The following is a 115,343-nucleotide window of genomic DNA, read 5'->3' on the forward strand; positions in this document are numbered from 1 at the left end:
CTGCTTAACCAGTACCGCCGCGATGTAACGGAGGAGTACACCAAAGTGAGCGATCTTGATATTCCGCTGACCAGGGGCTCAGACATTCCACGCAGTTATGCGGTGCTCTGTACATTCCGCACCTCCAGCTGGGGCGCACAAGCCTATGGCCCCATCGAAAATAAACACGCACGCTTTAGCAAAATAGGCAGGAACCTGCTATATATAGTGATGTACTATTACCAGGGTAAATACTACCCGGCTACAGATCCGTTTATCCTGCAGGACAACGGACAGATCCGCTACCTGCGGGGCAATGCCCAGCCACAACCCATGCAGCTGCTGCGTAAATATCCCCGTTTTCCGGCTATGCTGGAATACATGGGCGCCATGGTAGGCGGCCGCTTCCAGGGCGCTAATAAACCCGATTTCAGCGACTCCGTAAACCTGTTTACGGTCACCGGTATTCCCGCAAAATTGGAAACCGCCCCGGTAACTACCAGCCACCCCTTCCGCTATGTACGCTTTATACCCGCCCACGGTATTAAGGCAAATATTGCGGAACTAATGTTCTATAGCAACGACACCGCCGTGCTGCAGGGCAAAACAATTGGCTTCCCGGAAGTGTCGCAGGATGAAACAGGCACCGCCCTGCAGAATGTATTTGACGGACAGCTGGAAACCTATTTCTCCGGTATTAAAAACGGCGTATGCTGGGTAGGGCTGGACCTTGGAAAGCCATACACTATCAGGCGTATCCGTTATTGCCCGCGTAGCGACACCAATTTTATCCTGGAAGGTGACACCTATGCCCTCAGCTACTGGAACGGCGAAAAATGGGTGAATGCGGGTAAGCAGATAGCAGCCGGCTCCCCGCTCTCCTTTCCGCAAGCGCCTGCAGGCAGGGTATATATTCTCCATAACTTAAGTAAGGGCAATGAAGAACGTATTTTCACTTATGAGAATGGACAGCAGGTTTGGTGGTGAACAGACGCCCTTTATATTAGCTGCCGGCGCTTTGCTGTTCTCCATTTGCACACTGGACCGCGCTTTCATAACCGGCTATGCCTGTGCTATAATGATCTGCCTGTATCTGCATCCTGCTGTCAGGCGGCGTAAACGTTTGCTTTGGATAGCAGCATTATTATTATTGTTATTGCCCATAGCCCTGGCTTTTTGTTTGAAAACCGGCTCCAGTCAGGGCCGCCTGCTGATCTATAAGATCTCTGCCAATATCCTCCGGGAGCATTTTCCGCAAGGCATTGGCTGGGGCAAGTTCCAGACCGTTTACAACAACTACCAGGCGGCCTATTTCAGAGACGGCAATTATACCACCACAGAACTGCTGGTAGCAGATAATTCCTATTTTGCCTTTAACGATTATTTTCAATGGATCATAGAAGGCGGCTGGATAGCCATGATCGCGATACCCGCATTGCTGGCGGCACTATTATGGTTGGTGACCTCCGCTCTGCGACAACGTAAAAGCGCCTTGCTGATAATATCTATTACACAGCTGGCTGCTATGTTGGTAGCCGCCTGCTTTACGCATGTTTTCGACAGGCCGGTATACCAGTGCCTTGCCCTTATGGCTATCGGCATCATTGCAGGTCTTCGATGGCAGTATGCGTGGCTGCCTGCTTTACTGGCATTAGGCATCCATTATTCCCATTTGATTTTCCACTTCCAGCAGTACCGGCAAATAAAAGATGCAAAAGCAGCCATGATAACCGGTAACCGCCTGGCCCTGCTACACACCTGCGAAGCGCTTTATCCCCATTTCCAACAGCAGCCGGAGTTCCTCGCATTGTATGGCGCCCGCCTGCTGGAAATGGAAGACGGAGAAAGAGCCCCGGGGATATTGCTGCAAGCCGCCGCGCTACGCCCCCGCAACACCTTGTTCGCGCAGCTGGGCACGGCCTATGAGCTGGCCGGAGATATTACGGCTGCTGAAAGCAGTTACCTGCAGGCCGTATATATGGTGCCTAACCGTTTTGTTACTAAAATGCAGTTGTTCAGTTTTTATGAGAGGCAGGGGCGGCTGGCAGCCATGCAAAAATGGGGAAGAATTATTTTGGCGCAACCGGTAAAGATCCCTTCCGCCCGGGTGGACCAGATCCTGGAGCAGGTAAAGAAGAAAATGGGAGAATGAGCGTTTCATAACTGATTCACCGCCTGCACCAGGCTAACAGCGGTTTGCTCATTAAAATACGCATCATTGCTATCAAGAAATTTTTTTGCGGCGGTTAACGCTGCGGGATCCTTTTCCACGGCAGCTAAAAAGCTTTTTCTTTTAAAGTTTATTTTAGTAAGGACTCCTTCCTTCAGGAGATAGTAAGTATACTCTCTTCTGTATTCGTCATAGTTATGCCCGGTCTGCGTCATTCCCTTATCCACAAAATTGGCACGTTCAAACCTGATCTTTGTTGCTTTGATCAATGAATATTTACCTGCTGCGATCAGCTGAACGAATTGCGGACGACCGTCTATATTCAGGTTCACAAAATGGGCTGGCACATCATTTTTCACCAGGTGAAATGCCTGAATATTGCCGCTTTCAGGTATATATGCCTGTCCCCCGCTAGCGCGGATGATGATAGCGTTCTTTTCCAGGTCCAGATTGGCTTCGTACCCTACGGAGTGTTTTACAGGTTTGTTTTCCATGGAATCTATCCAAAGGCGTCCCCAATCATCGTACAGGTAAGGGCTACCGACCGTATTATCTACCGGGCGGAAACCGGTCACCGTAAAGTAAGTATTGACCAGCCTGTAATTGTCAAGGATATTTGCGATATGCGTAGTTTGGGCAGCGCCCGTGGAATCTTGCGCGGAAAGGGACGTAGTGGCTGCAAATAGCGCTACAAAGGCCAGGGCTATTTTCTTCATAATGGGGTAATTTTGCAATACTAATATAAGCATAATTTAGCTCAAATAGCCGCCAGCGGGCGGAAGCGCCTATAACTTGGACCTATCCCATAGTTTACTGCTTACCACCTGCTGCATCACCTGATCCCGGAAATTACGGCTAATGGGCACGCGGTGCGATTGTATAAAGATCTCATTGCCCTGGATGCTGTCTATTTTACTGACCGATACGATATAGGATTTATGTACGCGGATGAATGATCTGTTATCCAGGTAATGCTGTTCCAGCGTTTTCAGGTAGTGCATGGTCATATACTTTCCCTTGCGGGTGTAAAGGGTAACATAGTTCTGCATGCCTTCTACAAACAGGATATCGTCAAAGAAGATCTTTTCATACTTACTGCCGCATTTTATAAAGCAATAGTCTGCGGTTTCCGTACTATCCTGCCCTTCTGCCTTAGCGGGTTGGGTAAGGAGTTTATAATAGTCGTTTGCTTTGGCGGCCGCTTTAAAAAACCGGTCAAATGTGATGGGCTTCAACAGGTAATCCAGTACATTTAACTGAAAACCTTCCAGGGCATAGTCCGCAAAAGCGGTGGTGATGATCACCATAGGCGGCTTTTGCAGCATCTTCAGGAACTCTATGCCACTGATCTTTGGCATCTGTATATCCAGGAAAATGAGATCAACCGGCTGCTGTTCCGACAGTTTTATAAATTCAAGTACGTTCTCGCAGGTCCCTGCCAGTTGTAGAAAGCTGATATCGCTTACATAGCTGGCAATACCTTCCCGGGCCAACGGTTCATCATCTATAATAGCACAGTTGATCATTGTCAATTATTTGTATATTAAAGCTGTATCCGGCATTAGCTGCGGATTTGCAAGCTCAGACAGGTATACATGCAGTTTTACCGCAAATACAGTATCCTTGTTTTGAATATCCAGCTTATATTTTCCGGGGTAGATCAGATCGAGCCTTCTTTGTACATTTTTAAGACCAATACCGCTGTAACCGTTGGTGTTTCCAAATGGGTCCGGTGCGCTGCTGTTTGAAATAGAAAAATCAAGGGTATGCGACGCTATATTCAGTTGAATGCTGATCCAGTTCTGCTGGTCAGTATGTTTTGAAACATGCTTGAATGCATTTTCCACAAAGGTCATTAATATAAACGGCGCAATACCCATATCTTCCGCATATTGTTGCTGCACCTGGAAGTCAATGGCTACATTGCTATTGAGCCGCAGCTTTTCCAATGCTATTGAGTTCTCGAGGTACGTGATCTCTTTACTTAAGGGTATTTGTTTATCATTACACTCATATAACTGGTAACGCAGCAATTCCGAAAATTTAGCCAATGAAACAGAGGCCTTGTCCGGGTTCTTATGGATGAGGAAAAATATAGAATTAATTGTATTAAAAAGGAAATGGGGGTTGAACTGGTTCTTTAAGAAGTTCAGCTCCGTTTCCAGTTTTTCCTTTTCCAGTAGTTGTTGTCTTTTACGGGTACGCAACCAGTTCCTGGTAAGCTTTATGCTCATGGCAAGGGTGATGCTGGCAAAAGTAGAAGGCAGCGCATTGCCAAAAAAGTAGAAAAGGCAATAAGTGCCCGGTCCATATAGGGCCTCGAAGCTTTTTCCCGATACGAAAGCGCCTAAATAATATCCTGACACTATGATGGAAGCCGCGCTGCCGATGGTGAGCAATAAAAGACTGATGTATAGGGCGTACCGGCTTTTTTCGAGGTAACGGGGAATAAGGAAATACAGGTTGAAGTATACGGCAACTGCCTGAAAGATAACGTAAAAAGCAAATTTGACCGTGTAGGGCAAAATGAAAATATAGCTGGCTGCCTTTAGCGGGTTGCCCATCGCTACCACCCACCAAAGGTAATGGTACAGGCACCAGAAAGGGATGTGGTATAATTTATACTTTAAAAGCCAGTGCAGGCCTGATCTATTGTTGAGCATCATAAAAAGGCGCTTGCTTAAAGTTACATTCATTTTACCGGTTTGCGGGGCCGGATATATGAACGGAATGAAATAAATGCTGACCTGCTTAACCTGACAGGTAAATGGCGTTATTTACCTGTTGGGGGCATTTTTCCTGTAATTGACCGGTTTTATGCGCTTCATCAATTAACTGCTGCTGATAGTCATTCAAAATTCCTTAGGTTCTCCCGCACTGCTTTCTTTGTTATCATCAAAACAGATAATAATGAAAACTACCTGTTGTAGCCTGCTGCTATTATTATTGCTAACGGAAGCCTTTGCCCAGGTATCCGGAAAAGTATCCCTGCCGGATGGCCAACCAATTCCCTATGCCAATGTACTGCTGTTGAAAAGCGCAGACAGCTCGCTGGTAAAAGCTGCGCTTACGAATGAACAGGGCGCCTATCAGCTGGAAGATATTGGCGCGGGCAGCTATATTTTACGTTTCAGCTATATAGGTTATATAACCGCCCATTCAGCTGTATTTGTGCTGACAACAACTGATAGCAACAGGAATTTTGGCAACCAGGTACTGACAGCACAATCAAAGCAATTGAGCGAAGTGGTAGTACGGGCAGAGCGGCCCCTTCTTCAGCAACAACAGTATGGTATGGTGGTGAATGTGGGCAGCAGCGTATTGACCAAAGGCAGCTCTGTGATGGAGGTGCTGGAGCGCTCGCCGGGCGTTGCTATCGACCGCAGGGCTAGCAGCATTGCATTGAACGGCAAAAATGGGGTGATGGTAATGGTGAATGGTAAACTAATGCGCCTCTCCGGCGATCAATTACTTACGCTGTTACAAGGAATGAGCGCAAATGATATTGAGAAAATTGAATTAATGACAACACCTCCGGCGAGGTATGATGCGGAGGGCAGCGCCGGTATGATCAATATTGTGCTGAAGAAGAACAGGGACCAGGGCTCCATTTCCCTCACCGGCGGTTATGGCTGGGCAGAAAAAGCATCCGGCAGCGCGAGCCTGGCGCATAATATAGGCAATACCAATGTATATGGCGCTTACACTTACTCGCGCGACAGAAGCAATGTAGACTGGTATTCCCTGGCTACTGATAATGTGCCGGTGCTGGGCGGGTATACGGCCTCTTTAGCCCGGAGCGATATACAACCCACTATGAACAGCCATAATGTGAATGCCGGCTTTGACGCCCGCATCCGCTCGTATACCCTTGGCGGCAGCGTTAGTTATAATTACAGTCATGTTTCTGAACATGTGGTCAACCATGCTGAATATGATGTTGAAACGGGATCAAAGTATATATTGGATGCGGATATCAAAGGCGTGAACAAATGGCATAACCTGATCAGCAGCCTGTTTGCGGAAAAGACGCTGGCGGGTGGCGGACAGCTCAATATAGCAGCCGACCATCTGTACTATACAAATAACAAACCCACTAATGTATACAGCATTTTCCTTGATCAGAACGGAAATCCTCCCCCGGGTAATGATCCCCGGTTTTCTCCGGATCAGCGAGGCACATCCAACTCGCGGATCCAAGTAGCTGTTGGCAAAATAGATTATATGCAGCCCCTTTCGCCGGCGCTGAAACTGGAAACCGGCGTTAAGGGCGCCTTTACAAAGAATACCAGCCTGTCCGGTATAGAAAGCCTGCAGAACGGGCAATGGGTAAGCCGGTCAACAACGAACAATCATATGATCATGAAAGAAAACATGTGGGCGGCCTATACCTCCCTGAACGCACAGTTGAGCGCGCGGGTTGAGCTATCTGCCGGTGTACGCTACGAGTATTCCCGTACCAAAATGAATGAGCTTGACACCAAAGCAATCATTGCCGACCGGAAACTGGGCAAACTGTTCCCTACCCTATTTTTAACCTGGAAAGCCAACGAGCGTTCGGACCTGTTATTATCCTATACCAAACGGATCAGCCGCCCCACCTATAATGACCTGGCCTCGTTTGTGGTATATGGTGACCCCACATCGGTTGAAACGGGCAACCCCTTATTGCGCCCTACCATTACCAATACCCTGAAAATAGGTATGAATTACAGGCAATACAATTTCTCCATACTGGCAAGCAGGGATGACTACCCGATTGCCCGCTACCAGATCTCGGCGAATGCTGCCGGCGATCTTATGGTGCTTTCACCTCAGAACCTTATTTACCAGGATAATCTCAGCTTTCAAACCAATATGCCGGTTAAGATCAGCAGCTGGTATACGATGAACTATGGTTTTACCGGCGGCTGGAGGCAGTTTAAACTCGACTATACGGCCCGCCCGGTTGAAAAATCGTATCTCGCTTATGCTGTTAACTTTAGCCAGCTGTTTACACTGCCCCGGAGTTACGCCATTGAAATATCAGGCTGGTATAACTCCACAGCCTACGACGGATCTAAAAAAGTAAATGGTTACGGCGCCGTGAATGGCGGCGTAAAAAAGGAGCTGTCCCGGAACAGGGGAACGCTGCAGTTATCAGTACTGGATATCTTTAAAACTATACGTATCGTCAACAATTACGGCGCCATTACCGAAGAGGCGTTTAATCTGAAAAGCCGCGTGCCCTTCAGCACAGAAAGTACCCGGTCACAGATCATAAAGGTTAGTTATTCACGGTCGTTTGGTACTACGCGCGCCAACCAGAGAACAGCGGAAAGCGGGTCGCAGGACGAAAGAGCGCGTATCAGGAAATTTTAAAGACCGTTGCGTAGGACAATGCAGGCCTATTTTCAGGAAGCGTGATATGCAAGCCCTGCTGGTCGCGGGTAAAGGAAAGTTTCTCGCCCGTTGCCAGCAGTTGGGCGCCGGAGATGCTTTTTTTCACCAATGCGCTGCCTTCTTTCATGCTTTTGATAGTTAGCTTTCCAGATTCCGGCCATCCCAGGGCAATGGCATAAATATGATCCCCTTTCGTTGTAAAACGTAGATCCGCCGAAGTGAATGGTTTTCCTTTTCCTTCATTAAATCCCTGCCGGGATAGCGGCGCCGCATCTTCCATCGCCGGCCCCTCCCCAAATACATTGCATGGTCTGGTGTCATAGATCGCATCGCTGTTCAGGGCCATCCACTGGCCTATTTCCACGACAATGCCGCGTTCCAGCTCATCGATAGCGCCATTACCCCTTACAGGGATATTAAGCAGCAGGTTGCCGTTTTTGCTTACCACATCACAGAGGATCTGGATAACGGTCTGCGCGCTTTTGTACCGTTTCTTATCATAAATATCGCGGTTATAGTGCCAGCTACCAATGCAGGTGTCGGTTTGCCATGGCAGCGGCTCTATCTGGTTGCTTTGACCGCGCTCAATGTCCCAGATCATACATTTGCGCTGTTGCTCATCGAGGATCTTGCCAAAAATAACGGCATCCAGTTTTCCTTTCTGCTTTATACTTTTATTGTATAAATGGGCCGCGATACGTAATCCGGCATCGCTGACAGGCCAGAGCGGCAAAGCTGTATCGTCAAAATAAAGCAGGTCTGGATTGTAGGAATCAATAAGATCCATGGTCCGGTTAAAGAATTTCTCACAATATGCCTTTGAAGGCACATATACTCCATTGCCCCAGTTCCATTGCTGGTGGATTGTACGGGGATCGCCGCTGCCTTCGCTTAAAGGATGGTTCTGCGCATACAGTTCCTGCGGGTCCAGCCCATCCCACCAAAGGCCTTTGCCGTCTGCCTTTGTAAGCTTGCCATCATAGGCAACCCCAGCAAAAGCGCCTGTTTTATCCGCTTGTTGCGCTGTTTCGTACCAGCTCCAGGCGTGTGCCGCGTGTATGCTTACGCCAAAGGGCAAACCGTTCCTGCGGGCTGCTTTTTCCCAACCGCCGATGAGGTCTTTTTTAGGGCCTTGTTTCGTGGAATTCCAGGACGGTTGGTAGCGGCTATTGAATAGATCGAGATTATCGTGATGATTAGCCATCGCCATAAAATACCTGGCGCCGGCTTTCTTATAAAGCGCTACCAGCTCTTCAGGGTCCCACTGGTCCGCTTTCCAGGTATTGATAACATCTTTGAACCCAAATTTGGAAGGATGACCATATTTTTCGAGGTGTATCTTATACTGGCTGCTGCCTTCTATATACATGGACCGGGCGTACCAATCGCCTGCTTCCGGCTGGCACTGCGGCCCCCAGTGTGCCCACATCCCGAACTTTGCGTTACGGAACCAATCAGGCGCCTGGTATGCGGAAAGGGAATCCCAGGAGGGCTGGAAAGGGCCTTTCTGTATCATCTGACCAATACCGGGAATAATGTTAGCAGCAGCATTCAAATGTCTTGTTATTGCCAACGCAGGAACTGAAATGGCAAGCTGTTTGAGGAGGGCTCTTCGTTTCATAATTGTTTCGGGTTATGGGCTATATCAGACAATATACGCAATTTCTCCCATCAGCTTAAAAAATGCTGGCCACTGCCAATTAATCACGGGAGATTAGATAAATTTGGCACATGGATAAGCGTGTCTATTTAAAAAGATACTTATTTAGCCTGGTGTTTCTGCTGATAACTTCGGGCATTGCCGCCCAATCCAGCGTGAAAGTAATCACCACTCACACAGAGAAAGACGTCATACCCGAAGGCATTACCCTGGACCCTGCCAGCGGAACCATCTATGTAAGCAGCATTGCCTTACAAAAAATCCTCGCCATCAATAAAGACGGATCACATAAAGATCTTATCAGCAGCGGGCAGGATGGATTCCGCGAAGGGCTTGGTATGAAGATAGATGCAAAAAAGCAATGGTTATGGGTAGTATCCAATCAAAAGCAGGAAAACAGGTTCATATCCTGCGTACATGCGTTTGATATAAAGACAGGAGCGGTAAAACAAAAATATGTGACGGAAGATACCGCACGTCATTTGTTCAATGATCTTATCCTTCATCCAAATGGCAGGATATATATTACGGACACCTATGCTGCAGCCCTGTACGAGGTGGACCCTGTAAAACAAAAGCTGGACATGTTTCTCAGGGATTCACTTATAACCTTTCCCAATGGGATCACATACAATGAAAAAGGGAAAGTGTATATCGCAACCTATAGCCATGGGTTAATGCAATTGGATCTGCCGTCTAAAAAACTAATGCCCTTAAAAGGTTATGCAGACTCCACCAAGGCATACAATCTGGATGGGCTGGCATACTGGAACCATCATATCATTGGAGTATACAATGGCGGCGCTACCAATAAAGACAATGCAATCATGCAATATTCGCTGAATAGCGGAGGGGATGGTATTATAAAAGAGCAAGCCATCGATATTGGGAATGCGTTATTTCATGATCCCACGACCGCTGCCGTACTTGGAGATAAATTGTATGTGCTGGCAAATAGTTACCTGGGAGAATACAATGCCAATAAAGAATCTACCCGGGGAATAACGGATCAATTGGGCCCCGTGGTGATCCTTGTTTATCCACTAAAATGATCGCTGATCGTCAGTCGTTGGACTGCACCCACTGTGTTCGCCAGGCCGGCGCCTCAAATGGTTTTTAGCTACCTTTTGCGATGAAACCCGGTACCCCGGTTTTTACCACTTCATTCAGCCGCTGCCGGGTCTGAATGCGGCTGATCTCATCAAATGCATCTTCCGGCAAGGGAGAGACATCGAAATTCTCCCGGGCGCGGGCTGCTGATTTGGGCGTAGTGAGTATAGCAGTGCCCCGTTGTACCGCCCAGGCCAGCAACACCTGGGCCGGCGTTTTCCCCACCCGCGCAGCAACCGCCAGCACCACCGGGTCTTCGAGCGGTCCCGGCCTTATGCCGTGGCCCAATGGCGCAAAAGCCAGAAATGTGATCCCTTTCTCCTTGCAGAATTCGAGCAGCTCGGTTTCCGGTAGATAAGGATGTGATTCTACCTGCACCGCGGCTGGTTTGATCCTTGCAGCTTCATAGATAGTCCGGAGCTCTGTCAGGCCAACATCAGACAAGCCGATAGCCCTGCATTTGCCACCGTCCACCAGCCGTTCCATTGCCTTCCAGGTATCGATCAACGTAACCCCATCATCATAGATGACATTCCCGTGCTGATCCCGTGGGTCCTGCTCCTCCCCTGGCTGGAATGCGTATGGCGTGTGAATAAGATACAGATCCAGGTAGTTGAGCCGGAGTCTATTGAGGCTTGCTTCAAATGCGGCTTCGACCCGTTCAGGCCGGTGATTGGTATTCCACAATTTAGTGGTAACAAAAATATCCTCGCGGGGAATGCCTTCGGCGGCAAGTCCTGCCTGCAACGCCTCACCCACTTCGCGCTCGTTCCGGTACCGCTCCGCGCAATCGAAGTGGCGGAACCCGGCTTTTAGCGCGTCTCTGGTGGCGCTTATGGTGGTGGCCGCATCGGGGATCAGGGTGCCAAACCCAAGGGCCGGCATGTGAAGGGAGGAATTAGTTGGCATCAGCTTTAAGTTTTTATCGTACGCTCTAAGACTTAACATTTTTGTGTACGCTTTTGTTATTCTCTTTTTGCACCGTACGACAAAGTAAAGGAAGAAGTTCCTGACGCCTATGTGATCTACATCACATTTTTAGCGATGTTCCAATACCAGCCTTACCGGAGTATGCTGGTTTCTAAGTGTTGCTATAGCCGTGTCCATTTCAGAAAACGGCAGCACCTCCACCATACATTCCATATTATTCCTGGCTGAAAAATCCAACGTATCTACCATGTCTTTACGGCTGCCTACATAATTACCATAAATGGTACGCTGCGCATAATCATATAATAAGCCAATGCTGATTGGTTGCTGCTGCAGAGGGGAAGCCACCACCCCAAATTTCCCTTGTGGTTTTAATAGTTTTAAATAGGTGTTTATATTGAAATCTACATTTAAGGTGGAGAGGATAAAATCAAATTTCTGTTGCAAGCTTGACAGATTGCTTTCGTTGGAACTATCCAGGTATGCTGCGCCGGATTGTTCTATCAACTGCTTTTTGCCGGGGGAATGGGAAAATGCGCTTACCTGATGCCCCATTTTCTGCAGGAACCGGGCAGCCAGCAAACCAAGCCCGCCAGCGCCCAGCACTCCTGTAACGGCATTATCCGGCAAGTTGGCCTTGCGGATGGCTGTATATACGGTCACCCCTGATGACATTAACGGTGCTGATCTTGCCGCATCGAGGCTTGCAGGCAATTTGAATACGAATCTGCTGTCTGTGATAATATGTTCCGCCAGGCCGCCATGACAATGCACCCCTATCACCTGCTGATCAGGGCAAAATTGCTCATTCCCGGCCCTGCAAAACTCACATTTAAAACATGCTGTCTGCTGATAGCCAATACCAACCCGGTCACCGGGCTGCAGACCTGTAACGTTTGCTCCAATATCTTCCACTATTCCAACAATTTCATGCCCTGGCACTACGGGGAATTTTGTGTCACCCCAATCATCATTCATAAATTGAATATCGCCCCGGGCAATGCTGCAATGGGTGATCCTAACAAGCGCATCATTTTTACCAAGCGCTTTCTCATAGCAGAAAGGGGTTAGTTTACCCCCTTTTTCCATGACTGCATATGCTTTGATCTTCATAATGAATTAATTAAGGTCTTTTAGTTTTTGGATCTCCTCCGCTAAAAATTGCAGGTCATTATTAAATTGATGACCGCCATTTTTTATTGCATGGATGGCTGCCTGTGGTAGCTTACGGGCATATATGGCGAGATGGTCAAATGGTACGACCTCATCATCCATGCTATGATATAGAAAGATGGGAATATGCTCCGGGAGCTTGTTGCCAACGTCTTCCTGCAGTTTAAGACCTTGCACCCAGTCTTTATCGCCGCTCCACCATGGGGTGGCTATCAGGAAAATGCCGTTTATATTTTTGGTGATCTTTGTCTCAGAGAGGTATTTTAATAAGAGGGAGGCGCCTACTGAGTGGGCCACCAGGATGAGATCCTCTTTAAATTCATTGATCTTTTCACCGATCTGCCGGGGCCATCCAAAATCCGGAGCGCTCTTGTCGCTTTGGAGTTGGGGATAGCTCAGTTCATAATCTTTGCCTAATGCGGCTTGCAGTGAGTCTGCCAATGGCGCATCTGCTTCATAACCATTATCGCCACCTCCTTGTATGAATAATACCTGCTTTTTCATAACAAAAAATTGTATTGGATCAATAGCTGTATAAAGTTAACCCGGCTGGGGTTCTAGTTTAGGGGGTGTTTGCGTCAATAATAAGGGATGGGTACGACGGTTCATGTGCTTGTGTCTAAAGCAGGGAACGCTTAGATCCCTTAGTGGTGAACGCTTTTAATAGCCGGAAGACACCGGGTTTGAACGCTATTAAGCAAAGTATCGAGCGCTTTTGACCAATGGAGGGTACGGGTTGGCGGCCTTACGGGGAGTATTGTGCGGGTAGCAGCCCACCCGGTACACATTTGATCAAAACTGATCATTTTGTATCAAAAACGATCAAAACGTTCGCTTCATTTGGGTGGCATAACAGGCGATTTTACATTTGCCGGGTACAAAAAAAATGTGATCATGGCAAAGCAAAAAGGCCCGGTTTTTATAGAGGGCACGATTGATGGCCGTACCTATTATAAAAGGGATGGCAAATACTATGTGAGAAAAAAGAGCAGTTTGAGCGCGCGGCGGGTCAAAAGAACCGCGACATTCAGGCGTACCATGGAATATGCCGGATGGATGGCGCAGGCGTCAGTAATAGGATCGGCTATTTACCGGCAGTTACCGGGTATGCAACGGAAACGGGCGCGTTACCAGGCGCTTACCGGAGAAGCGATGCGTTTGCTGCGGGATGGTATAGATGAGGCCACAGTGCGGGCGACGCTGGAAGCGGCGTATGTGAGGAAAGAGGTGGAGCGTGATGTTAAGCTTAAGCCAGGGGCTAGCAAGGCTAATTTAAAACCGGTGGAAAAAGCAGTTTCAACGGCCAGGAGATTGCCGGCCATTATCCAGTTAAAAGCCAGGTCTACCGTTGTTATTCCGATACCGGCTGTTAATCCGCGCCGGCCGCGTATGTTGCGTTACAGGGGAAGAGCGGCTGCCTCTCAAAGGGCGCGGCGGGAGATATGGAAGAAACTTTCTAATAATAGTCCCTATATTTGCCACATCTCTAATACCTAGTAAGCGACGATCCATGAAAACAGCCTACATTCCTGTTTTAATAGCTTTGTTCTTTTCCGCATGTGAAAGCAGTAATGAAATCATCTATAAAGACCAGGCCGGACATACGATCAGCAAAAGCGATCTTAGCCACTATACAGGCGATGTAAATGTTGAAATTATGAGTAAACACACCGTTCAAATAGCGGCAAAGCAATTGCACGATGAAGCGAGGGCCCTTGGGGGATCCGGTAAATATGATGAAGCTATCAAAAAGCTGGAGGAAGCCATGAAGATGGAACCAACCTGGCCCTACCCCGTATACGATCTGGCTTTTACATACCTGTTAAAAGGTGATCCGGCAAAAGCCCTGGAATATTATCAGCAAACAGACAGGCTGGAGCCTAAAGGTTTTTTCACTGCAAAAACGGCCATATATTCACTTGAGGGAGAGAAAACGGGAAAATTCCCGGCCGGGTTGTATATGGCATACATCCAGATAGAATGGACGAATGATCCCGCAAAGAAAATGGAGATTGCAAAAGCAATTACGGAGCAGGCGCCTGCATATGCCCCCGCATGGAAGGAACTAGCTACCTTAACAGAGGATAGCACATTGCGGCTGGCAGCAATCAACACTGGTCTGTCAAAAGACCCGGATCCTGACACAAAGGGCATGTTACTTATCAATAAAGCTATTATTCTCAACGAAAATGGCGAAAAAGAAGTGGCAAAGAAAATGCTGGGGGATATTATATTTTCAAATGAATCGACAACGGGCAGTGTTGAATTTGCGAAGATTGCGCTAAAGTCTGTCGTTGCTAATTAAATCCGAACTGGGCCTGACAGCTGAAGAAGATTTTTTTTAATCAAGTTGAATCTCCATTGTCCGTTTTTTTGTATCGATATAAAACCAGTTTGGGTTATCCGTATCTGGAATACATTCTTTTAAATCCAGCTGCCTGGAGTATCTGCTAAGGGCTTTATTGCCAAGCTTCAAAATCAATTCGTAAGCTGATTGTCCGTCTTTACCTATAAAGGCCTTCAATTCAATTTTCCGTCCTATCAAACCGGGGTTCGCAGCGGATGGCATCACACCATCACACCAAAAGCCTTTGATCTCTTCATCCGGTGAATTGTTGAACGCCTGGCATATCCCGTATTCCAAAAATTGATAAAAATCCTGGTCTAACATTTATTCTGCGTTTAGGTAATAAAGGCTTAGCATATGCTTACACTACCTGCCTCTTCTCAGCAAAATCGCTGTAACTAAGATATACGAAATATATAGCCTTTTCCCTATTTTAGTTAATATTTGCATCAATTTAGTATATTTTCCATGCCATGATACATAGATTAATACTGATCCTTTCATTAATTGTTATTTCACTTAGAACCGTCTGCGGGCAAAACGTCACCACTGATGCAGCTCAAACTGAGCTCTATAAAGAGATCCTTATGCAAGACAGCATCTTCTTTAGCGCATTCAACCGTTGCGACACAGTTGCCTACCGGCAATATTTGACCAATGATTTCGAATTCTATCACGACTTAGGCGGGTTACATTATTTAGATGAAGAAATGCAATCCATGCGGGAGCTCACCCAGAAAAAAGCCCGTATCAGGCGGCAACTGCTTAAAAACACGTTAGAAGTTCATAAACTTGGCGATTATGGCGCGCTGGAGATAGGCGTCCACCGTTTTTATCATACGAATCCCGGGCAAAGCGAACACGTAAGCGGGACGTACAAGTTTATACATGTATGGCAAAAAAAGGATAATGCCTGGCGGATTTCAAGAATTATTAGTTACGACCATGGAAAGATGAATAATAATTAGAAGCAGGCAGACAATATTACTTATACGTTTTTTCACCTAACATCCGGAATGAACTGCTGCTTTACTACTTTCATTTTCCTTTTCTCCATCCATCTTTTTAACAATGACAAACGTTTAATGGAATTATTGTGGAGGTATTCTTTAAAATCAGCGGCTTTCAATACTGAAGATATGTAGGAAATGTTCACAGTGCGGGTACGGTCCCCCAGTTGCAGATCACTTTTTAAAATAGAATACGTAACATGTATGAGATAAGCCGCGTCCATGTTTACAGATACTACCTGGACGACACGGTTGTCATTCAGTTCTATCAAGTCCCCTATTTGAATAATAAAATCGCGTAGATACGCAGCTACCTTTTGTTGAATAATGGTTGCCTTTTCATCCGGTAGGTAATTATTATAGAGATATTCAATAAGTCCAGGGAAGTGGAATGAATAGCCGTCCGGAGAATTGTTTGTTTTTAATGCGTGGAGTAATGCAGGCACGGAGATCAAGACTAGATTTATAATCTTTAAGCCTTTCACTTTAATGGGGATACGGCTATGAATAATATACCTGCGAGTTGTAGTAGTAGAAAAGCCACAAGATTCAAAAATCTCAAGATCACTTATGAAACGTCTTTCCCCCAATAATTCCTTCTTTGATTCCAATGCCAATTGATGAAGAGGTTCCCATTGCCAAATATTTGTTCCCATTTCATCAATGTGAGGGTAAAAATGTTGTCTATCAACTAGCTCGCTCAGATACTTTTCAGCATAATTCACATTGGGCCAAAGATGGATGCTGTCAATTTTGATTGCCGTATCCGGTAATAAGTTAGCTTCCAGTTGAAGCGTAGCATACGCAGTGACACTTTCATATATATTTTTGAATGCAATTATGCGGTTAATTTTATACCGTTCGTACCGCTGAGCATTGGAAGAAAGTGAATAAATATAATGGGTGCTTCCCTGAAACATAGTATGCTGGTCTAGAAGGGGCAACTTTCTAAAATCGTCATTTGCTAATAAAGAGTACGTTACTGTAATATAGGTGTTACCGTAGCTCTCACCATATGAATAACCAATTTTCACCTCCTTTATATATCGTTTTTGCACGATTGTCTGTCGTATGCGAGTAAAAAGAAATTCCGCCAGTTTTACTGAATCCATACTTAATTAATTAAAAATCATTTATTTAATACATTTCATATGGGATCCGGACATAATTTTTATAGCAATTTAAAGGAATTAAAGCTTGTAGGAATTGTTATACAATGGTTTAGATGAAGAGTAACCAAGCACAGGGGCTGATTATTAAATGGTAAGTTTCCTCGAACAAAAACGATCAGTTTATAAACAATTGAATATTAATAACTAAAAGAGGCATGGGATTAGAATTTTGTATCGATGTATTTTTTACTAAACGAGGCGTTTTTTTTCAAAGTCGCGAGCATTTCGTATACCCAACTGGAGAGAAGACTTATCAGAAATTCAAAAATTAGTCCAATGCAGTCCATATCAGCATATTACTAACGAATGGTGAAATATGGAAAATAAAAATTTGTTTGAAATAAATCTAACTTCACTCTTAAACGTTTGATAAAGAATATTTTATGATTTTTTTTGATTATTTTCCTGTTGTCGTTGGATAATCCCTTTCTCAAATAGTCCGCCATTCTATTCATTATCAACATTTTAGGAATTATCAGCATGGTAAGAAGATACAACAACCAATCTGCCGTTACATGCATCAAAATAAAGAACGATGCATAACAATCAAATATCCAATTGATAGAAACAAGGGATTGCAATCCATAGAGCACCTGCTTCTTTAATATCAAAATTGAGGCATTTTTTAAGAGAGAGGCCAGTTTTTCATAAACGTAGCTAGAAAAAATATTGATAATAAAACCTAATATTGATTCTAATACAAACATCATGAGTTAAAGGTAATGATAAAGCTAAAAAAAATACGAACACTGTTTAAAAAAAGGGAACAGGAGTTCATATCTGTTAAGACGGCGTCTCATTGCTTAAAACTCGACAGACAGCAAACCTTGGAAACGCTCTCTTTCCTAGAACAACGAGGCTATCTGCAAAAATGGGGAAAAGAAACCTACTGGACCATTACTATGCGAGGACAAGTGCTCGTTCATAGGAAATTCTTTAAATCTTTTCGACCAATTACCGTGCGACGACAAGTGGATGAACTGGTTGAACGCGCAGCAGCAGTCAATACAGCCATTCGCTTTCCAGATTATGTGACATGTCTAAAAGTGACCAGCAAATATCCGATCACTGTAGCTAGTAGTGGCATCTCAATTGCCTTTGCGTTAAATAGGAAAAATATCACGGAGGAAAAATATGAGCAGGCTGCCAATATCCTGAGAAGAGAGAGCAATGAAAAGTTTGGAAATATTGTCCAACATATATTCTACCCACATACAGCCATACGAAAATTCCTTAAATCCGGTAGCCGTATATTAAAGCTAGAACAATTTTCAGCTGAAGAAATCCAACAGTTGCAAGGGACTATCATTTTTGAAGATGACGGCACCTCTAAAACAAATACCGAAGCGAGCTCCGTATAAACAATCATGTAACCCTGTAACCTTTTCTACCGTTTGAACATCTCCTATCTCTGAAACGTATCGCTGCACAAAATCTAAAAAACTTTGGTACATTCGGTAGCCAGTACTGAATCGTGAAACCCTTCAAAATGACCTATGCAAACCTTTATCTAACGGCCGTTCTCTGCTGCTGTCTATTACCGGGCGTAAAGGCCCAACAGGCTGTAAGTATTAACAACACCACTGCCGAGCATATTTTTAACCGCACTGAGATCACCTGGCTGGAAGACCCCTCCGGGCGCATGCGCTTTGAAGATATCTGCGCCAAAGACGCAGCAGCCGCGTTTTTACCTAATACCCATTGGTACCCGGCAAATTTCAACCGTCAGTCTGCCTACTGGTATAAGGTGCGGGTAAACATCTCCTATCCCCTTAGCCCCAACCAGGCGCTGATCGAATTCTTTGATCAAACTACGGATGATATCACCGTGTATATCCCTGATGCCGCCGGTAAATATACCCGCGCCCATTCCGGGGCGGGCGAACATTTCAGGGACCGGCTCTACCGGCATAAAAACTTTGAGTTCCTGCTACCAGCGCTGCCCAAAGGTTCCTATGTCTGTTATTTCAGGATCCGGTCCATCAACCAGGTCAATGTAATTATTGTGTACCGTTCGGTGACACATTTTATTAATTACGCGTTGGTGGAATATATCACCTACGGCCTGTTTTACGGGATCATACTGGCATTCTGTTTATATAACCTGGTGATGGCCCTGGCTACCGGTCTTAAGCAGTATATCTATTACATCCTGTATATTATGAGTGTGGGCATCTATGAGATGAGCACGGACGGCATCGCCTTTCAGTTCATATGGCCGGATGCGCCGGTATGGAATGAATATGTGTACGGCATTGCGTTATATGGCGTGAGCGTGTTCGCGCTGATATTTACCCAAACGCTGCTGCGCGTAAGAAGGCAAAATTATACCCTTTACCGGCTCATTAACTGGATCATTGTTATACGTACGCTTTATTTCGCGATTTGCCTCTTTGTTAAAAGAGAGTGGTTCATGTATAAATTCCTGGAATTCATACCGCTCTCCGTGGCGTTCCTCACCGGTATTATCATTTGGCGCAAAGGCTTCAAACCGGCCCGGTTCTTCGTATTGGGATACGCGTTCTTACTGGTGGCTGCGGTGACAAAGCTGGTAATGGTATTAGGCTTCCTGCGGGGAATACCAGGCGCCGCCGGGCATTACAGCATGGGCTTTGGTTTTCTGATGGAGATGGTGCTGTTATCCTTTTCTATTGGCGACCAGGTAGGTCATTACCGGAAAGAGAAAAAACAGGCGCAGGACAATGCCATCTACCATATGCAACGTAACCTGGAGCTGCAGGCATTCGTTAACCAGCAACTGGAAGAACAGGTGGCGGAACGCACGCGGGAACTGGAGGTACAAGCCGGACTGCTGCAGGAGCAAGCACAGGAAATTGCCCGGATGAACAAGCTGCTGGAAAAAGACAATATTGAGCTTAAATCGAACATCGAAAAGATCACCGACGCCCGCATTAAGTCTGCGGAACTTTCGTTTAAGGAATTTAGTCAAAAATATCCTGATCGCGAGGAATGTTATAAGCTGCTGGCGGATCTGAAATGGAGCAAGGGATTCAAATGCAGAAAATGCGGCTACGTGAATTACAGCGAGGGACTAAGGCCATACAGCCGCAGGTGTAATAAATGCGCCTATGAAGAGTCTCCTATGCAGAGCACTATCTTTGAAAATAACCGTATATCGATCAATAAAGCATTTTACATTACATACCTGGTATATACCACCAGGGGTAATATATCTTCCTATCAGATCTCAGAAAGGACCGATATACGCCAAAGCACTTGCTGGTCGTATGCAAAGCGCGTAAAAGGCCTGCTGGATCAGCAAAAAGCATGCGTTAAAAAGAACAAAGAAGCCAGCTGGACAGATCTTATCCTGAGAACATAAGCAGTCCCTTCAAAGCTGGATAAGCATCCCCGCTGTAATAGTTTTTACGTATCTGAAAGCGCCGTTGAACCGGGTTGTTTGTATATCCCCGGAATCGAGGAACAACTCGTCAATACCGCTGCCGGTTTCCGCATGGCTGTAAGCGCCTGCTACCGATAATGACAGCCAGCGGTTAAGGCGGTAAATGGCGCTTAAGGAGGTTTTTATATCAAATCCTTTTGCGTGCTGCCGGAAACTAACCGGGTGTTGAAAAGCGGCTACCAGGTTCCAGTCTGCGGATGCGGTATAATTCAGCTGGCTGTACTGCAGCTCTCCTGCCACCTGTAACCGGGGCGTTATCTGGTAAAAGCCGGATAGCCCGCCTGAAATGCCTTTCCAACTGGTGTGATAGGTAGAGCGGAGGTTTCGCTGGCCAGGCACATATTCATCATGTTTAAGCAGGAACAGGAACTCTTTATTGATGGCATAACCGGCGAAAACATCCAGCCTGTATTTTTTATTTACCAGCAGATTATATCCCCCGTAGAACCGGTACGCGTTCGTATGGCCCTCATCGCTGTCGAATTGTACGTTATACGTGGGCTGCTGCCGGTCATCACCGGCATAGTCCAGATCTGTGGCCGTTCCGGACCTTACCTGGCAAATGGCCAATTCGCCGCCTATAAATAAGCGTTCATGGAGGTTCAGCTGTAACCTGCCATTAAATAAAGGACCGCTTAATTTACGCCATTTCACCTCTGAAAGCACGTTAGGCGATTGCCCGCTGGTATTTCCTGCTATGGACCAATGCAGGTCGGTGAACTGGTAGCCGCCTGATGGCGCAAACTCCAGTAGTGGCGTATGGTCCTGCGCCTTAGCAATACCAACACTGAACATGATAACAGCAGCGGATAATAAGCATCTCATAGCATATATATAAGCTAACCCGCCCGGGACAAGCCCGGGCAGGCTAACCAGGTTTTTCAGTTGGTTATTGATTTACGCTAAAGGCTTCCCAGCCTGATGCAGTGGGACGGTTGCAGGTCATTGCCTGCGTACCGTTCTCAGAACTTATATACATGCCGTTGTTGCCCCGCAGGAATACCTTTCCGTCTGTAGTAGGGATCCAGTCAAACTTCTCCCAATCGCCAATGGCGGTACGGTTACAGGTAATAGCTTGCGTGCCGTTCTCAGATGAAACATATTTTCCCTGAGACATCAGCGCGATCTTACCGCCGCCAGCATCTACCACAGTGAAAGTTTCCCATCCGGATGCAACAGGACGGTTACAATTCATGGCTTGCGTTCCATTTTCGCTGCTCACATACATGTTGTTGAAACCTTTGAGGGTAATATTCTGCCCAACAGGCGCGTTACCGCCATTACCGCCATCACCGCCACCGCCAGTGTTGGTACCAGCCCATTTAAAGGTAACTGCAGCACCGCCGGGTATGGTATAGTTAAAGGCCTGATTGCCCCATTTTACCTTAATTGTAGTTTGTCCGCCGCTGTTAAATGCCACTAAGACCTTAGAGCCGTCGCTGTTCTGGAAAGCCGTGGTTTGGATGCTGCCTGAGCTGTTGGATGCAATACGCACCGCATTAGGCTGTACAAATTTGGATACTTGTGCAATGATGTAATAACCCACTCTCCGGGTGATATTGGTACCATCAATAGCGATTGCACCCATGGAAACGCTGCTGCCACCGGGGGTATGAGGGCCTGCATTGGAATCGCTGGCCAGGTTCCACTCTAACACTGCTTTTGACCAGTTATTTAATGACCCTAGAACTACATTCTGTACGTGCCAGGAGAAATCACCTGAAAAACTGCCGTTCTTATCAGTGTACTGCTCCGTAAAATACACGTTTTTGTTGGTGGCATTTTTCACTGTTGTCATAGCGGAAATGTTACCGCTGTACAGGTGAAATGCAGATCCGTCCACGTAGGGGCTGTTATTAGCCACAAAAGTCGGATATTCTGTATTGTTACAGTTGTGGTCAAAACAAATGATCTTACAATTAAAACCAGCTCCCCGCAGTTTAGGACCAATAAAGTCATTGATGAGGCCCAGCTCGTTTTCCTTGGTGAGCGTCATACTAGGCTCATTGTACGGGTTTTCCGGCTCGTTCTGGGGAGTAATAGCCCAGATCTCAATGCCCTGCGCGCGCATAGCGTTCATATAATCCAGCCAGTATTGCCCATAGCTCTCATAGTTTTCCGCCTTTAAGGTACCGCCAACAAATGACCCGTTGGTTTTCATCCAACGCGGCGCTGACCACGGCGTAGCCAGCACTTTTATATTTGGATTGATAGCCAGGATCTTTTTCAGGATGGGGATCGTATAGGTCAAATCCGGGCCGGCCAGGCTAAAGGAGGCGCCATCGCGGTACGAGTATGAATAATCGCTCAGGTCAGTTGCGCCCACACCAATGCGGACAACAGAAAGACCGATACCTGTTGCGGGATTAAAAAGTTCATTTAAAAGGGAATTCTGCGTACCGGCAGGTAAGTTGTTAATTAACTTAGCACTACCCTGTGTAAGCGTGTACCCAAAACCATCGATATTCTGGAAAGTGCTGCCTTCATTCACGGTAATGACCGTACCTCCACCGCCGCCATCCGGGCCAAAGACTACGTTGCTCTGCTGCTGCAGCAACCGGCTCTGGTCACCAGTGGTCATCCAGACGCTTACCGATTCCGCAGCCCTGGCAGTTGTTTTGTTACTGCCATCCGTTTCATCATAAATGTTCTTTTTACAGGAATAAAAGGCGAGGCAAAGAATGCCCGATAGGGCAAGCCCCAGTGAAATTTTTTTCATTGAAGGATTTTTTTTGTTAATAAATGATAGATGCCAATGCGGGAAGGTTTTCTTAATTCATAGGTTTCGATATTTATGGTTAATAATAAAAACGGATCATCCGGAACCGTATTTATCTGGTGATAGTACTGACAGCCTGCTACTTATGCTAAATACCTCCCGGCGGTATAACCGGGTCTGCTGATCTGTTCAACGGATATGGAAAATGATCACGTGGATGACCGGCGGGTTTTCCTGTCTGCCGGACAAGCAAAGCTATCAAAATATTGACAAAAAAAACAAACAAAATCTACATAATATATTGACTATCAGCAATTAAAAGCACGTATCAATACGCTTTAATGACATATACGCCCGCTAAGCGCACCGTGAAATCCAACCGCTTAGATCAGGTGCCATCAGGGGGTTAATACGCTTAAATATCATTCATCTGCAGCCCCACAAACTACCTTTCTATCGTAAAAAACCCTATATTACAGTCACTATTTAATTCCGTTAGTTACTGTCCTTTCCCAATTACCTCTGGATATACCACTGTAACCCAAATTAGCACTCGCATGCTGGTAAGTAACAAGCACTTTACCCCGGTGATAGGGCTCGACATTCACATTGTAATCCTGCTCGGTTTCCCCATCCCACTCCCCCATCCGTATATCGGATTTGTGATCGATCCTATGGATTACATCCCGTTCATAGGCGCCACTACCAAGATCAATCATGTGCCCCGCGGCAAAAGCGATACCTCCGGTATCATCATCATCCTTTTCCATATTCCGATGGGCGGCCCTTTTTTGCTGGCCCCAATGATCGGCCATGACTCCGTGAACTTCTTTGGCAGTCAGAAGGTGAAGGTGGAAGGTAACCTGATGAGCCCTTCCGGTCATATGCTGATGACCTGTAACGATATTGGCATCCCTTTATCCCTGCAGCCTGGCAAAAAATTCAAGCCCATCCCCAGTATGTACCTGCCTACCTCTTTTTCCATACCGCTTTCCTTTGGAAAGCCGGTGATGGTAGGCGGCCCTTATGTACCGGACTGGTCCGGGGCCTTATTGAACCTGGTGGCTTCTTTTGGTTTTGGCGCGCTCATGAAAGGGCTGGGCAAAGGCCTGAAGAAGCTGGGGAAAGCCGCCAAGAAGCTAAAGAACCGCATTGCTGATTTCAATCTTGCCCGGCAGGCAGAGCTGGGCGGCAGTGATAAATTAAGCCGGTTCCTGTGCAAACTGGGCTTTGAACCGGTAGACCTGGTGCAGGGCATTGTTATCTATGATGGAACCGATTTTGATCTGCCCGGCCCTATTCCGCTGAAATGGACCCGTTCCTGGAATAGTGACAGCAAACATCATGGCCCGTTAGGCCATGGCGTTCACCTGGGTTATGATATACGCGTGCTGGATTTTGCGGACGAAGACGCCACCGGCGTATTACTGGGCGATGGCCGCAGCGTTATATTTGACCGTTTACCGTATCCCGGCGACAGTGAATACCACCGTCCGGAAAAACTGACGCTGACCCGCACCGATCTGGATGAATACCAAATGTTTGATCACCGGGAACGGCTGTTCTATCATTTCCGCAGGCTGCATCCGCTGGATCAGGAATACCGCCTCTATGCCATCCGTAATGAAGCTGGTTTTATGATCAGCTTCCATTATAACAGTAAAGGACACCTGTTACAGATAATTGACAGCGCCGGCCGGCATCTGCACGTTGAAAATGACGGAAAAGGCCGGATCCTGCGGGTAACTGTGCACCATCGCGGACAACAACAACTGCTCATACAATATACGTATAACGAAGCCGGCGATCTTTGCGGCATTACCGATGCGCTGGATCAAACCACGCGCATCCGGTATCTCAACCACCTGATGGTAGAAAAGACGGACCGCAACGGACAAAGCTTCTACTGGGAATACGACAATAAAGGCCGCTGTACCCACACCTGGGGCGATGGCGGTATCCTGGAAGGATGGCTCGAATACTATCCTGAGAAAGGTTATAACCTGGTAACCAATTCCCAGGGAGAGACCACCACTTATTACTACACGCCGGATCACCTGGTTACCCAGATAAAAGACCCATTGGGGAACTCGCGCTTTACAGAATATACTGATGATCTTGAAGTGTACCGTGAAATAGACGAAGAAGGCAATGTAACCGGTTATGCTTATGATGAACGGGGCAACCGCACCCGTGTGGAGCAACCCGATGGCAGCGCCTATACTTTCAGCTTTGATGAGGAAGACCGGGTTATACTGGCCACCGATCCACAGGGCGGCAGCCGCGCTTATATCTACTACCGGAACGAAAAACATAAAGGGCTGGTGCATACCATTACGGAAGCAGATGGCAGCATCAATATCTTCCGTTACAACGCGCAGAACCTGCTGAGTAAGGTGGAAGATGAGCAGGAACGCAGCACCCTGCTGGAATATGATGAAGACCATAATCTCGCTGCGCTTACCTTGCCGGATGGCGGGCGCGCCAGCTGGGCATACGGGCCCTGGGGGTATTGCATAAGATCCAGCAACCCGCTGAAACATGAGCAACATTTCCGTTACGACGCCCTGGGGCGTACTACAGAAGTGTTCCTGGCCGATGGCAACCATATCAAACTACAATATAATGCCTATGAAAAAGTAGTACAGGCCAGGGATAAACACCACCATGTACATTACGAGTATACGCCGCTGGGCAGCATGAAGATGCGTGAAGAGAATGGCGCTAAGATGCATTTCCTCTATAACAGGGAAGAGCAGCTCACAGGGCTGGTGAACGAACATGGGGAGATGTACCGCTTTAGCCGCAATGGCCGCGGCGATATTATCCAGGAAACCGGTTTTGACGGCCTCACCCGGCACTACCAGCGCGATGCGGCGGGTAAGGTGATCAAAGTACAGCGCCCCGGCAAACGGTGGACGGAATATGAATATGATTACAATGGCATGCTAACCCGCGCGGAACATAATGACGGCAGTTGGGAAACCTTTAGCTATGACCGTAATGGCCAGCTCATAGAGGCCATCAATGAACATAGTACGCTTACATTGCAGCGGGACGTAATGGGCCGTATCATACAGGAATCGCAGGATGGTCATACGATCCACAGCAGGTACGACCGCGATGGCCGGCGCAGCCATATCAAAAGCAGCCTGGGCGCAGACATACAACTGGAGCGTAATGCCACCGGCGACATCACCGGTATCCGGGCCGGGAACGATGCGCTCCATAGCCCCTGGACGGCGCATGTAACACGTAACCTGCTGGGACTGGAAATAGAGCGCACGCTTCCCGGAGGCGTTAAAAGCAGCTGGACCTTTGACAATGCCAGTATGCCGGCCAGCCATGTAGTGAACAGCGGCGGGCGCAACACCCGCCAGCGTTATTACCGCTGGGACGCCAACCAGCAGCTGAAACAGATCACCAATGCCCTTAGCTCCGGTACAACAAAGTTCGGATATGACGATTTCGGCAACCTGGCCTGGGCACAGTATGAAGATGGCGGCTATGATTACCGGCTGCCGGATAAAGCCGGAAACCTGTACAGGACACAAACAGCAAAGGAACGTAAATACGGCCCGGGCGGCAAGTTGCTGGAAACACAAGACGCCCGGTTCATATACGATGATGAGGGCAATCTTATCAAAAAACTGACGACGGCGGCGCCGGTTGGCAACGCCACCTGGGAATACGAATGGTATTCGAATGGCAGGCTCAAAAAAGTGCTGCGCCCAGATGGCAGGGCGGTAATATTCCGTTATGACGCCCTGGGCCGCCGTATAGAAAAACAGTATAATGGCCGGCTTACACGCTTTGTGTGGGATGGCGATGTACCGCTGCACGAGTGGGCCTACCCGGCTAATGAACGTCCCGTGACCACCGTAGATGAGCTGGGCGGCATACAGCAGGACCACCTGGAACCTGTACCACCGGCAACGCTTGCCACCTGGGTATTTGAAGACGGCACGTTTGCGCCGGTAGCAAAGATCGTTGATGGCAAACAATACAGCATTATCACGGATCATCTGGGCAGCCCCTGCGAGGCATATAATGAGGAAGGGGAAAAAGTATGGGCTGTTGAGTTGGATATTTATGGGAAGGTACGTAAGTTAGAGGGAGACGGACAGTTAGTGCCATTCAGATACCAGGGGCAATATGAAGATGCGGAAACGGGGCTGTACTATAACCGGTTCCGCTACTATAGCCCGGACGAAGGCGTTTATCTGAGCCAGGACCCCATCCGGTTGGAGGGCGGTACCACCTTGTACGGTTATGTACTGGATATTAACAGCTGGGTAGACCCGATGGGTCTTAATAATGTGAGCACAGGCGCCGGCAGGGATCATGTCACCTATCGCGGCGTAAAAGGCGGTAAGCCATATACGGGCTACGCCAGCGCGCCAAGTAGTGAAAACCTGACGCCGGAACAGATCGTTTCAAGAAGGTACAACGGCAACTTTGACGACTTTGGCGGCCGCCCGCCCACCCCGGTTTATAACGGCACCGGAGAAGACGGGAAGAAAACAGCCAGGGGCCTTGAGCAACATTACTACGAAGAAGATGTGGCGGCACACGGCAAAGAAAATGTTGCGAACAAGCAGAATCCTGTGGGAGAAAACAATCCCAAAAAGGCTGCCTACGAGAAGGCCAAAAATGACCATCTTGGCCTGCCAACAAAAGGTTGTCCGTAAGAACAAAAAAATATACATAAAACGTAAGTACCTAATGGCAAAAATTCTTTGGAAAGAAAATCAGGTTTTAAGCATCGAGACGAGACCCGGCATTTTTGTTTTGGCACAGATGATACACGAGCCATATCTTATGGTCTATAATATTTTCCGCGACAAGGAAGATTGGGAAGATGTGCAGCTGCAGGATGTACCCACGTTATGTTGCACTGCCGTAACCAGGCAGTTCCTTTCAAAAAGCGTGATCACCAAACCAAAGGTGAAACCGGCAGTACATACAGACCTGCCCAAACGCTGGATACAGGAGAACCCGGAAAGCTTTAAGGTAAAGGTATGGGAAGGAACGCCGGATGAGAAGGAGTTCATTACCCTGGGCAAAGGAGGCGGCAGTCTGATAGAAAAGGATATTACGAAACAGGGATTCCATCAGCCTGCTATCGTTATCCCAAAAATTTCATTTTCAGATGATGAAACGATCGACCATCATGAGCTGACCAATATCCGGATCTATGCGGAATTTAATGAGCGCCTGTACCTCTGCTATAAATTTGGCAGGAATGTAGATCCTTTAAAGGACCTGATCTTTGGGCGTCCCCTTCCCCCGGAATACAAACAATACATTGATATCATATCTTCATGAGCCGGTTCGCCGGGTCCCCATGAGGATCAATATGCTTTTAACTTTAGCACCATGAGGTTGATCAGTAATTGCCAGCAGGCGCTTTACTGGTCAACCTTAGCTGTCAACCAAATATCCCCCCTGATGAAAAAGACCATCCTGCTATTATTGCTCACTGTTCCCGTTCTTAAAACTACCGCTCAAACAAGCTATCCCGCACCCGTAGAAGGTGATTACAAGGTGAAGGATTTTACCTTCCAAAGCAAAGAGACGCTGCCGGAAATGAATCTTCATTACTACACCATTGGACAACCACAGAAAGATAAAAATGGCCAGGTGCGCAATGCGGTGATCATCATGCACGGTACCACCGGCTCCGGCAGGCAGTTCCTGAGTGATCTTTTTGCCGGCAACCTGTTTGGCCCGGGTCAGTTATTGGATGCTACCAGGTATTATATTATCCTGCCGGACGGTATAGGCCATGGCAAGTCAAGCAAACCCAGTGACGGCATGCACATGAAATTTCCGAAGTATACTTATGATGATATGGTAAAGGCAGACTACCTGCTGCTTACGCAACACCTGGGCGTAAACCATCTCCGGTTGGTGATGGGCACCTCCATGGGAGGTATGCATACCTGGGTATGGGGTTATATGTATCCTGATTTTATGGATGCGCTGATGCCGCTGGCCAGTTTGCCCGTGGAGATAGCCGGCAGGAACCGTATGATCCGTAAGATGGCCATTGACATGATAGAAGCGGATCCCGCATGGGAAGGCGGAGAATATACCAGCCCACCCAAACTGGGGCTTACGGGCGCTATCTCTTCCCTTATATTTATGACAAGCAGTGGATGGCAAATGCAAAAGGCCGCCCCTACCCGGGAAAAAGCGGAAGAAAACCTGGCCAGGATAAAAAGCCGTTATCTTGCCGCGCTGGACGCCAATGATATGATCTATGCTTTCGACGCTTCCCGTTATTATAATCCGGCTCCCTATCTGAGCAAGATCAAAGCGCCTTTGTTTGCCATTAACTCCGCAGATGACGAAGTAAATCCGCCAGAACTGGGCCTGATGGAGCAGGAGATCGGCAAAGTGGCAAAGGGCCGTTATATACTGATCCCTACGTCTGATAAGACATCCGGACATGGCACGCATTCCAATCCTACTATATGGGGAAACTATCTGAAGGAGTTGCTTGATATGCCCATAAAGAAATAGCAGGTAAACTACAAGGATTTACAGCCATATTAATGGAATATTATCTAATTTCGTTATATCAAAAGAAAATAGTGACCCTTATAAAGGCCTTAAAATAAATATCCCTATACAAAAAACGCAAACATGCATCCCGGAGTTTTACTATCACCCCGCATGAAGCCCTTAGTCATGCTGCTTTTGCTTGTTACCTGTTTTATGATGCCGCCGGCCCGTGCGCAAATGCGCCAGGTGTACCTGGATGAGCTGCATGAAAATAACCACCTGAAGAAAATCAGTTTTTATAGCCCATCAGAAGGGTATGTGGCATTTACTGACTGGATAGGTTATACACAGGACAGCGGCAGAACCTTTATAAAAAAATACGTCACCATCAGCAATGTTAACTTCAACGGCTACAGCGTAAACCTGACCTTTGGTTTTAGCATTAACGGCGTAAAGGCGTTTAGCCGCGATACGATAATTGCCTATGGCGACTATGGCTTTGTGCCGGCCATATTATATTCTACCGATGCGGGGAGTTCCTTTAAGCTGATCTATCATTCCCAGTTCAGTCCTATACAGCTAAGTACCGGTATCATGGATATGGCGTTCTCCCCTACCAACAGTAATATTGGTATAGCGGTAGATGCGGACAGGATCTTACAGACTACCGATAAAGGCCTTACCTGGACGGCTCAGCGTTATGAGCAGCAGGCTCTTTTTACAGGGGTTGATGCGGTGAATTACAGGCTGTTTGCCTATAATACCGGCACTGCGTATTATGATAGCAGGTTATTGGTTTCAGATGATGATGGGTATAACTGGAGCAGGGTGCAAATTCCCACCGGCATTATCAATGCCCTTGACTTTATTACGGCAGACAAAGGCTGGATAAGCGTAGACCAACAGGGCGCGCTGCTGCTATACTATACCTCCGATGGCGGCAATACCTGGCGGCAGATGAACGATCCTGAAATTACGCCTTTTAGCTGCCGTAAAATGCAGTTTATAAACGACAGTACGGGGTATGCTGGTGGAGGTCTCTACCAGACCCTTAAAACCACCGACTCTGGTAAGGTCTGGGAGCGCCTGCCCCGGTCTACCACCTATGAGTACCTTAATTATGGCCATGAAGACCTGCAATGTATGGGCACTGCACAACTATGGGCCGGCGGCGGCCATGGCTACCTGGAGCTAAGCACCAATGCCGGCGGCACGCCTATACCTGTGGCCCTGTTTAAGGCGGATACTACCGGTGAGGCGGCCAGCCATGTGGTGCACCTCAACAACCTGTCGAAAACCACTTACCAGTACACATGGATAAAGAACGGACAGGTGATCAGCAATGCCTATAATACTTCGTATACCCGTGATATTAATCGCCTTGCTGATACTATTCAGCTGGTGGTAACTAACGGCAGTCATAGTGATACAGCGGTGAGATATGTAAGATATTATCCCGTTACGCAGATAAGCTCCTTTACCCCGGTTACCGGCGGTAAGGGTACAACTGTTACCATAAAGGGCGTACACTTTAGTGATGCCGCTGGCGTGAGCTTTGGCGGCGTGAGCGCTTTTTCATTCCAGGTGGATGCTGATACAGCGATCACTGCGGTAGTAGCAGATGGCGCTTCCGGCGCTATAGTGGTAACAACGCCTAACTCTACGGCGTCCAAAGATGGCTTTACATTTGTGCCACCGCCGCATATTAGCTCCTTTACGCCTGTTGCGGCAGCAGCAGGTACAACGGTGACCATTAACGGCGCCAATTTTACGGGCGCTACGGCGGTAAGCTTTGGCGGTACGCCGGCAGTCTCTTTTAACGTGGAATCAGCCACCCGCATCACCGCGGTAGTGGGCGCCGGTACTTCCGGCAAAATAGCGGTAACAGCATCCGGTGGTGCAGATTCGCTGGACGGGTTTGCCACCCTACCGGTGATCAGCAGCTTTACGCCCACTACCGGTACACAGGGCGCTATTATCACCATTAGCGGTACCGGCTTTGATGCGGTTACCGGCGTTAGTTTTGGCGGCATAGCGGCATCATCATTCCAGGTAAATTCACTTACCAGCATTACAGCGGTTGTAGGTCCCGGCAGCAGCGGCGCGGTGGTGGTGAGCAAGGCGGCGGGCAATGCATCGCTGCCTGGCTTCACTTATTTTACGCCGCCGGTTATTACGGCGGTTACGCCTGCCAGCGCTCCTGTAGGCAGCACTGTTATTATCAGCGGCAGCCATTTTAATACCACGGCCGCCGGTAATATCGTATACTTTGGCCCGGTACGGGCTATTGTAAACGCCGCTTCCGCCACTTCGCTTTCTGTAACGGTGCCGGCCGGCGCTACTTACAGCCCGGTAACGGTAACGGCTAATGCGCTCACCGCTTACTCGCCCAGGCCTTTTTCCGTTATATTCTCCGGCGGCGGGGCTATTACATCTTCCTCGTTTGCGACACGCACTGATAATCCTTCCAACGACCAGCCGGAAGCCCCCTATGATGTACAGTTAGGGGATTTTAATAACGATGGTCTGTCTGATATGGTGGCGGCCAACCTGGCCGGATATACCATAAGCGTTTGGCAGAATACGGGCTCCGGCGGCGCCATGCGGTTCACCGGTGTTCAATACGATGCCGGTAATGGGCCAACCCATTCCGCCATTGGCGACCTGGATGGGGATGGCCTGCTGGACATTGCCACCGGTAGCCAGGACGGTACTACTTATCTATTCCGTAATACTACCACCACCGGCAACGCTATCACTTTTGAAGCAACGACCCCGGTGTACGGCAACTTCGCAATTATAGCAGACCTGAACATGGATGGTAAGCCGGATATAATAACCGGCAGCAAGATCTACCGCAATATCTCCTACCCCGGACATATTGCTTTTGCAGCCGGCGTTCCTTTTGAAGGCGGCCAGGTAATGACCACTGCTGACCTGGATGGCGACCGCAAACCGGACCTGGTGATGATGCAAACCATCGGCGACGTGATATCTGTAGCAAGGAACACCAGCACGGTTGATAATATTTCTTTTGCCGCCCCTATCTACTATGCTTCAAGATACCCTTACAGCGTAGTAGCAGGGGATCTTGACGGAGATAACAAACCAGACCTGGCTGCTGTAAATGCTAATGGCTCTGAGCTGTACCTGTTCAGGAACACCACCACAGGTGTGGGCAACATCAGCTTTGCCGCCCGCCAGGACATACGCGCCAATGACGGCCCATCGAACCTGGCCATGAATGATCTGGATGGCGATGGTAAGACGGATTTAGCAGTAGTGACCGGGATAAATAACCTTTCTGTTTTCAAGAATATCAGCAGTACAGGCAACATAAAACTGGCGCCCGCCGTGAACTACGCTACCCCCACCGTTCCCGACGGCATCGCTATTGGCGACCTGAATGGCGATGGTAAACCGGATATAGTCACAACTGCACAGGGTGATGACATGCTATCCATATTTACCAATAACGTGCAGGCAGAACCGTATATAGGCGGTTTTACGCCTAATATTGCCGAGCAGGGCACCATCGTTACCATTACCGGCCATAACTTTACCGGCGCCACCGCGGTAAGCTTTGGCGGTATTGCCGCCGCAACGTTCACGGTAATGAATGATACGCTCATTACTGCTACGGCAGGAGCCGGCCAGTCTGGCGATGTAAGCGTAACAAATACCCATGGTACCGGTATCCGCAGCGGGTTTGTGCACGGCCGGCCACCACATATTGCTGCTTTCACCCCGCTTTACGGCCCTGTTGGCACGCAGGTGACCATCACCGGCGATCATTTCAGCAATGGCGCGCAGAATAATACGGTCTATTTTGGCGGTGTACAGGGCGCCATTGTATCGGCAACAGCTAATACCATTGTGGTAAAAGCGCCGGCCGGGGTCACCTATCAACCCATTACCGTTACCAGCAGGGGGCTTACCGCCTATGCCGCGCAGCCGTTCACAATCACCTTCCAAAGCGTTGATACAGTATTTACAGCCGGCAGTTTTGCACCCCGGATAGGTTATCCGGGTGGTATTGATGGTTCTATCGCGGATTTTGATGGTGATGGCAAGCTGGATATTGTGCACTCCCGCTACTCAAACACTTTAGGCATACTACGCAATACCGGCACACCGGGTAATATCTCCTTTGCGCCACTTACCGAAATGCCAACAACTGGTGAAGCCAGGTATTCGCAGGCGGGAGACCTCAACGGAGATGGCTTGCCGGACCTGGTTACGCAAGCCAGCAGCAATACCATTGCTGTATATAAAAATACCAGCACCAGGGGCGCCATATCGTTTGCCCCCGTAGCAGATTATGAAGTAGATCCTTCCAGGGCCACCACCTCAGGTATTTCCATTGCGGACCTGGATGCTGATGGGCGCCCGGATGTTACAGCAGTTAACTACTACACCCAGTCGTTAACGGTATTGCGTAATACGGGCCTTAACGGCAACATTGGCTTTGCGCCGCGTATTAACTATGATATCGCCGCCTATGCAGAAGATGTGGATGTTGCAGATATAGACGCGGATGGTAAACCCGATATTATAATTGTTGGCAGCGATAGCGTACTTATATACAAGAATATCAGTATTGCCGGTACGATCCTCCTGGAGGCCCCGCTAAAATTTGCCGCAACCGCTGCCACCGCTGTGGAAACCGGCGATATGGACGGCGATGGTAAACCAGACCTGGTAATTTCCAGCCACAGCAAAAATGCGGCGCTCATCCTCAGGAACATCAGTACGGCCGGCCATCCCTCCTTTGCAAGCGCCCAGGAATTCCCGGCAGGATCAATGCCGTTTGATGCAGCGCTCACGGACCTGGATGGGGATCACCGGCTGGATGTGGTAAGCGCCAACCTGAGTGGCAATCTGATCTCCGTATTCCGGAACATCAGCACAACAGGCCATATAGCACTAAAACCCAAAACAGACTATACCGTAAAAGACGGCCCCGCGTTTACGGCGATGGGCGATCTGGATGGCGATAGCCTGCCTGATATTGTTGTTTTCCACAACAGCGACAATATATCCATATTACGTAACCAGGCCAGCAGTGCCATTGGTATCACTACCTGCGCCGGTATTGACACCGTCTTTACAGCCCGCCGGCTGGGTACACAGCACCAATGGCAGTTGAATACAGGCAGCGGTTACGCGGATATCAGCGATAACGTCAATTTTACCGGCAGCACAACCGCCAGCCTGCACCTGCACCAGCTACCTGCCAGCTGGGATAAATACTCCCTGCGCTGCCTGGTGAACGGCAGTGCGGATATAGCCTATGTGCTTACCGTAAGAACAGGCGTATCGCCAGAAGTGGAGCTCAGCTCATCTCTTAATACCATCTGCTCCGGTATGCAGGTTACGTTTTATGCCAATATTACCAGCAACGGAGGAGAATATCCCTCATATGCATGGCTGGTGAATGGCAAAGAGGTAGCCGGCGCTACCGATTTCATGTATACAACAGACAGCCTGCGGAATGGCGACCAGGTAGCTGCAGTGGTGCAAAGCGATGCCGTATGTGTGAGGAACAGGGATACCAGCGCGCCCATTGTAATGGTGGTAAACCCCATTGTACGCGCCAGCGGCCATATAGATGCCCCGGACAAACTGCCGGTGAATGACTATTATGTGATAACGTTTACCGGGACGCCGCTGCCCCTCCGGTCGGAGATAGCATTGTATGAAAGCATTGATAACGGACCATTCGTTTACGCAGGCTATAGTAATTACTATTCTGGCGGCCCGCTTGATGCATATCTGGACGGCAGCAACACGCCTGTCACAAAGAGATACTTCTTTGCTATCACACCAAGTGATACCACGTGCATACGGAATGGCGTGAGCGATACGGTGACGATTAGTATTGAAGTGGAACATAAAGTTACCGTGCCCATGTGTATAGATGGCAGCACCACTATCACCTCCAACGCAACAGGTACCCATTTTGTATGGCAGCTGAATGTAGGCAACGGTTACTATCACGACGTGGGGGAGGATTCTCACCATGAAAACTCAAATACCCGCACGCTGATGCTGAAAAATGTACAGCCTTCCCTGAATGGATTTAAATACCGCTGCGTGGTAGACGATATACCGGAAGATACCGTATATGCCCTGCAGATAAATACCGAACTGCCTACGCCCGTACTGGCAGTGGATAGGTACAACCTTACGGTAACCACACCATATGATAACGAGGTTGGCTATATCTGGCAAAAACAGGGTGGACAGAATGTTTGGACAGATATAGTGCCGGCAGAGAACAAGCCTGCCCTTATAGTGAAAACAATGGGCACTTACCGGGTAATGGTGAACAGCCGCAGCTGTACCGTTGTTTCCGCGCCGCAGCCGGTTATAATAACGGCGGTACCTGCTGATCCCAATGTAGTGGCAGGCGTACATCTTTATCCCAATCCGGTAACAAACGTATTAACGCTTGATCCGCTTAAACTGAGCGATAAATGGGAAACGCTGGATATTATGAGCATGGATGGCAGCCTGCGGCTGGCTTCTTATAACATAGCCGGTAAAACCAAAGCCACGGTGTATGTTAATACATTGACCAGTGGTTATTATCTGGCGGTGTTGAGAAAAAAGGATGGTAGCGCTACCGTGTTAAGGTTTGTGAAAATGTAACGGCGATCGTTGAATTTTATATGAGTGCCGCGCCTCCGGGTGCGGCACTACCCCTTCGCCTGCAAAAACCGCCGTCCGGACAAAAATAGCAGCAACGCCAGCACCAATAGCCCGCCGGTGGTCATGACCACCGCCATAGTCAGGATGGATTTCTCAGATAATGCGCTTATTAAGGCAGACGAACCAGCCCCTACCATCATCTGCATGGAGCCCATTAACGCAGAAGCATCCCCCGCATCCTTATCCATGGGCGCCATTGCCAGGCTGGATGTATTGGGAGAAATAAACCCTAAACAGGCTAACAGTGCGGCAATAAAACCTATAGTAACTGCCATGTTGTTTAATCCGGAAAAGCACGCGATAATAAAGATCAGTCCTATCCCTACCTGTATGGCGGCCGCTGTAAGGGCAATATTATGCATCTTAAACCGCTTTAGTGCCAGGTTGTTAAGCTGGCTTGCCAGCACAATCCCCATTGATATGGACCCAATGATCCAGCCAAACTGTTTTTGCTCCATATGAAAATGGTTCAGGAATACGGATGGCGCGCTGGCAATGTAGCCGAAAATACCTATAGAACACAACGAACCTGCCAGGGTGTAGAACAGGAACTGACGGTTGCGTAACACCTCCCCAAAACTTTTGAGAATGAATCCCGGTTTAAGGGATACCTGCGGATCCGGCTCATGGCTTTCCGGCAACAGATAGTAAATGCCCGCCAGTACGATCAGCGCCAGTATGATCACCACCGCAAAAATGTACCGCCAGCCAAATGTAGCTGCTATATAGCCGCCGGCCGTTGGCGCTATAAGCGGCGAAACAGATGTTACCAGCATCATCATGGAAAAGATCTGGGCGTTCTTTTCTACCGGAAAAAGATCGCGTACGATGGCGCGGGTGGCCACCATGCCTACGCATCCGCCAAGCGCCTGGAATAAACGCGCGGTAATGAGCAGGCAAACGGATGTTGAAAATGCACATGCGGCGGCTGCCAATATGTATATTATCAACCCTGCATAGAGCGGCCGTTTCCTGCCAAAGCGCTCCAACAGCGGACCGTAAATGAGCTGACCTGCGGAAATACCCGCAAAGAATACGGACAGGGACAAGGTCACTTTGGATATTTCTGAATGCAGGTTACTTGCTATATCCGGGAATGCCGGTAAATACATATCAATAGATAGCGGCCCAAGCGCCGTGAGCAGCCCCAGTACAACTACTACCACAGCCGTACTAACAGATTGTTTTCTTTCAAGGATCAATGTTTGCATTGCAGGTAAATTATAGTGGTTTAAAATGTAAAGTGGCGTTTAAACCGGTGTACCGCACAGGCACAAAACTCTGCTTTTAAACAAAGACCGTAATTAAGTTTTCTTAAGTTTTTAGGAAATAGGAGATGATAGATTGGAAAGGGGCTAACTCCTGACGAAAAAAATTGCATAGCGCCATAAAACTAAGATTTCTTAAGTTTTTTGGTTGCAGGAAACCTGAGTTTTGCGATGTCGGGAATTAACCGACAGCAAACTTTAAAAACAATTATCCTAATAAAAACTAATAGAACATGAACACACAACCCTCAAAGCTTACAGCTGACAACTCCCTGGTAATTCTTATTGACCACCAGCCTGGTTTATTGATGAACAGCAAGACCACGGAGCCGCTGACAGTCAAGAACAATGTGGTTGCATTCGCAAATGCCTTAAAAGTGTTGAATGTCCCCATCATTCTCACTATGCAGAGTCTTGGCGGTTTTGGCCCCATCATCAAAGATCTGGCGAATGCGTTGCCGGATCTGACTCCTGTTGACAGGACCATTATTGATGTCTGGCAAGAGCCTGCCATCCGCAAAATGATAGAAGATTCAGGCAAGACCCACATTATCCTTGGCGGCATCACGTTAGAGGTATGTGCTATGTTCCCCTCGCTTTCCCTGCGTGAAGCCGGCTACCAGGTGTATACAGTAATGGATATCTCCGGCAGCCAGAGCGCCGATATCGAAAAATGGGCATTACAGCGTTTGGTGCAGGCAGGCGCTATCCCGGTTAGTTTTACCGCTGTGTTAATGGAAATGCTGGCAGACAACGCCCATCCTCAGGCAGGCGCCGTTTATGGCGCATTAAGCGCAAGCTGGGGACTGCCTGCTCTCCTGGCAGAATACAACAATTGATCTATATAAACAGGCAGCTACCAGATAGGGAGCTGCCTGTTAAATACTACAGCATGCTCACCAGTTCTGCGATCCGGTTAGAGATACCAGTTTCATTATCATACCAGGATACTACCTTTACCAGCCTGCCAATGGCCCTGGTGAGCGTACCATCCACAATAGAGGAATGTGTGTTGCCAATAATATCTGACGATACCCATTGCTCTTCCGTATACTCTAAAATGCCTTTGAGCGAATTATCAGCATAATGTTTCAGCGTCTCGTTCAATTCCTTCGCAGACACTTCTTTCTTCAGGTTAATGGCCAGATCGCTGATGGAGCCATCCACTACGGGTACCCGGTAAGAGAAACCATCCATTTTTCCCTTTAATGCAGGCAACACCTCACTAATGGCCTTTGCGGCGCCGGTGGTGGTGGGAATGATGGAATAAGTGGCCGCGCGGGCCCTCCGTAGATCACGGTGCGGCGCGTCCTGCAGGTTCTGATCAGATGTAAAGGCATGCACGGTGGTCATAAAGCCGGTTTCAATGCCAAATTCCTTATCCAGGATATACAGTACGGGCGCAATACTACCGGTGGTACAGGAGGCGGTAGAATAGATTTCATCCCCACCTATATTTTCGTCATTTATACCGCGCACAATGGTTTTAACGCCGCCGGTGGCCGGGGCAGTGATCAGCACTTTTTTTGCGCCGGCATTAATATGGGCCTGCGCCAGCTCTTTACTGGTGAACCTGCCGGTGGATTCAATCACCACGTCAATATCCAGCTCCTTCCAGGGCAGACCGGCGGGATCTTTTTCGCTGAACATGCGGATCTGTTTCCCATTAACCCCGATAGCGCCTCCTGCTACGGTTACTTCGCCAGGGAACCGGCCGTGTATCGTGTCATATTTCAGCAGATGGGCCAGGGTGGCCACATCTGTAAGGTCATTGATGGCTACAATTTCTACCTGGCTTTTGTTTTGCAGCGCACGAAGGGTCATCCGGCCGATACGGCCGAATCCATTAATTGCAATTCTCATGTCTATTGATTTTTAACCACGCGGCTTACCGCCACGTCTTAATTGATTGGATTATATGTATAAGAGAGATCTCAGGAGGAAGATGTCCGGAAGGTGCGGCGATAGTTCGAAGGTGTTGTCATTAAATGCCGCAGAAACGTTCTCCGCATGGAGACCAGTCCGCCAAGACCACATTTTTCCGCGATATGTTCCAGGCCCAGGTCCGTGTCTTCCAGGTATTTGCGCGCAGATTCCACCCTGAACTTCTCGATATATTTAGCGGGTGGCAGGCCCGTTTGTTTATGAAAGACCCGGGTAAAATTCCGGGGGCTCATGCTCAGGTAGTTGGCTAAACGCACCACATCCAGCGGCTCATGTAAATGCTCATTTAACCAGGGGCGCAGTTTTTGCGCGAGCGCGGAGCTCTCAAATACCGGGAGTAAATTGCCAAATTGCAGCTGGCCGCCCGGCCGGGTCAGAAATACCACCAGCCGCCGGGCTACCGCGAGGGCCACCTCTTTCCCATGATCCTGCTCTACAAGGGCGAGTGCAAGATCAATGCCGGCGCTGGCGCCGCCGGAAGTATAAATTGGCCCGTCCTGGATGTGAAAAGCATCGCTATCCACTTTTACCAGGGGATAGCTGCTCTCTAACCGCTGACACATTTCCCAGTGGGTAGTAGCCCGCCGGCCGTTCAGCAACCCTGCTTTTGCCAGTGAAAAAGCGCCGCCGCATATGGACCCGATCCTCCGGGTATGTTGTTTTTCCAATTTTGCGAGCCAGCGGTAAAACTCCGCATACTCCGCACTGTCCATGTTTTGAAAATCGTTGCCGGCCACCAGTACCGTATCCACCGGTCCTTTAATATCAAAAAAACTATGCCTGCAGTTGATCTCCATACCGGAGCTACTGATCCCCCTGGTCTTCCGGGTGGGAGATACAATGGACACATCGTAACCATGTGATGAGCCGGCGCCCATCAAAATCCTGTCTGCAAGGTTAAAGACATCATATGGCCCCGCAACATGCATCACGAAATTGGAGGGCATCATCACGATGATGACCCTTTTTCGTGCCTGCACCGGGCTTATCTGTATTTTACCGCCCTTCATACTGCTAAATTACGCCAAAACCTCCCTGTCACAAAGGACATAAATTATACAGTTTAGGCCATTATCTAAAACTGTTCCTGCGCCCCCTCCATTTTTCTCAGGGATTTATGCGGTCAGTTTCTGCATTTAATATTATCTTAGTAACTAAGATATTTACCAGATAAGATATATCGATGAAAAACGACCTACTCACACAGATAAGGAAACTCAGCCAGGCATATGCCTACACCTCTATCCAGATGCATGAAGCCGTGGGCAGGAAGGCCGGCCTCTCAGGAACAGACCATAAGTACCTGGGCTTTCTTATGCAAAAAGGACAAATGACAGCCGGCGAGCTCTCTACCCTCACAGGTCTTACTACAGGCGCTGTTACGGGTTTAATAGACAGGTTTGAAAAGAAAAAACTGGTGAAAAGACAATTTGCGGAAGACGACAGGCGGAAGGTGATCATCAAACCTAACACAGATAAAATAATGGCGCTGTTAGCTCCGCTTTATAAGGAATTCAGAAGCAAATCAGCAAAATTGATGGCCTCGTTTTCTGATAAGGAGCTCAAGGTGCTGGAAGCCTATTTTTCCAAAGCCATTGAAATAATGGACGAAACAACGAATAAACTCAACAGCAAATAAATCATAACCTATATGATCAGTACCAATTCATTTGTGCTCAGTTTGCAGGAGCTTGACAAAACAAAACTCAATCTCGCCGGCGGCAAAGGCGCCAACCTGGGAGCGCTTACCAGGATCGAAGGCATACAGGTACCTGATGGTTTTTGTGTTACCACGGAGGCTTTCAAAAGGATCACGCCTTCAATAGCAGGATTACTGGATCAGCTATCACTATTACAGATAGCAGACCGGAAAAAGATCGCTGCATTGAGTGAAGAGATCCGCCATCGCATTGAAGCGGTAACTATTCCCGGGGACATTGTGGAAGAGATCACCCGTTTGCTCTCCAATTATGGAGCACAAAATGCTTACGCCGTACGGTCCAGTGCAACGGCAGAGGATCTACCGGGGGCCTCTTTTGCCGGCCAGCAGGATACCTATTTAAATATTACCGGGCGCGAAGCCATCCTCCGGCATATCAGCAAATGCTGGGCGTCCCTGTTCACGGAAAGGGCGGTAATTTACCGGGTACAGAACGGTTTTGACCACCGTAAAGTGCAGCTGGCCGTAGTTATTCAGCAAATGATCTTTCCCCAGGCAGCAGGGATCCTATTTACCGCCGATCCTGTTACCGGTAACAGGAAGGTGGTCTCTATCGATGCCAGCTTTGGGCTGGGCGAGGCCATGGTATCCGGCCTGGTGAATGCTGATAATTATAAAGTGAGCGACAATGGGCAAACCGATAAAAAAATATCCACTAAAAAACTGGCTATTTATGCGCTTACAGCAGGCGGCACAAAAGAGCAGGAGATCGGCCCTGAACAGCAGAACAGCCAGGCATTGACGGATGGGCAGATCTTACAGCTTGCCCATATAGGCAGAAAGATCGAAGCACATTTTGGCTACCCCCAGGACATAGAATGGTGTCTGGCGGACAATCTATTTTATGTTGTCCAGAGCCGGCCTATTACTACTTTATATCCCATTCCCGCAGCCAATGACCAGCAGAACCATATCTATATATCTGTTGGCCATCAGCAAATGATGACCGATCCAATAAAACCATTAGGGCTGTCTTTTTTCCAGTTAAGGGCGCCACGGCCCATGTATACCGCTGGTGGAAGGTTGTTTGTGGATGTTTTTCCAGACCTCTCCTCACCTGCCGGCAGATATGTGCTGATCGAAGTGCTGGGCAAATCTGATCCGCTCATAAAAGACGCCCTTGCGACGCTCACTGACCGCCCGGGTTTTATACCGGCGCCGTCCAATGGCGATACAGCCAACGGCAATAAAGCCCCTTCCCATCCGGATTATGAGGCCATGATCCCATACGATCCGGCGCTCGTACCGGGTTTGATCAAGCATTTTGAAACATCCCTGAACGAATTAAAACATACTATCCAAACAAAGTCAGGACTGGACCTCCTGGATTTTATCCAGGAAGATCTCCGGCAATCACAGAAAGATCCGGCTGCTGCACAAAGCCTGCCGGCGATCATGACCGGCATGAACGCCGCCGCATGGATCAATGAAAAAATGAACGAGTGGTTGGGTGAAAAAAGTGTGGCAGACACGCTTTCACAATCTGTACCTCACAATGTTACTTCAGAAATGGGCCTGGCGCTATTAGATGTGGCAGATGTGATCCGCCCCTACACTGAGGTAATTACGTACCTGCAAACCATCAGGAACGATGTGTTTTTAGATGGGCTACCTGCCCTTAACGGCGGCCAGGCGGCCCGGGATGCTATCTACGCCTTTCTTGACAAATATGGTATGCGGTGCGCTGGCGAAATAGATATCACAAGAACCCGTTGGAGCGAAAGGCCGGCCACGCTTGTGCCCATGATCCTGAGCAACATCAAAAACCTGGCGCCGGGCGCCAGCAGGCAGAAATTTGAACAAGGGCAGCAAGAGGCTTTAAAAAAAGAGCAGGAGTTATTAGACCGGCTCCGGCAATTGCCGGATGGCGAAGCAAAAGCGCGGGAAACAAAACAAAAGATCACCCTGATCCGGAATTATGCCGGCTACCGGGAATATCCCAAATACGTGATCGTTAGCCGTTATTTTGTTTATAAACAGGCCTTACTGCAACTAGCCGAAGCACTCGTACAAACCAATGTTATCCATGAAAAAGAGGATATCTATTATCTCAGTTTTGACGAGCTGCGCGAAGTTGTCCGCACCCATACGCTGGATTACCAACTCATTCACCAACGCAAAGAGGCGTACAAAACATATGAGAAATTAACGCCTCCGCGTGTAATGACCGGTGATGGCGAGATCATTACCAGCACATACAAACGGGAGAACCTGCCGGCCGGGGCTATTGTTGGCTTGCCGGTGTCTTCCGGGCTTATAGAGGGACGGGCGCGCGTTATCCTGAACATGGAAGACGCCGGCCTGGAAGAGGGGGATATATTGGTCACCGCCTTTACAGACCCCAGCTGGACGCCGTTGTTCGTATCTATAAAAGGCCTGGTCACCGAAGTGGGCGGACTAATGACCCATGGAGCCGTGATCGCGCGCGAATATGGCCTGCCCGCAGTGGTGGGCGTGGAGAACGCCACTAAACGCATAAAAGACGGGCAACGGATCCGCGTGCATGGCACAGAGGGGTATATAGAAATCCTGTAAACAGACTATCCTTTTCAGCTCATTTTTGTGTACCATACGGCACTTGCTGTTATTGGTACCCCTTGCTGAGCAAATACTTAGCTCCGGCGTCAAAAGCCTCCGGGGATGGGATAAAAAACGCAAAGGTATCCGCGAGGCGGTTGGTTATATTAAAGGAAAAACAAACGGCCAGCGCGTCTTCAATCTGCTCAGGAGATACGCCCGCAGCCAGCACCGCGCGCATGTCCTCCGCTGTGACAGTATGCTCCCGGGTTAGCTTACCTAACATCCGCAGCGTAGCGCGCAGTGGCTCCGCTACCGGGGCCGTTTCCAGGTCCTGCAGCACTTTGGCCACTTTTGTGCTGTCATTATATGCCCTGGACGAAGTTGCGGTATGGGCCTTGATGCAAAAATCACATTGGTTCAGGCTCGAAACATAAGCGGCCATCAATTCCCGGTCGCCAACAGACCAGGATGAGGGGCCACGCATAGCCCTATGCGTAAACTTCTTTGCCGGCGTTCCATAAAAATCCGGACGGTAAAATACCAGTTTTGCGGCGTCTGGTAACGGGTAGCCGGAGAACGCCTTTATAATTGAGAACAACAATTTAGCGGTAAGGGTGTACCCCTTATTAAGCACATTAAGACGCATGTTCCCCTCCTTCTTTTACTGCTGCCGCCAACGCAGCCAATCCAGTTTCATACTGCCGGGAAGCCTCGCCTGCCGCTGCGCAAACGATCAGCTCAAATACCTGGTCTTCGCTGATGCCTGCTTTCTCTACCGCATTTACATCACTGTCCGTGACTTTATAGGCGTGCTGTGCAATTTTATCCGTCAGAACGGATAATGCGGGCGGTAAACCGCCATTGTTTTCAAATACCGCCTGTCGCAGTTCCTGTGAGCTATGCCCTTTTCCCGTCAGCAGGCGGCTAATAAGATCTCCGTACAGCTGTCTGTAGCCAGTATTAACTTTTCTTGTTTCCATCAGTATCCGTATTAAGGTCCTTTATGCAAAGATGAAAAAAACTGCCAGTGGAAAATTGTAAAAATCGGAAGTGTTATCCCTTGTAAAATAGCCGTCCAAACTCATTTTCTGATTTAACGTATTTGAGTGGTGACGAACCGGTAAACCGTTTAAACTCCTTTATAAAATGGGCCTGGTCATAGAAATAATCGTATAGTTTATCCTTAAAAGCATGCTCATGCCCTCTTGCCCACGGCGCGTAGATCCGCTGAAACCGGATGATGGAGGAGAGATTTTTGGGACTAAGCCCCACTTTATCCATGAACTTATCATAGAGCCACCGGCTGCTGTACCCGGTTTTGCTTTGCAGTGCGCCCACGGTGATCATTCCATTCGACTTTTTTATGCAGTCTATACAGTAGTCGATCACCGCATCCGCCTGCGACAGGCGAAGCATGCTGATCAGGTATTGCTGGACAATTTGCAGCTTTTGAGGGATCGATGGGTGGTTTGCGATCCTCTCCTGCACGTCGCGGGCTGTTTTGCCCAGCACATCTTCCAGCAGGAAGATCCTGTTTTTTATGGCAGATTGCGGCAACTGGAAGAAACGGTAGGCGCCTACCGGCGAAAATTCTATCCCAATATTGCCTGACGGGGCGTCTTCCTCCAGGTCGATAATAGCAGGAATATCGCCGATCCCGATCAGGGTAAGGCGGGACTCTTTTGACAGGTAGAACATCTCCGTGTTCCTTCCGGAAACGCCGTTCTTAAAAGGGATCGTCAGCTTCACCATGCCATTGGGCACGATCAGGCGCATATCTTCCGCAGGTACGCGCCCGCTGCTTTCGAAAACCCAGATCTTACTAACATATCCTTTAAGCTGCGGATGAGGTTTGATAGGCGTCAGTTGCATTCTCATTTCCCTGTGGGTTTACAGTAGGCATGAGGCCATGCCCGTTTTCAAAAATACAAAACAACTGCGCGATCTCCTACCTCTTTACTGCGCTTTTGAGATCGCTTCTTCCGCGGCTTGCAGCTCCTGCCCTGCCGCAGTTTCCAGATCTGGTTGTACGCCCTCCTGTTCCCAGTTCTGATGCGTGCCCGGCAAGGTAGGCGCTGCTGTGGAAATGGATACATACACGTGATCATTCACGGGGTAAAAAGTATTCATATTGGCGGCGCCGGCAGACCGCTGGCCCACCACGGTAGCGCGTTTACTGGCCTGTAAGGTGTAAGTAAAAGCTTCCGCGGCGGATGCGGTCGTCTTACTCACCAGGATATACAGCGGCCCTTTATATTTATCTTGTGTTAACCAGGGCACGGTCTTCAAGGTTTCCATATTACCGGCGCGGTTCTTTATCTCCAGCAAGGGTTTGTTGGCAGGCAGGAAATAGCTCTCCATTACCGGGCCTATATTACTACCTCCGCCATGGTTTTCGCGCAGGTCAATGATCAGGGCGCGGGTATTGGCCACCAGCTGCATGGCCGCATAGGCTACTGCCAGGCTTTTTACAGAGATATTGAACTGCGTAAGCTTAATATATCCCAGGTTGCCGGGCAGTATACGCACCTCTTCAAAACCATAGTTCCGGTCGCGCGCGGCCGGCCCTTCAAAGAACAGCGCATCATCTTCTTCCGGCTCGCCGCTGGTATCTGTGCGTACCTGTTGTAAGGACCGGGCCAATGCCGGGTCATAGCGCACATATAAATGCCGGTCATGGCCAATACTTCTTAACAACCGGGTGCCAATGGAATCAAACGCTTGCCAGCTGCGCACCTGGTCCAGCGCTCCTTTTTTACAGGCCTCCTGCCATGCAGCGGCGATCTGATGGCCTTTGTCTTCAAATACGTAATGCGCGCGCAGTTGCGCCGCTATCTTTTCCACTGCCGGGTTGATCTCTTTAACATTCAGCGGCGCCTCCTGGGCAAAAACTGTCAGTACAGAAAACAGCGCCGCTGTTATCAGCAGGCCACTTTGTTGCATACGGTACATAGTTACTTTGTTTTTCGTAGTACAAAGTTCTTGTAGATACCTCCTGGAAAATAGTATAAAATTAGCCGGATCACAGCTGCTGCCAGGCTTTGGGCAACATGCCGGTAACAGATTTGAATGCCTTGATAAAATGGCTTTGGTCCGCAAACCCGCAGGCATAGGCTACCGCGCCCAGCGACAGATCCGGGCGGCGCATCAGCGGCAAGGCCCGCTCTATTCTTATCAGGCGCATGTATTCGCCCAGGGTACAGGAGAAATAACGGGGAAAATACTTGGAGATAGTGACCGGGTGCACATACAGGACATTGGAAAGATCCCGCAGGGATAGTGTCTCATCCCAGCGGTCATTCAACAGCATACGCAGCTCCGCTATCCAGGGCGGCCGGCGGCCGCCTTTATCAGGCAGGGAGGCCCTGCTGAAAAGATGCAGCAATAACGCCTCCATGGCAGCGCCCGTACAATCGTCGTTTATCCTGCTTTCCCGGTACATTTTAAGCAGGGTGGCGCCAATGCCGGGGGTGTGCTCCAATACGGCCATATCCAGCGCATACTGGCTTAAAAACGGCGCTGTTACAGAGAGGTTGATGTTCCGGGAAGGATGTAACGTATGCAGGTTCCGGTGCAGCTCTCCGCTGTTGTACCAGATAGCCATGCCGGGGCGCGCCTCCTGCTCGCTGCTTTTGCGCTGCTCCAGGTTACCGCCATGCACCACAAAGCTGATATGATGGTTTTCATGACAATGCCAGCCTTCAAATACTTTATGATGGTACGCCGTTTCGCTGATCACCATACTGCCGGTCTCAAAGCGGTAAATATCGGCGCCAAGGTAGGTATGTTTGTCTAGTGTGAGCATTCCTTACTTAGATGCAAAAATACACGAAATCCACACAGCCGGAAAGGCTGCCGGAAAACGCCTTTATTCCACAACATGATAAATAATTTAAATATTTCATATATTTGCGGCCGCAATAATGCAAGTGCTTAACCTTTTTTCAAATAACAATAACCCATAACATTTTTATTCTCAACATTTAAACCCGTATTGACACAACATCCTATGAAGAAATTATTCCCGGGCGCCGCTGCGCTTGTGCTATTGTTTACGGCCTGCAGTAAAGACGATAAACCTGCTACGCCTGATCAGCCTAATACGCCTCAAACAACCGGAAAGTACATCCTGCAACAGATAACCCCGCTGGATACGCTGGAGGCAGCCTACGACGCTGACAATAACATGGAAAAAATAATAACCTGGCAGGTGGGAAAAACTGTAAAGTCGTTTGATGAGCTGATACGTGAAAACGGTAAGCTCACCAAGGTAATGAGCACCTACAGTGGCGCCGCCACCAAACTGAGACAGACTTTGGAATACAACAGCGCAGGTAAGCTGGTAAAGTCAAACTGGTATCTTTCTCCGGATGGGCACATGTCCAGCTATGACAGCCTGGTATACAATGCTACCGGCGGCCTGGCAGAAATGTATGAATATTCCCCCGGCCTCACCAGCCCTGAACTAGACGTCAGGCATGTTTACATCTGGGACAATAATGGCAACATTATCAAAGCCCTGGGACTTGGAATATCGGGCATTGCGCCGGATACTGTTTTCACTGAATATACTTATGATAATAAAATAAACTGGGGCGCTAAACAACCGGAGTTCTTCCTGACGAACCCGAAAGATCCCGCCTTTGGATTATCTGCCAACAATATCCTTAAGATGGTACAAACGACGCCGGCAACCAGCCCGGACCGGTCTTCAGTAACCACCCGTACTTACACATACGACGAAGAAGGGTATCCGGTTACCAGGAAGGACCTTATACAAACCATACAGGCAGGCAACGTGCTCACCTCGTATGATGATTCATTTATATTCCTGTATATAAAAAGATAAATTATACCAGGTGTTGCCTTCATAAGGGGCAACACCTGTTTTATGTAGCTGTTATCCCGGCGCGCCCTGTTAACCGTTCCCCATTATGCTTTTCCCCGGCTTTATACTAATTTTGCGCGCGCTTCCGGCGTTCATCAAATTATATTATGGCTATTTTTTTACGACTGTTCGATTTTTCGCAAAAAGTTAATTATAAGAACGAAGTACTGGCAGGGTTCACCGTGGCCATGACCATGATGCCAGAGTCCCTGTCCTTTGCTATCCTGGCTGGCTTTCCGCCCCTGGTAGGCTTATATGCGGCATTTATCATGGGCCTGACCACCTCCATCCTGGGCGGCCGGCCGGGTTTAGTATCCGGCGGCGCTGGCGCTACGGCAGTAGTGCTGATCGCACTCATGAAATCGCACGGGATTGAATATGTTTTTGCAGCGGTAGCGCTGGCCGGCGTAGTACAAATGGCGGTGGGCGTGTTTAAGCTGGGTAAATTCATCCGGCTGGTGCCGCAATCCGTGATGTATGGTTTTGTGAACGGGCTGGCTGTTATCATATTCATGGCGCAGGTGCGGCAATTTAAAACAGTGAGCAATGGCCATGAGGCCTGGTTAACGGGTACCCCGCTGCTGATCATGGGCGCCCTGGTAGCGCTCACGATCGCCATTATACTGGTGCTGCCGCGTTTGACTAAAGCGGTACCGCCTTCCCTGGTGGCTATTATTGTGGTATTTGTATTAGTACTGGTTTTCAGGATAGACACTAAAACAGTAAAGGATATTGCGGCCGTTAGCGGCGGTTTTCCCCCATTCCATATCCCATCCGTACCGTTTAGTTTTGATACGCTCTGCATTATTTTCCCTTATTCCCTGATCATGTCTGGCGTGGGTTTAACAGAAGGTTTGCTGACACTGAACCTGGTGGATGAAATGACCGCCACCCGGGGCAACAGCAACCGGGAATGCGTGGCACAGGGAACCGCCAATATACTCAATGGTTTCTTTTTTGGCATGGGCGGCTGCCCGATGATCGCGCAGACATTAGTGAATTTATCTGCCGGCGCACGGGCACGGCTTTCCGGTATCATTGCCTCGCTTACCATTTTATGCATTATCCTGTTTGGCGCGCCTATTATAGAGCGTGTGCCCATGGCGGCGCTAACCGGCGTAATGATCATGGTGGCCATTGGCACTTTTGAGTGGGTAAGTTTCCGTATTATCAACAAAATGCCCAGGCAGGATGTATTTGTGGGCATACTGGTGGCGCTGGTAACGATCTGGCTGCATAATCTCGCGTTGGCGGTATTGATAGGAGTGATCATCTCCGCGCTGGTATTTGCCTGGGAAAGCGCCAAACGTATACGCGCCCGTAAGTTTACAGATGAAAATGGGGTTAAACATTACGAGATCTATGGCCCACTGTTCTTTGGCTCTGTAACCACCTTTAACGAGAAGTTTGACGTGGCCGGCGACCCTGCGGAAGTTATCATCGATTTCAGGGATAGCCGGGTGGCGGATATGTCTGCCATTGAAGCGCTCAACAAACTGACAGAGCGCTACCGGAAAGCCGGTAAACATTTACATTTACGGCATCTTAGCGAAGACTGCCGCCGCCTGCTGCAAAACGCAGACAATATCATTGATGTAAATATCATGGAAGATCCGGCTTACCGGGTAGCCACTGAAACGGGAAAAGCCTAGAACTTGATCTGCAGCTGACGCGATACCAGCTTGTCATCTTTATAGTATTCAAAGATCCAGGCGCCATCCCGCTTAAAAACGATGCCGTTGGAAGCGCTGTCTCCTGCTATATAATGATCTGGTATAGATGTTTTAAACAGCGTTAATACTTTCTTTGGCGTGGTATCGATCAACTGGTAGCCATTGGCAGTAGGCTGCGCGTATAATGTACCGGCGATCTCTGTAACTGTGGCAGCTGCCGGTGTTGCTGCAGGTGTGACAGGCGCCGCCACCAGGGCGGGCGCAGGAGCCGCCGGAACCGCAGGCGCAGGAGCAGCCTGCTGCGTTGCTACCGCCGCCGTGCTATCATATTTATACGGCACATCGTTCAATGAGGTAAAAGCGTCCCGCAATGCAAACTGATATGCGGTAATAAACTCTTTCTCCCTGCTTTTCCCCTCTTTGCTTTTGAAGATAACAGTACCCTGGCAGTCCTTCAATAGCAGGGTAAGATTGGTTACGAATAAGCCTTTTTTCTGCACTACCTCTGCTTTAAGCGCGCTGCATTTATTGGCAGCCATGGCCGGTGGTAACTCCTCATTCTCTATATAGGCAGCGAATCCCTTTTCATCCAACAGCTGCTTGGTGGCAGTATTCAACCCGTACTGGTCCACCTCCCTGGAGAAATCGAATTTTTCAGGCACCAGCACATACTTGTAATTATTGATGCTGCTCTGCGCGTAGCCAGCTATACTGAATAATAGAAAAATAAATAATGCGTATGCTTTCATAATAGTATCATGCTTCCTACGAATATATACAAAAAACCCGCAACCGGGGAAACATACTATATCCCACTGCATTCATACACATGCAGATACACAATTTTACTGGTATCAGTATTGCATGAATCCCGCCATTTACCTAGCACATAACAACATGTATATTAACGCGCAGGAGTTAACAATAAGGTAACAAACGCAGTGATACGACGTAAAACAAAATAACTATTTTGCAAAGCGTAAGGTAGGAAGTATATACTATTTCAGTGATGACCCTCAACAGAGCCCTATTAGTTTCCCGAGCGGTATATGCTACAAACCTATTGCCATTAACCCGGATAACCTCCAATGACACACTATTTTAGAAAACACGACATGATTAACACCACCTGAGTTTTCCACACATATTTTTTTTGAAGGATGCATTTGTTACCACGCTTTTTGTAGTTGTCCGGACAACGGCACTGCTCCCCTATTTGGCATAAAGCCTGCGTATTCCCATACCGGGAGTATAAACATGGTATGTCTTAAAAAAAGCAAGAATGGATACTATTCTTATCACCGGAGGAACTGGATTCTTTGGCAGGAACCTCGCATTGCGTTTAAGATCTCATTACAACATCATTTTATGCGGAAGGAACTCCTTTTTTAACGATTATGCCAGGCGCACAACCGGCTGCCAGGTACTGCCTTTAGATATTTTAAACCAGGAGCGGTTGAAAGAAGTGATCAATATCTGCAAGCCCGATATTATCATCCATGCAGCCGCCACCAAATATGTTGATCTGGCGGAAGTATATCCTGAAGAGTGCATAGATATCAATATAAAAGGGTCTCAGCATATTGTAAGAGCTGTACACAATAGCGGCGTAAAGTTTGTGCTGGGTATCTCCACCGATAAAGCCGCGCTTCCCTGCAATAATATATATGGTATGTCTAAAAACATCATGGAAAAAACATTCCTTCATGCAGACAAGCAATCCCCCTTTACAAAACTAAGTTGCGTGCGCCCCGGTAACATTGCATGGTCCACAGGCTCTGTACTGCCTTTATGGAAAACCATGCTCGCAGAGACGGGCCGTATCCAGACAACCGGCTCCCATATGCGAAGGTTTATCTGTGCTATCGATGACGCGTGTAAAATGGTAACAGACGCCCTGGACAACCAGGATATGATCAGGGGCAGCGTGCTCACGAAACGGATGAAAGGCATTTCCATCGCCGCCCTCCTCGACAGGTTTGTGGCATTACATGGCGGCACTTACGAAAAAGTGCCCCCAAGGCCGGGAGAAAGTACAGAACAATTTATTATAGGAGCTGACGAAGTTGACCGGACGACCATCATTACCTTAAACAATACGGAATACCTGCTTATAAATAATACCCGTGTCGCAATTCCTCATATAACCGAATGCATTTCCACTACAAATTGTGAAACGCTTTCTGACGATGAACTGCTTGATATAATTAATCCCCTCCCAAATAGTTATATATGATAAAGTACGCGTTAATCATGGCTGCTGGCAGAGGTATGCGGATGATGCCCCTGACGCAGGACACCTCAAAAGCAATGATCACTATCAACAATTTCCCGCTGATCGCCCATACTATCAGGCAGCTGATCAATGTGATCCCCAACGTGGCCATTACCGTTGGTTATAAAGGATCAGATCTGGCCAGGTTTGTGATAGACGAAGGCTCTTCCATGATATTTAACACCAATGGCCATGGCAACGCCTGGTGGATCTTTAACACCTTAATGAGCCATATAGATGAACCGGTTTTAGTGCTTACCTGCGACAATATCGTGGAGCTTGACCTGGACTTTATCTATGATAACTACAACCGTTTAAGCGCTCCTCCCTGTATGGTGGTGCCGGTCCCCCCTATTGCAGATGTTTCCGGCGACTATATTTTTGGAAACAACCATATCGTTGAAGACCTGACGCGCGAAACGCCCTCTGAAATATACTGCTCCGGCATCCAGGTACTGAACCCCTGGCTTATCAATAAGCACGTGGGGAAAGCAGACGATTTTAATGAGGTATGGCGTCATCTGATCAGTAACAAAATGCTGCGATATTCGGATACGTATCCGCTGAAATGGCATACTATCAATACCCTCCAGCAATTAGCCACTGTTTATTAAGCCGGACCCTGTAAAAGAACATCCTTTATGCTATCATTCGTTATTCATGTGAAAAATGGATTGGAAATTGAATGTGCGACGGAAAACGGAACGACACGTGTTTCTTGTGCAGCAGTGCTTTCCGCTCATTTGCCAGCTATAGATCAGGCCTTCAGATATGAAAAATGCGGCGTGCAGCTGAGCGATGCGGAAATTGAGTATTTCAGGGCGCACCAGTATATATGGAACCAATTCCTTGCTTCCCATGAAGATACCTGCCTGATCAGGGAAGCAAGCGCAAACCTGCTGCTATCCACAGCTGATATTGAGGAAGACCTGGCAGACCTGGAAGATGATTGGGATGTATTCTTTCCTTTTGATAAAACCCAGGAGGATGAAGCGGCACAGCAGATCGCGCTGCAGACCAGCCAACTGGGCTATTACTGGGGAGATCATATATACATCCTCAGCAGGCGGGGTTGCGAAAAACTGCTGGATATCGCAGTCATCCGTCAGCCTGTTGACGAGGAGATCCTGGAAGCCCTGAGCAACGACGCGCTGACTGTCTTTTACGCAAACACCGGGTATTTCGCATGCGAAGAGGAACAGCTGTACAGCGTAAGGATAAGGCAAAAAGCCATCTTAAACGCCGCGTTATCACATACCGCCTGGTCTGCCCCCAACAAGTCTATGGCCAGGCGCCTGCTGGATCTGCTGAACACCCATGCGGAACGTAATAATATCCACCTGGTCTTACATGGCGGCAGCTTGCTGGGACATATAAGACATGATGAGATCATGCCCTGGGATGATGATATTGACCTGGGGATTGCCAGCCAGGCGGTAAGCACGCTGCTGCTATCACTGGAAACGGAAGGGATTGCCCGATTTAAGGTATACCCCTGGACCTACAACGGCGCCAACTCCATCTATTATAAGGTATGGCTGGATGAAGGAGAAGAGATCCCCGGCTACGAATACAAATTCCCTTTCGTGGATATCTGGCTCTATTATGAGAACGATGATGAGGTCTTCTATAAAGACGCGGAACGTTTCAGATTTCCCAAACACGTCTACTATCCTTTTAAACAAATACAATTCGAAGGATGCACCATGAAAATACCCAATCATCCGGTCCATGCGCTGGACCTGATGTACAAAGACTGGAAATCCCATATAGTCGTCTATAGCTGGAGCCACCGGCTCGAAAAAGCCGCTTTCCGCCAGCTGAAAGCAGCCATTAATGTAGATGCGGATGGCAGATTACAACTGTAGCACAGCCGCCGGTTAATTATTCACCCTTACTCAAAATTTATCTGTGGGAAATAAGTTCCATGCATATAGGCAATTAGACAAGATGGATTGCGGCCCTACCTGCCTGCAGATGGTCGCGCGGTATTATGGAAAGCATTTTTCATTACAGACATTGCGCAATCACACCTTTATTACCCGTGAAGGCGTAAGTATCAAAAGTATAAATGATGCGGCCGTAAAACTGGGCTTCAGAACAATGGGCGCCAAAATGACCTTTGAACAGCTGGATGAGGAGGCTACCCTGCCCTGTATACTGCACTGGAATAACCGGCATTTTGTAGTGCTGCCGCCGCAAAATTATAACAGGAACAAGAAGCATGATAAAATCCTGATCGCAGACCCGGCGCATGGATTGATACACGTTACCAAAGAGACCTTTATGCGCGCCTGGGTCTCCACCAAAGACAATTGTGGCTTTGCCCTGCTATTGGAGCCCAGCGCGATGTTCTATGATACAGAAGAGGAAAAAAAAGGCAAAAAGCAGCTTTCTTTCCTTTTCCGTTATCTCCGGCCATACAAAAGATATATCGTACAGCTGTTTGTAGGTATGCTAACAGGCAGCATCCTGTCCCTGATAGCGCCTTTCCTTACGCAAAGCCTGGTAGACTATGGCATTAGCCAGCAGAACATTGGTTTCGTATACCTGGTATTATGCTCCCAGATAGCATTATTCTTTGGCAATACCGCCATAGACATGATAAGGGGATGGCTGCTGCTGCATATGAGCACCCGGGTGAACATCACCATTATTTCTGATTTCCTGATCAAGTTAATGAAGCTGCCCATCCGCTTCTTTGATACAAAAATGGTGGGTGATATTACGCAGCGGGTAAATGACCATAACAGGATCGAACAGTTCCTGACCGGCACCTCGCTCAACACCTTATTTTCCCTGGTGAACCTGATCGTATTTTCTGTAGTACTGGGCATCTACAGCCTGCCAATACTGGGGGTGTTCCTGCTGGGCTCTGCCCTCGCCATCGCATGGATCATCTTCTTCCTCAGGAAACGCAGGGAACTGGATTACTCCCGGTTTCAGCGCATGAGCGAAAACCAGAACAGCCTGTACGAGATCATCACCGGCATGCAGGAAATAAAGATGAATGAGAGTGAGACCGCCCACCGCTGGGGCTGGGAAAGGATCCAGGCGCGGCTTTTTAAGATCAGCATCAAAAGCCTGGGGCTGGCCCAATACCAGAATGTAGGCGCCAACTTCTTTACCCAGCTAAAAAATATCCTGGTCTCCTTTTTATCCGCCAGGGAGGTCATGAACGGCAACATTTCGCTGGGCATGATGTTGAGCATCTCCTATATAACCGGCCAGATGAACGCGCCTATTGGCCAGCTGCTGGGCTTTTTTCAAAGCGCCCAGGACGCCAAGCTAAGCGTAGAAAGGTTAAGCGAGATCCATGAACGGGAAGAAGAGGAAAAAGACGGGGAAGTATTTCCCGATAACGAGTTGCAGCTAATGGAGGAAGCGGAGTATAACGGGCAGGAAAGCGGCATTGTGCTGGATAAGGTATCCTTCCAGTACGGTGGCCCGGACTCTCCCCTGGTGCTGAACAATATCAGCCTAAATATCCCATTTGGCAAGATCACCGCCATTGTGGGCTCCAGTGGCAGCGGCAAAACCACCTTAATGAAACTGCTGCTCAAATTCTATGAGCCCGTAAAAGGCAAGATCTATTTTGGCGCCACCCCTTTGAATATAGTGTCTGCAAAATGGTGGAGAAGGCTTTGCGGCGTAGTAATGGCCGATGGCTATATCTTCTCCAATACCATTGCCAGGAATATCTCCGTACAGGAAGAGGTAGATCAGCAACGGATGCTGCATGCAGCCAAAGTGGCCAATATAGAGCCTTTTATTACCCAGCTGCCCCTGGGATTCTCTACAAAGATCGGGAACACCGGCGATGGCATCAGCTCAGGCCAACGGCAGCGCATCCTCATAGCCAGGGCCGTTTACAAGCAGCCTAAGCTACTGTTCCTGGATGAAGCCACCAGTACCCTGGATGCGAATAATGAGAAAGTGATCATACAGAACCTCTCGGAGTTCTTTGCCGGCCGCACGGTGGTGGTGATTGCCCACCGGTTAAGCACCGTTAAATATGCCGATCAGATAGTGGTGATGGAAAATGGCCGTATCGTGGAGATCGGTACTCACCAAAGCCTCACCGCCTTAAAGTCGAAATACTACGAACTCGTAAAAAACCAGCTGGAGCTGGGAAACTGATATATTATGCAACAGGAGCTTGATCTTACAGCGGTACATAGTGAAGAGGTGCAGGATATCATCGGCCGGGCCCCGGCATGGGTGATAAGAAGGGGCAATATGGTGGTCCTCTATATTGTGCTCGGAATACTGGCAGGCGCCTGGCTTATCCACTACCCGGATATTGTACAGGCCCCGGTAAACATATCCGGCTCCAATCCCCCGGTAAAAATGATCGCGCCTTCTACCGGGCGTATTGCTGAACTGACAAAAAATGACGGCGAAGAAGTAAAAGAAGGCGAGATCATTGCGGTGATCGATAACCCTGCTAATACAAAAGATATACTGGAGCTCAAGAAAATAGTGGAACAGCTGGATACCACCAGTGATCCGCAACACAAGATCGCCTCCCTTTCACTGCCCCCTCATATGCAGGTAGGCGATATACAGGACGATTATGCCGCTTTGGCCCAGGCCATTGACAACTACCGGTTCTTTACAGACAACTCTTACTACGCCAACAAAATAAATGTGCTCAAATCACAACAGCTGGATAATAATGAGATCAGGAAAAGTATCCAGGAAAGGGCTGCCCTCCTCAACGACCAGCTGAAGCTGGAAAAATGGAAAGACAGCGTAAACCTGGAGCTCATGAAAGACAAAGTAATTGCCCCCGCGGAATACCATGAGATCAGCAAAAACTACATGGGCCAGAAAATGAACAATACAGACAACTATACCTCCCTATTAAGAAACCAGCAACAACTGGATGAATACGAAAAGAATATTTCCGACCTGCAACAGCAATATAAAACTGAAGGAAAAGATGTACTGCTCAATGTCAGGAATGCTGTTAAGCGGATCAAGGGGCTGATCGCCAACTGGGAAAAACAATACCTCATGCAATCGCAGGTGACCGGCAAACTGTTCTTTTTCCGTATATGGAAGGTCAATCAGTATGTGAGCTATGGGGAGCCCGTTTTTATGGTGGTGCCTGCCACCCAGCAATACGAGATCAGGGCCCAGTTGCCCGTATACCGCGCGGGGAAAATAAAGCCCGGACAAAAAGTGCTGATCAAACTATTTGAATACCCTTATGAGGAGTTTGGTATGCTGCCTGCCCAGGTAGAAAGGCTAACAAGCGTAGCCCTGGACAGTACCTACACAGTACAACTGCGGTTGGAAAAAGGCCTCACGACCACCCGGAACCGGACCATACAGGCCCGGCCGGAGATCACGGGCATGGCAGATATCATCACCAACGACAGGAATATACTGGAACGGATCTTTGAAGGCGTGTACGGAAAACTATACGAGCGGTGAGCCAGCAACTGTTCCTTTACCCAACACTGGATTTTTTAGCTAAAAATAAACCCCGGATGTACATCCCCAATTTTCACCCTTTAAAAACTCTATTAAAATGAAAAAGATCAAATTGAACGTTGACAAACTGCAGTTAAGCAAAGAAAAGATCACTTCCCTGCAGAATGCTGAAATGGATCAGCTCAAAGGCGGCGACTTTACAGACGGTTGCTCAGACGGCTGCAGCCCTTTCCAGACAGCATGGAACTGTACCAAAGCCGACTGCACGGCTGATTGCACCGGCGGTTATTGAATCTTATAGAAGTAACTATTTCCGGAAACCATGCTGCTTGTATCTAAATTGTCTTTTACACCCTTAAAAAAACACAATGAAAAAGGTAAAGTTAAACGTTGAAAAACTCCAGCTCAATAAAGAAAAGATCACCTCACTGCAGAATATTGAAATGAACCAGCTGCAAGGTGGCTATTTCTCTGACGGTTGTACCGATGGTTGCAGTCCTTTGGGATCCATCTGGAACTGTACCCAGGCAGATTGTTCCGCCAATTGCAGCCAGACCTTTTGCCCTTTAAGCAATACCGGCCATCCTGGCACACTGTGCTAAGCACCAGTATTTGCCTGCAATAAAAAACCAGGCGTCCCAGCGCGCGGGGCGCCTGGTTACTACTTAAACCGGCTCATTAAATGAGAAGAAGAAGCAATATTTTATTGATCCTGGTATTATCCTGGCTGGCAGGCGTTTCCTGCAAGCAGGAGCACCATTCATTGACCGGCATTATAACCGGCAACAGCAATATAATAGCAGCGATCAGCTCCTATCCCGTGATCATGATGGGAGAACAGTTCCATGGAGACGCCAACGCGCTGCATGAGAAAACCACTTTAGTCAAATCGCTGGTTAGGGACCATGGATATGAGGCCATTGTATTCGAATCAGGCTTTTATGATATGGGATTGCTGAACGGATGGGATCCGGCCAATAAAAAAACGGATCTAAAAAGCGGGCTATGGCCTTTTTGGGCGGATTGCCACGAAGCCAATGACCTCATCCGGTTCCTCGATGAAACAAAACAACGCGGAAAATTAGCACTGTACGGAATAGATTGCCAGGTAGTAAAAACGCCGGATAAGGAGATCTACAACAGCTTTCTCCGTTACACCGCACAAAATTCCATCGATACCACCCGCATAGCCTTCCTGAAACGGGAGCTCAAACACCTGCGTATCCTCATTGCCAAATTTGAATGGCATTTTGACCAGGCGCAAAGAGATAGCGTCCTGCAGCAGCTGCGGTATTGCCTCCTTACCAGGCCTGGGGATAACCTGCAACAGCGCTTTTACCACCGCTGCCTGCAAAACCTGTACGTAAATCTGCAGATGGTGGCATTCCCAGCAAGCGATACCCGGAGGCTTAACTTAAGGGATTCCATGATGGCGGCTAATTACGACTGGTTACAGGCAAATTTTACCGGGGATAAAAAAACGATCATATGGACCGCCAACCTACATACCATTACCGGTTATAAGCTGGCGGCCTCCCGGCAGCCATTCATCTCCCTGGCGCAATGGATCAGGAAAAGCAGGCCGCAACAGGTATATACGCTCTGCCTATCCGCCTACAAGGGCCGCTATGGCAGTATTAAGGATGGGTATGATGATCATACCATGTATTTCAAATCCAGCAACAGGTCTGTAGAATATAAATGGGCGCAAGCGGCCCGTGCGGATACCTACGGATTCATACAGCTTAAAGATATAAACGACAAAGATCCATTTTACCATGATTTTGCCTCTTCCTGTAACCAGGGCAGTACCATTACCGCGCCATGGCGCCTAATGGCAGATGGCCTGATCGTATACCCGGAAGCAAAACCTGTCACTTTTTAGCAATATCAGGAGATGCGGGATAAATTAAGCAACATGATAGCAATAGAAGACCTAACCTTTTCCTACCCTGGCAAAAAGCCTGTTATAAATGGCCTCAACCTCCACGTGGACGGCGGCGCGATCTATGGTTTTATAGGCGCCAACGGAGCCGGAAAAAGCACTACTATACGGAACATGCTGGGACTGTTGGAACCCCGGCAGGGAAAAGTATATATCATGGGTAAAGAAATTTCAACGGCAAAGCTGGAGATCATGCAAAAGACAGGGCACCTGATCGACGCGCCAGCCTTCTACGGCCACCTTACCTGCCTCGAAAACCTGCAACTGCTGCACTGTTATTACAAATTTGATCGTAGCCGTGTGGAAGCTGTGCTCAAAATGACCGGTCTCTGGGAACAACGGCGCCTCCTCTTCAGCAAATGTTCCACCGGCATGAAGCAACGGCTCAGCATTGCCCGCAGCATCATCCACCAACCAAAGCTATTGATACTCGACGAACCACTGAACGGCCTCGACCCGGAATGGGTAGTAGCCATCAGGAACCTGCTGAAGGAGATCAACCAGCAGGGAACCACTATATTCTTTTCCAGCCACCTGCTGAGCGAAATGGAAAAACTGGCTACGCATGTAGGCATCCTGAAAGATGGGCATTTAACGCTCGAATTGCCCATGCAAACACTGCTTGCCCAACATCAGCAACTACAGGTCACCATTTTCCTGGATCGTACGGAGCAACTGCATACCCTGTTTAACAATGGGCATATACAGGTAAAACAAACCTTTAACGATAACAGCGCCACCTTCCGGCTGGATAATAAAACGCAACTGCATCTGCTGCTACAGACCCTTATTACAAATAACTACCGTATCCTGGATCTTAACACTGACCAGCCAGGGTTGGAAGAAATATTCCTTCATTATAATAGTTGAAAAATATGCCTGATAGGTCAACTGCATTTATAAAAGCAGAAACGCTAAAATTACGGCGGGTACATAGCCTGCATCTCCTTTATATATTCCCCGTTCTGCTGGCTATTATTGCCATGTTCGTTTTCATGAAGGAATCCGCGGGTATGGACCCGGAGGTCAACCCGCGGCTAACCTTCCTTTACCGGCTTTATTTTGGTTTCTATACCTATTTCTCGCCATTGACCATGGGATTGCTCGTTTTCTCCATGCTGCAAATGGAACATAAGGGTAAAACCTGGGAAAGTGTTTTGCTGCTGCCTATTCCCAGGTACCAGCTTTACCTGGGTAAATTGATGGTAACCAGCACCTGCGTGCTTTTTTATGTGACGGTATCCTGGCTTAGCTACCGCCTGGCTATCCAGGTACTGGCGGGCATGTACCCGCAATTGCCTTTTGCCGATTACAGCGATGGGATAGAAACAGGGCTTTTTTTCCTGCGGTTTGGGCTGGTGCTATGGATGCTGGCTGTTATTTTCTTTAACGTTTACCTGTATCTGCCTAATGCGCTCTTTGCTTTAGGTGGAGCCTTTTTTGTGCTTACCGGCTCGTTCCTGCTGGTAAAACAGCATTGGGCTATTTATTTCCCGTTTGCCTATCCGTCTATTGTATCCAAAACATACGGGATCACGCGCTTCTGGGACAAACCTGTTGTGCTCACGCTCGTCTGGCTGCTCGTGGCCGGCACCGGGGGCATGCTCTTTTTTGCAAAAAGCGGGAAGGCCGTTCATCGTTTAACCAATTAGTTCTCCATAAAAATGAAAAGATTGCAAGCGATACAGGAAGGTATCCACCAACATATCCTACATGTTCAGGAGCAGCAATTCTTTGGCCTCCTGGGCGGCGGCATGGGTAATGTATTACTGGCACTTATGGCCAATATCAACGATTTTCCCTATTCGGAATATATTGAATCATCTTATTTATCAAAGCAGCAGCTCCCTTATAAGACTTTTTCGGCTGGCACAGCCGGGATCAACTGGGTCTATACCATACTTTATAAACGGGGCATACTGGATAAGGATGATTATGATTTCCTCTGTAGTGACGACACTGACCTGCAAGAATTTGCGCTTTCAGAAATAAAACAGGAAAATTATGATTTTCTCCATGGCGCCCTGGGCGTAGCCTGGTACCTGCTGGCTAAATATGAGGAGCAACAGCATGCGCCATTTTTTGCCGCCTTCTTTGCGGAGCTTCATAATATATTGTTAACCGGTGAAGAGTATACGATCAAATCCAAAGATGGAAAGATAAATATAGGTCTGTCACACGGTATTACCAGCATCTTAAAATTCTGCCTCCAGGCCTATAAACAATCCGTTTGTCGCCAGGAGGCTCTCCTGATAGCAGATGCGATCATCCGGTTCCTTATGAACAACCGGAATACAGACATGAGTTATTCCCATTTCCCATATGTTGTACATACAGACAAAAAGGATGAGTCTTCCCGCCTGGCCTGGTGTTATGGCGACCTGGGGATCGGTATCATATTACTCCAGGCCGCTGCCCTGCTAGATCGATCCGATGTCCATGAGTTTGCCGTTACCTTGCTTTTACACAGCGCCGGCCGGCGGTCTCCGGAAGCTACCGGCGTAAAGGATGGCGGCCTTTGTCATGGCACGGCGGGCATTGCTTATATGTTCCAGAAAGCGCACAGTTATGTCCGGATGCCTGCTTTTAGCGAAGCCGCCGGCTACTGGATGCAGCAAACCGTGGACTATGCGATAACCGGTGAGGACGGCACAATCACCTACACGATGTTCAAAGGCGAGGGCAACGAATATACCCCCAACCGCTCCCTGCTGGAAGGATCAGTGGGCGTGGGGCTCGCCATGCAAAGTTATCAGTCCGGCGAATTTGATTGGGACTATTGTATCATGTTAAATGATTGACCTATGGCATATTTACCCTACACAAAGGTGCTGATGCGCACGCCCCTGAAGAGTTACGCGAATATACAAGAGGATATCCTGCTCAACGATGATCTTTTTGAAGAAGGGCTGTATCTGAGCTCCCCCGAATTCTGGGCGGAATTTAAAAAGTACCGGGAAGGCGGCGCCAAAAACCAGAAACTGGAGCACACCGCGCTTAAATACTGGATACGTTCCTGTATGCGCTGCACCCCTTACGGTACCTTTGCGGGAAGCATGCTGTTAAGCACAGGCCCCGGCACGGAGATAATATTGAGGCCGCAATCTGCACATAGGAAATTTCTGCGGCTGGACACCAATTTCCTTACTACAATACTGCAGGGCCTTAGCCGGCTTCCGGTTATCCGCCAGCAGCTGCACTATAGTCTTAATAATAGCCTTTACCTTGCAGGCAATACTTACCGCTATGCCGAATACCGGCTGCAGCATACTGCACGGGTGTACGAATTAACAGCAGCAGAACGTACCCGCTTCCTGGATGCAGTAATTGCTTTGCTCCAAACACCCCAAACCTTACAGGCGTTACAGGATATGCTGGAGCGCTCATTCCAGGCCCCTCCTGCCGCTGTTGCGGAGTATTTACAGGAAATAGAGCAGGCGCAGATAATTATTTCAGCGCTGGAGCCCGCCATCACAGGCGAAGACCCACTGAAGAATTGTTTGCAATTGCTCAAGACCCTGAACGGCATACCAGATATCTACAGCTTTCTTTCCGGCCTTTACGAACAGTTAAGCAATCCCGCTGCCGGCACTAGCTTTTACAGCACCCTGGAGGAAAAGCTGAAACAGCTGCCATTCATAGCGAGCATGCCCAAAACGCCTTTTCAGGCAGACCTGTTTATGAATACCAGCGCAGCAATGATAGACCAGGAACTCATTGCTAACCTGAGCAGCGAGATCGGCGAGCTAAAAGCGTTCAGCCGCATGAATCAAACCAGGGACCTCGAAAACTTCAAGTCGAAGTTCCGCGATACTTACGAAGATGCGGAAGTGCCCCTCAACATTGCACTGGATGCAGACCTGGGTATAGGTTACGGCAGCGTACAGACGGCAGGCTCCGGGGCGCATGATTTTGTAGGTACATTGATGCTGGGCAATAACGATCCCGCAGACCAACAGATCACCTACGACACGCTGCATAGATTTATATTCAGAAAAACGCTGGAAGCCATCCGGCAGCAGCAAAAGGAAATAGTGATCACAGAAGCTGACCTCAAAACGATCCAGGATCCGGCAACAAGCAACTTCCCTGCCGGCCAGTTCGTGCTGGGAAGCCTGATGAAAATAGCCGGCAGGCTGGATAAGGACAATTTCCAGTTCCACCTGAAAGCATTTGGCGGCTCCTCCGGAGGAAACCTGCTGGGCCGTTTCTCCGCAGGGGATGCTGACATAGCGGATCTTTTGAAGGAGATCCTCCAAAAAGAGGAAACATTACACCCGGATATATTATTTGCAGAGATCGTACACCTGCCACAGGCAAGGATAGGCAACATACTCATACGCCCGGTATTACGGAAATACGAGATCCCCTATATAGGAACATCCGGTATACCCGCTGCCATGCAAATACCTATCAATGACCTGATGGTGAGCGTACAACGGAACGAGGTGGTGCTGCGCAGTATCCACCACAATAAACGGGTAATGCCTTGTCTTACCACCGCGCATAATTATTCCAATGGCGCACTCCCCATGTATAAATTCCTTTGTGATCTGCAGCTACAAGGCAAAACATCCTATTCCTGGGATTGGGGCGTATTCGCCGGCGAACAGTATTTACCAAGGGTCGTATTTAAACACATCGTTATAAAACCCGCCAGCTGGAAAGTAACCGTCCAGGATATCAGCGATCTTTCCGAAGATCACCGGGATATTTGCCACTATTTCGAAAACTGGCGGAACAAATATGATATGCCACAACAGGTCATTATCAAAGAATCAGATAATGATCTGCTGGTAAATTTTTCTTTCCCCGCTTCCGCCCAACTTTTTGCCGCATACCTGAGAAAGAAAAAAGAGCTGCGCCTGGAGGAATTCCTCTTTAGCCCTGACGAAGCCGTAGTACATGACGAAGCCGGACAGCCATACTGCAATGAACTCATCATACCGTTGCTGGATACTACCCATTCCCGGCCGCTATTTCCCGCAACCGTACGCACACTCCCGGAACCTGTTAAAAGACAATTCGCACCGGGCGACAACTGGCTTTATCTGAAAATATATACCGGCAACAAGCAGGCGGAAAAGATCCTGACCCAGCAGCTGCTGCCATTTGTAAAAGAGGGCAGATCACAGGGTCTTTTTGAGCATTGCTTCTTTGTACGGTATTTTGATACGGCCGCCCACTTGCGCATAAGATTTTATAACAGCGACCCCGCTATGAACGGAACGCTACATACCGCCCTGGCCAACCTGCTACAGCCCCTGATTGCCGGCGGCACCATCAGAAAGATCCAATTTGACACCTATCAGCGGGAACTGGAACGGTATGGTAATAACACCATGAGCGAATCCGAACAGCTTTTTGGCGCGGATAGCCTGGCCGTGCTCGAATTCCTGGAACTGCTGCAGGGGAATGATGAAAAATACCGCTGGCTATTTGCTATGCGGGGAATTGATGCCCTGCTGGAAGACTTTGACCTGTCGCTCCCAGAAAGGAACGAATTAATGGAACAGATCAGGAAAGGGTTTTTCCAGGAATTTGGAGGCCATGCCTTTCTGCTGAAACAATTGAACAACCAATACCGGGACAACCAGCAATTTATCACCGCGCACATGAATAAACATAAAGACACGGATAATGAAATAGAAGAGATAGCTAACCTGCTGGCGGCAAGGTCGGAGAGTAACGCTGCTATCATCAGGCAGATCGTAGAAAAGAAAGAAAAGGAAGAGATCCTTTCCCTGCTGCCCAGCTATATCCATATGTTCATGAACCGCCTGTTCATTGCCCAGCAAAGGAAATGCGAGCTGGTCGTATACCATTTCCTGGAAAAGTTCTATAGATCCGCTATCGCGCTCAACAAAAAGGACAAACTGAAACTCCAGCAATAACTTATGCATATATCCCCCTCATCAATGAATGATCAATCAATAACCCGGTTCCGGAACACCCTGCCCACAGGGCCATTGGATCATCGCTATAATAGCAATGAAATGATTGTATCCTATAATGAATACAACAACATTTCCGTGCAACACCATCCCCCGGAGGACAAGCTGATCCTCTCCTATATATCTCCCGGGGGCGCCAACATGGAAACCATGCTGCATATTATCTCCGTATTCAATATCATGAGCGAGGAGATCCATGTTTACTGCCCATCATATCTTATCACGCAGGTGCAGGAATATAGCAATGCGCATATCGTATTGCACAATATCGAAATGGTCCCGGAGATACAGACAAATATTATTCTCACCTATGGCCTGGATGCGCTCTACTTTCTGAAACAGGGCATCCCCCTGTTTATCATAGGCCCGTATGGGCTGGGAGGATGGGTAACGCCGGATAACTTCCCCTTCCTGTCCCGGGAGGGCTTTATGGGACGTCCCGGCGGTACGCGCTGGGAACCGATCCCCGCCATAATGCTAAAGGAAGAATTGCTGGTTTTTAAAGCCGCTGAGGACCGGGCAGCTATCTATGAAGAAAACAGCACGCTGGCCGCCGCTCTCCCCTATCTACCGGCCAGCCAGGCCGCGGCGCTGATTGATAAGATAAAAGCCCGCAGGGAAGACCTGGATCATCATGAAAAAAGATGGCCCCTGGTACCCGCGCTCGCATCCAATATCAGCGTCGTAGCAGAAAACGACCTGCTCTATTTCAGAAGGCTCTATATCAATGACACCATTGCCACATTGCCGGCGGAAGGAGCGGATCTTTTACGCCTTTTTGATGGTATGGCAACTTTTAAGGAAATTTATGAACAGGCAGCCATGGAAGAAGCAGATTTTTGGGAACTGATACATGCCTTATTGGATAAAAAAATAATTGTGCTCACACATGCAGATCTATAAAAAACCTATTCTGGAAGATTTCCTGGATGTAAGCATCATTATACCCCTGCAGGAAAAACTGGAAACATTCCGCCGGCTGTTGCCCATTAACCAAAGCAAACTGCAAAGGAACGGCGTAGAAGTAGTGGTCGTGTTATATAATGAGGCAACGGCGCAGGACCTGATCGCTCTTATCCAGGATTACCCAACCATCAACTGGAAGATCATAGCGGCCGGCAGCGATAACTACTGTACGGCATTAAATACCGGCATCCGCCGGGCTGCCAACCAGTACATCATGACAATGGACCCGGCCGCGGAATTATATACGGATGTGATCTACCAATGCCGCTACATGCTACAGCATCATCCTGCCGGCTTTGCGGCAGCATCGGGGATCACAGCTTCTATAGACGTGCCCATCCACTCAAAGAATCTTTTTTCGTACAGGCATACGGCTTACAGCAGTATTATGGTCCTGAAATCAGCGGTGGAAGAGATCCAGGGATATGATACCTCCTGCCTGCCATCAGCCGCCCACGGCAACCTGGCCAGCAGGCTGCAGCTGACAGGCGCCAAACAGATCATGGTACAACAGGCCCTGGTTATACAGCGGTTTACCGGGCACGATAACCAAACGCCGGAAACACCGCCGGACCTTGCGGCCCTTATAAAAAAAATGCGCTATCCTCCCCGTGCGCTGCCCACCGGTAATAGCTGGGAACAATCTGCGGGTAATGTATTGTCCGACTGGAAACAGGCAAAAAACAACCAATACAGCCAGCAATTGTTAACCGGCATCTGTACCCACCACTACATTATGCCCCAGGCATTTGAAAAGCAGTATAAGGTCATCGCCCTTATCCAGACCAGGAATGAAAGCAATCATATACCGGAGGTGCTGCATCACCTGTGCAGCCATTGTGATGGCATCATACTGCTGGATGATGGCAGTACCGATGACACCTATGAAAAAGCAGCTTCCGAAAAACTGATCCTCAAGGCAAAAAAAGCCTACAAAGGCTATTTCGACGATCTGGCCAACCGTAACCAGCTTTTGCAGCTGGGCTACCTGTTTAATGCGGACTGGTTTTATTTTATGGATGCAGACGAAAGATTTGCCTATTACCCGGACATAAGCGACATGATGCAGGATGACCGGGTAGATGTGATAGGGTTTAAACTATCCCATCTCTGGAATAGCGACACCCATTACAGGACTGATCTGCCGGAGGGCAAGGACGGCGTGCTGCACAGGTACCGTATGTTCCGTAACAAAGGCTTTGCGCAGATCATTGCAAAACGGGAGCTGCACTTTCCCAGTGTTCCCTACAGGCAACATATGTCAATGGCCAATGTGCTCATCAAACACTATGGGCTGATGGATAATGCCACCCGGGCAAGAAAGTACGATAGCTATCGTTCCCAGGATAGCGATGGAAAGAAACAGGGATACAATTATGACTATTTGCTGGACGAATCACCTGTGCTGGCGTCCTTCCAGGACCTTGTCGAAGCACTAAAGCAGCAACCTGTGTATTATAAACCCGGCTGATCCGGACGGTCATATAGGGGCAGGTAAGGCGGATCCGGTTAAACGCTCACCAACCACTGGTATCAAACCAGGACTCCACCCTTCCCTGCCCCAATGTTTTCATCCCCTTAAAGCAATACTCATTCGTATGCGGATCATAGTCGTAATCCTTTCCCCACTCCGGTATATTATGCACCGTCATTTCAATGGCATCCAGTATAAACGTTATCTCTGCATTGGTCATGATGGGGTGAATGGATAACCTTACCCAACCGGGTTTGCCTGACAGATCCCCCCGGCGGATAGCATCCAGTATGGCATAAGACCGCGGCTTATCCACCTGCAGCAACATATGCCCGTAGGTACCGGCACAGGAACAGCCGCCCCTTAGCTGGATCCCATACCGGTCGTTAAGCAGCTTTACGACCAGGTTATAATGCGCGCCTGCTACTATAAAAGACACCACTCCCAGGCGCTTTGTTATCTCCGGCTCCAGTACCATCACCTGCTTTATTGCTGACAGCCTGGAGAAAATAATGGCCAGCAGCTCCTCTTCCCGTTGCCGCATATTAGTTACCCCCATGGCCTCTTTTAGCCGGATGCACATTGCTGCCTTGATACCCTGTAAAAAGGGTGGCGTTCCGCCATCTTCCCGCTGTTCAATATCAGGCACGTAGGCATGCACTTTCCAGGGGTTACTGTAATGTACAGTGCCACCGCCGGGATGATCAGGTATCGCATTCCTGTAAAGACCCTTATTAAAGATCAGTACCCCCGGCGTACCCGGACCGCCCAGGAATTTATGCGAAGAGAAATAAATAGCATCCAGCCAGGCCCCGGGCCCCTCAGGATGCATATTAATGTCACAATAAGGCGCTGCACAGGCAAAATCAACAAAACATAGCCCCCCATGCTGATGCATCAACTGCGCTATCTGGTGGTAGGGTGTTTCAATACCGGTAACGTTCGAACAGGCTGTTACAGCCGCTATTTTATGGGGGTGATGTTTGTACTGCTCCAACAAGGCGTCCAGGTGTTGCACATCCACATTCCCGTTCTCGTCAGATCCAATGATCTCTACCCTAGCCAGGGTCTCCAGCCAGCTGATGTGATTACTATGATGCTCCATATGGGTCACAAAAACAACCGGCCGCGAGGGCTCATCATGAAGCGCCAGATCAGCGTAATCCGCCAGCCGCTCCGGCGCCCGTAGCCCCATGATCCGTTGCAGCTTGTTGACGGCGCTTGTCATGCCGCTGCCGCAAAACAGCAGCACATCTTCTTTACCGGCATTCACATGCGCTTTTATGATCCTTTTGGCTGCTTCGTAGGCCTCAGACATACAGGTACCGGTTACAGTAGTAGTGGTATGGGTGTTACCCACGAACGGCAGCACCTGTTGCCGGATACATTTTTCAATGGGCCCATAAGCCCGTCCGCTGGCGGTCCAGTCCGCGTAAAGGATTCGCTTTCCGCCAAAAGGTGATTCAAAGACCTGCTGGCCGCCGATGATCTGCTCACGGTACACCGCAAAATAGTCCTCCAACCCAGTCTGGTATGGCATAGGTAACGGGTACATATTATTTGGATTTAACGGTGGAAGGGGCTTTAAACAGATCATGGGGCGGCTTGCTGAACTGCTCATTCAATAAACGGGGCGCAAGGAAAAGCGATCCTATAAATAAAGCCAGCAGCACCAGCTGTGCCACAGACACTTTCTGGATGGCCTGTTTATTTTTAGTATCACATACCTCTCCGGGGCAATGCTGCGCCTTTTTCCTGAAAAAGACCGGGTACAGTAAACAGCCTAAACAGATCCCAAAAGACGCTTCAAAGAACAGGAATAACAAACAAATCATGCATACGGACCCGGTGATAGGGCTGTAGGCATTCTCGATCAAAAAGTAATAGAACATACTGGCAGACAGGATGATGCCAATACTCCAGGCAAACCGCTTCTGGCTGGCGCCCACATATTCAGGCGTTTGGTTACGGACCATCAAACGCCCCAGGATCATCATGGGCGAAAACCGGGGGTTGATAAATACGCGTATCAGCAGGTCGAGCAGGAAAAATACAATGACATATTTTATCGGTATAAAATTGCCATCAAAAAGGATAAACATCAGGGATGTATAAGTGGCCAGGAAGAGTATGCCGGCAGCGGCCCTGATCTCCCGTTCATTCAATACGGGTATATCATACCCATCCACCTTTTCGCCGAATTGTATAAACTTGTTCATGCTGTATTGTTTTATTGGTTGCTAACAGCACAATATTAGCATATCAGGTTTGTTGCCATTATGCCATGTCAACAAACAACAGATCATCGTAAACGAACATCAGATTTGGGTCAACCGTTGGAACCGATTAGGTGAAAGAAAAATATTTATCGACATTTACCCCACCAATAACAGCATGAAAAAACTATCAGACATAAAGCAGCTTAAATTATACCTGTGGTTAGGAGCGGTTTTTTTGTGCCTACATCTAATTAGCTATACGGTGCAGGGTGAGAGCGACCTGCCGTTTAGATCCATCAACGAAACCTGGTTAGTGCTCTATTTAACGGCGGCCAACTGCTGGCTATTGGAATACAACGTACCCAAACTAAGCTGGCGCAAGCCTTTCAGATCGATCCTCCGGTTGCTGGCAGCGGTCTTTATTTATTCCATGGGATTATTTATCTGGCGGCAATTGGGCGTTACACTGCATATCTTCCACCCGCTGGGCGCCCCCATCGAGATCTCTGAAAGATTGAGCATCCTCACCGGCCACAGTGCTTCTTCCATCTTCTTCTTCGCCCTCGTCAGGCATATCTTCAACCATATAAAACTAAAGCAGGACGCCCAGCAATTGCGTATCGCCAGCCAGCAGGCAGAGCTCAACTATCTGAAATCGCAGACCAATCCGCATTTCCTGTTCAATACCCTCAATAACATCTATTCACTGGCCAGGGATAAATCAGACCTGGCGCCGGAATCCATCCTGCGCCTGTCTAAAATACTACGTTATATGCTGTACGAAACCAGCGGCCCATATATCGCTATTGAACAGGACCTTAAAATTATTGATGATTATATAGCGCTGGAGAAACTGCGTTATGATGAAACGCTGCGGGTAAGCTTTAATCACGACCTGGAGAATATGAAGCAGTCCTTACCGCCGCTGCTGCTCATCCCCCTGGTGGAGAACGCCTTTAAACACGGGGTTTCAGAAACCAGGGACCGCCCGTTTGTCGATATACATCTGGCCATAAAGGACCGGCAGTTATTATTTATCGTAAAAAACTCCACCGGCGATCCTGCCGGTGAGAACAAAACAAAAGCCAACATAGGGCTTTCCAATCTGCGCCGCCAGCTGGAGCTGCTGTATACAGACTATAGCCTGGAGGTGCAACAGGAAGCATTTGTGTTCACCGCTACCCTAAAAATTAACCTTGCCACCCATGTCTAAGATCAGGTGCATTATCATAGAGGACGAGCCACTGGCGGCTAAAGTACTCCGCGACTATATATCGGAAGTGCCGTTCCTGGAGCTGCAAAAAGTATTTAAAGACGCCATCCTGGCATCGGAATTCCTGCTGCAGCAGGATACTGATCTTATATTCCTGGATATTCATCTGCCAAAACTAAAAGGCATGGCTTTTCTAAAAACACTGGCCAATCCGCCCGCGGTTATTGTTACCACCGCCTATCATCAATATGCCGTGGAAGGGTTCAATTTAAACGTAACGGATTACCTGCTAAAGCCATTTGAATTTGAGCGGTTCCTGACCGCTGTTAATAAAGTCAGCGCAGAACAAAAAAAGATAGCCAACGAGGCCAGGGACTTTATTTTTGTGAACGTGCAAAAGCGTAAGGTACGCATCCTTTTTTCAGAGATCCTTTATATTGAAAGCCAGCGGGAGTACATAAAGATCGTTACTACCCGGAATGAGTACATCTCCAAGATGAGCACCAACGAGATCGAAGAGCTCTTACCACCGGACGCATTCAAACGCGTACACCGTTCCTTCATTGTGGCCGTTAATAAGATTGAGTCCTATACCGCTGAAATGGTAGAGATGAACGGCATCTCCATTCCAATAGGAAGAGGATACAAGGATGTAATAGATAAACTATAGTTACACGCCCCTGCTATGATATCATTCAATTAACGCAGTGATCTAAATGACGCCCGTAATTCTTCCGTAAAAGCCTTTGGTTGTTCCCATGCCGCAAAATGACCGCCTTTAGCCAGCTTATTGTAATGGATCAGTTTAGGATAGGCCTGTTCTGCCCAATTCTTTGGCGCGGCATAGATCTCGTCCGGGAATACGCTTACCGCCACTGGAATGGTCAAATGCCGGGGATCAAAAAAGCCGCCTTTCGCGTTTTGTGCAGTTTCCCAGTAGAGCCGGGCAGATGATACGCCGGTATTTGTGAGCCAGTACAGCGTAATATTGTCAAGGATATCATCCTTTGTAAGACCCTCTGATTGGCCATTAAAAACACGCGCAATCAGGGAATAGCTACGCGCATCATGGTCCAGGATCCAGCCTGCCAGGCCAACGGGCGAGTCTGCAATGCCATACAGCGTCTGCGGCCTTAAGGCCATTTCGTTGGCATAGCCCAGCCCTTTCTTATAGAAAAAGTCCAGCTGTTCGTAGGCGTTCTTTTCATCTGCGGAGAGACCGGCCGGCGCAGGACCGCCTGTTGCCAATGCCTTAGAAATATCTGCCGGTACCGTGGCGGCCATGTTGGTATGGATGCCCAGCAGTTCCGGAGGCGCCATCAATGCCATCGTTTCGGAGATCGCATTGCCCCAGTCGCCACCCTGTGCTACATATTTGTTGTATCCAAGGCGCTTCATCAGCACGATCCAGGCCTTAGCAATATGGGCAGGGTCCCAGCCGGTGGCAGTGGGTTTACCAGAAAAGCCATAACCCGGGATGGACGGTATCACTACATCAAAAGCGTCCTCCGCCTTTCCGCCATAGGCAGTGGGATCCGTGAGCGGGCCAATGATCTTCAGCTGTTCAATAATAGAGCCGGGCCAGCCGTGCGTGATAATAACGGGTAAGGCATTTTTGTGTTTAGACTTTACATGGATGAAATGTATATCCACCCCGTCTATATTTGTTACAAACTGTGGTAATGCATTCAGCCGGGCCTCCACTTTACGCCAGTCATAGTCCGTTGCCCAGTATTGGGCCAGCGCCTTCATGGTAGCCAGCTGTACGCCCTGCGATTCATCTTTTACAATCTCTGCTTCCGGCCACTGCGTAGCCTGGATCCGGTGTTTAAGGTCAGCCAGCTTTTCTTCCGGCGCCTCAAAATGGAAAGGGCGGATAGCCTCGTTTGCGGTGGATGTAGCAGCGGTTCCCGTTTGTGCGTTGCTAAAAACAGCTGGCATCATAAGAGCAGCCACCAGGGTAGCTGCAAGGGTAATGTTACGTACTTTCATTGTTCAATATTTTAAAGTTTTTAGAATCTGACGTGAAAGTACCCATGCAGGTGGTCATGGGGATAGATCAAACAAGCCGGGCATGCAAAATTGTGCTCGAAACAGACATTTCCACAGGCAAACCAGGCGGTCACTTTCCGTTTACCGTTACCCTGGTAAACGCATCCGCGTACATTTTCACAAAATCATACATACTCATTGGCCCCTTGCCGGTGAGCTTAAACAGGTCGTCCGTTAAACGGTCATATGCCCCCTGCGTGTGCAATTCCGCCATTACCCCCAGGTGGTGCAGCAAATGCGCCGGCACGCCAAACGCGCGTAATTTGTCCGTCCAACCGGAGATAGATACATCCCGGTAACGGATGGGCCGGCCAAGCGCTTCAGAAAAGATCTGCGCGTAACGCTCCAGCGTAGCGGACTCCGGTCCCGTCAGGTTGTAAATACGCCCTATATGCGGCGCGGGATCCTCCAGGATCACCGCTACCGCCCGCGCCACATCCATGGCGGAGATGGGCGAGGTCTTGCTGTTGCCGAGCGGTAGTACTAACTCATCGCTTTCCTGCACGCCGCCGGCGGCCAGCCGCAGAAAGAAACTTTCCATGAAAACGGTGGGCCTTACGGTAACAACCGGCAGGCCAGACCAGGACAATGCCTGCTCTGCCAGCCAATGCAGCTTATGCTGCGGGCTATTGGTAGTTTCCGTAATGCTCATCTGGGTAACCGTCATCTGCGACATATTCACAAACACTTCCACGCCATGGTGGCGCGCCACCGCGGCGGTATTAACCGTGGCTTCCAGGTAAGCGGCAGATACGGACATCCCAAAATAGATACGCGCGCAGCCTTCTATCGCGCGGTGCATGGAAGCCAGGTCAGTAAGGTCTCCGTGTATCACCTCCGCGCCCAGCTCACGCAGGGCCTGGGCACGCTCGTCCTCACGGCGTACCAGGGCACGTACCTGATGCCCGCCCGCAATCAGCATAGCGGTTAAATGGCGGCCAATAGCGCCTACATCACCGGCTGCTCCAGTTACCAGGATCGGAGGGTTGACTCCGGGTCTTGTTATCATATTATTTGCTTTTAAGGGGTGAACGGTACGCCTGTCTTACTGTAGCTGCATGGTAGTTGCTCCAGACATTTGAGGTTAGTTTCCGCGATCTGCTACATAAAAATAAAGAATTCCCGGCGCTAAGCGGCACTTATATTGTTAATCCCTGTCTTTGAACAGCGCGTTGGGAGGATAGCCAAAATGGCTTTTAAACGCATAGGAGAAATGCGACAGGTTCTCAAACCCTACTTCAAAATATACATCCGTAGGTTTCCGTTTCTTTTCCGCTATCTGGTAATGTGCCAGCTCCAGCCGCTTTTCCGTAAGCCATTTTTGCGGGGTGGTATTAAAAGTCTTTTTAAAATCCCTTCTGAAAGTAGCCAGGCTACGGCCGGTAAGATAGCCAAACCTGTCCAGCGTCATATTGAACATGTAATGGCGCTCCATAAAGTCCGTGAGGTCTATTTTACCCGGCTCTTCAAAATCAGCCAGTAACCCATCCATAGCTTTATCGATCGATCTTAATATGCTGATGGCTTCCTCAATTTTGATGGCCGCCAGATCCGGCGGCAGGTCATCCCCCAGGTCAAAATAAGGGATCAGCGATGCCAGGCAGCTTTCCAGCAGCGGATGTTTTGAAAAACGATATACTTTCTGCAGGGGTTGTAATTTACCAACAGCGGTATGCCGGGTATAGAATTCCTTTAACCGCTCTTTGGTGAGATGCATGGCCACCGTTTTATGCGGTTTTCCATCCCTGGGGTAGTTGATAATAGTAGCCAGCTGGTTCCGTGGAATAAGAAAGATATCGCCGGCGCCAAAGATATGGGTCGCATCTGCCTGGATGATCTTTGTTTCGCCAGATATGAACCAAACCAGCATATGATGCTCGAACATCACTTCTGTCTTAAACAATTTGCCCTCAAACAGCGCCAGTTTAATATCCGGGGTGATATATTTTGTTTCAAACTCCATCGGCTTAAATTTACAAAAATTAAAACAAGCCGGATAGGGTATCCGGCTTGCCGCTACGCTTGATGTTCATCAGTTGGCCGGGAACGATACGCCGGTCATTTCTTCGCTCAGGGTCCATAATTTCTCCGCATTTCCAGCATCCACCGCATAAGGTTTTACGCCCCGCAGCGTGGCAGGATCGCCATAGTTATGGGCAATATTCCCTTTGTCTAATTCAGCCACATCCGCATTTTCGCAATACACCCCGCCAATACCGTTCAACTGTGGGCTGGTAGCGCACCATACGGATGTGGCAGCGCCCTGCTCCACCGTTTTAAGCCGGGCTGCTACTTCAGGGAAGATCTCCCCGTTGGCATCATGCGTGCCCATTTGCTGAAATAGTTCCATGGGCGCCACACGGCCAAGATCAGTACCAATGACAGATCCGGGATGTAATGAAAAAGCGCGCACGCCCACCGCTTTACCGCGGCGATCAAGCGCCACCGCAAAAAGATTATTAGCTGTTTTGGATTGTCCGTAACCCTGTAAGGTTTCATAAGGGCGGGCCTTAAAATTGGGATCATCAAAATCAAAAGGCGCTATCTGGTGGCCAAATGAAGATACATTCACCACCCGTGCGCCATTTGCCTGCTTTAAAGCAGGCCACAGCCGAGCGGTTAACTGAAAATGCCCCAGGTGATTGGTGGCCAGCTGCGATTCATAACCGCGTTGATCCCGTTGCAACGGCACCCACATAATACCGGCATTATTCACCAGGATATGCAGGGTATCATGGGCGGCCAGGAAGGTGGCGGCAAACGCATCTATAGACGCGGGATCCATAAGGTCCATCTTTTCAATACGTACGTTGTGCAAACCCTGTAAGTTAGCGGTAGCCTTCTGTATATCCCGGGCGGGCACCACCACTTTTGCGCCGGCCGCCACAAAAGTTTTTACTGTTTCCAGGCCTATACCGGCATAACCGCCGGTAACAACCGCTGTTTTACCAGTAAGGTCAATGCCATTTATAACATCGTGGGTAGTGGAGCTGGCGTTAAAACCGGAGCCAATGGGCTGTTGCAACGCGCCGTTATAATTGTCTTTCATTTGTATGTTTTTTACAAGACAAAACTAACGACGGCGTTATGAACCCATTTTGTTTAACGCGTCAAAACAGTTTGTTTAAAACGTCATTTTGGAGCGGGTAAACAGCAGGCGGATCTGTTGTTATGCCCAGGATACGTACCTTTGCAGTATAATTTCAATACCATGGACAACAGAGAGACCATCCCCACCGGCGGCAGCTTTTACCCCCTGGTGACAGAACTATTCCAGCAAAGGAAAAAAGTGGCCATCTTATATGACGATAATGGCGTTACCCGTGCAAACGGTCTTATTGAAGAGATCTTTGACCGGGACGGCAAACAATGGTTACGGCTGGATAACCAAACGGAGATCCGGATCGACAAACTGTACGCCGTAAACGGCACTTTTTCTTCGGATTATTCGGAATGTTAACCCTATTTCCCGCGCAGTTATAATCACTGCTATCAACACATGTAGCAGCAGGCATAGCTGCAGCCAATAAACAGCAAAGCCGCATAGACCATATGATCTATGCGGCTTTGTCCTTATGCTACACCTTAAAGATGCAGCAACTTCAGCGTGCCTACTAACTGGCTGGTAGTTTCGTCATAAATATTCAACAGATACAATCCTTTACCTACATTCCTATCGACCGTTAACACTACCCTGGACTGGTTTACCACCCGCTGTATCAATACGGGTCTGCCCTGCTGATCGGATAATGACAGGAGGAACGTGCCTTCTGCCGGCAACCCGGCCACCGTAAATTGCCCGTCAAACGGGTTAGGCGATGCATGCAGCGCTTCTTCTCCATTAGGTCCCATCTTCTGCTGCGACAGCGCCATCAACGGCTGCGGTGCGGTAACTGTAAAACTGCGGGTCAGCGAGATGGAATCCAGCGGATGCGAAAAGCTTACCTGCAACTGATGTACGCCTGGTGTTAGACCGGCCGGATCAATAACAAAAGCGCCTTTCTCCGTTAGCGGCAGCAGGGTGGTATTGTCCAGCAGCACTTTTACCTCCGTGTGCCAGCGGCTGGGTGGGTAATTCACAATCAATACCGTATCGGGATTACCGGCTGTGCTGTACTGCGTTTTCAGCGTGCGCAGTAAAGGCTGTGCATCGAGTACCGGGTATACATGCAGGGCTACAGCAGTATCATAAGAATAAGTAACCCCATTAAAGCCCTGCCATTGCAGCGTATCCACGCCTACAATGCCGGGGTTGGGCGTATATTTCATGTTGTTCAGCTCATCACGGGTTATTTCATTGCTCCTTTCCCAATAAACCACCTGCCCATTTACGGTTAACTTGCCATACCTGGGCTGGGAACTGATCTTTACTTTGCCCAGCTGTCCCGGGCCGCTTACCGGGCCGGAGAAATGCTGGATAAAATCATCCGCGCTGAATTGCATGGAGCTGCCCATAAACCCGCTTTTGTCAAACGGCTGCACATTCATCACCAACGTAGTATCCGGGTTCATCTTATACAGCACATTGCGCAGGCTCATAAACCAGGTATCCTCCTCAAAGAAAACGCGATCGTAGGAGGTTGTAATAAGCCGCTTATTACCAACACGCGGACAATAATACATGCCGGTAGGCAGCCTGTCCTTACGCACCATTATATCGCCATTGGGCGACAGGCCCAGGATCGAGGTCTGGACGTAGTCATCCCAGCGGCCTCCTTCTTCAGAAAAGGCCAGGCGCTCGTTACCAATGGAGTCTCTTACGTAGGTCCAGCTTTTTGCAGATGCCTCTCCATCCTGCCTGGTCACATATGCCGCGTATCCGCCGTTGATACTCAGCTCATCATCAATAACCGGGAATTCGTACTCACCCAAATAGGCCAGCGTATCCACCCTGGTCCCATCATTAAATGCCAGCCAGGTACCCGCCATACTTCGCGCTGTATAAAGTACCTTTCCATTATCTGCCTTTGGCCTTTCCATGTTAACAGGGGTTCCTGCGCCATCTGTCATGATCGTTTTTACCCCACCCTGGTAGGCATATGTTATTTGCGTTGAATTCAGCTCAACCTTATCATACAACAGCATTCCCTCTTTAGATAAGGCTATGTCCGAGGCTACACTGTCTTCCACCAGCGTCACCTGTTGCGTGGCAAGGTCTTTAAGGTATAAGGAATCCCTTATCACGATGGAAGGTGTTGAAGGTGTTGGCGCGCTCCTGACCCAGGCCAGGTAGTTGCCCGCTGTTCTTACTGCAAAGCCGCGGTCATCCAGCAAACTTAATACGCCCTGCCGCCATTCATATAGCCCGCCAGCCTCCGTTGCCACGCTAAATATTGCCCCGGAAGGCGTTAACTGGGCATTACTGACTTTGTAGGGGGCTACGCCCAGCAACTGCCCCAGGGGAATAGCCGTACTGGTATGCTGCTGCAGATCCACAATGTAGTAGGTAGTGTCCTTTAGGGTCAACAGCCGGTGGCCCTTCAGATCTTTTAGGGTAGACCCGTTTTCCGCTGTATAATATTCCGTCAAATAGGGGTTATTGTCAACCTGGGCATAGGACGACAGCCCGCATAACAGGAAAATAAAAAAGTGGTAGACTTTTTTCATGATGAAGAGGTGGTTTGATGATAAAATAAAGATTGGTCAGGGTAACTGGGTTCTCTACCTGTGACAAACAGTTTCATTACTCGCAATAAATATACAATCTCTTATACTATATAGGTTTACTTATAGCAGTAGCTCCTTACAACAGATAGAAGCATGATCCCTTGTTTTAGTAACAGGCCCCGGGGCAGCGGCTTATATCCTGGTTTTGATCACGCTGATCTTTTGTTTGATCTCAAGGAAACGTTTTTCCAGCAATTGATAAGAAGCATAAGAGATCACCGCCGTAAATAACAGGCAGGTAAGCGGATATATAACATCATACACTATAAAAGAACCCGCCGGGGCCTTCAACACCCTTACAAACAACAGGATCGTTAGCTGGCACACCACCGTATGATACAGGTAGATACCATAGGATATTTTCCCCAACATCCTCAGCAGGGGCTGCTCAAAATTAACAACAGACCGCTCAGCAACCGCAGCCAGTATGATGTAACAGAACAGTGCCGCCGCCAGCCCATGACCAAAGAAGTAGCGGAAAGTTGCCGGCAACGGAAATATATTCATTGCAAACAGTAGGGCCACCGTCCACATTATCCATTGCGCCGCCTTATGGAATAACCGCTCATAGATCATCTTGTACCGCCCCCGGTTAAAAAAGAACCAGGCGCCCAGCATTCCCATTCCAAATAGCTCTAGGCCGTTCAGGATAAACACATAGTTGATGAGCTTCATCCGGTGCTCCGTAATATACCCCTGCGCCATCAATACAAAGAACAGTGTTTTGGTAAGCATACTAACGGCTACCAGTATACCAAATAACTGCAGGATCCTTTTATTGTAACGCCGTATGAGCCAGGGCCATCCCAGGTAAAACTGCTCTTCCATACATACAGACCAGGTAATCTCTGCTATCCCTTCGTTATATTTAAAGAACGCAAGTTGCATATTCACCGCAAATAATACCAGGAACAGCAGGTTAATGAGGGTCATCTGCCAATCCGGCGCCTGGTTATGTATACCCAGCCAGCCGGGTACAACAGGAAAAAGCAGGGTAACAGAAAGCCCGTAAAAAAAATACAGCGGCCAGATACGGAGGATACGGCGTATGTAAAAGTTCCTGATGTCAATGGTGCTGGTCCGCCGCTGTTCTTCCATTAACAGGTAAGAGATAAGGAACCCGCTCAGTACAAAGAACAGGTTTACCCCCAGCAGCCCAAATTGTTTTGTGTACTCATAATAAACAGCAGACACACCCTCCACCGCATTCTGCTTGAAGAATTCAGCATGATGGATCAATACAAGGAAGGCCGCAATAAATCTAAGGCCATCCAGATTTTTAAAATAAACTTTCATCGTTGCCGGGATCACGCTATCAGTACAGCCAAAAGTCTGAGAAGATGCTTTCCATAAAACTGGATTTTGTAGCTATTGGGTTGAACGTTTCGTTCTCTCAATTTACGCCAATTGGGGGGCTATTCCGGTAGTTTTTTTTATATAATTTATATATTTTCTTCAACCATCGGGGCTGCTATTAAAGCAGGTACGGCTAAAAATTATTTAAATTACAACCCATTCCACCAATAACACCGCCTCCAATATGGGTAAGATCTTATTCGCCGTACTGTTGCTTTTCACCCTGCCATCCATGGCCCAGGACCTTGTTATCAGCGGCGCCGTAGTATACGCCAGCCCGCAATCCCAACCGCTTGCCAACGCCGTGGTGGTTGTGCGTAACGGTAAAATAGCGCAGGTAGGTAAAAGCGGTGCGGTAACCATTCCGCCCGGTATCCCCCTTATCGACGCCCATGGTATGTTCCTCACAGCGGGCTATTGGAATAGCCATGTGCATCTTATCGAGCCTAAATGGATGGGCGCCGATACGATCCCGGGGGCGCGGCTCACCGCCCAACTGGATGATATGTTGAACAGCAGGGGCTTTACCCATATTTTTGACCTGGCGGAGTTTAACTTTGACAACCTGAAAGCGCTACGCGCCCGTATTGATAAAGGCGAGGTACCTGGCCCGGCCATCCGTGCGGTGGGCATTCCTTTTACCCCGCTGAACGGCAGCCCGTTTTATATAAAGCCATTGAAGCTGCCGGAGATAGGTGATCCTGCATCAGCCGCCCGCTATGTGGAAGAGCAGATCAGCGCCGGCGCCCAGGGCATCAAGATCTGGTCCGCCTCCCCTAACGGACGGATGGTAGTGCCCATGCAAATAGCCGTGGCCAAAGCGGCCATCCGTGTTGCCCATGAGCATCACCTGCCGGTATTTGCCCATCCCACTTCAGATACCGGCGTGGCAGTAGCCATTGCCAGCGGCGTGGATGTTTTGGCGCACACCGCGCCAGACGAGCATCATGACTGGCCGCCAGCTACCATTAAGGCCTTGCTGAAGGCTAATATTGCATTGATACCTACCATGAAACTTTTCCCCTGGGAACTGCTCAGGATGAAGGTTGACACTGCCAACAATCCCCTCATCACTACTACCCTGCAACAACTGGGCGCCTTTGCCAAAGCCGGCGGTACCATCCTGTTTGGAACAGATGTAGGTTATATCACAGACTACAGCACAGAAGGCGAATTTGCCATGATGAGCAGGGCGGGGCTGGATTTCCGCGGCATCCTCCAGTCGCTCACTACCGCTCCCGCAAAAAAATACGGCCTGGATAAAACCACCGGCCGCATAGCGCCCGGCCTGGATGCTGATATTGTATTGCTCAGCGCTGATCCCGCCCTGGATAGCCAAAACTTTGCAAAAGTGGCTTATACCATCGCCAAGGGAAAGATCATCTACCGCCGCCCATAACGGTGGCGGCTATCCAATATGATTAATATCCTTATCTTGCGCATCAGATCAAAATCCTATGCCTGTGATGCCTATTGCACCACACACCGCTTTTGAATTACACCTGACCATCCATGACCTGCCGGCACACGCAACAGCCGCCTTCGCCAGCCGCTGTGCACAGCTGGATGCAAAGCCCATGCTGATAGAACTGGCCCGTGGACAGTATATCCATCAACCTATGCTCAACAAGGTGATATACGCCTCTTCCCTGCAGGTGGCAGTAGCCACCGCGGAGACCTTATCCCGATCCTTACAGGCAAATAATTTCCATTTAAAACGCCTTAAGATAGAGATCCCTGCTTTTGATGCAGATGGCTGGACGGATATACAACCTGGTTTTACGCCCTATTTTGAATGGCATGGAAAAGTATCCTTTACCAACACCGCAGCCCTGCTGGCCCTATGCACAGCACACCAGGTGCACCTGTCCTTAAACGCACTCAAAAAAGAAGCAGGTACCCGCTTTGTGACCCTCCGGGAATTTGCCTCCCGCCAGGTATTTGAAGCGCGCCTGCAGCTATTGGCTACAAAACTGGAACAGGGCGGCTGGCCTATCCTCAAACAGCAGGCGGAATACTGTATTTACGATAACAATATCATACTGGACAACGGCTGGTTGTCCTGAAAAAATACACCTATGAATAAAGATGAAATGGAAGCGTTGCGCCCGCTTTTGCTGGCCGAACTGCGGGAAGAGAACCGGGAAAGGATGCTGGTCAATGAAGCCTTTATCCGCCGCGCGGTAGCCTTGCAGCAACCCTTTATGCTAAAGGGGAGTTTTGTGACCCGCCAGTATTTCGCTAACCCGGAAGACCGTTTTCCCTATGACCTGGACTGGGTATACACCGGCGGCCGTATTGATGACGTGGAAAAAGCAACGGAGATCTTTAGCCGCTGGATTGAAACTATCGCCGGCCTGGTAGTACCGGGAACAGAAAACATCGCGCTTCAGCTGGATTTTCAGGACAAAAAGATGATCTGGGAAGCGGTGGATTATTCCATGTCATGGGACAAGCCAACGATCTCCACCAGTTATTACGGCCTCATGGGAGGCAAGAAGATCTACATGGGTGAAGTAGATATCTCCTATAACGTACCGGTAGAAATGAACCCCGTTCCAATCACCTACCAGCCATTAACGGGAGATCCATTCATTGTCTCCCATGCGGTTCCCCTACCCTTGCAGATATCCTGGAAACTGCATCAAACAATCGTAAGGCCGCGCTTCAAGGATATGTTTGACCTCATACACCTGCTGCAACATCCTTCCTATACGCGGGATATGGCGCCCACGATCCTGAAGGCAATGGTAAAAGAGTGCGCAGAAGGAAAAGTAGCCCAGCACCAGGTGAACAAACTGCTTACCGGCGATCTGGTACCGCTTTTTAATGACGGCGATATATTCGGGCTCTGGCAGTTTTTCCGGTTCGGCTATGTGCATGAAGACTGGCAAAAGAAGCCATCCTTAACCTGGCTTGCCGCGGAGCTCACCAACCCTGATAACTTACCGGCTACATTTAAAGAGCTCCGGGAAGCCTTGTTTGAAGCCATGCAGCGCGCAGGCATCACTATAGAAACGCTGCACAGTATACCTTATGTAGAAAGAAAATTGCCGTGATGATACTCGAAAAAGGAGAGGCTACGTACGCCCCTCCTTTTGTTCCGTTACCAACTATTTACCTAAGAAATCAAGCGCATACTGCACAAACTTATCAGGGTTCTGCATAAAGGATGCATGCCCCGCGTCCGGAAATACGACCAGCTGTGAATGGGTAATGCTTTTAGACATATTAACGGAATTGATCACCGGCACCGGCAGATCCATATCACCATCCACGATCAGCGCTGGCTGCGTAACGGCCTTCAGCTCGTTCAACGCTTCCGGGTAAGGCTGCGCCCAGGCTAATACTGCGGTCAGCTCCGCCGTGCTGGCCTCCTGGCTCAAAGGCACATCCCGGTTAACAGTGCGTTTATTTACCCTCGCCAACGCCGCTTTACCAGCGTTCCTGCTGGCATCAGAATCTGTAAATCCAAAGCGCAGGAATGATTCATCCTTACTCAGTCCCGCGGTGGCAGCTAACAGTTCCGGTAGTTTGGAAAGCCCTTCTGCCCCTTTAGGCCCTGTTCCCGTAAGGATGATCTTGTTCACCAACGCTGGCTCCGTCAACACGATCTGTTGGGTAACAAAACCACCCATGGAAAAGCCCATTAAATTCACTTTCGGGTAGCCCATCGCTTTAATAAAGGTGACAGCGTCTTTGGCCATTTCCGCGATAGTGGACGGCGTTTTACCCGTGGAGGAACCTACGCCCTTGTTATCAAATATCACCACCTTGTATTGTTGCGCCAGGCCATTGGTGATAGCCGGGTCCCAGTCATCCAGGCCGCCGGCCAAAGGGGACACCAGCACCAAAGGAATACCGCCCTTATCGCCTAATACGCGGTAGGCATATTTAGCGCCATCCGCCTCTACAAACTGCGTAGCGGCGTCCTGGTGATAGTCAACCGCTACCGGGTCTGTACCGGTGACCGGCATTTCATCTTCCTTTTTACAGGCGATGATACTAAGTACAAATGCGCAGGCAAAAAAGAGACATCTAAAAGCTTTTTCCGTTTTGTTGTGTGTCATCATGGTAGTAATTTTTAAGTAGTAAGGTTTACAGGTCAAAAGTATTTTCAGCGCTGCCGGCGGCCAATGAATAACTACCTTAAACAGACCAATCAGCACATGAAACAGCCATTTCCTGACCCGGATCTTTTTAGCCCCTGCACAGCGGTCTTAACAATTTTTTAATATCCGCCACTGGGGGTTCGGGGGCTGTGAAACGTATCACCTCCGGACATTAATAACCAAGCACATTTATGAGAACGAGTTTTATGCGCACGCTTACGCTGGCAGTACTGGCCGCTGGTTTCAGCAGCCATGCCCTGGGCCAGACCACCCATATCAGCCCCTGGGCGCCTACAGATGTGGTGATCCCGCCCGTGGCCGACCTTAATAAAGGCGTGTGGCTGAAAGGGGACCTGCACCTGCACTCCCGCCATAGCAAGGAATCTTCCAACAATCCTATTTCCAAGATGATCGCATTCTGTAAAGCGGTAGGTATAGACTATATCGCTATCACAGATCATGATAACCATGTAGAGGGTGATGTGGCGCACAATACCTGGGCTGACCCGGAATTTAAATCATCAGATAGCGTACTACTGCTGTACGGCGCAGAATGGACCACCGTACGTGGCCATGGCAATGTTTTCTCTGCCCGCCCCTATGATCACCAACGCCTGTACGATGTGCGCGACCAGCGCGATGTAGTGATAGGCGCTGTAAAGAAACAGCTGGATATACATCTCTCTGCCAACCATCCTGCCGGCCCTAAAGACCATTTCGGATACTCTTATGATATTGTACAATCCATGGAAGTATGGAACTCCGCTATGTGGTCTAAAAATGCCAATACCATCATGATATGGGACGATATGCTCTCCTCTGGCCGCAAAATGACCGGCAGAGGCGGTAGCGATGCCCACCATGGCGTACCGGAAACACCGGACAAAGCCACCAAGAACAGTCCCCAGGCACAATATAACTATGTAGGCACGCCCACCACCTGGGTATTTGCCACCAGCCGCAGCACCCAGGCAATAGTAGACGCCCTCACCAACGGCCGCGTATCAGTAAGCGCCAACCCGTACGCACCACGTGTTGAATTTTATGCCGACCTGAACCAGGATGGTAAAATGGATATGATGATGGGAGATAACGTAAAATCCAATGGCCAGCCCGTGAAATTCCGTGTACAGCTGAGCGGCAAAACCGTGGCGGATAGCACCTATACCGTAAATGTGGTAAAGAACGGTAACCCGTTCAACACCTACCAGATGAGCGGTAAAAAACCTGTAGTGGAGTTTACGGATACGCCTGCGGAAATGCACCGCAGCTACTACCGTGTTACCGTAGAAGGTCCCCGTACGGATTATCCGCAGGTACCGCTTTCCGCGTCGCTGAGCGGTAATATGGTGGGATTATCCAACCCTATCTATTTCAATTTCGATCCTAATTTTTAACCGCACTATATGCGTAAAAAAAGGCTGACCGGCAAATGACCGGTCAGCCTTTTTTGTTAATCAGCCTTTGGGGATAGCCCCGTTCCCGTGGCATTTCATCAGCCCATCAATTCCCTTTTCCTTTCAGAAAATCCCCTGCCAGCGTCAGCTCCGGGCGCGATGCGTCTCCGGTACTGCTGATCTTTACCAGCTGCCGGTAATAGGCAGCCGCTTTATCCTTTTTATGACATTGCTCCGCTGCCTGCGCTGCCCCATAAAGGCCATTAAAGCGGTTCACATGCTGCTTCAGGTCTTCCTCATAGGCGGCCAGGGCTTCTTCCGGGCGGCTTAGCTGCAGTAACATATCGCCCAGCAGCTCCCGGGCAGGTAATACCTCGCCCGGCGTTACAGGATGTTTCTGGGTATTATCCTCCATATTGGCGGCAGCATGCATGAGCAGCAGGGCGCTGTCCCTTTTCCCTTCCTTGAGCAGGATCCAGGCGGCGCCTGTTTTTCGCTGTATATCTACCTGGTTCGCCTTATATACATCCTGTTGGGCGGCCAGCGCATCATGCAGCTGGTTAAGGGTATCCAGCTCTATCCTGGCGGCTACCAGGGCGCCGGTGTGTGCAGCGCCCATTAACCGGGTAAAATGTATGATGGCCTTTTGCCAGGGGTACTGCTCCCACGGCAGGTTGGCCTGGTGGGGGCGCAGGGCCGCCGCATCCTGCCACAACCTGTTCTCCAGTAAATACCGCGCGGGAATGGCTGCAAAAGCATACGCCACCTTAAAATTCACTGGGTGCACTTCCTGTATGGTGTTAAGATAATCATATTGCTCCCGGGCCTTTGCATTCTGCCCCTGTTGCAGGTAAGCATACACCAGGTAGTCCATGCTATGCAGCTCCTCATCCCAATGGCCTTTTATACCGGTATTCTCCGCATAACACCTGGCTGCAACAGTCGCTATCAGGTTGGCATTTGCGCACTCCTGCCAAAGCCCCAGCCGCGTAAAGATATGCGAAGGCATATGCTGCGCATGGGCAGAGGAGGGCGCAATGGAGGCATACCTGCGCGCCGCCGGCAAAGCCAGCTCCGCCAGTTCCGGATAATCGTAACTATGGATAATATAATGGGTAATACCGGGATGGTTGGGTAAGCTGGCGGATAACGCCGTTAAGATCTCCCCGGCTTTCTTTTGTTTGGCGAAGGTCTTATCTGCAGGATCTGCTGCCCCGTTGAGTGCAAGCGCATAAAATATAGCCGCTTCCTGATCATCCGGGTATTTGGCGTGCAACCGCTCCATCCCCTTTTCAAAATCAGCGCAGCGGTCCGCATGGGTGGTGGTGCGCCAGTTATGGTAAAACGGCGCCAGTGCGGCTATATAGTCCGTCTCCCGCTCGGATCGTTTCTTCAGCGATTCCGCCACGGCCATCACCCGCGCGCCTTTTTCCAGCTCCCGTGGCGTAGGCGGCGCCCACAGCGGATGATAATTGCACATGGCCACGCCCCAGTAAGCAATAGCGCAACCCGGATCCTCATCGATCACCTTGGCAAACGCCTTCTCTGCCTCATCGTATTCAAAGGAGTGCAGGAGCGAAATACCCGTATTAAAATCCTTCTGCACTTTGCCGGAACAGCTGGTGGTAAAGGCCACATCGCCCAACTGCTGCTCTTCCGGGCCGCAAAGGATGATCTTGCCCCTTTTCAGCTCCATAGCGCTGATGGCGTTGTTGGTAGGGGTTTTATAATTACCGTGGCAGGATAGTAAAACGGGCAGGAGAAAATCTAAAACCTGTAGTGTTCTTTTCATACGGCCGGTTTTGTTAGTGTCGTGGGGACGGAACAGCCAGTCGTTTTCCTTTAAAGTTGGGGGTGTAAATACCTATTGCTTACCCGAAGATAACATAAATCCCTTGCAGAACCGCCATTATCACCCGCAAGGCCCCGCCAGTAGCAGGCTGTACAGGTACAGGGGGCTGGAATAACGCCTGCCTGGCAGGCCGGAAGGGCGGGCTATAATGGCTCGATCTAATGTATAGCTATTTCCGGACGACACTTATCCGCAAACGGACGTACGCTGTCTCAAAAGCGGACATTTCATCAAACGCTAAAGGCATAAATATATCATTATCAATCACATCAAATGCGGCATCCTGTTTGTGTTTCCCTGGCAGATCAATTTCCCTACTGCACCATATGTTCCGGAATTACATTAAAATTGCCTGGCGCAATATTATTAAACAACGCTTTTATTCTCTGCTCAATATCATTGGCCTTTCTACCGGTATCGCATTCACCATGCTGATCATGGCCTATGTATGGAAGGAACTGCAGGTGAATGCCCGCCTCCGGCATGCAGACCGCCAGTACATCATCCTCAGTAAATGGAAAGATCCTAATATGGGCTATGAACTGGCCACCTTCGGCGGCCTCCCCAAGGCCCTAAAAGAGGGATACCCCAGCCTGGTGACCAACTACTACCGCTTTGATGGCATTACCAGCACTGTTTCAAAAGACGAAAAACACTTCCGCGAAGGGCTGCAGCTGGGCGATAGCACCCTGTTAAAGATGTACGGCTTTAAAGTACTGCACGGCGATGTGAACACTGCCCTCAATAATCCGGACGCGGTCGTGATCACCGCAGGCAAGGCCATGAAGTATTTTGGCAGCACAGATGTAACGGGGCAAACCCTTACCGTAGAAAGTTTCTCCGGCACCAAACAGGCCTTCACCGTTTCTGCCGTAATGGAGCAACCGGCCCCCAATTCCATCACCAACCTTTCGCAGCACTCAGATAACGAATTTTTCTTCCCGTTAAGCGCGGCTTCCTTCTTTGGCAGGCAGATCGACAATTGGAACAATACGTATATAGTGGGTTTTGTGGAGCTGGCGGCCGGCGTAAGCCCTGCAGCGCTCAACAAGCCCATGCAGCAGCTTATAAAACAAAATATTCCGCCAGACGTAGCGGCTAATTTTACGCCACAACTGGTATCCCTCCGCGACTATTACCTGGAGGCCAATAACGGTCTGGTAAAGCGCATGCTCTTTATTTTATCCGCTATTGCGCTGTTCATCCTGCTCATGGCCGTGATTAATTTCATCAATATGTCCATTAGCAGGTCTGCTTCCCGCATGAAGGAGATAGGCATCCGCAAGGTACTGGGCGGCTTACGTAAACAGCTGGTGGGGCAATTCCTGGCAGAGTCGGTGATCCTGGTAAGCGTGGCCACCGGTATTGCCATGATGCTGTACCTTTGCGCCCGGCCCCTGCTTGCCGGCATACTGGGCAAAACCGTACCGGGTATTACGGAGCTGCCGCCGTATTTTATTGCCTGTCCTTTTATACTGATACTGATAACCGGGCTGGCCGCTGGCCTGTACCCGGCTTTTGTGCTTTCTTCCCTGGGCTCCATCGATTCCCTGAAGGGTAAACTGACGACCGTAAAGGAAAATGTACTGCTACGCAGATCCCTGCTGGTATTCCAGTTCATTACTGCCGCCATTGTGCTTATAGGCGCCTTTGTGATCTCAAAGCAGGTGCATTTGTTCTTTAGCCGGGACCTGGGCTACAATAAGGATTATGTAGTGTCCGCGCAGGTGCCCCGCGACTGGACACCCACCGGCGTGGCCCGTATGGAAGGCATTCGCAGGCAGTTTGCCGCTTTGCCCCAGGTACAGCAGGCCACCCTCTCTTACGAAGTACCGGATGGCAACAACGCGGGCAGCTTTGCCTTGTACCGCGCCGGGGCAGATTCCACTACGGCCGTTACCACCTATAACCTGTACGCGGATGAATACTATGCTTCCGCTTACGGCATTCCTATGGCGGCCGGCGAGTTCTTTAACCGGGAAGGGGCTTTCCGCGATTCCTCCCGGCTCGTGATCAATGAAACACAGGCCAGGGCCATGGGCTGGAAATATCCCCAGGATGCCGTAGGCAGCCAGGTAAAGATCGTGAATGTACAAATGCTGTTCACCATTGCCGGCGTTACCAAAGACTTCCACTTTGGCTCCATGCAGCAGGCGGTACAGCCCATCACATTTATGCATACCCGCCTTTCCAATACCTTCCGATACCTTTCCTTTAAGCTCAAACCCGGTAATATGAGCGCAGCCGTAAATGCCCTGCAAAAGGAGTGGAATACCCTCATGCCCGGCGCTGCTTTTGAATACAGGTTCATGGACGAGACCCTGGAACGCCTGTATCAGTCAGAGCTGCAGCTTAAACAGGCCTCCTATACCGCTACCGCGCTTTCCCTCATCATTGTATTGCTGGGCGTAATGGGCATGATCTCCCTGAGCATTCAAAAACGCACGAAAGAGATAGGTATCCGTAAAGTGCTGGGATCATCTATCAGCGGCATTGTAGCGCTGTTCCTGAAAGAGTTCCTGTCTGTCATAGTGATTGCGGGGATGATTGCCTGTCCGCTGGGGTATTTGATCATGCAGCAATGGCTCAATGATTATGTATACCGGATCAATCTGTCCGCTCAGCCTTTCCTGGTCACCATGCTGTTGCTGGCGCTGGTAACAACCGTGCTCATTATCCTGCAAACCATGCGGACCGCGCTGGCCAACCCGATGAAGAGCCTGCGTACAGAGTAAGGACATAAATGGTTATAATACCACCGCCTCCTTATTATACTTATTACGGTATTCCAGTGGCGATAACCCGGTAATACGTTTAAATACCTCGCGGAAAGCCTTCAGATCAATATAACCAACCTCGTACATGACCTCGTTCACGGTCTTACGGCTGGTTTCCAGCATCTTTTTGGCGGCTTCTATTTTTACCCGCTGCAGGTACTCCGCGGGCGTATTATGGGTAGCTTTTATAAAACGCCGGTCAAAATTGCGCCGGCCTATACCAAACTGGGTAGCCAGCTGGCCAATGGAGATCTTCTTGTCAACATTATTCTCAATAAACAGCTGGGCGCGTTTTATCTCCTCATCCTGGTGATCCTTTAAACCGGAGAACATAGTAAAAGGCGACTGGCAATTGCGGTCAATATCCACCTCAAACACTTTGGAGCAATAGATAGCTGTTTTGCGGCCGCAATACTTCTCTATCAGGTACAAGAGCAGGTTCACAAAGGAGAATGCGCCACCATTGGTATAAATACCCTGCTCGTCCGTGATCACTTTCTCCACCACCAGGTTCACCTCCGGGAACATCCGGCGGAATACATCTGCCGCCATCCAGTGCGTGGAGCAGCTTTTGCCGTTCAATAAACCGGTAGCCGCCAGCAGAAAACCGCCAATACACATGCTGGCTACCTCTGCGCCCTGCCGGTACTGTTGCACGATCCAGGGCAGCAGCGCCTGGTTGCGGGCCAGCGAAGCGGAAAAGTTCCAGCTAATGGCGGGGATGATGATCAGGTCCGTACGTTCTACTTCCTCCAGGCGTAAATGCGGGTGCACGGAAAACAGGCCGCCCTCTATGCTCATGTTCCTGGAAGCGCCTACCAGCTGCACGGTGAACATAGGGTCCTGATCGTTATCTTCCAGGTATTGGTTCACCCTTCTGAATGCCTTGTATGCGCCTATAACATCAATCAGGCTGCCCTCGCCTTCCGGTACCAGGATAGAAACATGTTTCATCATACTTAAAGTTACGGAACAGCGGGCCGGGTTTCCCGGAATAACCGTATTTTTAAGGTAATTTTAAACCCCCATCCCACACCTCTTTATTATCGTATCTGATAGGCAGGAAGGCCTATACTGATAGTATTTTGCCTAAAAAGCCCCAAGCAACCTTATTGCTACCTAAGACCTACGAAAAGGCCTGGTAAACGTTTAGTAAAATAAGGTAAAATACTATCAATGTAAGCCTTCCTGAAACAGCAGCTGATTCCCTACCCGAAGGATAAAAATCGGCTATCCTGCAGAGCAGGATCTTAACTGGCGCTTGCCGTATACACCGCGGCAAACTCCCTGGCAAAATCTGCCAGTGTGATCTTACCGCTCGCCTGTCCCTGGTGCAACCGGTAATCATCGATCAGATCCCCGTTCCTGATGGCTATCCCTATTTCAATAATATACACCCGGGCCATTTGCTCGCTCATGCCGGTCTGTAACAAGGCCTGTAGCATTGCCTCGTCCGGGAAAGCCGTCCAGGTCAGGTTGGGCAGCCCTACGGCCTCGCCCAGGATCCGGGCTATGGCGCCGCCATTCTGCTCATCGCCCGCTATATATTGCACCTGTTTGCCAATGAACGCCCGCGTATCCAGGGCTTCAAAAGCAGCCGCCGCAATATCCTCCGGATGAGAGAGCACAATATTCGCCGTTGCATCGTAATTGCTCCCTATCAGCTGCTGATACCGTATAAGCGGTATACTGCCCAGGAAATTGGTATAGAACATACCCGGCCGCAGGTGCAGCACATGCGTATCCGGCAGCGCGTTCAATTGCTGCTCTACATGATGGTTAGCGCCGGTAGGCCCGGGACCGTCTGCCCGGTGCGAGCCAATAGCGCTCAGGTTCACCACATGTTTTACGCCGGTTTGTGCAATAGCGGCGGCATAACCCTCTCCTACTCCTTTTATGTAGGCGCGTATATCCGTAGCGGTAAAGTCCGGCGGTATCATGGTATATACCGCGTCTGCATCTTTGAACGCACGCTGCAGAAAATCCCTGTCCGTTACCGTGCCAATAGCCGGTATAGCCTGTAACGCCTCAATGGCTGCCGCGCGCTCCGGCTGACTGCTGATCACCGTTACGCGGTGTCCCTTTGCTACTAATGATCTGGTAAGTCTTTGGCCGATATTGCCTAATGATCCTGTGATGGTGATGTTACTCATAAATGCCTGTTTATTTTGTTGTGCACAAAACTAGATTTGTACTTACTTTTGTACAAGTACTTACCCTAAAGTAGGCTTCTATGGTAAAGGTGAAAGAAAGCTCAACGATACAGGCTAACAAGAAGGCCGCATTTGCAGAATGCCCCATTACATATGTAATGGAAAAGATAGGCGGATACTGGAAACCCATTATCCTTTTCCAGATGTTGTCAGGCGCTAAACGGTACAGCGAATTGCGGAAGGCTATACCGGATATTACAGAGAAAGTATTGATCCAGCAGCTGAAACAGCTGGAAGCGGATAACCTGCTGGTACGCACCGCCATGCCGGTAGTGCCGCCACATGTCACGTACAGCCTCAGCGCATCCGCGCTACGGCTAAAACCTGTGCTGTATGAAATGGCGGTATGGGCGTCGCACGAGAGTAAAGAGCATAAATGCGCGTTTACCCGTAATATTGAGCAGTTCCCGGCTTTTGCGAAATAAGTTTTGTTATCGATTCATTATCTTTAAAAGAATTGATGACAACACAACTGTAAGCTGGTTAATGGATCCAAAGTTTTTACACTACGCTACGGGGCCTATTGCCATTAAGATGGCAGTGGCCATTGGTATTGGTATGCTGGTAGGCATGGAAAGGATGTGGTCGCATAAGGAAACGGGTATACGTACTTTTTCCATTGTGGCGTTACTGGGAATGCTGGCCGCCGTAATAGGCGAAAATTTCATTATTGCCTGCCTCGTGGGCGTTTTCCTGCTGGTGGTCATTTCCAATGTACGCAGCCTGATGATGGACCGCACTACGGAGATCACCACCTCAGCGGCTTTAATAGCCAATTACCTGCTGGGGGTACTGGTAGGCCTGGGACATATCTTTACGCCCGTTGCCGGCGCCATTGTAATGACCATGCTGCTGGCATGGAAAGAAGAGCTGAACCGCTTTGCCGGCGGCCTGCAGCCTTCTGAGATCAGAAGCGCCATACTGCTGGGATTGATAGGTTTCGTGATCTATCCCCTTATTCCGGATAAGTACATAGATCCCTGGCAGCTCTTTAACCCCAACGACGCGTGGCTGGGGATTATTGCCATTGCAGGCATTGGCTTTGCCAACTATGTGCTGCTGCGTATGTTCAGCACAAAAGGCCTTTACCTGAGCGCTATCTTTGGCGGGCTGGTGAACAGCAGCGCTACAGTAGCGGAGCTGGGCGCCAGGGCGCAGGCTACCGGGCAGGCCGGTAAGATAAAAACGCTTAGCCTCCTCACTACAGAAGCCATGTTTGCCCGTAACCTGCTGCTTATACTATTGTTCTCAGAAAAATCACTGGCAGCGGCATTATTGCCCATACTTGTTATGTCATTGGTAGCGGGTTTCTGGATATGGCGGGACAATTTTAAAAAAGATACTACCACAGAAGACGCGTCCATTTCCCTGGCGCTGGATTCTCCCATTTCGCTAAAGAAAGTATTGTCCTTTGGTTTGCTGTTTATTATTGTGCAGATAGGCGGTACCCTGCTTACCAGGATCTTTGGCAGTTATGGTATCTTAGCCACCGGATTTTTTGGGGGATTGGTAAGCAGCGCCAGCACCACTGCCGCCGCAGCTACCATGGCCAGCCATGACAAGATCACAGCCGCCGTTGCCGGCAGCGTGGCGGTACTATCTTCCCTGGCCAGCACCATTGTAAACCTGCCCATTATCTGGCGCACCATCAGCGATAAAACTATTGTTAAGACACTCACCTTCGAGATCATTACCGTAGTGGCTGCGGGTGTTACGGCCGTAGTGCTGGACCGTATATTCCAGGTGTCAGAAGTGCTGATCAGTAATATTTATTGATATTGATCCACTGTTATAATTCCTCCGGCAGATTATACAGCCGCAGTTCTCCTGTGTTATGCGTGATGAGCAGCTGCCGCTGACCGTTGCAACGTACCGTCACGATCTCCCCGGCGTAATCAATAATAGCCGCCGGATCCGTGGTAGGCCTGCCATGCAGATCATATGCCTGGATGGCGCAACCTTCTGGCGTTAACTCTCCGGTACAGGCCAGGGTTTGTCTGTCTATAAGCAGTATGCGGCCAAAACGGGTAAAGGCAAGCAGGGTATCATTGCTGGCATGTAATACGGTATAATCCAGGCTGTCCTCATCTTCCTCGCTGGGATATTCATCCCGCCCTTCAAACAGTGCCGCCTGCTCCAGCAGGGCAATACGGTCAATACCCGGGAAAGAGAACAGTTCCATGCCTTCATCATAATGCGGCGCGGTTACAAACTCCTGCCCGTCTGGCGAGAAACTGCCAAAGATCCGGTCGCGGCATTGGGCCAGCTCTGTTAGCACGATCCGTTCGTCCTGCAGCTCTGCCAGGTATAACAACGCCTCGTCCTGGCCCGCGGCAGCGGATATCAGCAACTGGTTATTGTCCGGCGTATCGTGAAATGTGTAATTATACGCGCCGTCATCTTCCATCACATAGGTGGCCGCTACGGAAAAATCATCCAGGCGGATCACGTACAGCACATCATTTTCATCCGGCGATATCAGCCAGATAAACTGTCCGTCGGCAGAGAAATGACAGGAGGATCCCTGGAAATGCCCCCAGGGCTCGTGCGCAAAACTGCGCAACAGGCTTCCGTTGGCGTCAAAGATGCGCACATCCGTATACCCCGAAAGCGCAAACCAGTTACCGTCACGGCTGGCGGTCATTACGCAGGGTACATAGTCGATGGTTTGGGCCTGCAGGTCCTTACGCCATACTTCCTGTAACTCGGCATTTAGTTTTACAACATCCGGCTGACTGGTAAAATTCAGCAAATAACCACCATCAGGCAGCGGTACAATGCCTACCGGGTTGGCGGCCAACGGCAGCCGCCTGTGTATGGCTACCGGCATCGGGGTAAATATCTTTTCCATGGCGTCACAAATTACTCAATAAACAAATAAGCCGCACATATCCAGTGATATATGCGGCTTAACTATTTATTAAAATATCTAATGAATGTACTACCTGCCTACCTGGTCATTGGGCTTAAAATTGGCATACCATTGTCCCAGTGTGGTCAGCTTGCCCTGGGCGTCTACCAGCGCAGAAGAATATAAGCGGGCGCTGGTGGGATTGCCGGAAAACCAGGAATAACGGTGTACAAAAGGCAGCGCCTCCAATTGTGGCAGCAGCTTTTGCATAAAGCCCAGCACTTCTTCCGGGCTGTATGGATTATCCGATATGGTCTTGGCGTCGTTCTGACAGGTGGCGAACTCCGTGATCCAGATGGGCAGCTGGTATTTGTTGTACAGGTCTTGCAGGGTCTGCACAAAATGTACATCATCCAGGCCTACATACATGTGCACACAGATAAAGTCTACCCGGCGGTTCTGCGCTTTGGCCTTTGTCATAAAGTCCGTAAGCCACTGCACCGTAGGCCATGAGGTGGCAGGCGTGCCCAGGGGCAGGCCAATGCTTTCCAGCTGAGGCCATAAGGCCAGCGCCTCATCAACCGTCATTTTGGATTGATCTCCCAGGTCAGGCTCGTTAAAGCCCAGGATGTATTTTACTTTTCCTTCCGCCTTACGTTGTTTTACGGCATTGATATTATTGACGTTTACATCTGCCTTGCCCCAGAACATAGATACAAATTCGCAGTTGCTGGGCGCCTGGTCAAAAGGTATCTGGTTGCCCCAGGTATAGAACCAATGGCTTTTTAACAGCTTAATATTGTTGTACCAGAGCCCTACATCGGTACTGGTGGTGTTGAAGTCCGCGCCTTTTTTGCCTACGGTTTCAGTATTGCCGTTACCGTTACCGTTGCCATCGCCATCCGGGCTGGCGTCGTCTTTTTTGCCGCAGGCTGCCAGCAGGAATAATGCGCTGAATAGCAGCGCGCTCTTGAGTTTTTGCATAGGATAAAGCCATTTCTACGGCAGGGTTGGAGATTGCCGTATAATTATATAATTAAAATTTTGCATGAAATTAAGTAACGTTGGCGGTAAAACAAATAGCGGAAAAATCTATAACTAGCACGCTGTTATAATCTACACTTATGGGATTGGATCTATGGCACGTTATACCGTCCGCCAAAGAAAAAGAATACCAGGAATATTTTACACTGGACGAGCTGGAGGAGTGCCCGGCGCTACAGGAACGGCACCATCACCTGATCACAGAGATAACTGAGGTGGAAAAAGTATTTACTATCTATATCTTCTCTGACGAGCTTAAACTTGCAAAATATGGACCGGTTGGGGAAGGACGGGAACAGTATACTGCTGTTCTCACCGGCCTGATGGACCAGCTTGGAGAAAAGATAGCGCATCTGGAGACTTTATATTGTTTACCGGTGGCGAATAAGTCACATTCAGTTGTAGAAGTGCGTACGCCAGCTTCAGGCGAAGAAAAACTATATATCCAAATGCTCTCCTATCCTATCTCCTACCAGACAGAGCGGGTGCTTTATTTTAAGTCGATGGGCTACCAGCGTAAAGGCATGATCCCTGCGTTCTATGAAGATTTTATTAACTGTAAAAACTACTTCAAAAAGGAAGATGTACTGAAAGCCGCTACCTATCTGGATCTTGATAATAAAAACCGCCCGGAACTGATCAAACATTTCCCTGCCCAATTCATCGATAACTTCATTGAAGGCGCCAGTATATTCTTCGCCAGCTGGTGATATTCTCAACATTCCCTATATTTATAACCATTCAGTTACCCATCACTTACTCTAAAACAGCACATCATGGAAACACACTTCGCTAAAGCAGAAATGCTGATCCGTAAACCCTTGGCAGAAGTATTTGACGCATTTATAAACCCGGAGATAACCACGAAATTCTGGTTCACTAAAAGCTCCGGCAAACTGGAGCCTGGCAAGCAGCTACAGTGGACCTGGGAAATGTATGATCACACGGACAACATCCTGGTAAAAGCAGTGGAGCCGCAAAAGCGGATCGTGATAGAATGGGGCGCTGAGCCTGATCGTACCCAGGTTACCTGGACCTTTACACCCATGGAAGGCGATACCACTTTTGTAAGCGTAGTGAACGACCAGCTAAAGGGAGATACGGAAAAACTGATCGCCTATATACGGGATGCTACGGAAGGTTTTGCCCTGGTGCTGGCTGGCCTGAAGGCCTACCTGGAACATAACCTGCAGCTGCAGCTCATAGGCGATCGCTTTCCCGCCGGGCTGGGGGCCTGAACTCAGGCCTCTACAGCATCATATACAATTACTTTTTCCCACAGGTGGCCGCAGTTCTTGATAAACTCCAGGTGTATGGGGTGCGTCTGGTAAGTAGCCTGGCCTGCCAGGTCGCTAAAGAACATCAGCTCTGATACGGCCCAGCTCTGATCTACCACATCCCGTTTTTCCGTTTGGGCTACTACCCCTACCCGCAGCTCACGCACGGTCTCTATTTTGGCCAGGGTCTTTACGCCGGCAATCAGCTTATCACGGTCTTCTTTGGAGTCCGGGTTCTTAAGCCAGAAGAAGACATGGTGCACCACCGGGTATTTTTTATCTGCGGGGGCCAGCGGCATAGCGGCAGCAGCCGCAGTACCTGCGCAAAGAGCGGCAGCGGTACCCAGGAATTTACGTCTGTTCGATTTGTTCATGTTATTGTGAGTTGATACCGAAAGATAATAAATAAAGCATATTTTATCATGATCCCCCTGACGTGATCTCCCCGCTAAAATGTCGCTTTTATACCCGGTGCAAACAAGATCGCCGCTGTAAGTTTGCTGTATACAAAACAGAAACACAAAACCTAAAAACAGATTATATGTCAAAGATCTCACCCTTCTTATTATTGATCGGCAAAGCAGAGGAAGCCGCTAAGTTTTACACCTCCGTATTTAAGAACTCCAAAATAGTGAGCGGGATGCCTGGCCCCGACGGCAGTCCTATGGGCTTCACCTTCCAGCTGGAAGACCTGGAGTTCATTATCCTGAATATAGGGCCAACATACGAATTTACCCCTGCCATCTCCTTTTTCGTAAAATGTAAGACCCAGGAAGAAGTAAACGATCTCTGGGAAAAGCTCACCACCAACGGCGGCGAGGAAAGCATGTGCGGCTGGCTGGTAGATAAATACGGCGTTTCCTGGCAGATCGTTCCCGATGGGCTGGTGGAAATGTTTGGCGATGCGGACCGCGAAAAAGCCGGCCGGGCAATGAATGCCATGATGAAGATGAGAAAGCTGGATATAAACATCGTACGGGACGCTTTCAACGGCAAATAACCGCCATTCTATATATACCGGTATGCAGCTGTATACCATATAAATAGCCGGGTCTACCCGGCTATTTTTTTTAACATTCACATATATGGCTATCCGCTATATTTGTAGATAAACTATACCTAACAGAAATGAAAAAGCATTTTCTTTTGTTGACCGCCGCACTTTCCTGTGGACTCTATTCCTTTGCCCAGGTATCCTTCGGCATTAAAGCAGGTTTCAGCGCTGCCTCTATGAGTTCCAAAACGCAGATCAGCGGCCAGGCCGCTGTAAAGGCAGAAAGCAATATCATCCCTGCTTTTCATGCGGGTGTGATTGCGGATATTGGCCTGGCAGACAATTTTTACCTGCAGCCTGGCTTGTTTTACAGCGCCAAAGGCACTAATTCACCACAGCAGGCTTTTAACCCAAACACTGGTTTGCCGCTGACCATTACTGCCAAAATACGGCTTGGCTACCTGGAACTGCCTGTTAATTTCCTGTATAAGCAGCCACTGGGCCCCGGCAAATTATTCTTTGGCTTTGGCCCCTACCTGGGTTATGGCATTACCGGTAAAGTAAAGGCTGATAATCCCCTTGGCGCCGGCGAAGTAGAGGTAGATGTGAAATTTAAGAGCACCCCGGAAGACAGCTCTTCTGCAGCGTACGTAAAACCTTTTGATGCAGGCGCCAACTTTATGGCAGGTTACGAGCTTAAAATGGGCTTGCTGTTCAGTATTAACTACAGCCTGGGCTTAACCAACACCAGCCCTTACCCGAATGAAACACAAAAGAATCATTACCTGGGTGTAAGTGTAGGTTACCTGTTCCCGCATAAGAAATAATTATCTGTACACAGACTGGAAAGGCCGGCGCGAGCACCGGCCTTTTTTATATCATAAATACCTGGTTAAAACAGGTAGCTGGCGCTTAGCTTCAGATAGCATGGCGTACCCGGCGTAAAATGGATCTCTGACACCGGCGTAGGCTCATTCAGCAGCCGGCTCTCCGTATCAAACTGCGTTTCCTTCCATTTAACATCAAACAGGTTCTGGACAGAAAGGCCCAGCTCATAACGGGGCCTTACAAAGTTTATAAAAGCGTCTGTAACAAAATACCCTTTGGCCACTACAGTATTGTCTTCATTGGCAGGACGGTTGCCCATATAGCGGTACCGCAGGCTGGCATTAATACCGGGTTTTGTCTTAACGGTTAGCCCGCCAATGCTGGTAAGCACGGGCGCCAGCGGCAGGTAGTTCTCCCCTTTTGGAGCGCCCGCCGCACGGCCGTTGGAGTAATTAAGGTCCACATCAAAATACAGCCATTGAATAGGCTGATAGCGGGCAGATATATCAAAGCCCAGGCGGCGGCTTTTACCGCTGGGCTCTACCACGCCCTCATCACCTACGTATACAAACTCCTGGTCCAGCCACAGGTACCAGACCGCGGCGTTCAACAGCAGGCTGCGGAAAGGCTTCAGCACCGTTCCAAGGTCTGCCCCGTAAGCCGCAGGCAGTATCTGCAACCCATTCTGCGGTACCACTACGCGCGTGTCATTAGAGTGGAACCCCCTGCCGGTGGTCAGGTAAAATTGTGTCTTATCATTGAGGTGATAATAGAAATTCAGTTTAGGGCTTACAATGCCGGCACGGGCCTTACCCACGGTATCCGCCCGCAGCTTATCCCTATACCGGTCAAAGAAATAATCGTACCGCACACCGGTATTAATGGTAAAGCGCTCAGAAAACTTAAATGTCTCATTAATGTATCCTGCCAGGTTAGACTCCGCTATATCCCCCAGCTGGAGCGGATCCGTAGTAACATCGCGGTCCTTAGTACGGGACAATTCCGTATTGTTGGTCCTGTCCAGCCGTACATTTGCGCCCGCTTCTGAAGTTAAACGGGTATTTCCCAGGAAGCTAAGCTTCGAGTAACTGCCATTATAGCCAAACAGGTTGCGATGTTCTTTTTGCCGGATCTGGTCCCCGTTTACCGGGTCTTCTTTAAAAAAGGTGAAGTCTGAATACAGTTCAAAATTATAATGCGAGAAATACAACTGGTTTTTCAGCACATCCCCATTACGCAGGGCAGTGGTTAACTGTGCATTTACATTGCTACGGGAAGTAACGCCTCCCTCATTAGGATCAATGGCCCCAAAATAAGGGATAAGCCCCTTCTCCACTGCCCGGTCAGGGATCTGGCCGGAGGCATCCCATTTACTGTAAAAGGTAGATGCGCTGAAGTTAAGCACATTGCTGGCATTCAGCTGGCCATAGTATTTACCAAACAGGTTAAAACGGTTAAAATCCTGCGGATGATCAAAATAACCGTCTGTATACATGTACTCCGTAGCAATAAAGGCAGACTGCTGTTTGGCCCTTGCCTTTTCCCCCAGCAGGTTTACCATGCCCACGCCGCGGAAGGTATTGAACATACCGCCCTCCAGCTTTACCAGGTTATTGGGCAGCACATTAAAGGTCTTGAAATCTACATAACCGGAGGTGGTGAAATTACCTTTTTCCGGGTAATAGGTGCCTTTTTTAAAGTACACGTTCTCTATGAGCTCCGGTATCAGAAAGTGCAGGTCCGCATAACCCTGGCCATGCGCATGGGATACCATGTTCACCGGCATGCCATCCACCGCAATATTAATATCCGTGCCATGGTCCAGGTCAAAACCCCGCAGGAACATCTGCTCCGCTTTACCCCCTCCCGCATGCTGGCCAATGAACAGACCAGGCACCATCCGCAGTACCTCCTGGGAGTTATTAATGCCCCGCATCTTAATATCCAGTTTGCTGATAGGCGTGTATTGGTCCGCCGGGTTGGCAGATACCTTTACTTCGCTAAGCTCTATATGTTTGGGCGTAAGATAAATGGCCGGCGCACCCTGCAGTTCGCTTGCCGGCAACGTACGGCTCTCATATCCAATGGCGGAGACCCTGATCTCCTGTACCGTTATGCCCGGCTTAAAGAAGAACCTGCCATGGTCATTAGTGGCTGTAGATTTATTGGCTGGCAATACGGTCACGCTCACCCCTTCAAGCGGGAATTTGGTCTTAGCGTCAAAGATGATCCCGGACAGTGGCGCTTGTTGCCCGAAAACGAGGCTGGTAACAGATAATAAAGCTAATAACTGGAGTAGTGTTCTTCTCATAAGCGATGCTGCAGGTACAAAGCCCTAAAGATACAAAAGCGGCCGTTCTTTCAATAGCATAGCCTCCCGGGCGGCAGGAGAAAAATGCGTAAGTCGCAACCTGCCCCTTAATTTGTCGTCATTACCCCTCCTGCCACAGGCAAAAGATCCCCAACTTTGTTATATAGATCCATTTAACCAATTTTCATCACCCCGTAAATACTGTATCATGCAAACAGAAACATTTAAGGCCACCATTAACGCCCCTCGCGAAAAAGTATGGCAAACACTTTGGGATGACGCTACCTACCGCGCCTGGACTGCCGCCTTTGCAGCAGGCTCCTGGGCTAAAACAGACTGGAAAAAAGGCAGCAAGGTGCTTTTCCTCAACCAGGACGAAGAGGGCATGGTATCCAGGATAGAAGATAACATTCCTAATGAGTACATGTCCATCAAACACCTGGGCATGGTCAATAAAGGGGTGGAAAGTTTTGATGAAAACGATGGCTGGAGCGGCGCCCTGGAAAATTATACGCTTAAGGCTGTAAACGGGCAAACCGAGCTAACGGTAGAACTGAGCACAAAAAACGGCATTCCGGAAGAGCACAAGGAGTATTTCATCAAAACCTGGCCCATCGCTCTACAGAAATTGAAAGAATTAGCTGAACAATCTAATTAATTACCCATGAAAGCAGTAGCACCTCGTAGCGTAGATGAATATATTGCGCAGCAGCCGCCAGCCTTCCAACCGCAACTGGAAAAACTGCGTGCCATTATCCGCTCCGTAGCGCCGGATGCGGAAGAAGGCATTAGCTACCAGGTACCCTGCTTCCGGCATCATTATATGCTGGTAGGCATAGGCGTTAATAAAAAGTATTGTAGTTTATATGTGATGAGCCCATCACTGGTAAAGGCCATGAAGGGTGAGCTGGAAAAAGTGCAAGTATCCGGCGCCACCCTTCATTTCCTGCCAGATCAGGCCTTGCCAACGGCGCTGATAAAAAAGATCGTCAAAGCGCGCATGCAGGAAAATGTGGCAAAGGCAAAGAAGTAAAAACAGTCAAATAGATAATAGTTCGAGATCATATCCCCTTTTCACCGCAAGTATCTTCAGCGCACGGTTATAGGCCATAATTGGCCACTCTTCTTTTTTAAGATAGTGAACCATTGCCGACGCTTGTAAACCGGTATCAAACTCTTCCATTTTTTCCTCTATCGCGCCTGTTTGCAGGTTGATGATCTTGGGATAGCGGAAAAGATCCAGGCAATAGTCATCATCAATGGCAATCAGGTTGCCAAACGCACCCTGCACTTTCACAGCGTTTGACACCCTGCCCTGTTTAAAATGCCATACGGCAATGTGCTCCTGTGGCACAGTGTCAATATTCTCATCATCCATCGGCTCCTCGTTGGATGCCCCTACTAATATGCGCTCATTATCCAGGAAACTGGCCGTACAGATCTCGCCAGTGGACCCGGGAACACCTTCCCCATCGTCCAGTAACAACGGGTTAGCTATACATGCCGCTATATCAAACAGCTCTACACGATCCATCGGATGCCAGACCCAACCTTTACTAATAAAATGTCTACCGTCAGGACTTACCTCCAACCGGGTATGAAAAAATCTCCCGGAGCTCTGTCAGCATGGTCAGTGATAATTTCACCTGTTTCAACATCTTCAAAATCGAGCCGGCAATATTTCTTTGGACAGTGGATCAAGTAAGTCCTGCCATTATCGCCTGTTATAAATGCTGCAGGGTATTCATGGACTTCTGCACAATAATAACTACGGTCTATCTCCCGCAATAGTTCCCCATGCTTCAACAATAGCGCTTTGGTTTCCAACCTTGTGTATACAAGTGCATACTGCCCATCCGGGGACGTTATAGCGCCATCAAACCGATAGCCAACATGACCGTGGGCCAGGCGTCCCACGGTCCCATCCTGGGAATAGATGGTTCCGGCAGATGCCCAATCAACTATCTTATCCCCTATCCAACTGATAGTTTGTAAATCATTGGTTTTTATCGTAATACTACGTTTCATTTATTCTCCAAGCTACTTACTTTACCCGGCAGCATATACATTTTTAAGATCCCGCCCTGGGGGTCCTGGTATTCCAGTATACAACCTGCTTCATCCAGCTTCACCACTTTCAACACCGTCTCTTCCAGGCTATCATTATCAATGACTGTCAATGTTTTCTTATCCGCATCATATTTCCATATGCCATATTCCACTTTTCCACCGTCTGTTGACTTTACCTCGTTGTTCTGATAAAAGATCATTTTGTCTTCCTTGTGCTGCGGTGCAGGCGGGAACTTTTTCCCCTTCTCTTCATAAGAGGACAGTTTCCACTCCTTCGTAATCAATCGCTTAAAAGCGGTGTCCGCACTATTAAAGCCATATGAAAATTTGGTGACTGCCAACAGAATACAGGTTACAAATGTCCGAACGACGAGTTGCTTCATAGGTAGGTTTTATTTTTAATGTGTCGCAAGTTATAATTTTATACCAATTATTCACTCCCGGAAATCATAACTTTGCGCCGGCAGTAACAGGCAAAGCCTGATACTCAATCTGATATTTAAAAATAAAAAAACATGGCTTACATTATGGTCGATGTAGAAAGCGACGGTCCTATACCGGGCGACTATTCTATGATCTCTTTTGGCGCTGTGTTGGTGAACGAACCATTGGACAAGACCTTCTATGGCAGGCTTAAACCCATCTCTACCCAATACAACCCCGAAGCATTAGCAGTATCTAACCTTACCCGTGAAGAAACCCTGCAATTTGATGATCCTAAACAGGTAATGAAAAATTTTGCCGCCTGGATAAAGGAAGTTTGTGATGACCGGCCCATTTTTATCAGCGATAATAATGGCTTTGACTGGATGTTTATCTGCTGGTATTTTCACCGCTTTACCGGCGCCAATCCCTTTGGGTTCAGCTCCCAGAACCTGGGCAGCTTGTATAAGGGCCTTGCAAAGGATACCTTCAAGAATTTCAAGCACCTGCGGCGCACCAAACATACCCATCACCCGGTAGACGATGCTAAAGGCAATGCGGAAGCGCTGATCACCCTTAAAAGGGAATACGGCCTCAAGATCAAACTATAGGACCCGGTATTGTACCCCCAGCAGGTAGCCCCGCCCATGCACTTCTTTTTCTATCAGCAAACGGCCCGGATCTGTTTGTTCCGGTACGCCGGTAACGGCGCCCTTTAAATAGATCTGTGTGCCGGCATTCAGCAGGTTACTGGCTTTGCCAAATAAGCGCCAGTGTTTGCCAAAGGTTTTTTCGATAGAAAGGTCCAGCGCGGTATAGGCTTTCTGCCAGTTATCCAGGTCATACCAGCCGGACACCTCATCTATACGCCCGCCGGTATACACGCCCTGCAGCTGCCCCGTCCATCCATAACGGGGCATATGATAGCTGAGCCCCAGGCTGCCCAGGTGTTTGGACTGCCCCTGTAAGGGCCGTTGCTGCATACGCGTTACCGTAATGATGCCGGAGGTAGGGTCTTGCGGGTCCGCACGCTGTTTGTACTTTTTGTTTTGATCAATATGCGATGAGGTAAAGGTATAGTTGGCATTAATGCCAATGTTGCCGAACTGTTTCACCAGCGAAAACTCAAACCCGTAATTGGTAGCCGTTCCATAGTTGCGCAGCTGTTCCGTAAGCGTGGCGGCAGGGATATAGGACAGACCATTGGCCGGTATGGGATACAGTGTATCTGCAGCGCCCAACAGCGTTTTCTCGTAGGGGTCCTCGATACGTTTATAGAAGGCCGTTAGTTGCAGGGCATCCAGCACGCCGGGGTTATATACTTCATAACGAAGGTCAAAATTATCTGCCGTACTGCGTTGCAGGAACGGGTTGCCCGCAATATTGTAATCATCATAGTTCATATTGAAGAACGTGATATCATACAACGCGGGGCGGCTAAGCGCCCGGTACCAGGAGAGCTTCACATCCTGTTTGCTATCCAGCGTATAACGCAGGTTAAAGGATGGCAGCCAGTCGCGGTAATGGATGCCTATTTCCTTACCCAGCGCAATACCCGGATCTACGGCGGAATGTACGCGTTGTTCCGTTTGCTCCTCCCGCAGGCCTGCCATCATATATACCCGCCCGGTTTGATAGCCTGCCTGAATATAAAAGGCGGTAATATCTTCCTTTGCGCTATAAGTGCCGGCTGTGTTTACCGTGCCCTGCGGATTCTGCGGACCGTTGTTATTAAGCCATACCGCATTGCGGATGCCTGTAAAAGGCTGTCCGTTACCACTGGTAATGGCGGGGTTAAATACATAATTATTATAGAAATTATCCCGGCGGCGGTACTGTAACAAGGTACCGGCCGTTATTTCCAGTAGTGGCAGTATGCTGGGTTTATAATGCAGGTTGGCATATATATCGCCTTCCTTTTCTGTGTTATGCATCCAGAGGCGTTCCAATGGCGCCAGCAGTACCGGCGTTTGCTGTATAACCCCATCAGCGCCCAGTATGCGGCCGGTATTGGCGGTGAGCTCTGCCCGGTCAGGGTAGTTGCCCTGTGCCACGGAGTATACGCCAGACCAGTCCAGCGATAGCTGGCTGCCCAGCTGATGATCGCCCTCCAGGTGCAGGTGCTCCATTGACTGGCGGGCTATCCGCGCCCGCTGCATAATGGCAATCCTGCCGGTGCCGGGACCACTACGCCCTTCTGCCAGGCTGGTATCCACCGCATCGCGGGTCTCAATATCCTGTTTGTTGATGTATAATTGGTAAAACCGCAGGCGGTGTTTGTCGTTGAACTTGTAGTCCAGCGTGGCATACACATGTTTGCGGTTACTGGTGGCATAGTAATTACGTTTAATGAAGTCCGTTATTCCAGGCGCATTACCCAATTGCGGCTCATTGTTCTGCAGGATAAGGAAACCGCTGGAGCCGGTGTGCAGGGCCTGTAAACCAGCTGCTACCAACACGCCCAGCTTCCGGGAAAACAAGCGCCGGCCCCAGCTTACATTACCCTGTATGTCCGGGTCTACATGTTGCGTGGCAAAGCGCAGGTTATTCTTCGTAAAATCGTTGCCCGTGGCGTTGTAATCAGGCCCGTACCGCTCGTAAGGCGATTTTGTTTGCACCGCCCCGTTATCAAAGGCCAGGTAGCGGTTATCCAGGTAAAATTGACTATAACCGCTGGCCGTTTGTATGGAGAGCTCCTGGTGCTCCGGGGCCTGCCGGGTTACAATATTGATACGGCCGCCAATAGCATCACCCGCCATCGAGGGCCTGAGGGTCTTAAATACCTCCAGGTGGTCTATAATGCCGGCGGGGAACAGGTCCAGGGATAAATAGCGGTTGCGCTCGTCCGGACTGGGGATCACCATTCCATTCACGGCGGTATAGCTGTACTTGGGGTCCATACCGCGGATAACCACCCGCCCGGGTATGCCCGTTTCATTACGTAATACGGATACCCCGCTTACCCGCTGCATCATATCTGCTACGGTAATATCGGAATTCCGTTCAATGGACTGGCGGGAGATCACATGCATCAGCTGTACAGAGATCTTCTCCAGCATACGCCCATGCACTTCGGAAACAGGGTCTATACGGCCGCTTACGTTCACCGTATCCAGTACCACTTTTTGCGCAAAGGCAGCATGAGGTGTCCCCCATACTGCCAATGTCAAAAAGGATGTATACAATAAATATCGTTGCTTCATTAATGCTGGTTGCCTGTATTATCCTGCTGAAATGCGCCGATGTCTTTACCCGGCGGCGTGATCTCCGTAGCGCCATAAGTGGCGTCTTTCTTTACAGACCCATAGGCGGCAAAACCAGTGTAGCCCTTACCTACCGCAGGTGAGTTGGCTTGCAGGCGGAAATTGTAGTTGCCTACAAAATCATTATTGATAAAATCAAAACCAGCAGGTACCGGTAAAGGATAGTTCACAAACAGCGGGTTATTGGCGCCTGGCGTAGTGGCATTACCGCCATTAATATCCGTAGGCTGCTGTGCTGTGATATAACCGGAGGGCAGGAACTGCGAAGTGATCGATGTCTTATCCCCATAGTTATACGTATTGCCGTAGTCGATATTAGCCGTATCTGCAATCGGCACGCTGCTGCCACCACCCATAATGGCCAGGCCAAAAGCGCAGTTCACCAGCAGGTTGTTGTAGCAAAGGCCACTGCCGCCATTCTCAAAATCCAGCGATCCGCCCTCTCCCACTTTCGCCTGGCGGTAACCGGTATTCACAATGGTATTGTTATAAATATTGGCATTAGCCTGGGGAGACAATCCGCCTGCGTTGGCAGATTTAAAGGCATTGCCCGTACCGCCCAGCACCAGGTTATAAGCGATGTCGCCTACGCTGCCGCTTTTTACGTTCACGCATTCCCCGGCCTGGAAACCTACTTTCTCAAAAGTGTTGCGCAGGATCTCAAACTTACCGCCGGCTACGCGCACCATATCATCAAAAGAGCCATACAGCCAGCAATCTTCCAGCACAAAATTGGCTTTAGGATTCTGGGTAAAGATGCCGTAGCGCGCCTTGTTAGGCCTTGCAGGGTCCGTTGCCGGCGCCAGGCCGCCCAGGTATTCCAGGTGCGCCCACTTAATGATGATATCACCGGAGGTAACACCACCCTGTATACCACCCCAGTAACCTTTGAAGGCTGGGTCTGTATTAGGGCTCTGCGGATCTTTGGCCGGATCAGAGCGCAGGGCCGGGTCCTGTACCGTAAACAACACCGGGCTGGCTTTGGCGCCCAGCACCAGTAAGGTACCATTCACTATCAGACCAGGCGCATGGCCTTGTGTGCCAATAGCCTTAGGGCCGGTAGATGGGCCGGCAAATAATACCTTCACGCCGCTTTGTATGATCAGCGTATCGCCGGTATTCACTACTGCATCTGCATAATCGCTGTACAGGTAATAGGTGCTGCCCGCTTTCAGGATACCTTTAATGTTCCTCCCATTGGAACCGCCCTTGGTATTCAGCGTATCGCCATCGGCAATATAGCTGCCCTCGGCCGGATCATTGGGTTGAATGTTCACATCGGTATCGGATTTACTGCAGGCGGCCATCAGCATGGCTGCCAGGCAACAAACGGGGACTAATCTTTTTTTCATCTTGATCTTTTATCTACTCTTAATTGGTTTATTTGTCATCATCATCATCGTCATCGTCTGCTGCCTTCATGGGCTTCACAAATGCTGCCCGTACAATAACAGGCACTTCTGCATTTTCCCCTTTCACTGCTTTCCAGGTGATCATGTTCATCAGCTGATCCGGTACTACATCCTCCTTAGAGAAATCAAGCCCTTTGGAGATGGCCGCCAGGCGGGTGCCGGAGGGGTTCACATCATCCAGGTTCACATTGGCCGGCAGGCTCTTAAAGCGCGCTGCATCCGGCTGCTCGCTAAAGCTTCGCCACATAGGCATGGCAGCCGCATCGTACTGCGTCATAGGCGGCATACCCAGTATCAGCTCTATGGTGTGGATAATAGAAGAGGTGGTATACATGGTGTGATCCACAAAATGCCTTTTTACATAACCGCCGGCTATATAGGCCGGGGAACGGTGCGCATCCACATGGTCCGGTCCGTTCTGGGCGTCATCTTCCAGTATGAATACTACAGACTCTTTCCATACCGGGCTTTGGCTCAGGTGCTCCAGGAACATGCCTACGGCCAGGTCGTTGTCCGCCACATGCGCAAAAGGCGTAGGGCGGCCGGCAGATAACCCTTCTGTATGGTCATTGCCAAAACGCACGGTCATCAGCTGGGGCAGCGCATTAGCAGCCACCAGGGAGTCAAAATCCGCCTCCCAGGCGCGGTAACGCAGGGTATCTTTAATATGCAGGTTAAACCCGTCGAAAGTTTTTGCAAAATGGTCTTTCAGTACCGGGATATTAGCTTCCTTACGGGTAGCAAACTCTCCATAGGTACGATAACTAACGTTAGATTTGCTGGCCCGGTCCCAGATGTATTGTTTATTGAGCAACGTACGGTTCTTAGCGCCCGCGCCACGGCTACCATAGCTGGTGGGCCAGTTCTTTTCCATATAATCTGTTGCATAGGCGCCCATGCTCCAGTTATGCCCGTCTGCGCTCACTTCCCCATCTACATAAAAATTATCCAGCAATACAAACTGCCGGGCAATAGCATGCTGGTTAGGCGTGATCTTTTCGCCAAACAGCAACAGGCTGGTATCACCATTACCTTCCGGCATATCGCTCAGCACCTGGTCATAGGTACGGTTTTCCTTAATGATGTAGAAAACATGTTTAATGGGTGAAGCGTCGCCTACTTTGGTAGGTACGGGATTGCCCGCCATACCGCTGCTGGCCATCTGCTCCTGCTCTTTATTGTAGGGCGTATTATGATACACTGCCTGTGAATATACAGAGAGCTGCTGTTCGTCAGGCACGGGTATAATGCTCATGGTACCCACGATCAAACCGCCGCCTATATACTGCACCCGCTTGGGCTGGGTGGCGTCTCCGGTATGGATGCCTACATGTTCTTTTTTGCTATAAGGGTTAGGGCCCTGGGGGTTGGGGAAAGATGAGAAACCCTTGCCATTGGCAACATACAGTTTCTTACCCAATACCTTTACCGTGGTAGGATACCAGCCGGTAGGAATAAACCCTTTTGATACGCTGGCGCCCGCCTTGCTTACATCAAATACCGCCAGGCAGTTATTATCTGCATTGGCAATATACAGGGTACGGCCGTCATCGCTCAGCGCCAGTCCGTTACTGGTAGAACCGCTTAACTGGGTGGGATACAACGCGGCATTCAGTGTTTCCAGCACCTTCCTGGCCTTTACATCAATCATGGATACGCTGTTGTCATTGGCATTGGCCACATACAGATAGCGCCCGTTCTTAGATATGCAGAGGTCATTAGGATTGTCTCCCACGGCAATACTATCCGTAAATGCCCGGCTGCCGGTATTATATACCATTACCTTGTCACCGCCCCATAAGCTGATGTACAGCTCTTTTTTATCCGGCGACAGCAGGCAGGTATAACCCTCTGCGCTCAGCGGCAGCTGTTGCTGCACCTGGTGCGTGGCCAGGTCTATCACATACAGGCTGTTGTTCTCTTTCGTCACCACATACATAAGGCCCCGCTTATCATCCAGCACAATACCTGTGGGTGATACAAATGCTTTAGGCCAGGCTTCGCCCAGCTTAAAAGTATCTTTTGTTATCAGCTTATTATTTTCGATGGCATACTGTAATATCCAGTTATCATTGCCACCGGAGGCATACAGGTATTTCTCATCCGCGCTAAAGGCAATACCGCCCCAGGAGCGATGGATCACTACCTGGTCCAGCGCCTGGTCATTGCGGGCATCTATCAGTTGAATGGTTTGGGTGCTTTGTCCGTTATTTGTAACGGCGGCATAGCGGCGGGTGCTGCTTACTGCAATGTTCAGCGGCAGGTCTCCCAGCGGCAGACTTGTTCCTGCGGGCGTAAGCGACCAGCCATTTGGCAGGTGTACCCTTTTACTTTCCAGTGTGGAAAGGTCCTGTGCCTGTATGCCGGTAGCTAATACCAACAGGCATGCGGATGCGAGCAATAGTTTCCTCTTCATATATAATTAGTCAGATTTGACGGTTACTTATGCTGCAGACAGTAGGGATAGGATGAAGGGGTGAAACTATAAAAAATGCAGGGAGGGGTATGTTATGAAATTGTAAAGAAATGGTTTGCGGGCGCACTACCCATACACCTGCTCCACCACCTTCACCCAAAAATTCACCGCGCCTAACGCGCCCCAGTTCCTTTCAAACAACAGATTCCCATCATTACTTACTGTATATACATTCGTGCCCGTTATCCCTATCTGGTTAGTGCTGATCACGGCCAATGTCTGCGCCGCGCCTAATTGTGTGGAGTTAATAGAGATGATATCCGTAAATGAGATGGTAGATGAATAGGCTGCCTCTCCCCTTACCAGCAGCAAATAGGAGCCACGGCCGGTGGGGTTGGTCCAGATCTGTTCCCTGATGCCTGGCGCGGTAGAAAGCCCTTCTGATACACTGCGGGCACTCAGTATAAAACAGCGGTTGGCATTGCGGGTAAAAAAGGCAAGGTCAGTGGCTTTTACATTGCCTATGGAAATAAGATCGCCGCGGTATACGGACATATCTGCTATATAACCCGTGCTGTCATCATCAGAAGAAGGCAGTACATTCACTACGTTTCCCATCTTTACCACGGGATTGCCGTTAAAGGTGAAGTACGCGCCCTGTCCGCCGCCGCAATTGGTCTTACATTTCAGGAAGATCACATTATCAATATCAACAGTACCGCTGTTGATGGTACAGCAAATAGGCGCTTCATTGGCTTCATTCAGATCGCAGGTGTTTTCGCAACGCTCAAAATAACAGTTGCGGATGGTCAGCTGGCGGGTATAAACATCTATCAGGTCACCGTTGGCAGCCGCGGAAATATAATCCACGCTGCAGCCATCAATATATACATCTGTAAAACCGCTTACATGTATGCCCCGGTAGCCAACGCCCAGCGGCCTTGCGCCGGAGTCTATAATCGATACCTTATTCAGGTGCAGGGTAGTATTGTTAGCCATTACCACCGGCTCCAGCAGTTCTATACCTGCGGCTTTTTCCATGGCTGCGCCGGCGTTCACCTCTATAAATACATTGGATACCACCACCTGCCACATAGCGCCCTCTCCCGCATCTTTTTTGATACCGGTATGCACAAAGCGCATACGGAAATTACCTATATACGCATTATTCACCTGGGAGGCATTGGTAAGCCCTTCTGCCGTGATGATCATGCCGATGGTATTTTCATCGCAGTCCGCTGATGCTACATTGGAGAAATCAATGTTCAGCCCCTCATAGCGGAAAGCGGCGCCCTGTATATTAATGGCAGGAAAGGAAGCGTTGGGTTTTATTACGGCGCCATTGCCTTCAATACGCGTACCGGGGCCGGCCTGTATGTTGATGGTATCGCTGATGAGGTATGTGCCCGGCGCATACAGCACAGAGCCTTTGCCGGCGGTATAGTAACGGTGGGCGGCCTGTATGGCGGCGGTATCATCGGTAATGCCATCGCCCCTGGCCCCAAACCACTGCACCTGTACAGGCCCGTCAAACAGCCGTTTCCAGCGGCCGGCCGGCGCGGCAAACACCGTACCGCCATCTGTGAGCTCCGCAGCTGTGCTATCCCAATAAAAGGCCCCGCCTCCGCCGTCTCCCGGTTCATGATATCCTAATACCTGCACCAGCTCGTCCGGCAGGGAGGGGCTATAGCTACCCAGGTCATGTACTATTGTATTAAGGGCCATTTCCATCATCAATTGAGGTGCTTGCAAAAACGCACCTCAAAGATAAGCCCTTGCTACGCAGTATACCTGCGTAAAAGCTTGTCCTTATTTCCGGATCAGTTTCCGGTCAATCAGCTTCATCAGCTCATCCTTATAGTTCTTGCTCACCGGCAGCTTATCGTTGCCTATAACGATCTCTGTGCCGCTGAACGACTGGATCTTATCTACCGCTACAATGTAGGACTTTTGTATACGCAGGAACCGCCCTGCAGGCAATTGCGCTTCCAGGGAGCGCATGGTCGTCAGCGTCATATATTTGGCGCGGGTAGTATACAGGGTGCTGTAGTTCTGCGTGGCTTCTATATACAAGATCTCATGGTAAGCGATCTTTTCATAACCATTACCAGCACGGATAAAGAAATAGTCCCCATCGCCCTCCGGCGCAGCGGGCTGTTTGTAGGCCATCAGCTCTTTGGCGCGGTTCACCGCTTTTAGGAAACGGTCCGGCGTAATGGGCTTTACCAGGTAATCCAGCACATTGAGCTCAAAACCCTCCAGCGCAAAATTGGGATAAGCCGTGGTAATGATCACCATTGGCTTCACCGGCAGGCTTTTGAGGAAATCAATGCCCCTTACCCGGGGCATCTCTATATCCAGGAACAGCAGGTCTATATGCTGCTGTGCCAGTATGGTATTGGCTTCCATGGCGCTGCTGCACTCCGCCGCCAGTTCCAGGAAACCTGTGTCCTTTACCAGCAGGGCAATGCCCTCCCGGGCCAGCGGCTCATCATCTACTATGATACAACGTATGCTCATGATGTTTGTATGCTTAATAAAACCCGGTACTGTCCGGCGCTGTTATCTATCTGCAGCTGATGACGGCCATTGTAAATGAGCGCCAGCCGCCGTTTCACATTTTCCAGCCCTATGCCGCCGTACAGGTTATCTTCCGGCGGAACAAGGTGCTCATCCACCGTATTGGCTACCTCCAGTTCAAACAGCCGTTGGCGGTAGCGTAACAGGATCTCCACGTTGTTATCCCGGTGACTGAAAGCTGATACATATTTAAATGCGTTCTCCACAAAGGGGATGATCAACAGCGGCGCTATAGAAAAGCCCTGCACCTGCTCCTCCACCTGGTAACGGGTGTTAACACTGTTACCTTTGCGCAGCTTTTCCATCGCCACATAATTATGCAGGTAGGCAATCTCCTTTTCTACCGGTATCTCTTCCGCATTGCACTCGTACAGCTGGTAACGCAGCATATCCGCAAAACGGGCTAGTGTGCCCGCGGCAAATTCCGGATCCTTGCGGATAAGGATATAGATGCTGTTAATGGCGTTGAACAGGAAATGCGGGTTGATCTGCGATTTCAGGAAACGCAGCTCATTCTCTGTGCGCTCCTTTTCCAGCAGCTGGGCCCTGCGGTCCGTTTGCACCTTTTCTTTGATAGCTTTAACGCCGGCAAATAAGAACAGCGTGTAAAAATTGGCCAGCAGGGCGTAACCAAAGAAACTGGCGGG

Annotated in this window: 94 protein-coding genes (2 of these 94 cut by a window edge); 49 read left to right on the plus strand and 45 right to left on the minus strand. The window is 49.1% G+C overall.

The genetic code is table 11. The features are described from left to right. Positions 1 to 966, plus strand: partial view of a discoidin domain-containing protein gene (locus F0L74_RS24480; protein WP_149840542.1) — the end only. The gene continues 981 nt to the left of window position 1, outside the view; 966 of the gene's 1,947 nt are visible here — the last part of the coding sequence; its start codon lies beyond the left edge, outside the window; its stop codon occupies positions 964 to 966. After that, a complete protein-coding gene (locus F0L74_RS24485; protein WP_149840543.1) occupies positions 917 to 2,131 on the plus strand; it encodes an O-antigen ligase family protein in 1,215 nt (404 codons plus the stop codon). Before F0L74_RS24480 ends, F0L74_RS24485 begins: the two co-directional genes overlap by 50 nt. A 5-nt stretch (positions 2,132 to 2,136) precedes the next feature. Here F0L74_RS24485 and F0L74_RS24490 read toward each other — a convergent pair whose 3' ends face one another. The 3 genes from F0L74_RS24490 to F0L74_RS24500 form a co-directional block, all read right to left on the minus strand. Further along, positions 2,137 to 2,865, minus strand: a complete 729-nt coding sequence (locus F0L74_RS24490) for a hypothetical protein (RefSeq protein ID WP_149840544.1) — start codon at positions 2,863 to 2,865, stop codon at positions 2,137 to 2,139. Between the two features lie 69 nt (positions 2,866 to 2,934). Next, entirely contained in the window at positions 2,935 to 3,675 is a 741-nt protein-coding gene (locus F0L74_RS24495; protein ID WP_149840545.1) for a LytR/AlgR family response regulator transcription factor, read from the minus strand. A 6-nt stretch (positions 3,676 to 3,681) separates the two neighbouring features. Then, on the minus strand, positions 3,682 to 4,845 hold the full coding sequence (locus F0L74_RS24500) for a sensor histidine kinase (protein ID WP_213087069.1): 1,164 nt from the start codon (positions 4,843 to 4,845) through the stop codon (positions 3,682 to 3,684). 214 nt (positions 4,846 to 5,059) lie between these two features. On the opposite strand from F0L74_RS24500, the gene F0L74_RS24505 reads away from it, so the two are divergent. Continuing rightward, positions 5,060 to 7,510, plus strand: a complete 2,451-nt coding sequence (locus F0L74_RS24505; protein ID WP_149840546.1) for a TonB-dependent receptor — start codon at positions 5,060 to 5,062, stop codon at positions 7,508 to 7,510. Here F0L74_RS24505 and F0L74_RS24510 read toward each other — a convergent pair. Then, positions 7,497 to 9,152: an alpha-L-fucosidase gene (locus tag F0L74_RS24510; protein WP_149840547.1), complete on the minus strand. Its 1,656-nt coding sequence runs from the start codon at positions 9,150 to 9,152 to the stop codon at positions 7,497 to 7,499. The genes F0L74_RS24505 and F0L74_RS24510 overlap by 14 nt on opposite strands. Positions 9,153 to 9,262: 110 nt before the next feature. Between F0L74_RS24510 and F0L74_RS24515 the strand changes: the two genes are divergently transcribed. Continuing rightward, entirely contained in the window at positions 9,263 to 10,243 is a 981-nt protein-coding gene (locus tag F0L74_RS24515; RefSeq protein ID WP_149840548.1) for an SMP-30/gluconolactonase/LRE family protein, read from the plus strand. Between the two features lie 64 nt (positions 10,244 to 10,307). Here F0L74_RS24515 and F0L74_RS24520 read toward each other — a convergent pair whose 3' ends face one another. The 3 genes from F0L74_RS24520 to F0L74_RS24530 form a co-directional block, all read right to left on the minus strand. After that, positions 10,308 to 11,210, minus strand: coding sequence for an aldo/keto reductase (locus F0L74_RS24520; RefSeq protein WP_149840549.1), 903 nt, complete (start codon positions 11,208 to 11,210; stop codon positions 10,308 to 10,310). A 129-nt stretch (positions 11,211 to 11,339) separates the two neighbouring features. Then, positions 11,340 to 12,344 (minus strand): alcohol dehydrogenase catalytic domain-containing protein, encoded by a 1,005-nt coding sequence (locus F0L74_RS24525; protein ID WP_149840550.1) that lies wholly within the window; start codon positions 12,342 to 12,344, stop codon positions 11,340 to 11,342. Between the two features lie 6 nt (positions 12,345 to 12,350). Further along, positions 12,351 to 12,908, minus strand: coding sequence for an alpha/beta hydrolase (locus F0L74_RS24530; RefSeq protein WP_149840551.1), 558 nt, complete (start codon positions 12,906 to 12,908; stop codon positions 12,351 to 12,353). Between the two features lie 390 nt (positions 12,909 to 13,298). Here F0L74_RS24530 and F0L74_RS24535 point away from each other — a divergent pair, with 390 nt between their 5' ends. Together F0L74_RS24535 and F0L74_RS24540 are read left to right on the plus strand one after the other, a co-directional pair. Continuing rightward, the gene (locus F0L74_RS24535) at positions 13,299 to 13,901 is read left to right on the plus strand and encodes a hypothetical protein (RefSeq protein WP_149840552.1); all 603 of its coding nucleotides are present in this window, start codon (positions 13,299 to 13,301) and stop codon (positions 13,899 to 13,901) included. A gap of 13 nt (positions 13,902 to 13,914) precedes the next feature. Beyond that, positions 13,915 to 14,709 carry a tetratricopeptide repeat protein gene (locus F0L74_RS24540; RefSeq protein WP_213087070.1) on the plus strand — a complete coding sequence of 265 codons (795 nt, stop codon included), beginning with the start codon at positions 13,915 to 13,917 and terminating at the stop codon, positions 14,707 to 14,709. A gap of 36 nt (positions 14,710 to 14,745) precedes the next feature. On the opposite strand, the gene F0L74_RS24545 is transcribed toward F0L74_RS24540, so the two are convergent. Beyond that, on the minus strand, positions 14,746 to 15,075 hold the full coding sequence (locus F0L74_RS24545; protein WP_149840553.1) for a hypothetical protein: 330 nt from the start codon (positions 15,073 to 15,075) through the stop codon (positions 14,746 to 14,748). 263 nt (positions 15,076 to 15,338) lie between these two features. On the opposite strand from F0L74_RS24545, the gene F0L74_RS24550 reads away from it, so the two are divergent. Further along, positions 15,339 to 15,719, plus strand: a complete 381-nt coding sequence (locus tag F0L74_RS24550; RefSeq protein WP_188316143.1) for a nuclear transport factor 2 family protein — start codon at positions 15,339 to 15,341, stop codon at positions 15,717 to 15,719. 32 nt (positions 15,720 to 15,751) lie between these two features. Here the strand turns inward: F0L74_RS24550 and F0L74_RS24555 are convergent, their stop codons facing one another. Further along, on the minus strand, positions 15,752 to 16,873 hold the full coding sequence (locus tag F0L74_RS24555; protein WP_149840555.1) for a hypothetical protein: 1,122 nt from the start codon (positions 16,871 to 16,873) through the stop codon (positions 15,752 to 15,754). Positions 16,874 to 17,760: 887 nt separating this feature from the next. Between F0L74_RS24555 and F0L74_RS24560 the strand changes: the two genes are divergently transcribed. Beyond that, complete coding sequence (locus tag F0L74_RS24560) at positions 17,761 to 18,294, plus strand: hypothetical protein (RefSeq protein ID WP_149840556.1); 534 nt, start codon at positions 17,761 to 17,763, stop codon at positions 18,292 to 18,294. A gap of 128 nt (positions 18,295 to 18,422) precedes the next feature. Beyond that, the gene (locus F0L74_RS24565) at positions 18,423 to 20,276 is read left to right on the plus strand and encodes a 7TM diverse intracellular signaling domain-containing protein (protein ID WP_149840557.1); all 1,854 of its coding nucleotides are present in this window, start codon (positions 18,423 to 18,425) and stop codon (positions 20,274 to 20,276) included. A 9-nt stretch (positions 20,277 to 20,285) separates the two neighbouring features. On the opposite strand, the gene F0L74_RS24570 is transcribed toward F0L74_RS24565, so the two are convergent. Next, positions 20,286 to 21,182 (minus strand): omptin family outer membrane protease, encoded by an 897-nt coding sequence (locus tag F0L74_RS24570; protein WP_149840558.1) that lies wholly within the window; start codon positions 21,180 to 21,182, stop codon positions 20,286 to 20,288. A 64-nt stretch (positions 21,183 to 21,246) separates the two neighbouring features. Further along, a complete protein-coding gene (locus F0L74_RS24575; protein WP_149840559.1) occupies positions 21,247 to 23,076 on the minus strand; it encodes a glycoside hydrolase family 30 beta sandwich domain-containing protein in 1,830 nt (609 codons plus the stop codon). 557 nt (positions 23,077 to 23,633) lie between these two features. Between F0L74_RS24575 and F0L74_RS24580 the strand changes: the two genes are divergently transcribed. The 4 genes from F0L74_RS24580 (at position 23,634) to F0L74_RS24595 (ending at position 36,240) form a co-directional block, all read left to right on the plus strand. Beyond that, positions 23,634 to 27,767 carry an RHS repeat-associated core domain-containing protein gene (locus F0L74_RS24580; protein WP_149840560.1) on the plus strand — a complete coding sequence of 1,378 codons (4,134 nt, stop codon included), beginning with the start codon at positions 23,634 to 23,636 and terminating at the stop codon, positions 27,765 to 27,767. Positions 27,768 to 27,801: 34 nt separating this feature from the next. Continuing rightward, positions 27,802 to 28,404, plus strand: coding sequence for a DUF8309 domain-containing protein (locus F0L74_RS24585; protein WP_149840561.1), 603 nt, complete (start codon positions 27,802 to 27,804; stop codon positions 28,402 to 28,404). 123 nt (positions 28,405 to 28,527) lie between these two features. Next, entirely contained in the window at positions 28,528 to 29,604 is a 1,077-nt protein-coding gene (locus F0L74_RS24590; RefSeq protein WP_149840562.1) for an alpha/beta fold hydrolase, read from the plus strand. A 153-nt stretch (positions 29,605 to 29,757) separates the two neighbouring features. Beyond that, positions 29,758 to 36,240: an FG-GAP-like repeat-containing protein gene (locus F0L74_RS24595; RefSeq protein WP_188316144.1), complete on the plus strand. Its 6,483-nt coding sequence runs from the start codon at positions 29,758 to 29,760 to the stop codon at positions 36,238 to 36,240. Between the two features lie 47 nt (positions 36,241 to 36,287). Here the strand turns inward: F0L74_RS24595 and F0L74_RS24600 are convergent, their stop codons facing one another. Continuing rightward, positions 36,288 to 37,511: a multidrug effflux MFS transporter gene (locus tag F0L74_RS24600; RefSeq protein WP_149840564.1), complete on the minus strand. Its 1,224-nt coding sequence runs from the start codon at positions 37,509 to 37,511 to the stop codon at positions 36,288 to 36,290. Positions 37,512 to 37,801: 290 nt separating this feature from the next. On the opposite strand from F0L74_RS24600, the gene F0L74_RS24605 reads away from it, so the two are divergent. Next, on the plus strand, positions 37,802 to 38,407 hold the full coding sequence (locus F0L74_RS24605; protein WP_149840565.1) for an isochorismatase family protein: 606 nt from the start codon (positions 37,802 to 37,804) through the stop codon (positions 38,405 to 38,407). Between the two features lie 46 nt (positions 38,408 to 38,453). Here the strand turns inward: F0L74_RS24605 and gap are convergent, their stop codons facing one another. Then, the gene (gene gap, locus F0L74_RS24610) at positions 38,454 to 39,431 is read right to left on the minus strand and encodes a type I glyceraldehyde-3-phosphate dehydrogenase (RefSeq protein WP_149840566.1); all 978 of its coding nucleotides are present in this window, start codon (positions 39,429 to 39,431) and stop codon (positions 38,454 to 38,456) included. A 71-nt stretch (positions 39,432 to 39,502) separates the two neighbouring features. Then, the gene (locus tag F0L74_RS24615) at positions 39,503 to 40,522 is read right to left on the minus strand and encodes a GlxA family transcriptional regulator (RefSeq protein WP_149840567.1); all 1,020 of its coding nucleotides are present in this window, start codon (positions 40,520 to 40,522) and stop codon (positions 39,503 to 39,505) included. Between the two features lie 173 nt (positions 40,523 to 40,695). Between F0L74_RS24615 and F0L74_RS24620 the strand changes: the two genes are divergently transcribed. Both F0L74_RS24620 and ppsA read left to right on the plus strand, forming a co-directional pair. Then, positions 40,696 to 41,151, plus strand: a complete 456-nt coding sequence (locus tag F0L74_RS24620; protein ID WP_149840568.1) for a MarR family winged helix-turn-helix transcriptional regulator — start codon at positions 40,696 to 40,698, stop codon at positions 41,149 to 41,151. A 12-nt stretch (positions 41,152 to 41,163) separates the two neighbouring features. Further along, a complete protein-coding gene (ppsA, locus tag F0L74_RS24625) occupies positions 41,164 to 43,767 on the plus strand; it encodes a phosphoenolpyruvate synthase (RefSeq protein ID WP_149840569.1) in 2,604 nt (867 codons plus the stop codon). Between the two features lie 49 nt (positions 43,768 to 43,816). Here the strand turns inward: ppsA and F0L74_RS24630 are convergent, their stop codons facing one another. The 5 genes from F0L74_RS24630 to F0L74_RS24650 all read right to left on the minus strand — a co-directional run bounded on the left by F0L74_RS24630 (position 43,817) and on the right by F0L74_RS24650 (position 47,557). Then, complete coding sequence (locus F0L74_RS24630) at positions 43,817 to 44,398, minus strand: carboxymuconolactone decarboxylase family protein (protein WP_149840570.1); 582 nt, start codon at positions 44,396 to 44,398, stop codon at positions 43,817 to 43,819. Beyond that, positions 44,388 to 44,732 (minus strand): hypothetical protein, encoded by a 345-nt coding sequence (locus F0L74_RS24635; RefSeq protein WP_149840571.1) that lies wholly within the window; start codon positions 44,730 to 44,732, stop codon positions 44,388 to 44,390. The genes F0L74_RS24630 and F0L74_RS24635 overlap by 11 nt, the downstream gene beginning before the upstream one ends. 73 nt (positions 44,733 to 44,805) lie before the next feature. Beyond that, entirely contained in the window at positions 44,806 to 45,630 is an 825-nt protein-coding gene (locus F0L74_RS24640) for a helix-turn-helix domain-containing protein (RefSeq protein ID WP_149840572.1), read from the minus strand. Positions 45,631 to 45,708: 78 nt separating this feature from the next. Next, the gene (locus tag F0L74_RS24645; protein ID WP_188316145.1) at positions 45,709 to 46,704 is read right to left on the minus strand and encodes a S41 family peptidase; all 996 of its coding nucleotides are present in this window, start codon (positions 46,702 to 46,704) and stop codon (positions 45,709 to 45,711) included. Between the two features lie 70 nt (positions 46,705 to 46,774). Further along, positions 46,775 to 47,557 carry a helix-turn-helix domain-containing protein gene (locus tag F0L74_RS24650; RefSeq protein ID WP_149840574.1) on the minus strand — a complete coding sequence of 261 codons (783 nt, stop codon included), beginning with the start codon at positions 47,555 to 47,557 and terminating at the stop codon, positions 46,775 to 46,777. A 204-nt stretch (positions 47,558 to 47,761) separates the two neighbouring features. On the opposite strand from F0L74_RS24650, the gene F0L74_RS24655 reads away from it, so the two are divergent. Together F0L74_RS24655 and F0L74_RS24660 are read left to right on the plus strand one after the other, a co-directional pair. Continuing rightward, positions 47,762 to 48,601: a hypothetical protein gene (locus F0L74_RS24655; RefSeq protein WP_149840575.1), complete on the plus strand. Its 840-nt coding sequence runs from the start codon at positions 47,762 to 47,764 to the stop codon at positions 48,599 to 48,601. Positions 48,602 to 48,747: 146 nt separating this feature from the next. Next, positions 48,748 to 50,292: a SulP family inorganic anion transporter gene (locus F0L74_RS24660; protein ID WP_149840576.1), complete on the plus strand. Its 1,545-nt coding sequence runs from the start codon at positions 48,748 to 48,750 to the stop codon at positions 50,290 to 50,292. On the opposite strand, the gene F0L74_RS33380 is transcribed toward F0L74_RS24660, so the two are convergent. Continuing rightward, on the minus strand, positions 50,289 to 51,062 hold the full coding sequence (locus F0L74_RS33380; protein WP_188316146.1) for a hypothetical protein: 774 nt from the start codon (positions 51,060 to 51,062) through the stop codon (positions 50,289 to 50,291). The two genes, F0L74_RS24660 and F0L74_RS33380, sit on opposite strands and share 4 nt — an antisense overlap. 533 nt (positions 51,063 to 51,595) lie before the next feature. Between F0L74_RS33380 and F0L74_RS24670 the strand changes: the two genes are divergently transcribed. The 14 genes from F0L74_RS24670 to F0L74_RS24735 all read left to right on the plus strand — a co-directional run bounded on the left by F0L74_RS24670 (position 51,596) and on the right by F0L74_RS24735 (position 68,366). Further along, positions 51,596 to 52,549, plus strand: coding sequence for a polysaccharide biosynthesis protein (locus tag F0L74_RS24670; RefSeq protein WP_149840578.1), 954 nt, complete (start codon positions 51,596 to 51,598; stop codon positions 52,547 to 52,549). A 17-nt stretch (positions 52,550 to 52,566) separates the two neighbouring features. Further along, positions 52,567 to 53,202, plus strand: coding sequence for a nucleotidyltransferase family protein (locus tag F0L74_RS24675; protein WP_149840579.1), 636 nt, complete (start codon positions 52,567 to 52,569; stop codon positions 53,200 to 53,202). A gap of 129 nt (positions 53,203 to 53,331) precedes the next feature. Beyond that, positions 53,332 to 54,456 (plus strand): LicD family protein, encoded by a 1,125-nt coding sequence (locus F0L74_RS24680; RefSeq protein ID WP_188316147.1) that lies wholly within the window; start codon positions 53,332 to 53,334, stop codon positions 54,454 to 54,456. Between the two features lie 43 nt (positions 54,457 to 54,499). After that, positions 54,500 to 56,728, plus strand: coding sequence for a peptidase domain-containing ABC transporter (locus F0L74_RS24685; RefSeq protein ID WP_149840581.1), 2,229 nt, complete (start codon positions 54,500 to 54,502; stop codon positions 56,726 to 56,728). Between the two features lie 6 nt (positions 56,729 to 56,734). Continuing rightward, positions 56,735 to 58,030, plus strand: coding sequence for an HlyD family secretion protein (locus F0L74_RS24690; protein WP_149840582.1), 1,296 nt, complete (start codon positions 56,735 to 56,737; stop codon positions 58,028 to 58,030). Positions 58,031 to 58,127: 97 nt separating this feature from the next. Continuing rightward, positions 58,128 to 58,322, plus strand: coding sequence for a class I lanthipeptide (locus F0L74_RS24695; RefSeq protein WP_149840583.1), 195 nt, complete (start codon positions 58,128 to 58,130; stop codon positions 58,320 to 58,322). 76 nt (positions 58,323 to 58,398) lie between these two features. Next, complete coding sequence (locus tag F0L74_RS24700) at positions 58,399 to 58,632, plus strand: class I lanthipeptide (protein ID WP_149840584.1); 234 nt, start codon at positions 58,399 to 58,401, stop codon at positions 58,630 to 58,632. A gap of 80 nt (positions 58,633 to 58,712) precedes the next feature. Then, positions 58,713 to 59,915, plus strand: a complete 1,203-nt coding sequence (locus tag F0L74_RS24705) for an erythromycin esterase family protein (protein WP_149840585.1) — start codon at positions 58,713 to 58,715, stop codon at positions 59,913 to 59,915. Between the two features lie 33 nt (positions 59,916 to 59,948). Then, positions 59,949 to 60,845, plus strand: coding sequence for an ABC transporter ATP-binding protein (locus F0L74_RS24710; RefSeq protein WP_188316148.1), 897 nt, complete (start codon positions 59,949 to 59,951; stop codon positions 60,843 to 60,845). 5 nt (positions 60,846 to 60,850) lie between these two features. After that, positions 60,851 to 61,627, plus strand: a complete 777-nt coding sequence (locus F0L74_RS24715; RefSeq protein ID WP_149840587.1) for an ABC transporter permease — start codon at positions 60,851 to 60,853, stop codon at positions 61,625 to 61,627. A 12-nt stretch (positions 61,628 to 61,639) separates the two neighbouring features. Then, positions 61,640 to 62,776, plus strand: a complete 1,137-nt coding sequence (locus tag F0L74_RS24720) for a lanthionine synthetase LanC family protein (RefSeq protein WP_149840588.1) — start codon at positions 61,640 to 61,642, stop codon at positions 62,774 to 62,776. 3 nt (positions 62,777 to 62,779) lie between these two features. After that, positions 62,780 to 65,869: a lantibiotic dehydratase gene (locus F0L74_RS24725; RefSeq protein ID WP_149840589.1), complete on the plus strand. Its 3,090-nt coding sequence runs from the start codon at positions 62,780 to 62,782 to the stop codon at positions 65,867 to 65,869. Positions 65,870 to 65,893: 24 nt separating this feature from the next. Further along, the gene (locus F0L74_RS24730) at positions 65,894 to 66,832 is read left to right on the plus strand and encodes a hypothetical protein (protein WP_149840590.1); all 939 of its coding nucleotides are present in this window, start codon (positions 65,894 to 65,896) and stop codon (positions 66,830 to 66,832) included. After that, complete coding sequence (locus F0L74_RS24735) at positions 66,819 to 68,366, plus strand: glycosyltransferase (RefSeq protein ID WP_149840591.1); 1,548 nt, start codon at positions 66,819 to 66,821, stop codon at positions 68,364 to 68,366. The genes F0L74_RS24730 and F0L74_RS24735 overlap by 14 nt, the downstream gene beginning before the upstream one ends. 46 nt (positions 68,367 to 68,412) lie before the next feature. Here the strand turns inward: F0L74_RS24735 and F0L74_RS24740 are convergent, their stop codons facing one another. Continuing rightward, positions 68,413 to 69,909, minus strand: a complete 1,497-nt coding sequence (locus F0L74_RS24740) for an aminotransferase class V-fold PLP-dependent enzyme (protein ID WP_213087073.1) — start codon at positions 69,907 to 69,909, stop codon at positions 68,413 to 68,415. A gap of 16 nt (positions 69,910 to 69,925) precedes the next feature. Beyond that, the gene (locus F0L74_RS24745; RefSeq protein WP_149840593.1) at positions 69,926 to 70,588 is read right to left on the minus strand and encodes a DUF4395 domain-containing protein; all 663 of its coding nucleotides are present in this window, start codon (positions 70,586 to 70,588) and stop codon (positions 69,926 to 69,928) included. A gap of 262 nt (positions 70,589 to 70,850) precedes the next feature. Between F0L74_RS24745 and F0L74_RS24750 the strand changes: the two genes are divergently transcribed. Together F0L74_RS24750 and F0L74_RS24755 are read left to right on the plus strand one after the other, a co-directional pair. Then, on the plus strand, positions 70,851 to 71,801 hold the full coding sequence (locus tag F0L74_RS24750) for a sensor histidine kinase (RefSeq protein WP_246197807.1): 951 nt from the start codon (positions 70,851 to 70,853) through the stop codon (positions 71,799 to 71,801). After that, positions 71,794 to 72,471: a LytR/AlgR family response regulator transcription factor gene (locus F0L74_RS24755; RefSeq protein ID WP_149840595.1), complete on the plus strand. Its 678-nt coding sequence runs from the start codon at positions 71,794 to 71,796 to the stop codon at positions 72,469 to 72,471. Before F0L74_RS24750 ends, F0L74_RS24755 begins: the two co-directional genes overlap by 8 nt. Before the next feature lie 29 nt (positions 72,472 to 72,500). Here F0L74_RS24755 and F0L74_RS24760 read toward each other — a convergent pair whose 3' ends face one another. The 4 genes from F0L74_RS24760 to F0L74_RS24775 form a co-directional block, all read right to left on the minus strand. Next, positions 72,501 to 73,793, minus strand: coding sequence for an epoxide hydrolase family protein (locus F0L74_RS24760; protein ID WP_149840596.1), 1,293 nt, complete (start codon positions 73,791 to 73,793; stop codon positions 72,501 to 72,503). A gap of 130 nt (positions 73,794 to 73,923) precedes the next feature. Beyond that, a complete protein-coding gene (locus tag F0L74_RS24765) occupies positions 73,924 to 74,862 on the minus strand; it encodes an NmrA family NAD(P)-binding protein (protein WP_149840597.1) in 939 nt (312 codons plus the stop codon). Positions 74,863 to 75,000: 138 nt separating this feature from the next. Further along, positions 75,001 to 75,816, minus strand: coding sequence for a helix-turn-helix domain-containing protein (locus F0L74_RS24770; protein WP_149840598.1), 816 nt, complete (start codon positions 75,814 to 75,816; stop codon positions 75,001 to 75,003). Between the two features lie 69 nt (positions 75,817 to 75,885). After that, the gene (locus tag F0L74_RS24775; protein WP_149840599.1) at positions 75,886 to 76,902 is read right to left on the minus strand and encodes an SDR family NAD(P)-dependent oxidoreductase; all 1,017 of its coding nucleotides are present in this window, start codon (positions 76,900 to 76,902) and stop codon (positions 75,886 to 75,888) included. A gap of 162 nt (positions 76,903 to 77,064) precedes the next feature. Here F0L74_RS24775 and F0L74_RS24780 point away from each other — a divergent pair, with 162 nt between their 5' ends. Then, on the plus strand, positions 77,065 to 77,313 hold the full coding sequence (locus F0L74_RS24780) for a hypothetical protein (protein WP_149840600.1): 249 nt from the start codon (positions 77,065 to 77,067) through the stop codon (positions 77,311 to 77,313). A gap of 125 nt (positions 77,314 to 77,438) precedes the next feature. Here F0L74_RS24780 and F0L74_RS24785 read toward each other — a convergent pair whose 3' ends face one another. Together F0L74_RS24785 and F0L74_RS24790 are read right to left on the minus strand one after the other, a co-directional pair. Further along, positions 77,439 to 79,460 (minus strand): T9SS type A sorting domain-containing protein, encoded by a 2,022-nt coding sequence (locus F0L74_RS24785; protein ID WP_149840601.1) that lies wholly within the window; start codon positions 79,458 to 79,460, stop codon positions 77,439 to 77,441. A gap of 192 nt (positions 79,461 to 79,652) precedes the next feature. Further along, a complete protein-coding gene (locus tag F0L74_RS24790; protein WP_149840602.1) occupies positions 79,653 to 80,816 on the minus strand; it encodes an acyltransferase family protein in 1,164 nt (387 codons plus the stop codon). A gap of 244 nt (positions 80,817 to 81,060) precedes the next feature. Between F0L74_RS24790 and F0L74_RS24795 the strand changes: the two genes are divergently transcribed. The 3 genes from F0L74_RS24795 to F0L74_RS24805 all read left to right on the plus strand — a co-directional run bounded on the left by F0L74_RS24795 (position 81,061) and on the right by F0L74_RS24805 (position 83,935). Next, positions 81,061 to 82,275: an amidohydrolase family protein gene (locus F0L74_RS24795; RefSeq protein ID WP_149840603.1), complete on the plus strand. Its 1,215-nt coding sequence runs from the start codon at positions 81,061 to 81,063 to the stop codon at positions 82,273 to 82,275. Positions 82,276 to 82,342: 67 nt separating this feature from the next. Further along, complete coding sequence (locus F0L74_RS24800; RefSeq protein ID WP_149840604.1) at positions 82,343 to 82,942, plus strand: hypothetical protein; 600 nt, start codon at positions 82,343 to 82,345, stop codon at positions 82,940 to 82,942. A 12-nt stretch (positions 82,943 to 82,954) separates the two neighbouring features. Next, on the plus strand, positions 82,955 to 83,935 hold the full coding sequence (locus F0L74_RS24805; protein WP_149840605.1) for a nucleotidyl transferase AbiEii/AbiGii toxin family protein: 981 nt from the start codon (positions 82,955 to 82,957) through the stop codon (positions 83,933 to 83,935). 54 nt (positions 83,936 to 83,989) lie between these two features. Here F0L74_RS24805 and F0L74_RS24810 read toward each other — a convergent pair whose 3' ends face one another. Continuing rightward, positions 83,990 to 84,949: an alpha/beta fold hydrolase gene (locus F0L74_RS24810; RefSeq protein ID WP_246197808.1), complete on the minus strand. Its 960-nt coding sequence runs from the start codon at positions 84,947 to 84,949 to the stop codon at positions 83,990 to 83,992. Between the two features lie 230 nt (positions 84,950 to 85,179). On the opposite strand from F0L74_RS24810, the gene F0L74_RS24815 reads away from it, so the two are divergent. Further along, positions 85,180 to 86,385, plus strand: a complete 1,206-nt coding sequence (locus F0L74_RS24815; RefSeq protein WP_149840606.1) for a CehA/McbA family metallohydrolase — start codon at positions 85,180 to 85,182, stop codon at positions 86,383 to 86,385. A 106-nt stretch (positions 86,386 to 86,491) separates the two neighbouring features. On the opposite strand, the gene F0L74_RS24820 is transcribed toward F0L74_RS24815, so the two are convergent. After that, entirely contained in the window at positions 86,492 to 88,177 is a 1,686-nt protein-coding gene (locus F0L74_RS24820; RefSeq protein ID WP_149840607.1) for a tetratricopeptide repeat protein, read from the minus strand. A gap of 386 nt (positions 88,178 to 88,563) precedes the next feature. Here F0L74_RS24820 and F0L74_RS24825 point away from each other — a divergent pair, with 386 nt between their 5' ends. Further along, on the plus strand, positions 88,564 to 90,972 hold the full coding sequence (locus F0L74_RS24825; protein ID WP_149840608.1) for an ABC transporter permease: 2,409 nt from the start codon (positions 88,564 to 88,566) through the stop codon (positions 90,970 to 90,972). A 12-nt stretch (positions 90,973 to 90,984) separates the two neighbouring features. Here F0L74_RS24825 and F0L74_RS24830 read toward each other — a convergent pair whose 3' ends face one another. Together F0L74_RS24830 and F0L74_RS24835 are read right to left on the minus strand one after the other, a co-directional pair. Further along, complete coding sequence (locus tag F0L74_RS24830) at positions 90,985 to 91,971, minus strand: GlxA family transcriptional regulator (RefSeq protein ID WP_306462928.1); 987 nt, start codon at positions 91,969 to 91,971, stop codon at positions 90,985 to 90,987. A gap of 293 nt (positions 91,972 to 92,264) precedes the next feature. Continuing rightward, the gene (locus F0L74_RS24835; RefSeq protein ID WP_149840609.1) at positions 92,265 to 93,167 is read right to left on the minus strand and encodes an NAD(P)H-binding protein; all 903 of its coding nucleotides are present in this window, start codon (positions 93,165 to 93,167) and stop codon (positions 92,265 to 92,267) included. Positions 93,168 to 93,247: 80 nt separating this feature from the next. Here F0L74_RS24835 and F0L74_RS24840 point away from each other — a divergent pair, with 80 nt between their 5' ends. Together F0L74_RS24840 and F0L74_RS24845 are read left to right on the plus strand one after the other, a co-directional pair. Continuing rightward, a complete protein-coding gene (locus F0L74_RS24840) occupies positions 93,248 to 93,652 on the plus strand; it encodes a winged helix-turn-helix transcriptional regulator (RefSeq protein ID WP_149840610.1) in 405 nt (134 codons plus the stop codon). Between the two features lie 61 nt (positions 93,653 to 93,713). Continuing rightward, positions 93,714 to 95,003 carry an MgtC/SapB family protein gene (locus F0L74_RS24845; protein WP_188316149.1) on the plus strand — a complete coding sequence of 430 codons (1,290 nt, stop codon included), beginning with the start codon at positions 93,714 to 93,716 and terminating at the stop codon, positions 95,001 to 95,003. A gap of 13 nt (positions 95,004 to 95,016) precedes the next feature. Here F0L74_RS24845 and F0L74_RS24850 read toward each other — a convergent pair whose 3' ends face one another. Both F0L74_RS24850 and F0L74_RS24855 read right to left on the minus strand, forming a co-directional pair. Beyond that, entirely contained in the window at positions 95,017 to 96,078 is a 1,062-nt protein-coding gene (locus tag F0L74_RS24850; protein ID WP_149840612.1) for a WD40 repeat domain-containing protein, read from the minus strand. 90 nt (positions 96,079 to 96,168) lie between these two features. Further along, positions 96,169 to 97,062 (minus strand): glycosyl hydrolase, encoded by an 894-nt coding sequence (locus F0L74_RS24855; protein WP_149840613.1) that lies wholly within the window; start codon positions 97,060 to 97,062, stop codon positions 96,169 to 96,171. Positions 97,063 to 97,202: 140 nt separating this feature from the next. On the opposite strand from F0L74_RS24855, the gene F0L74_RS24860 reads away from it, so the two are divergent. After that, positions 97,203 to 97,832, plus strand: a complete 630-nt coding sequence (locus F0L74_RS24860) for a hypothetical protein (RefSeq protein ID WP_149840614.1) — start codon at positions 97,203 to 97,205, stop codon at positions 97,830 to 97,832. Between the two features lie 66 nt (positions 97,833 to 97,898). After that, complete coding sequence (locus F0L74_RS24865) at positions 97,899 to 98,360, plus strand: SRPBCC family protein (RefSeq protein ID WP_149840615.1); 462 nt, start codon at positions 97,899 to 97,901, stop codon at positions 98,358 to 98,360. 2 nt (positions 98,361 to 98,362) lie between these two features. Here F0L74_RS24865 and F0L74_RS24870 read toward each other — a convergent pair whose 3' ends face one another. Continuing rightward, on the minus strand, positions 98,363 to 98,773 hold the full coding sequence (locus F0L74_RS24870; protein ID WP_149840616.1) for a Dabb family protein: 411 nt from the start codon (positions 98,771 to 98,773) through the stop codon (positions 98,363 to 98,365). Positions 98,774 to 98,940: 167 nt separating this feature from the next. Here F0L74_RS24870 and F0L74_RS24875 point away from each other — a divergent pair, with 167 nt between their 5' ends. Both F0L74_RS24875 and F0L74_RS24880 read left to right on the plus strand, forming a co-directional pair. Further along, positions 98,941 to 99,399 (plus strand): VOC family protein, encoded by a 459-nt coding sequence (locus tag F0L74_RS24875; RefSeq protein ID WP_149840617.1) that lies wholly within the window; start codon positions 98,941 to 98,943, stop codon positions 99,397 to 99,399. A gap of 128 nt (positions 99,400 to 99,527) precedes the next feature. After that, positions 99,528 to 100,220 carry a porin family protein gene (locus F0L74_RS24880; RefSeq protein ID WP_149840618.1) on the plus strand — a complete coding sequence of 231 codons (693 nt, stop codon included), beginning with the start codon at positions 99,528 to 99,530 and terminating at the stop codon, positions 100,218 to 100,220. A 65-nt stretch (positions 100,221 to 100,285) separates the two neighbouring features. Here the strand turns inward: F0L74_RS24880 and F0L74_RS24885 are convergent, their stop codons facing one another. Beyond that, the gene (locus tag F0L74_RS24885) at positions 100,286 to 102,532 is read right to left on the minus strand and encodes a TonB-dependent receptor (protein WP_149840619.1); all 2,247 of its coding nucleotides are present in this window, start codon (positions 102,530 to 102,532) and stop codon (positions 100,286 to 100,288) included. Between the two features lie 208 nt (positions 102,533 to 102,740). Between F0L74_RS24885 and F0L74_RS24890 the strand changes: the two genes are divergently transcribed. Both F0L74_RS24890 and F0L74_RS24895 read left to right on the plus strand, forming a co-directional pair. After that, entirely contained in the window at positions 102,741 to 103,190 is a 450-nt protein-coding gene (locus F0L74_RS24890) for an SRPBCC family protein (RefSeq protein WP_149840620.1), read from the plus strand. Positions 103,191 to 103,196: 6 nt separating this feature from the next. After that, positions 103,197 to 103,565, plus strand: a complete 369-nt coding sequence (locus tag F0L74_RS24895; protein WP_149840621.1) for an iron chaperone — start codon at positions 103,197 to 103,199, stop codon at positions 103,563 to 103,565. A 6-nt stretch (positions 103,566 to 103,571) separates the two neighbouring features. On the opposite strand, the gene F0L74_RS24900 is transcribed toward F0L74_RS24895, so the two are convergent. From F0L74_RS24900 to F0L74_RS24910, 3 genes are read right to left on the minus strand one after another with little or no spacing between them, the layout of a single operon-like run. Further along, on the minus strand, positions 103,572 to 104,066 hold the full coding sequence (locus F0L74_RS24900; protein WP_149840622.1) for a hypothetical protein: 495 nt from the start codon (positions 104,064 to 104,066) through the stop codon (positions 103,572 to 103,574). A gap of 47 nt (positions 104,067 to 104,113) precedes the next feature. Further along, a complete protein-coding gene (locus F0L74_RS24905) occupies positions 104,114 to 104,560 on the minus strand; it encodes a hypothetical protein (protein ID WP_149840623.1) in 447 nt (148 codons plus the stop codon). Next, positions 104,557 to 104,985, minus strand: a complete 429-nt coding sequence (locus tag F0L74_RS24910) for a lipocalin-like domain-containing protein (protein WP_149840624.1) — start codon at positions 104,983 to 104,985, stop codon at positions 104,557 to 104,559. Before F0L74_RS24910 ends, F0L74_RS24905 begins: the two co-directional genes overlap by 4 nt. Positions 104,986 to 105,117: 132 nt before the next feature. On the opposite strand from F0L74_RS24910, the gene F0L74_RS24915 reads away from it, so the two are divergent. Next, a complete protein-coding gene (locus tag F0L74_RS24915) occupies positions 105,118 to 105,636 on the plus strand; it encodes a 3'-5' exoribonuclease domain-containing protein (protein WP_149840625.1) in 519 nt (172 codons plus the stop codon). Here the strand turns inward: F0L74_RS24915 and F0L74_RS24920 are convergent. From F0L74_RS24920 to F0L74_RS24945, 6 genes are all read right to left on the minus strand, one after another. After that, positions 105,631 to 108,228 carry a TonB-dependent receptor domain-containing protein gene (locus F0L74_RS24920; RefSeq protein WP_149840626.1) on the minus strand — a complete coding sequence of 866 codons (2,598 nt, stop codon included), beginning with the start codon at positions 108,226 to 108,228 and terminating at the stop codon, positions 105,631 to 105,633. The two genes, F0L74_RS24915 and F0L74_RS24920, sit on opposite strands and share 6 nt — an antisense overlap. Continuing rightward, positions 108,228 to 109,640: a hypothetical protein gene (locus F0L74_RS24925; protein ID WP_149840627.1), complete on the minus strand. Its 1,413-nt coding sequence runs from the start codon at positions 109,638 to 109,640 to the stop codon at positions 108,228 to 108,230. Before F0L74_RS24925 ends, F0L74_RS24920 begins: the two co-directional genes overlap by 1 nt. Before the next feature lie 28 nt (positions 109,641 to 109,668). Next, entirely contained in the window at positions 109,669 to 112,116 is a 2,448-nt protein-coding gene (locus tag F0L74_RS24930; RefSeq protein WP_149840628.1) for a bifunctional YncE family protein/alkaline phosphatase family protein, read from the minus strand. Positions 112,117 to 112,242: 126 nt separating this feature from the next. After that, positions 112,243 to 113,841, minus strand: coding sequence for a putative phage tail protein (locus tag F0L74_RS24935; protein ID WP_213087074.1), 1,599 nt, complete (start codon positions 113,839 to 113,841; stop codon positions 112,243 to 112,245). 84 nt (positions 113,842 to 113,925) lie between these two features. Then, complete coding sequence (locus tag F0L74_RS24940) at positions 113,926 to 114,636, minus strand: LytR/AlgR family response regulator transcription factor (RefSeq protein WP_246197809.1); 711 nt, start codon at positions 114,634 to 114,636, stop codon at positions 113,926 to 113,928. After that, positions 114,633 to 115,343: the 3' portion of a sensor histidine kinase gene (locus F0L74_RS24945; RefSeq protein ID WP_149840630.1), read on the minus strand. 318 nt of this gene lie beyond the right edge of the window; only the last 711 of its 1,029 coding nucleotides appear in the window; its start codon lies off the right edge, out of view; its stop codon occupies positions 114,633 to 114,635. Before F0L74_RS24945 ends, F0L74_RS24940 begins: the two co-directional genes overlap by 4 nt.

Source organism: Chitinophaga agrisoli, from assembly GCF_008386695.1.
GTDB lineage: Bacteria > Bacteroidota > Bacteroidia > Chitinophagales > Chitinophagaceae > Chitinophaga > Chitinophaga agrisoli.

Coding starts and splice junctions, on each gene's coding strand:
- F0L74_RS24505 (WP_149840546.1), top strand. CDS start 5,060: ATGAAAACTACCTGTTGTAGCCTGCTGCTATTATTATTGCTAACGGAA.
- F0L74_RS24645 (WP_188316145.1), bottom strand. CDS start 46,704: ATGTACCGTATGCAACAAAGTGGCCTGCTGATAACAGCGGCGCTGTTT.
- F0L74_RS24615 (WP_149840567.1), bottom strand. CDS start 40,522: ATGAAGGGCGGTAAAATACAGATAAGCCCGGTGCAGGCACGAAAAAGG.
- F0L74_RS24905 (WP_149840623.1), bottom strand. CDS start 104,560: ATGAAACGTAGTATTACGATAAAAACCAATGATTTACAAACTATCAGT.
- F0L74_RS24820 (WP_149840607.1), bottom strand. CDS start 88,177: ATGAAAAGAACACTACAGGTTTTAGATTTTCTCCTGCCCGTTTTACTA.
- F0L74_RS24780 (WP_149840600.1), top strand. CDS start 77,065: ATGGACAACAGAGAGACCATCCCCACCGGCGGCAGCTTTTACCCCCTG.
- F0L74_RS24850 (WP_149840612.1), bottom strand. CDS start 96,078: ATGGAAAAGATATTTACCCCGATGCCGGTAGCCATACACAGGCGGCTG.
- F0L74_RS24800 (WP_149840604.1), top strand. CDS start 82,343: ATGCCTATTGCACCACACACCGCTTTTGAATTACACCTGACCATCCAT.
- F0L74_RS24775 (WP_149840599.1), bottom strand. CDS start 76,902: ATGAAAGACAATTATAACGGCGCGTTGCAACAGCCCATTGGCTCCGGT.
- F0L74_RS24755 (WP_149840595.1), top strand. CDS start 71,794: ATGTCTAAGATCAGGTGCATTATCATAGAGGACGAGCCACTGGCGGCT.
- F0L74_RS24635 (WP_149840571.1), bottom strand. CDS start 44,732: ATGGAAACAAGAAAAGTTAATACTGGCTACAGACAGCTGTACGGAGAT.
- F0L74_RS24735 (WP_149840591.1), top strand. CDS start 66,819: ATGCAGATCTATAAAAAACCTATTCTGGAAGATTTCCTGGATGTAAGC.
- F0L74_RS24675 (WP_149840579.1), top strand. CDS start 52,567: ATGGCTGCTGGCAGAGGTATGCGGATGATGCCCCTGACGCAGGACACC.
- F0L74_RS24525 (WP_149840550.1), bottom strand. CDS start 12,344: ATGAAGATCAAAGCATATGCAGTCATGGAAAAAGGGGGTAAACTAACC.
- F0L74_RS24490 (WP_149840544.1), bottom strand. CDS start 2,865: ATGAAGAAAATAGCCCTGGCCTTTGTAGCGCTATTTGCAGCCACTACG.
- F0L74_RS24670 (WP_149840578.1), top strand. CDS start 51,596: ATGGATACTATTCTTATCACCGGAGGAACTGGATTCTTTGGCAGGAAC.
- F0L74_RS24915 (WP_149840625.1), top strand. CDS start 105,118: ATGGCTTACATTATGGTCGATGTAGAAAGCGACGGTCCTATACCGGGC.
- F0L74_RS24720 (WP_149840588.1), top strand. CDS start 61,640: ATGAAAAGATTGCAAGCGATACAGGAAGGTATCCACCAACATATCCTA.
- F0L74_RS24860 (WP_149840614.1), top strand. CDS start 97,203: ATGGGATTGGATCTATGGCACGTTATACCGTCCGCCAAAGAAAAAGAA.
- F0L74_RS24725 (WP_149840589.1), top strand. CDS start 62,780: ATGGCATATTTACCCTACACAAAGGTGCTGATGCGCACGCCCCTGAAG.
- F0L74_RS24875 (WP_149840617.1), top strand. CDS start 98,941: ATGTCAAAGATCTCACCCTTCTTATTATTGATCGGCAAAGCAGAGGAA.
- F0L74_RS24795 (WP_149840603.1), top strand. CDS start 81,061: ATGGGTAAGATCTTATTCGCCGTACTGTTGCTTTTCACCCTGCCATCC.
- F0L74_RS24790 (WP_149840602.1), bottom strand. CDS start 80,816: ATGAAAGTTTATTTTAAAAATCTGGATGGCCTTAGATTTATTGCGGCC.
- F0L74_RS24515 (WP_149840548.1), top strand. CDS start 9,263: ATGGATAAGCGTGTCTATTTAAAAAGATACTTATTTAGCCTGGTGTTT.
- F0L74_RS24570 (WP_149840558.1), bottom strand. CDS start 21,182: ATGAGATGCTTATTATCCGCTGCTGTTATCATGTTCAGTGTTGGTATT.
- F0L74_RS24600 (WP_149840564.1), bottom strand. CDS start 37,511: ATGCAAACATTGATCCTTGAAAGAAAACAATCTGTTAGTACGGCTGTG.
- F0L74_RS24935 (WP_213087074.1), bottom strand. CDS start 113,841: ATGGCCCTTAATACAATAGTACATGACCTGGGTAGCTATAGCCCCTCC.
- F0L74_RS24940 (WP_246197809.1), bottom strand. CDS start 114,636: ATGAGCATACGTTGTATCATAGTAGATGATGAGCCGCTGGCCCGGGAG.
- F0L74_RS24640 (WP_149840572.1), bottom strand. CDS start 45,630: ATGAGAATGCAACTGACGCCTATCAAACCTCATCCGCAGCTTAAAGGA.
- F0L74_RS33380 (WP_188316146.1), bottom strand. CDS start 51,062: ATGAAAGCATACGCATTATTTATTTTTCTATTATTCAGTATAGCTGGC.
- F0L74_RS24865 (WP_149840615.1), top strand. CDS start 97,899: ATGGAAACACACTTCGCTAAAGCAGAAATGCTGATCCGTAAACCCTTG.
- F0L74_RS24910 (WP_149840624.1), bottom strand. CDS start 104,985: ATGAAGCAACTCGTCGTTCGGACATTTGTAACCTGTATTCTGTTGGCA.
- F0L74_RS24485 (WP_149840543.1), top strand. CDS start 917: ATGAAGAACGTATTTTCACTTATGAGAATGGACAGCAGGTTTGGTGGT.
- F0L74_RS24805 (WP_149840605.1), top strand. CDS start 82,955: ATGAATAAAGATGAAATGGAAGCGTTGCGCCCGCTTTTGCTGGCCGAA.
- F0L74_RS24760 (WP_149840596.1), bottom strand. CDS start 73,793: ATGAAAGTACGTAACATTACCCTTGCAGCTACCCTGGTGGCTGCTCTT.
- F0L74_RS24845 (WP_188316149.1), top strand. CDS start 93,714: ATGGATCCAAAGTTTTTACACTACGCTACGGGGCCTATTGCCATTAAG.
- F0L74_RS24880 (WP_149840618.1), top strand. CDS start 99,528: ATGAAAAAGCATTTTCTTTTGTTGACCGCCGCACTTTCCTGTGGACTC.
- F0L74_RS24745 (WP_149840593.1), bottom strand. CDS start 70,588: ATGAACAAGTTTATACAATTCGGCGAAAAGGTGGATGGGTATGATATA.
- F0L74_RS24730 (WP_149840590.1), top strand. CDS start 65,894: ATGAATGATCAATCAATAACCCGGTTCCGGAACACCCTGCCCACAGGG.
- F0L74_RS24595 (WP_188316144.1), top strand. CDS start 29,758: ATGAAGCCCTTAGTCATGCTGCTTTTGCTTGTTACCTGTTTTATGATG.
- F0L74_RS24925 (WP_149840627.1), bottom strand. CDS start 109,640: ATGAAAAAAAGATTAGTCCCCGTTTGTTGCCTGGCAGCCATGCTGATG.
- F0L74_RS24655 (WP_149840575.1), top strand. CDS start 47,762: ATGAAGAAATTATTCCCGGGCGCCGCTGCGCTTGTGCTATTGTTTACG.
- F0L74_RS24855 (WP_149840613.1), bottom strand. CDS start 97,062: ATGCAAAAACTCAAGAGCGCGCTGCTATTCAGCGCATTATTCCTGCTG.
- F0L74_RS24630 (WP_149840570.1), bottom strand. CDS start 44,398: ATGCGTCTTAATGTGCTTAATAAGGGGTACACCCTTACCGCTAAATTG.
- F0L74_RS24695 (WP_149840583.1), top strand. CDS start 58,128: ATGAAAAAGATCAAATTGAACGTTGACAAACTGCAGTTAAGCAAAGAA.
- F0L74_RS24920 (WP_149840626.1), bottom strand. CDS start 108,228: ATGAAGCAACGATATTTATTGTATACATCCTTTTTGACATTGGCAGTA.
- F0L74_RS24815 (WP_149840606.1), top strand. CDS start 85,180: ATGAGAACGAGTTTTATGCGCACGCTTACGCTGGCAGTACTGGCCGCT.
- F0L74_RS24580 (WP_149840560.1), top strand. CDS start 23,634: ATGCTGGTAAGTAACAAGCACTTTACCCCGGTGATAGGGCTCGACATT.
- F0L74_RS24765 (WP_149840597.1), bottom strand. CDS start 74,862: ATGATAACAAGACCCGGAGTCAACCCTCCGATCCTGGTAACTGGAGCA.
- F0L74_RS24650 (WP_149840574.1), bottom strand. CDS start 47,557: ATGCTCACACTAGACAAACATACCTACCTTGGCGCCGATATTTACCGC.
- F0L74_RS24830 (WP_306462928.1), bottom strand. CDS start 91,971: ATGATGAAACATGTTTCTATCCTGGTACCGGAAGGCGAGGGCAGCCTG.
- F0L74_RS24705 (WP_149840585.1), top strand. CDS start 58,713: ATGAGAAGAAGAAGCAATATTTTATTGATCCTGGTATTATCCTGGCTG.
- F0L74_RS24740 (WP_213087073.1), bottom strand. CDS start 69,909: ATGCCATACCAGACTGGGTTGGAGGACTATTTTGCGGTGTACCGTGAG.
- F0L74_RS24715 (WP_149840587.1), top strand. CDS start 60,851: ATGCCTGATAGGTCAACTGCATTTATAAAAGCAGAAACGCTAAAATTA.
- F0L74_RS24500 (WP_213087069.1), bottom strand. CDS start 4,845: ATGAATGTAACTTTAAGCAAGCGCCTTTTTATGATGCTCAACAATAGA.
- F0L74_RS24535 (WP_149840552.1), top strand. CDS start 13,299: ATGGCAAAGCAAAAAGGCCCGGTTTTTATAGAGGGCACGATTGATGGC.
- F0L74_RS24540 (WP_213087070.1), top strand. CDS start 13,915: ATGAAAACAGCCTACATTCCTGTTTTAATAGCTTTGTTCTTTTCCGCA.
- F0L74_RS24700 (WP_149840584.1), top strand. CDS start 58,399: ATGAAAAAGGTAAAGTTAAACGTTGAAAAACTCCAGCTCAATAAAGAA.
- F0L74_RS24710 (WP_188316148.1), top strand. CDS start 59,949: ATGATAGCAATAGAAGACCTAACCTTTTCCTACCCTGGCAAAAAGCCT.
- F0L74_RS24900 (WP_149840622.1), bottom strand. CDS start 104,066: ATGGATCGTGTAGAGCTGTTTGATATAGCGGCATGTATAGCTAACCCG.
- F0L74_RS24495 (WP_149840545.1), bottom strand. CDS start 3,675: ATGATCAACTGTGCTATTATAGATGATGAACCGTTGGCCCGGGAAGGT.
- F0L74_RS24545 (WP_149840553.1), bottom strand. CDS start 15,075: ATGTTAGACCAGGATTTTTATCAATTTTTGGAATACGGGATATGCCAG.
- F0L74_RS24690 (WP_149840582.1), top strand. CDS start 56,735: ATGCAACAGGAGCTTGATCTTACAGCGGTACATAGTGAAGAGGTGCAG.
- F0L74_RS24930 (WP_149840628.1), bottom strand. CDS start 112,116: ATGAAGAGGAAACTATTGCTCGCATCCGCATGCCTGTTGGTATTAGCT.
- F0L74_RS24890 (WP_149840620.1), top strand. CDS start 102,741: ATGCAAACAGAAACATTTAAGGCCACCATTAACGCCCCTCGCGAAAAA.
- F0L74_RS24590 (WP_149840562.1), top strand. CDS start 28,528: ATGAAAAAGACCATCCTGCTATTATTGCTCACTGTTCCCGTTCTTAAA.
- F0L74_RS24770 (WP_149840598.1), bottom strand. CDS start 75,816: ATGGAGTTTGAAACAAAATATATCACCCCGGATATTAAACTGGCGCTG.
- F0L74_RS24550 (WP_188316143.1), top strand. CDS start 15,339: ATGCAAGACAGCATCTTCTTTAGCGCATTCAACCGTTGCGACACAGTT.
- F0L74_RS24895 (WP_149840621.1), top strand. CDS start 103,197: ATGAAAGCAGTAGCACCTCGTAGCGTAGATGAATATATTGCGCAGCAG.
- F0L74_RS24810 (WP_246197808.1), bottom strand. CDS start 84,949: ATGATGACACACAACAAAACGGAAAAAGCTTTTAGATGTCTCTTTTTT.
- F0L74_RS24585 (WP_149840561.1), top strand. CDS start 27,802: ATGGCAAAAATTCTTTGGAAAGAAAATCAGGTTTTAAGCATCGAGACG.
- F0L74_RS24870 (WP_149840616.1), bottom strand. CDS start 98,773: ATGAACAAATCGAACAGACGTAAATTCCTGGGTACCGCTGCCGCTCTT.
- F0L74_RS24530 (WP_149840551.1), bottom strand. CDS start 12,908: ATGAAAAAGCAGGTATTATTCATACAAGGAGGTGGCGATAATGGTTAT.
- F0L74_RS24825 (WP_149840608.1), top strand. CDS start 88,564: ATGTTCCGGAATTACATTAAAATTGCCTGGCGCAATATTATTAAACAA.
- gap (WP_149840566.1), bottom strand. CDS start 39,431: ATGAGAATTGCAATTAATGGATTCGGCCGTATCGGCCGGATGACCCTT.
- F0L74_RS24660 (WP_149840576.1), top strand. CDS start 48,748: ATGGCTATTTTTTTACGACTGTTCGATTTTTCGCAAAAAGTTAATTAT.
- F0L74_RS24840 (WP_149840610.1), top strand. CDS start 93,248: ATGGTAAAGGTGAAAGAAAGCTCAACGATACAGGCTAACAAGAAGGCC.
- ppsA (WP_149840569.1), top strand. CDS start 41,164: ATGATCAGTACCAATTCATTTGTGCTCAGTTTGCAGGAGCTTGACAAA.
- F0L74_RS24520 (WP_149840549.1), bottom strand. CDS start 11,210: ATGCCAACTAATTCCTCCCTTCACATGCCGGCCCTTGGGTTTGGCACC.
- F0L74_RS24620 (WP_149840568.1), top strand. CDS start 40,696: ATGAAAAACGACCTACTCACACAGATAAGGAAACTCAGCCAGGCATAT.
- F0L74_RS24510 (WP_149840547.1), bottom strand. CDS start 9,152: ATGAAACGAAGAGCCCTCCTCAAACAGCTTGCCATTTCAGTTCCTGCG.
- F0L74_RS24605 (WP_149840565.1), top strand. CDS start 37,802: ATGAACACACAACCCTCAAAGCTTACAGCTGACAACTCCCTGGTAATT.
- F0L74_RS24885 (WP_149840619.1), bottom strand. CDS start 102,532: ATGAGAAGAACACTACTCCAGTTATTAGCTTTATTATCTGTTACCAGC.
- F0L74_RS24565 (WP_149840557.1), top strand. CDS start 18,423: ATGACCTATGCAAACCTTTATCTAACGGCCGTTCTCTGCTGCTGTCTA.
- F0L74_RS24835 (WP_149840609.1), bottom strand. CDS start 93,167: ATGAGTAACATCACCATCACAGGATCATTAGGCAATATCGGCCAAAGA.
- F0L74_RS24555 (WP_149840555.1), bottom strand. CDS start 16,873: ATGGATTCAGTAAAACTGGCGGAATTTCTTTTTACTCGCATACGACAG.
- F0L74_RS24575 (WP_149840559.1), bottom strand. CDS start 23,076: ATGAAAAAAATTTCACTGGGGCTTGCCCTATCGGGCATTCTTTGCCTC.
- F0L74_RS24785 (WP_149840601.1), bottom strand. CDS start 79,460: ATGAAAAAAGTCTACCACTTTTTTATTTTCCTGTTATGCGGGCTGTCG.